Source organism: Methyloradius palustris, assembly GCF_019703875.1.
GTDB lineage: Bacteria > Pseudomonadota > Gammaproteobacteria > Burkholderiales > Methylophilaceae > Methyloradius > Methyloradius palustris.
On sequence record NZ_AP024110.1, the window covers coordinates 1,666,617 to 1,781,959 of the forward strand.

A 115,343-nucleotide genomic window follows, 5' to 3' on the forward strand; every position below is an offset into this window, starting at 1 on the left:
CAGATAGCTGAACACCTCTCTCACCAATAGTAGTGTTATATTTATTAGGCCACTCTTCAATCAGGTTTGCTATTTGCGCTTGCTCTGCTGCATGTTTTACTCGTTGAGAATCAATACTAGTTTTATGTATGCCAAAAGCTATATTTTCTTCAATACTATTATCAGACAAGTAAATTGCTTGAGGAACATGAGCAATTCGAGATTGCCATGCAGATAAATTAGGAGGAGTGATCTCCGTACCATCAACCTTAAGGCTACCTTCACTTGGTTGCAATAGCCCCATAACGATATCCAGAAGCGTGCTTTTGCCGCTTCCAGTAGTCCCAATAAACCCTACACGGCTACCTTTATTAATTACAAGATTCACTTCTCTAAATACCCATGGAGTTTGTTGGGTGTAGCGATATGAAATATTATTTAATCGAATATCCTTTTCAAACCTAATAGAGGCTTTAGAAAGGCTAATTTGATGATCAGGTATCTTTTGATCTAATAACTCGAGCGCATCCTGCAAAGAGGCTTGTGCTCCGTGGATTGTCGACCACGCCCAATAAATTTGTTGTAATGCCGGTAACAAGCGCTGCATACCAAGCGCTATAGCTGCAAGAGTTGGCACCGCTGCAGCAGCATTAGTAGCCTGTTTAGTAAGAATATAGGCAAGAATTGCCAGTAGCATCATGGCCAAAACTTCCATAAAATACCGTGGTCCATTGCTTAATATCTGGTTGCTACCTTGAGCTCTTCGCAGTTTTTTCTCAGATTTAAGGTACTTCTCACAAAAGTAATCTTGTGTGCCGTCAATTAATACGTCTCGAATCCCTCCCAAACCTTCTTGCAAGGACTTAAGAGTCTGGTTTGATTCATAAGCAATTTGCTCACTATTTTTTCTAACAATATTCTTAGTCAGCTTAATTATGACAACGTAAGCAAGCCCACAACATCCAAAGGTTACTAAGACAGTTACTGGAATTATTGATATCAAAGCAACATTAATTGCTAATAGCATTACACATGCACTAAAAAATATTAAACAAGGTATAAGGATATAGGAGATAACCTCACTGATCTTTCCTGTAATACCACTAATTACTTCGCTACTATTCCGTGAAATATGAACTGAATATGGCTGGTATAAAGTACGGCGAAAAACGTTAATACTGAGATCAATTCCAATAGCAAAAGATAATCGCATAGTCGACCATAAAACTAATAATCTCATTGCTCCCGCCACGACCGCTGCTATACAAAAAACAATAGTTAAGGGGAAAAGTAACTGACCTGGCGATGTTATTCCCAATACTTTGATGAAAGGCTGGGCAAGAGGATGCTCAAAAATGCGATTAGGATCAGTTAGAATTCCAAGGAAAGGCAATACAGCGCCAACACTTACAATCTCTGTGAACGAAGAAATAATCATGAATACAATTAAGAATTTCAACTGCAACCTTCTACGCCAACTTATATGGCTCCAAAGTCGGCGTAGAAGTTGTGATATAGGTTGAGCTGAGGCCAAGATATTATTACGCTCACTAATGGTATATGGATAAATACTTCGAAAATCTTAATGTCATTTTAATAATCAATATCTACCATATAGAGAGTAAATATTTTTAATAATCCCTCCTCAATATTAACTTTTGCTGTCCATCCCAGATCATTCATAGCACTAACATCTGCTTTTGAATCCATTATCTCGTCACTTCGATACTCAATAGCCCCAAAACATAAAGCTGATGAACTATGAGATAAATCTTTGACTGATTGTGAAAAGTCCCTGACTTGCAAACTATTACCTGTTCCCACTTCAAAATTTTTGAAAGTAAAACTGTGATTGCTTCCATATTTAATAAGTGTCACAAATGCATCAGTTACGTCATCCACATAAATAAAATCACGTTTTTGATGCCCATGTGTAAGATTAACTTGCGAAATTCGCTCAACTGCAATTGCTTGTACTAGGCTCTCTACAAACTTTGACCTACTATCGTATGGACCGTACATATGCTCCAAGGTGACATTAATTATATTAATTTGAGTTGAGAACTGTTTGAGCCAAACTAATAAGCTTTTTTTCGATAACGAGTAATTTAATAGGTTTGAGTAGGTACTGCCAGCTTTATTAAAATATGAGTCTGTATTGATAAAACATTGCACTCCATACTCAATACCAAGTTCCAATAAGCGAATTGGCAATATTAGATTAGCATCTAATATTTTAGAAATACTGCCATTCCCACGTCCGTATTCAGTTGCAGTGTGCACTATCACATCAACTTTATTTTGCTCAAAAATTGAGCGTAGAGATATTTCTTCACAATTGTAAAATCTAAAATTTGGATGATTTAACCATTTATTAATTCGTGAGAAATTTGAGTTTACTCTAACAACAGCTATCACCTTATAGCCCTGGCTCAACAACTTACCAAGTAAATGACTTCCTAAAAATCCCGTTGCGCCTGTCAAAACTATCAAGCTAGCAGTCCCCCAAAGTCTATATTCTCATTCATTACATGTACCTATTATTTTATCAAACTCAATAGTGACTATTTTTCAATAGCTGACCACACGCTGACATCCATTCCCGAAGTTAGAATATTTACTTAGAACTAATTCTAAATAAATACCCATTATCTAAATAAACTCAAAGTTATATCTCTTTATCTTTGGAATAATGTCATCCAATTTAATCTAAAGCTCTTCTGCAATCCTTTAAGATTAAATTCTTAATAACTTCACTTTTTTAATGGTTTCTAGTATTGCATCTTCAAGACTATATTTAATCTTAAGGTTTAACTCTGATTTGGCTTTTTCAATTGATGGAATATATCGGTCCACTTGGTCGTCAATTATTGCGGGCACTTGGGCGGATGCATTTGTAATCTTCGCTACTTCTCTCGCTAAATCTCCAACTAATACCTGCTTATCAGAACCAACATTATATGCAGGGCATTCATTCGAAGAGTGATCCGCAATAGTCATTAGCCACTCAACGAGATCATCGGCATACATATAGCTTCGATAGACTTTGTGCTGAGTTTTTACAACCACACTTCTGCCTTTAAGAGCATCTTCAATAAAATTACCAATAGCAAAATGTTGATCTCTTGGTAGCCAGCATCCAACAAAAGCAAAGCACCGGGCAATGCTCAAATTGATACCTTCTGCCGCTAAGTTGCGGATTGCATTTTCCGCAGTAATCTTACCGATTGCATAGTCTAACTTACCTACTTCCATACTTTCTATCGAATAAGGTTTTGTATCTTCCGCCAACTTTTCAACATCAAATGGCTGAACACCATATACCGCACCTGAACTTACATAGACAATTTTGCTATTGCGATGAAATTTCCGTGCAAGATTACAATAATTGAGTGTTCCTGCCTCTATATTGTTTTTTTCATGTTCAGGTTTGAATAAATAATCTCGGATATCGGTAGATGCTGCTGCGTGTATTACATATTCAGCAAAAGGTAAGGTTTCGACATTAGTAATGTTTGATGAATACAGTACGACATTAGATGTTACAAGCTGCGGTGCCTGCTCTAAAAGAGTATTTGCATTGCGAGACATCACAATAATTCTTGAAATGTGCCATGGATATAAAAGACCACGAGCAAAAGCATCTAGGATTGATTTCCCAAAGAAACCTGTTCCACCAATCACTAATAATGTATTCATTTTGCAAATCTACTGTTCGTCTAGAACCTTCCAACGGCTTTCTAGCATCTCTATTCTTGCCTCATCTTCACGCATGATCACTGAATGATAATCACGCTTGTTCATAAGCCATAACATTTCAAATTTGACAGCCTCAAGCAATCCATCTTGAATACCAGCACTAGTAATTGCAGAAGAGTCAAAAATTACTTTGCGCGTTTCAAATCTTGTCAAATGCGCTTTGTTAATCGCATTTAACATATCTAAAGCATCTATAGAGACAGCACCGCCTACAACCATATCCAACTTGTGTGCCAAGCATACTTTAGCTGCCTGTATGCAGTAATCTGTAACTTTTTCAGTATTGATGTCCAGCCTAGACCAACCTAATGAGCCTACGAAATCTACTCGCCCAAAGACCATTCCATCTAAGCCATTTTCAGCGGATGCAAGTTTTGCCATCTCGTCGAGATGATTAAAAGCAGTAATTGTTTCTACATTGAAAAGGAAATTCGTGTCCTGCTGCTCAAACTTGTCATAGATCTTATTTTTGGCTTCTATAAACTTGCTCAATGCATAAGGGGTCTCAACCATGGGTGCCACGATATATTCAACGCCAAGTTGTTTGCTCTCGATTAAGTCTCTAATCGCTTCACAACCACCTATTTTCAGTGCGAAGTTCAAGTCGGCTTTGCGGGCAATTTCAATCAACCTCAATAATTCGTCTATTCGTGTGCCTTCGGCCTCAAACTCTGCCTTAACAGCCACAGCCCCACACTCTTGCTTGAGTTTTTTTAAAATACCAAGCATTTTTCTTTCACGTTGATTCATGTTATTAAATCTCGCTTTTCTTTTAAATTAAGTATTTAGCAACTCTTGCGTATTGTTCTTCAGGCAAATCGGGGGTCATTAGATGTAATGGATTTGATTCCATGGATCCAACTTCAGTAATTCTGCTAGTAATTTTAGGTAAATACGTTTGCTCGGGATCAATAGGAACTATAAAGGCAATCACACCCTTTGATTCAAACAATGTTTGAAATTGCTGATCACTCGCAAAGTCTGAAGTTAATCTCAACGCGGGAACATCCCAAACAGCAAAAAGCTTTTCCCAGTTTGGAAGCCCCAATCCAGTAGCAATGTCACAGCCAATATATGCGCCCCCAAAATAATTTCGTTGGGTCGCTCGAATTGACGCATAGCCTGAGTCATCAAAAATGAATATCTTTAAGTTAAGCTGATTGATAGCCGCGGTGCCTATTTCCTGAATATTCTGAGAAAAACCACCATCGCCTTCGACCAATACAACACGGCTATCAGGATTAGCAACTGCAGCACCTATGGCACCAGAGAGCCCGTAGCCCATTGAAGCTAAGCCTTTGTTAGTGACTATTTTCTGTTGAGATTTTTGTTCAAAGGTTTGCATCATAATGGTGAAAGCTCCTCCACTACTGCATGGAATTATCACATCAGTATCGCCACAGACTTTTGATATCTTCTCAGCAAAAACATATGGGGAGATATATTCAGGACCAGTCTTATTGATTGGCTCGACTAGAGGAATTTCACTCCTGATATAACGAGCATAACTTAGCCAGTCCAAATGATCTTTTAATGGTTGATTTAATAATGCTTCAAGAAATGTATTTGCATCGCCAAGCAAGGCCAAATCAACTTTTGGATGCCCTTTTTCAAGCTCAGCAGTATCAATATCAATCTGAACAATCTGACCGATTGGTATAAATTTTTGCCAATTAAATCCAGTTTGCTGCATTCCCAACCTAGTTCCCACCGCTATCAGTAGATCAGTTTGCTGGATAATAAGGTTGGCACTTCTTTGCCCCCAAGTATTAGGTCGGCCCATAAAATTAGGCTGATCAAATGGAACTCGGTCAGCTGCATTCCATGTAGTTAAAATCGGAATGTTTAAAATACTTAATTTACGGAGCAAACGGGAAGCAGTTGCGCGGCTAACGCCACCTCCGATAAGCAATACTGGTCTTTGTGCATCATTCATTCTTGATGCAACATCCATTACCATATCTTGATTGATAATAGGAATTTTAGATGTCGATTTACTATCTTCAGCATGGTAATCAACAACTCTTGCCTGAATATCGATTGGAATCTCGAGAAAAACAGGCCCTGGTCGATTTAAGCCCTCATGTTTAATTAAAGATTGGAAGGATTGAAAATCAACCGGAGCATCTAGTAAAGTCGAATTCACAGTAATGGAACTTGTGATGGATATTCCATCAATCTCTTGAATACCTCGTTGCCGTAAACGACCACGCGCAAGGTCTGCCGTTTTAACTTGCCCGCCCAATACAAGCAACTCTCTACTTTCCAAAAATGCCCCAGCAATAGCAGTAACAATATTGGTTAACCCTGGCCCTGCAGTTATTAAAGCCAGCGCTTTATTACCGTTGGATGTTTCATTAAAGTACTCAGTAGCGATACCTGCCGCAACTTCATGAATAACAGGGATGCATATTAATTTTTTGCTGAGGCTCTCAATCAAATGCATGATGTTGCCACCGCCAACATAGAAACAATGAGTATATCCAAGCTTCACTAGCCAGTTGGCAATTTGATCACTGTACTTCATACAACCCTTTTATTTTTTCAAATGAATTAAAGAATATTTTTTCAAAATCATCGTCTTTATTGATATATATTCGTTCCAAATAGCCGTTTCTGTCAGGCACGATAATCACATATTTATCCGTGGTATGTTTCTTGTCTGATTGAAATTTATCAAACAATAACTGCCCTGATATTGCGCTAAGGTGTTTTCCCAAGCTTGGCACACCGCGAAGCAATACCGACAAATAATGACTAAGCATCTGCACTCTTGGGTGTGAACACCCAGAGCTCTCTAGCTGAGTTGAAATGTGTAACGCCATCTGCATTCCAACTCCAACGGCCACACCATGGGTAATTGAAAAATGGCCCGCAGCCTCAATAGCATGGCCAAAAGTATGGCCAAAATTCAATAACAATCTTATGCCCTGATCAAACTCATCTTCTTCAATAAAATTTTTCTTGGTTAGCAAGCTAAGGGAGATTACTTGTGAGAGTTTTTCTTTTGTTACTAGCCCATCTGTTTCTGTAAGCCTCAAATACTCATGAAACGCAGCACCTTGATTAGCAAAACATATTTTCACGGCTTCAGATAGCCCTGCAATCATTTCTGCATGAGCCAAGGTATTACAAAAGTCAGTCTCGATTAGAATATTTTCCGGGGGATAAAAATTACCCGCAATATTCTTATACTTGCCAACATTGATGGATGACTTACCGCCCACACAAGAATCAACCATAGCCAATAAAGTAGTTGGATAGTATGTCCAGGAAATACCTCGCATAAAGACGGATGCGCTGAATGTAGCTATATCTTGGATAATACCGCCACCAACAGCAATTAAATGGCTGTTTCTATTAGCGCCCTTTGCCCGTAATTGCTCGATCACAAAGGCTACTGTTTCTAAACTTTTGGATTCTTCCACTGAGGTAATAGCGATTAAGTTTTGAGCGTTAAGATAGGGATATAGGTCAAGCACTAATTGGTCGACTAATACAAAGCTCTGGTCAGGACGATAGCGTTTCTCTTTGAGTAAGTTCGTAAGAACCTCAACTTGGTAATTTTTACTGCTGGAATGGATTTCAAATGACGCGGACATCTGAGTAACCTAAGTCTATTTTAATAAACTGCCCAGTCAGGCCTGTATTTTCAGAAGAACATAAGAAATAAACTACATTTGCTACATCATCCAGATTTGCCAAGCGACCAAACTGAGTAGAGTTTTCAATCGCTGACACCTGTTCTTTTGCCAGGTTTTTATGCGTCATTGGAGTATCCAATGCGCCGGGCAGTACTGCATTAATTAAATGGCTTTCGCTCCCAAGATCATTGACAAGCGATAAAACCAGTCCATGAATCGCTGACTTACTTACACCGTAGGACAACTTATTTTGCCGGGAAATATTCTGCCAAATAGAGCTAATGAGGCAAAGCCTTGCAGGTTTTTTCAGAATTTCATTTTCAAGAAGAATATTCAAAGTCTTGAGAATATACAAAACATTTGCCTCATAAATTTCACGATGCTTTTGCTCGTCAAAACTATAGATGTTGTCATTCCAGTTTTGCCCTTGAGCCCAGCAAATAGAATCAAAAGGACCTTCGTTTTTGAGTCTGGATAACGGGGGACTACTATTAGCATCAAAAGGACTCCATGACACTCTGGTATTAGAGTCAATATCTTCTCGAGTGACGCCTAGCACGTCCCAAGCTGCATTCAAAAACTTTTGTTCGATAGCTGACCCTATAGAGCCATTTACTCCGAATAAAAGTATTTTTTGTTTTTGTTGAGCCATCAATCGAAATTAACGCCAAGATATGATTCAATTTTAGCAATCGTAAAATCCAGCATTTCTATTGTCAGCCCTGGATATACACCAACCCAGAAACTATTATTCATGACAACATCAGTATTGGTGAGCTCACCACTTACCCTGTAATTTCTGCCAAGCATATAAGGCTGACGGGTTAAGTTGCCGGCAAATAACAAACGCGTACCAATTTTATTCTGGTCAAGGTAATTTAATAAATCTACCCTGCGAACATCAGCCTCTGGCTTGATTGTCATCAAGAAACCAAACCATGAGGGATCACTATTTGGAGTAGCTTCGGGGAGAATTAAAAACTCTTCGCATGATGCCAGCCTGGATTTAAGATAGGCGAAATTATCTTTACGTGCTTGCACAAAACTATCTAGCTTATCCATTTGCGCTAGGCCACAAGCGGCCTGCATATCAGTAATCTTCAGGTTGTAGCCTAGGTGAGCATAGGTATATTTGTGGTCATAGCCCTCAGGCAAGGTACCGAGTTTCCAACAAAAGCGTTTGCCACAGGTGTTGTCTTTACCTGGCGCGCAGTAACAATCACGGCCCCAATCACGGAAAGACTCAGCGATCAATTTAAGCTCTGGGTTGTTAGTAAAAACTGCCCCGCCCTCGCCCATTGTGATGTGGTGGGCCGGATAAAAACTAAGTGTGCCAATATCGCCGAATGTGCCAGTTAATTGCCCACTATAGGTCGAGCCGAGCGCATCACAATTGTCTTCAACCAGCCATAATCCATGCTTTTGGCAAATCTCTTTTACTACTTTGATATTGAAAGGGTTTCCCAAAGAATGAGCCAACATGATGGCTTTGGTTTTGGGGCTGATGGCAGCTTCGATTTTGTCGACATCAATATTGTGTGTTGCAACATCAATATCAACAAAAACTGGCACAGCACCAAACTGCAAAATTGGGTTAACCGTAGTAGGGAAACCAGCAGCTACCCCAATCACCTCGTCACCCGGCTTAATAGCACGATGGCCCAGTCTAGGAGAGGTAAGTGCGGAAAAGGCTAGTAAGTTTGCAGATGAGCCTGAGTTGGTAGTGATTAAAAATTTAACACCCAGATATTCGGCCAAGCGCTTCTCAAATGCTTCATTAAAGCGGCCTGTCGTGAGCCATCCATCTAAAGATGCTTCCACCATGCTTTTAAGTTCATTTCCATCGAGTACTTTGCCTGATGGAGGTACAACGGTCGTGCCTGCCTCAAAAGCTTTAGGCGCATATTTGAGCGCTGCGTATTCATCAACCAGAGTTGCAATTTTTTGACGAATCTCTTGGGCTTTATCCAAAATATTATTCCTTCTTACATTTTCATTTAAAATTAAAGGGGCTTAGTAGCTGTATAGCTCTTTATTTCATTAATCGTATATTCATGCATATCTTGGTTCTCCAAATGCGCTTTATGCCAATCCACTATCTTCTCAATAGAATTCCGGATAGACCATCTTGGCTGCCAGTCAAGTAACTGGCGCGCTTTAGTGCAATCCAGCTTTAAATAATGCGCCTCATGCAAGTCTGCTTTAGTACTATCAATATGATAGCTCGCGCCATCACCCCAGCTTTTAACCATGGAAGCTACAATCCACTCAACGGGCTTTGCATCCTGGTCATATGGTCCAAAATTCCAAGCTTGAGAGAATTTCGCACCTTGCGAAAATAAGCGCTCAGCTAATAACAAATAACCACTTAATGGCTCTAAAACATGCTGCCATGGGCGAATAGCATTGGGACTTCTGATAATGACTTTATCTTTTGCACTAATGGCACGAATGATATCTGGGACTAATCGTTCATCTGCCCAATCCCCGCCGCCAATTACGTTGCCAGCTCTTGCAGAAGCAATTCCAACGCCATGGGTAGCGCAATTTTGCGGATTAAAAAATGAATTACGATATGCTGATGTCACAAGTTCCGCACAGCCTTTACTGCTACTGTATGGGTCATATCCACCCATTGCCTCATCTTCGCGATAACCCCATAACCATTCACGGTTCTCATATGACTTATCGCTGGTCACGTTCACCACCGCTTTAACACTGGAGCTATGGCGTATTGCCTCTAAAAGGTTTACCGTACCCATGACGTTCGTAGAATAAGTCTCTACTGGCTCCATGTATGAATAGCGCACAAGTGGTTGCGCTGCCATGTGGATGACAACTTCAGGATTGTATTCAGCAAAAACTTTTTGCAGATGCGGGAGATCACGTATATCGCCAATAATACTTGTCATACCCTCAGCGACTCTTGCTGTCTGGAACAGATTAGGGGTTGTCGATGGTGCTAGCGCATAACCAATCACATTAGCCTCTAATGATTGCAACCAGAGCGATATCCAGCTGCCTTTGAAGCCAGTGTGTCCAGTGACTAGAACACGTTTCCCCTTCCAGAAATTCGGATTCATGACCAAGTTTTCCAAGGTGCTTTGCCTGATTGCCATAAATCTTCGAGATATACTTTGTCACGCAAGGTATCCATCGGCTGCCAGAAATCATCATGATTAAAAGCCGCAAGCTGGCCCTCTTCCGCTAACCGCTCTAATGGCTCTTTTTCCCAAACAGTCTCATCGTCGGCTATATAATCAATAACTTCAGGAGACATTACGAAAAACCCGCCGTTAACCATGGCGCCATCACCTTTTGGTTTTTCCCGAAAGCTAGCAACTTTAGGGCCTTTGATTTCCAAAGCACCAAAACGTCCAGGGGGTAATGTAGCAGTGAGTGTGGCCTTAACATTTTGAGACTTATGAAAATTAATAAGATCAGTAATATTAATATTGCTGACACCATCGCCATAAGTAAAACAAAAAACATCTTCATCTTTTAAGTAGTTAACAACTCTTTTAAGACGGCCACCAGTCATCGTATTTTCACCAGTATCAACCAAAGTCACGCGCCAAGGCTCGACATTGCGTTGATGAACCTCCATTTTATTTGCTTGCATATCAAACGTAATATCAGACATATGCAAGAAATAATTCGCGAAGTACTCCTTGATTACATAGCCTTTGTAGCCACAGCAGACGATAAAATCATTAATGCCGTGCGCAGAATAAATCTTCATGATGTGCCATAAAATAGGGCGTCCACCAATTTCGATCATAGGCTTAGGCCGTAAAGAGGTCTCTTCGCTTATACGTGTACCTAAACCACCAGCAAGAATCACTGCTTTCATTTAATTTCCTTATATCGAGCTCGACACTTCAATTAAGCGAGGTGATCTATTTTATTCTCTTTATTTCCAAGATTAGCTCTAATTACATCTTACTAATTTTACTAAAAATGAATGCACTCATAATCTTTTATTATCTGTTACAACCTCTCGATGTAATTCTTCAAGCTCAGCTTTCAATGTTTCATATTGTTGTAATTTATATTTGAGGAATCGTACTGTAATACTTGCCTTTTCTTCCATGCCACTAGGTGTCAACAGATACATATACGCCAGCTTATTTTTGCTGTTGCGGAAATTGGTGGCTTTTAGAAAACCAACATCCATCAGGGCTTTCAGACAAAAATTTGCTTTACCAAGACTGATGCCAAGGACCTGTGCGAGTTCGCGCTGACTGATCTCGGGCTGAGCTTCGATCAGTTTTAATATCTTGTAACGATATTCATCTGTGAGCATGTTTTAGTAGAATGCAGTCCTGTAAAGATAGTGCGTTCAAATACTGAACGCAGTTTAGCAAATAAATTAATCATTGAACAAGCGTATATTTATAACATCTATACAATATTCTTTATTGCCTTACTATTTAAAACATAAAACTGGAGATTTTTATCATGCCTAATGTGTTGATCACTGGCGCTAACCGTGGCCTGGGGCTTGAATTTAGCAAACAATATGCTGAAGATGGCTGGCGCGTGTTCGCCTGTTGCCGCAATCCTGATACAGCTAAAGAACTACTGGAATTAACAGCCAAGCATAGCAGCCTGATCAGTATTCACACACTGGATGTAGGCAACTTCAACCAGATTGATGAATTAGCGCAATCATTCAGTCAGCCGATTGATATTTTATTGAATAATGCGGGCATCTACCCTGCCAGCCCAAATGGGAAATTAGCCAATAGTGATTATGATAAATGGCTGGAAGCCTTTCGCATCAACAGCTTGGCTCCTTTCAAGATGGCGCAGGCATTTGCTGGCCAGATTGAAAAAGGTCAAATCAAGAAAATTATTAATCTCACCAGCAAAATGGGGAGCCTCGACGATAACACCAGTGGGGGCAGCTATATTTATCGCTCCAGTAAGACTGCACTGAATATGATCATCAAAAGCCTCTCGTTTGAGTTGGCTCCACATGGCATCAGCACCATCGTGCTACATCCAGGTTGGGTACAAACCGATATGGGTGGGCCTAATGGGCTGATTAATGCGCAGCAGAGCGTAAGTGGCATGCGCAAGGTAATCGAAAAACTGACCTTGGCCGATAGCGGAAAATTCTTTGCTTATGATGGGAAAGTAGTTCCCTGGTAACTCAAATTAGAGCCGTCTGTTAGATACCCGTGAAACGCCGTATTTCGCGTAACTGACGTTTGGTCGGGCGCCCTGCTCCACGCTCGCGTTTACCATGATCAGCTTCACGGGTAACAGCGGCATCTGCGCGTTTGGCTTGGCTGGCTGGTGTTTCAGAGTACAACAGAGCCGCCTCTGGTGCACCTTTACGCTGCATGGATAAGCCAGTCACGCTGACCTCAATCTCAAAGTCCTTGCGGCGTATGTGAATAACTTGTCCAAGTTTGACTTCCTTTGCCGGCTTTACGCGTTCGCCATCGACATGAATCTTGCCACCATCAATTGCATCGGTAGCCAAGCTACGGGTCTTGAAAAATCGGGCAGCCCATAGCCATTTATCCAGCCTGCATTTGTTATCCACATCAGTCATGAAGATTAGCGTTCGTACAAACCTGCCTGCTGGTTATTCAGGTGATGGTTGTTGCGGTAGATATCGCGATAATTTCTCAGCGCATTCTGCACTTCACCCATCACAGTGTTTTCGAGGTAATTACCATAGACATCTGGCTGGCCTGCGGCGAGCCCTGTCAATAAGGCAATGCCATCAAGCACATGCGCTATGGTGTATATGTGGAACTGACCTTGCGCAACCGCATGAATGACTTCTTGATCCAATAACAAATGTAGTCGATTACGAGCGGGGATAATCACGCCCTGTGTGCCATCTAGGCCTGATTGTTGGCATACCCGAAAATAACCTTCAATTTTCTCATTCACGCCACCAATCGGCATCACTTCACCATGCTGGTTCAATGCGCCTGTCACGGCAATCCCTTGCGGCAATGCCAAGCCTGACAAATCAGATAGCAAAGCGAATAACTCTGCACACGAAGCAGAGTCACCTTCCACGCCATAGTATTCCTGCTCAAATACAATAGACGCGTGCATCGCCAAAGGTGCCAAATTGGCGAAGCTGGCAGAAAGCCAACTCTGCAGGATGTATATGCCTTTATCATGATTCGGGCCGCTCATCTTGACCTCGCGGTCAATATTGATCACGCCCTTGTCACCCGCGTGGCAGCGGGCTGAGATTCTTACTGGCGAGCCAAAACTCGCATCTCCAAGGTCTATATGTGAGAGGCCATTAATCTGGCCAACCACCTTGCCTTTCAGACTAATGAGCAGTTCTCCATCAATTATGGAATGGCGAAGCTGCTGCTCGGGGTGTTGATGGCGTTGATATTGTTGCTTTAGCGCGCACTCCACATGCATAGCTGAGATTAGAGATGCATCTCCAGCTATCGCGGCGCTCTCAAAAAGCAAAGCTCGCAAATACGAAAAATCTGTACTAACTCGGGTTTGGTCATCGATTCTGCGCTGCATCTGTCGGATGACAATAGCCACTGCATCAGCACTCAAATGAGGCAAGTTGTGTTCTGCGGATTGCTGGCTAATATATTGCGCAACTGCCTGATAATTCGCTGGTGTAGCGGAGAATCTTTCGACGAAATCCACTTTAATTTTAAAGTAGCGGGCAAACTCATAAGACTCTTCTTGCAACGCGTAGTAATCCTCGCGCGAAGCAATCAGCACAACCTTGACGACAGCTTTTAAAGGCTCAAGTGAGCAATGCCCCGCGCTACTTTGTGCTGAAGACCCTGCAGACTCTTCAACTTGCACGTGTCCGTTGCGCAAAAAACGGTGTAGCTTTTCAATGATCTGGCTGCCATTCTGCTGATCCGCATGAATATCGCGCAGATGTAGCATCAGCATGCCACCATTGGCTTTTAGCAGATTGCCCGCACGAATGCGCATAAAGTCAGGTGTGGTATTGCCATCGCCCGTGCTTTCCAGCCCGCCAAAAAGCGATAACATCGATGGGTCATCATCGTAAATGACTGGTGCGCCTTTGGCGTTGCGGTGATCCACCAGTAAGTTAACGCGATAACGGCTTAAAAGGCTCTCCAGATCACCATCTGCATCATTGCTACCAGACTGGAATACTTCGATGTTTTCTAAAGTGTCTTGTTTAAGTGCATTCAAATAAGTGCTGAGTTTACTGTCATCAATCACTTGGCTTTTAAGGCTAGTGTTGATTTTAGCCAATTCAAGAGTCAAGAAATCTGCAATAGCTTGGTGTTTACAAGCAGGCTCGCTTTCGCTCTTGTTCTCTACCTTTGCAGCCTCAGCCAGCATTGCTGGAATGGTTTTGGCAAGCAATCGGATGTACGCATCCATTGCCTGCCGCAACGCAGCACCTGCACCCGCTTGCAAATAGAGGGCTATAGGCGTTTCGGGAACCTCTATATTGTTCAATATGACGAGATCATGCGGCTTTTCAGATTGTGCAGCGATTTCTTGCATCAACTTCAACGTCAACGAAGTACGGCCAGCACCAGGCTCACCCAGCACGATTAAATGAAACCCTGGTTGCTGCATCGTCAAACCAAATCTTGCTGCAGTTTCAGCCTCTGCCTGCCCTATCCAGCTTGCACCAGAGGTTTGTATGAGTTCAGAGGTATCTGAGAAGCCGAGTGCATGGGCATCGATTTGAACAGTCAAAGATTCTGGGTTTAGCGTAGTTAGCATTTAGTTTTTATAGTTACCGTACTGTTGATCGAGATTGAAATGAAGTTGAGTGATAAGTGCGACAATGATTAATTCTAGACCTGCCAGCGCTCTCGTGCGGCGTCATCAGAGATTTTAGCCTCCACCCAACGCTCGCCGTTGGGAGTTTGTTCTTTTTTCCAGAATGGCGCTTCTGTCTTGAGGAAATCCATAATGAATTCACAGGCAGAAAAAGCCTCGCCGCGATGCGCACCACTGACAGCAACCAGCACAATCTCGTCTGTAGGCTTTAATTCACCCACTCTATGTATCACCAAGGCATCGAAGATATTCCAGCGCTGTTTGGCAGTAGCAATGATGTTTTCTAATGCCGCCTCGGTCATTCCGGGATAATGCTCCAGTGTGAGCGTACTCACCTGCTCACCATCATTCAGGTCACGTACCTGACCGACAAAAGAAACCACCGCACCCGTATCAGGGCGGCTCAAACGCAAACGACTAATTTCAGCGCCTGCGTCAAAATCTTCCGCCTGAACCCTCACTGACATATCAACCACCAGTCACTGGTGGGAAAAATGCCACTTCATCGCCAGCTTTGATGATGGCATCATTTGTCACGAGGGTTTGGTTAACAGCTACACGCACATTTTTATTCGCTGCTAAGTGCTGCCAATCCGCACCACGGGCAGCAAGCTTTACCACTAAGTCCGCAACCGAAATCTCAGGCTCAGCAAGTATGATTTGCTCGGTAGAAACGCCGAGTTGTTCCCGTAAACTCGCAAAATAAAGCACTTTGATCATATTGAGAATTAATCTACTTGGTCGTCCGTATGCAACACATCTGCATCCGTCACTGCGCCGCGTCTGCCGCTCACGGCTTCCGCCAGCAATTGCATGAGCTTGCCCTTGTGCACAGGGTCTTGCAGCAAGCTAGAGCTAAAGGTAATGCCAAATTTACCTGCGTAATGCTGTACCAGCATAATCAGACCAGACTCGTCTTCATCCACATTTATATTGCTCATGCTTCATCCTCTTCTAATTCATTGCCCAGCTCTAAATTTAATAGCTCAGTATCAGGTACAACCTTAGATTCAATTTCACTCGTTAGGTCAACTCGCTCTATCTTGGCAAATCCAGCACTAATCTTTCGGCTAGTGATATGCACGTCATCTACATCTTTATTTGCCATTCGAATATGGTCGGCAAGACTTTTCATTCGCTTATCAAATAAACCGAAATCTTTACCTAATTTACCAAGCTCAGATTGAATAATATGAACTTGCTTACGCATTTCTGTATCTTTTAAAACAGCTCGTGCAGTATTGAGTACGGCCATTAAAGTCGTAGGTGATACCAACCAAACTCGCTTACTCATTGCATAAGTAACAATTTCAGGATGATATGCATGAATCTCTGCAAACACCGCCTCAGCAGGTATGAACATTACCGCACCATCGGCAGTAATATTGGGAATAATGTATTTTCCTGCAATATCATCCACGTGTTTCTTAACATCAGATTTGAATTGCCTTTTTGCAATAGCTCGATCAGCTTCTGCAATACCGACCTCAAACATTCGATGATAGTTCTCGAGCGGGAATTTGGAATCCACGGCTATATTTCCAGTCGGCTCGGGCAGAAAAAGCATACAATCCACCCGCTTATTTTCACCTAAACTGTATTGAAATTCATACGAGTTTGGAGGCAATGAATTTCTCACAAGGCTTTCTAGTTGAACCTCTCCAAAGGCACCACGAGACCTTTTGTCACTCAGTAAATCCTGCAAGCTGACTACATTAGTAGCTAACCCATCAATTTTCTTCTGTGCTTCATCTATTCGAGACAGATGTGTCATTACATCCGTAAAAGTCTGATTAGTTTTCTTGAAACCTTCATCTAGGCGCTCAGACACCTTACCGCCGATCAATTCCAGACGGCCATCAACTGTTTTGGTGAGTGTTTCAATGCTGGCAGTCAGCTGGGATGTGGCTTTGAGCATGGTGTCTTGAATCAGGCTTTGCTCAGCCTTGCCTTGCTCTGCGAGTGTGGTATGCAGTTTTTCAAGCACAGTCTCGCGGGTTTGGGCCAAACCTTCAGCTTGTGAAAGCTTGAGTTGCTGCATGGCATCACGCGTTTCTTTGAGCTCTTGGGCCACTGCAGCACGCAATCGCTCACTACTATCGCTTGAAATCACGTTGAGGCGGTCGCCCAGTTTATTCAGGCCATCATTCAGGTCTAAGAGCATTAGCCTATGTTTTTCTTCTAGCTGTGCCATGACTTGTGACACAAGTTGGCTGGCTGTATCTGGCTGATTTGCATTTTTCCAGAACAACAGCACAAGCAAGCCAAAGGTGGCAATCGCTAAGACAAAGGTAATTGTTTCTATCATAGGCAAAATTATACTCTAAGCTGCACGCAGATAAGCGTGCGCTTGTGCCCGCATGCAGTGAAGCGCTATGAAAACGCGAGCGTATAACTAATGCATCTCGCTCAGATGCGCTATCAAATCCTCTGCCTGGTCTGGATCTATGCCCGCGATAATATCAGCCATGCGTTGTGCCTCGGTTTTATCGCCTGCATCCAAGGCAATCTTGGCGAGTTGAGTATAAGCCTCTATATTCCTGGGGTTTAGATCTGTGGATTTCTTTAGATCAATGATTGCCTGATCTTGATGACTCTGATGATACTCGGCGACGCCCAAGTAAAACCAGGCACTTGCACTATCCGGCTCCTTTTCGCACCAGGCACTGGCCAGCTTAAATAACTCTGACCACTGACTTTGCTGATATGGAATCACAATCTGCATAAAGAATGGTCGTTCATTTTCAGCATAATTCCAGAACGGATTCTCAGTGGCATGCAAGCTTTGCTGCGCTGGCAAATCAAACAGCTTTTTAATCCACTCAACTGGCAGACTATAAAAATATGGTTGCTTTCTACCTGGGCTTTTAAAAGTTGTGATGCCAATCAGGTTAAAGTTTTGATCAAATAGCGCCCCACCACTAGAGCCCTGTGCAAAGGCAGCCGATGAACGGATCACAATGCTTCCATCATAGGGATAAAGCGCGGTAATGGAGCCGTAAGAGACTTGTGGTACTTGCGCGTCATTGGGGTAGCCCAGCAAAAAAATCTCCTGCTCATTCTGCAAATCCTTACTTAATTTCATCGGCACGGGGCTGAGGGGCAATGCCTCGAACTTAAGCAGGCAGAGATCATGTTTCCAATCCGCCTGAAGCGAAACTGGCGCGTAACTCTCTCGTACTTTCTCAATATTAACGCCTACTGCATCTGCCAGCACATGGCAGTTAGTCACCACATAATCCTTCGCAATCACCACACCAGAGCCCGAACCACGACTGCCATTCTTGAATTCAGCATTGACCTGAACGATGGATTCGTTGATCTTGAATATTTCCTCTTGGCTAGGTTGCGCAAAGGTCAGGAGAGGCATAGTGCTGTAAGAAAATAAGGTGAATAAACTAATAGTCAGTGATTTTTTCATGGGTATGTTTTCAAAGTTTTGCCATTAACATTTAAATGCGCTTTATCTACTTCAATAAAGACCCTTAAAAAAGTCGCAGGTTTCAATAGGCCTACTTAATTATCAACCTTCAATAGCAAAATCTAGACAATAAAAAACCCGACAGTGTCGGGTTTTTTATTGAAATACCTTGAAAGCCTAAATCAACTTAGTCTTTAGAAGCACGTTTACGCTCATGCTCAAGCAAGAAGCGTTTACGGATACGAATAGACTTTGGTGTTAATTCGACCAATTCATCGTCGTCAATAAACTCAACGGCTGATTCCAAAGTCAATTGCACAGCTGGTACCAAACGTACTGCTTCATCAGTACCTGATGCACGAACGTTAGTCAGTTGCTTACCTTTCACTGGATTCACAATCAAATCGTTATCACGGCTGTGAATACCGATGACCATACCTTCATACAAACGATCACCTGGGACAGCATACATACGGCCACGATCTTGCAATTTCCACAGCGCGTAAGCCACGGCCTCACCTTGTTCAGATGAGATCAGCACGCCGTTACGACGGCCTGGCATATCAGGTTTAACTGCTGCGTATTCATCAAATATGTGTGCCATCAAGCCTGTACCACGAGTCATGGTCAGGAATTCACTTTGGAAACCGATCAAGCCACGCGCTGGAATCTTGTATTCCAAGCGGGTACGGCCATTGCCGTCAGATTCCATATTCTGCAATTCACCACGGCGGCGGCCCAGCTCTTCCATCACGGTGCCCTGGGTATCATCTTCCAAGTCAACAGTCAGGATTTCATATGGCTCACATTTTTCACCGTTGATTTCACGATATACAACACGCGGTTTACCAACAGCAATTTCAAAACCTTCACGGCGCATATTTTCCAGCAGAATGGTCAAGTGCAACTCACCACGGCCTGAAACACGGAATACGTCAGCATCTTGTGTATCTTCAACGCGCAACGCGACGTTAACTAGCAACTCTTTAGTCAAGCGGTCACGAATCTGGCGGCTGGTAATGAACTTGCCTTCAGTGCCAGCGAGCGGTGATGTGTTCACCATAAAGTCCATCGTCAAAGTTGGCTCATCCACGCCAAGAATTGGCATGCCTACTGGGTTTTCACGATCTGTAATCGTGACGCCAATACCGATTTCATCAATACCAGAGATAATCACGATATCGCCTGCTTCAGCTTCTTCAACTGGCACGCGCTCAAGACCCCTGAAACCCAATACCTGGTTGATACGGCCTGTACCAACTAATTTCTCACCACTCATCACAGAAACGCTTTGGCCAGTTTTGATACGGCCATTCCATACACGGCCAACACCAAGGCGGCCTGTGTAGGTAGAGTAATCTAAAGCTGAAATCTGTAATTGCAACGGTGCATCACTATCGCCTTGTGGCGGCTGCACGTAGCTTAAAATAGTTTCAAATAATGGGCGCATGGTGTCAGATTCAGTTTTCAAATCGAGTTTTGCGTAACCATTTAGTGCAGAAGCATAAACGACAGGGAAATCCAGCTGCTCATCTGTAGCGCCAAGATTAGCGAACAGGTCAAATGTCTGGTTGATCACCCAGTCGGTACGTGCACCTGGACGGTCTACCTTATTAATCACAACAATCGGCTTTAAACCTAGTGCCAATGCTTTCTTGGTTACGAAGCGCGTTTGCGGCATTGGGCCTTCAACCGCATCAACCAGCAACACAACGCCATCCACCATACCTAATACGCGCTCAACTTCACCACCAAAGTCGGCGTGACCTGGGGTATCAACGATATTAATGTGGGTACCTTCAAAGTTAACAGCGGTATTCTTTGCAAGAATAGTAATACCGCGTTCTTTTTCCAGATCGTTGGAGTCCATCACCCGCTCGGTGACGGCCTGGTGGGATGCAAAAGTGCCCGCTTGTTGCAAGAGTTTATCCACCATGGTGGTTTTGCCATGGTCAACGTGGGCGATGATGGCGATATTACGTAGGTTGCGCGACATGAGTTGTTTAGCCGATTCGTTAAAAGGGCGCGATTCTACCACAAAACCTTTGACAATTTCGTGACTATCTATATACTGCGCGCTTCGGTTGATTCAAACCAAAGCAATTTTTAGCAGTATAGACAATTGTTGAATTAGTCGAGATTCATCGCCCTAGCCCTCTCGAAGCCCATTGCAGTTTTTGCGGCTCTCTAGTTTTTACCGGTTAGTGGCTATGCCCGTGCGCCGGTAAATACCTACGAAATATTCATAAGAAATTTTCATGGTTTGCGCTTTATGTTGCCTGTTGCAACAATATGAGCCTGCTTGCGCCCTTTTAGTTTTGTTCCTTGAAAGGGAAAATTGTGTCTTTACAAAACGTATCTGTTGAAACCCCTATTAATTCTGAATCGCAAGATCTAGCTGCCACACAAGACAGCGGCTTTGCGAATTTAAACCTGCATCCATCACTGCTGCGTGCATTGATTGAAGCTGGTTACAACACCCCAACCCCTATTCAGGCTCAGGCAATTCCTGAAGTTCTGGCTGGCCATGACTTGATGGCTTCAGCACAAACTGGCACCGGCAAGACCGCTGCTTTTACCCTGCCAGCACTTAACCTGCTTGCAACCCCACACCCATTAAACAGCCGTGGCCCACGTATCCTAGTGTTAGTACCTACCCGTGAATTGGCTGCTCAAGTAAATGAAGCTGCACGTAAATATGGCAAATTCATCCGCGCACGTACTGTAAGTATTGTTGGCGGTATGCCTTACCCACTGCAAAACAAATTATTGTCACAACCTTTAGATATTCTGGTGGCAACGCCTGGTCGCTTGCTGGATCACATGGAACGTGGCCGTATTGATATGACCCGTTTGCAAATGCTGATTCTTGATGAAGCCGATCGTATGTTGGACATGGGCTTCATGCCTGATGTAGAACGTATCTGTAATGCATTACCAGCTACCCGTCAAACATTGCTGTTCTCAGCAACGCTGGATGGCAACATTGGCCGTATCGCTCACCAGATTCTGCGTAACCCTAAGACTATCCAGGTTGCTGCACAAAAAGAAAAACATGCAAACATCGAACAACGCCTGCATTTCGTTGACGACATGACCCACAAGAACAAATTGCTTGAGCATCTGTTGATTGCTCCTGATGTTAATCAAGTAATCGTATTCACTTCAACCAAGCGTCATGCTGATTTGTTGGCTGAAGATTTATATGCTGCTGGCCATAAAACTGCTGCATTGCACGGCGATATGACCCAAGGTGCACGTAACCGCACATTGACCAAGCTGCGTCATGGCGATGTTAAGGTACTTGTAGCGACTGACGTTGCTGCTCGCGGTATTGACGTACAAGGCATTACACACGTTATCAATTACGACTTGCCTAAATTTGCAGAAGATTATGTTCACCGTATTGGCCGTACTGGTCGTGCTGGTAACACAGGCATTGCAGTTTCATTTGCATCACATGCTGATCGTCATCAAGTACGCAAGATTGAGCAATTCACTGGCCAACGCCTTGAAGCTACTGTAATCGCTGGTTACGAGCCAAAACGCCCTGCGCCAAGAACAGATGGTGCTGAACGTTCAAGCCGTCCTTCAAACAACCGTAGTGGTCGTAGCGATAGCCGTCCAAGCAATGGTCGTCCAGGTGATCGTAATGCTGGTAGCAGCCGTCCTTATGGTGACCGTAGTGCTCAACCTGGCAGCAACACTGGTTTTAAACCACGTAGCGCTGCACCGACTGGTCATGGCTACAGAGGCGACAGCCAACCAGCTGGCCGTTCAGAAGGTAACCGCGATGCAAACCGTGGCAGCAGCTTTGCTAACCGCAACGATGACAACCGTGGTAACCGCAGCAATGCTGAAAGAAACCAAGGCAATGGCGCAGCACGTCGTCCACGTACATTTGCTTAATTAGCCTATTAAATATGACAGACTCAGTGAATCAAGCAGTGAATGCCGAACCAGTGAATGTTGAACTGGTGACTGAAATCCACTTTTCAGATTTAGGCCTCGCGCCTGAACTGCTGAAAGCCCTCACTGAGTCTGGTTATACCAAACCCACTCCAATTCAAGCGCAAGCAATTCCGATTGCGCTTGAAGGCGGAGACCTCATGGCTGGCGCACAAACAGGTACAGGTAAAACTGCTGCTTTTGCGTTGCCACTCTTACAAAAACTGTTGCCGCTTGCTAGCAGCAGTGCATCACCTGCCCGCCACCCTGTGCGCGCCTTGATTCTTGCGCCTACGCGCGAATTGGCGATCCAGGTTGAAGAAAGTGTCAAAGCCTACGCAAAACATACGCCCTTGCGTTCATTGGTAGTATTTGGCGGCGTTGATATCAAAACGCAAACACCAAGCCTGATGCGCGGTGTTGAAGTGTTAGTCGCGACCCCTGGCCGCCTGCTCGACCATATTGAGCAACGTACGGTGCAACTTGGTCAAGTACAGATGCTGGTGCTCGATGAGGCAGACCGCATGCTGGACATGGGCTTTATGCCTGACCTAAAGCGTATTTTGGCAATGCTGCCAAAACAGCGTCAGACACTGATGTTTTCGGCAACCTTCTCTAAAGAAATCAAAAAACTCTCAGAAGAGTTTTTAAATAATCCCAAACTCATTGAAGTGGCGCGTAGTAATGCCACTTCTGAAAATGTGACTCAAAAAGTATATCTGGTCGCACAAACACATAAGCACGCCCTGCTAACAAAAATTTTAAAGGGTAGCGATGCTTCACAAGTCATCGTATTCACCAAAACCAAACTGACTGCCAGCCGTTTAGCCAAGCAATTACAACGTGAAGGCATCTCAGCAGATGCGATTCATGGCGATAAAAGCCAGCTCGAACGCATGCAAGCGCTAGAAGCTTTCAAGCAAGGCACCATTGCCATACTGATTGCGACCGATGTCGCTGCACGTGGCCTGGATATTGATCACCTGCCTATGGTGATTAACTATGAAATCCCTAGCGCACCAGAAGATTACGTACACCGCATAGGCCGCACAGGCCGTGCTGGCAAGTCTGGTATTGCGATTTCACTGGTAGCGCCAGAAGAAGAAAAGTACCTCAAAGAAATCGAAAAACTGATCAAGCGCCAAATTACGCCTGAGCAAACGTTTGTGCCTGAAACGTCTGCAACTAGCCAATCAAGCTCAAGAGAGAGTGTTACTGATAATAGAAGCAGCCGCGGCAGCAATGAAACTCGCGCTAGTTCACCACGCCCAGCTCCTAAAAAGAAAAGCACTGATGAATGGTTCGACAAGCCTTACGAACCTTCAAGTAGCGCAAATAATGCACAACAGCTCAATCGTGTTGGCAGCAAACCAAAAACCGAGGTTGCTGCCTTATTAGGTGGCTTACAGCGCAGAAACTAGCTAATGACTGCTGGAGGTTTATCCTTCAGCCTGTTTGTTACGCATAAAGTCAGCCACGCCCCACAACGCTTCTGCCAGCTTCACCATCACAGGCTCTTCCAGCTGAATCAAGTGCATAGCACGCACCATGCAATACATCCATTGATCTCTTTCTGACTCACCTATCGTAAATGGCAAATGCCTTGCCCTAAGCTTAGGATGGCCGTAGCGCTCGATATAGAGTTGCGGGCCGCCAGTCCAGCCCGTCAGGAACATAAACAATTTTTCGCGTGACGATGTGAGGTCGGCTGGATGGAACGCCCGAATCCCCGCTGCTTTAGGGTCGGTATCCATCACATCATAAAAATGTTCGACTAATGTCCGTATCTGCTCAACACCGCCTAAAAGCTCAAAGAACGTATTGGTGCTACTGCCAATCTCACCGATTTTATTGATCATTTTGCTAATTCGTTATTTAGATAAATCAACGGTCTTGACCAGGCTGGCTGCTTTTTTAGCGCGTACACGGGCTTCACCTACATCATCGGCAATGGCTAAAGCCACACCCATACGACGCCGCACAAATGATTCAGGTTTACCGAATAGTCGAATATCAGCTTCTGGTACTGATAGCGCAGCTTCCAGCCCTTCATAAGCCAGATTAGTGCTATCCACACCACCATAAATCACTGCGCTTGCACCCGCAGACTTAAGTGAAACATCAACAGGCAAGCCGAGAATAGCGCGTGCATGCAACTCAAACTCATTGAAGCGCTGGCTGGCCATGGTAACCATGCCAGTATCATGCGGGCGCGGGCTGACTTCCGAAAACCAAACTTGGTCACCACTCACAAATAACTCAACACCAAATAGACCAAGTCCGCCTAAGCTATCTGTGACAGCTTTAGCAATGCGTTGTGACTCTAGTTTGGCCTTTGCTGACATTGCTTGCGGTTGCCAACTTTCGATGTAATCTCCTTTTTCCTGTACATGGCCGATAGGCTCGCAGAAATGGGTTTCTATTTCGCCCTTAGCGCCCTTAGCGCGCACCGTCAGCAAGGTAATTTCATAATCAAAATTAATCTGGCCTTCCACAATCACCACGCCCTGATTCACACGCCCAGCACTTGCAGCATATTCCCACGCTGCAGCGACTTGTGAGGCATCAGTTAAGCGTGATTGGCCTTTGCCTGACGATGACATGGTAGGTTTGATAAAACAGGGGTAACCGATGCCACCATCAATCGCCTGCTGCAAAGCCTCTAAACTATTGGCAAAAGCATAAGGTGAAGTTGGTAGCTTGAGCTCTTCTGCGGCCAACCTGCGAATGCCTTCACGGTTCATGGTGAGTTGTACGGCTTTGACTGTGGGAATCACTGTAGCAAGACCTTGCTGCTCAATCTCAGCCAAGGTTGAGGTATTGAGTGCTTCGATTTCAGGGACAATCAGATGCGGACGCTCTTGCTCGACGAGTTTTTTCAGTGCATTGCCATCGGTCATGTCAATCACATAAGCGCGATGTGCGACTTGGTGGCCAGGCGCATTGGCGTAACGATCTACGGCAATTACTTCTACGCCCAAACGCTGCAATGCAATGATGACTTCTTTACCTAATTCACCACTGCCGAGCAACATTACACGCGTGGCATTAGGGCTTAAAGGGGTACCAATTCTCATGACCAGCTCCGAATGAATTCTGATATTTGCCTCTTGGTGAAGCTCAAGTGCAAATCTTTCAGAATTTTATCATGCCAGCCATGGCCTTTAGGCATTGGCGTTCGTTGCAAGCGTCTAAATCAGGATTTAATGCCGTGCTTTTCCATACGATAACGCATCGCCATACGGGTTATTCCGAGTAGGCGAGCCGCTTCAGAAACATTATTGCCAGATTGCTTGAGTGAGTTTTCTATCAACATCTTTTCTGCTGAATCAAGCGTGACCAGCGAAGGCGCTTGTGGAGCAGGACGAATATCCAGCGGCTCAACATTGGTGTGAAATTGAGTGGGTTGAATCGCCAATGCCAAATCATCTGCGGTGACTTCCACGCCACTACTTAGCAATACCGCACGGCTAATCTGGTGACGTAACTCACGGACATTGCCAGGCCAGTTGTAGCGGCGTAGCAACTGCATGGCCTCATGTGAAAAGTAGCGCTTTGGTAAGCCATAACGGCGTTCTGTCTGCGTAGCAAAATGGCGGCTTAACAGCACAACATCGTCACCGCGTTCACGCAGTGGCGGCATCATGATATTCAACACATTCAAGCGATAATACAGGTCACTGCGAAAGCGTCCCTCAAGTACCATGGCATGTAAATCACGGTTAGTGGCCGCGACAAACCTTGCTAGCACTGGCCTTTCTTTAGTTGAGCCTACACGGCGCACCATACGGCGCTCTAATACATTTAATAGCTTGGCTTGGAGCGCGAGTGGCAACTCCCCTACTTCATCTAAAAACAGTGTGCCGTCTTCCGCTGCCTCAATTAAACCTACACGTTGGCCTTGAGCACTGGTAAAAGCGCCTTTCTCATGGCCAAATAATTCACTTTCAATCAATTCTGAAGGTAAGGATGCGCAATCCACATGCACAAATGGGCGGTCATTCTGCTCACACATTTGGTGTAAAAGTCTGGCCACCACATCTTTACCTGTGCCCGTTTCACCATTGATCAATACGGTTGGTGGTACGGCATCACCAATCGCAACGAGTTGGGCAATACGTTTCACCTGCATTTTCACGCTGGCAATCGCTGGGCTTTCGCCCAGCATCTCTACGCCTTCAGCTTCATGCGCATTGCGTTGGCGTGAATAATCCAGATGTGTCTTGAGCTTGGTTGCACCTTCAGCTTTTTCAACAATCAGCAGTAACTCTTCGAGATCGATAGGCTTCTTGAGGTAATCGATCGCGCCCAGTTTCATGGCGTTTACTGCATCATTCAACTCACCATAAGCGGTCATCACAATCACAGAAATACCTTGTGATATAAATTCCGCGAGCAAATCCAGGCCATTGCCATCAGGTAGACGCATATCAAGCAGTGCCATATCAGGCTGAAACTGCTTGGCGATAGCGCGACCATCAGCAATGGTTTCGGCATGCTCGCACTCATAGCCAGCTTTTTGGAGCCGCTTGGCTACGGCGCGTGCAAACAGAACTTCATCTTCCACCAGCAACACTCGTAGCAGCGTTGTGTTAAACCTTGTATTCACTGCAGCAGGTGGCTTCGTCATAGTATTCGCATGCAATTGCATTACCTATTTATTATTCAGTACTTCGTTTGCAGCTTAATCGTTATCGGTTTTTAGTGCTGTTTTTGCTCCGCCGAACTCCCAACGAACACCAATCCAACCTGTTCTAGGGGCACCTGGGGCCAAGAATGTCTCGCCAACAGTTGTCGAATTAAGATTAGCTCCATTTGGAACTAGCATATAACTACCCGTTGAAGGACTAAATGGACTAGCGCCCAACTGGCCTGCAGTTGCGTATTCTTTATCAAGAAGATTATCAATACGACCAAACACTTTCCAGGAGTTGTTGATATTGAACGCTGCTGTCAGATTCACTATTGCATATCCGCCCACTTTGCCATCACCCAGATAAACGCTACCAGACTCATGCTGATTGTTCTCGTTGCCACGTACATAAGAGCCTGAGATAGCCAGCAAGTCAGCACCAACAGAAAACCTTGGAGTCACTCTATAATCTGAGTAGAGCTTAAAGATATTACGTGGCACTAGAGGGATTCGATCACCTTTGCTGACGTTGATTTGTCCGTTTGCATCCGCAGAGCTATTAGCTTCACTCGTGAACGTGTCATTCTGTTGGTAAGTGGCATCCAAGAAGGTATAGTTTGCGCCGATTGATAAGTCATCGAATTGTGCTTTTAACCCACTTTCAAAACCCCGACGCCTTGTCTCCCCAAAATTCTTGAAATAGCCAAGTCCAGGAGTACTAGCACTGCTGACGAACAGAATATCATTTTCATTGGTCGCATTAAATACACCAGCATTCCATGAGAACGTACGATCAAGCCTCCCTCTCAAACCAGCTTCCCATGTTTTGGTAACAACCTGTTTAAGTGAAGGATCACCCGCCATTGAGTTAGGTAATTTACAAGCATTGTCAGGATTTGCACAGCCTAATTCGATTGATGTTGGAGCACGACTTCCCTCGTTATATCCAAAATAAGAGTTCAAATTTTTATTAATATCAAAGGCTAAACCAATAGCTGGATTAATACGGTTAAACGTATGATCCCCAGTCAAAGAATCTGGATTAGATGCATCAGGAATTAAACCATCCTTATTCTGCACTCGTACATAGTTATACCTTGCAGATCCAGTTAAATGAAGCCTATCTGTAAGAGACAAAGTATCAGTTGCATATAAGCTCCATGTGTATGTCTTACCACTCAGATTTACACGTCGATCATCTGGGTCGCCATCAATTTCAAATCCCATACCATTTGTCGGATCTGCGTAGTAGCCAGTACCTACCAAACCTCTGTCTGCTGTCAAATTAGCAAATTCAGCAGATTGGCTATAACTACTCTTACTGTAATCAAATCCAGATCCGACTATGTATTTATTATCGAAACTAAATAATTTATCAGCAACCTCTACCTGACCAAAAATCCCCATGTTTTCTTGGTCAATACTGCCACGATTAATTAAGCCAGCGCACTTCTCACCTGGCTCACCGCCTGGAATCAATGCAGCACCTGCGCCAGTAGTAGCACATCGTAAATTACCCGCTGCAGATCGACGAATTGCCTCCCCTAAACCACCAATATCATCAGGCAAGGAGTCATCATTAATATCACCGTTATATGTGGCGGTTTTGATTTTTCTATAATAAGTATTACCAGAGAAAGAAACGCTGTCAGTGAAATAATGGGCTAACTGCAAATTCACAAAGTTAGATTCATTCTTGGTGTTGTCTGGATATGTAAATACACTACTGTAGTCACGCTTCAGAAAACTCTCGGGCTGTAAACCATTGCCATTGAGATTCGTATTGGCATAAGAGTATGTCAACTTCAAATCTGTCTTTTCACCTTGCCAGCCTACTTTTCCGAATAACTGTGAAGCTTCGGATTGCGATTGGTCACGCCATCCATTTTCATCAAAATAGGTTCCTGACACGAACCAATCAAGACTGTCTTTTGAGCCACCATATTCGAATTCTGAAGTTTTTCTGCCATAGGAGCCAAAAGTAGTTTGAACTGCGCCACCTGGATAGTCACGGCCATTTTTTGTCTGAATTGAGAGTGCACCGCCCAATGTGTTTAGACCAAACAATGGATTAGAACCAGGCATGATTTGCATACCAGCTATCGCATTTTTAGGAATCAAATCCCAACTCACAACATCTCCAAACGGCTGATTCATACGTACACCATCCATATATATGGAAAGTCCTTGGGGAGTGCCTAGTAAGGGTGATGCAGTAAATCCTCGGTAATTCACATCAGGTTGCAATGGATTATTCTGTATCTCGTTTATATAAACACTTCCCATATGCTTATTTAAATAATCAGTAACATCCAGCGCCTGTGAGCTCTTAATATCATCAGCTTTGACAGTTTGAACATTTGAAGGGATTTGATTAACAGGAATACCAACTGATGGTAATGGTGTACTGCTAATAACCTCTATTTTCTCAACATTGATATCATCTGCGAAGACCGCAAATGAGATAATGCTAATTGACGTAGCTATAAGTGATCCAACCAATTTCTTATGAAATGGAAATTTGTAATGCATGTAATGCTCCCCCAGATATAAATCTACATTAAATATGTGCTACTTATCTAGGTAATACATATCAAGTTCCATGCCTAAATTAGCACCAATATAAATATCCATAATAATCAGTAATTAACAGACACGGAACAATTTAGAGGAGAAGTGTATCTGGTTGTTATGGTTGTTTACAACCAGATTATTGGCTATATACAACCAATTTAAACCACAGCAACCAATTAAATGCTATCCAGTAGATTTCTTGGTGGCTGATTAAGAAAACCACGCACTGCAAGCCATGCAGCTAAGGGAACGAGCAGGATTGAGCCAATTAGGGCCAATAGGGATGTGTGCCAGTTAAACGTATAGGGAATGCCTAATGTTTGGGTACTGATGTACCAAGCAAGGCCACTTGCCGTGAGTGTAGCTACCATGGCCGATATGAGGCCAATACTCAGGAATTCTGCCAGCACTGCCGCTGTAACCTGCTTGCGCGATGCACCGAGTACGCGGAGTAAAGTAGCTTCACGAATACGCTCTGCCCGCGTAGCAATGAGTGCGGCATACAGCACAGCAATGCCCGCCAGTAAGCTAAAAGCAAACACATACTCAATCGCATGGGTCATTTTGGTGATGATTTGCTGCACCTGGTCAAGCAAAGCTGCGATATCAATAACAGTGATATTGGGAAAGCGCTTTACCAGCCTATTGAGTATTTCTTCTTGTCCTTTTTCAAGGTGCAAACTGGTAATGTAACTTGCCGAAAAATCCTCCAGCAAGCCTGGCGGCGTGACCGCAAAGAAATTGGTGCGCATGGTATCCCACTCTACTTTGCGCAAGCTGCTGACGGTTAAATCCAGATCTCTGCCGCCTATATTGTAGGTGAGCACATCGCCCAGCTTTAATTTAAGGGATTCAGCGATGCCTTTCTCCAGTGAAAGCATAGGTTTGCCTGCGTCGGTTTTTGCCCACCACTGACCTGCCACGATTTTATTATCCTGTTGCATATTTTCAGCCCAGGAAAGGTTGAATTCGCGTTCAGCTAAACGTTTAGCCTCATCTTTATATTGGCTGGTATCTAGAGGCTGATGGTTAATCGCCAGCAAACGCGCACGTACCATGGGCGACATTTCTACGCCATCAACACCTGAATCACTTAGAAACTGCTTTATATCGCTGATTTGCGCAGGCTGGATGTTGATCATAAAACGATTAGGCGCATCTGCAGGTAAAGATGCCTGCCAACTATGCAGCAAGTCACCCCGCACCAATGCCAAGAGTATCAACGCCATGAGGCCTAGACTAAAGCCCAGCACTTGCGCAATCGTCATCCCAGGGCGTCGCTTCATGGCAGCAAGGCCGAGCTTCCACGCGCTGCTATTCGCTTCGGGCAAGCGTTGTAAACCCTTACTGGCCAGCCATGCTAATAACCCTGTCACAAACACTAAACCCAACAAGCCAAGTAAGGTAGCCGCGCCTAATTTAAAGTCGCCAGCATTCCAGAATATCAAGCCTGCCAGCACTAATAGCGCGGGTATAAAACTCAGCCAGTTCGCCACATCAAAATCACCAAGGTCGCGGCGCAAGATGCGCAGCGCTGGCACATGCTGTAAACGGCGTAAATGCGGCCAGACAACAGCCAGCATGGCCGCAAAGCCTGTAACCATGCCAGCCAATACAGGCATTAAGCTGGGCGGCGGTAATGTCTCCACGAATAAGCGACCAGCAAATGATGCCAAACCTGCTTGTGCAGCATAGCCCAACAAACACCCAACCAGGCTGCCAGTGAGCGCTAGCAACATAGTCTGCCAAAGCAATATCTGCATGATGAGTTTCTTGGTCGCGCCAAAACACCGCATCAATGCATAAGTATCGAGGCTGCTTTGTATGCAAGGCAGGCTGGCGAGAAACATGGCAACCATAGCTAGCATGACGCCAACCATTGCGGCCAAGCCCAAGAACTGCTCGGCTTTATCGCGTGCACTTCTAATTTCGGGGCGTGCCGAACGCAAGTCTTCAATGCGTTCACTTGGTAGTAGCTGTGGCTTGGCCCAAGCAGCGTAATCTACAATCTCTGTTCTATCTGCAGCGAGCAGTAATTGATAACGTGCGCGACTACCAAACTGGATTAGCCCAGTGGATGCCACATCAGCCTGATTCATGAGCAAGCGCGGTGCAATATTGAACATATTACCGCCACGCGAAGGTTCGTTTTGCAGGAATGCACTAACTTGCAATTTAAGTTTCCCTAGCTCAACCATATCGCCAATTTTCAAGTCCAAGATTTGCGCTAGGCGAGGCGCTATCCAGACTGAACCGGGCGCAGGAATTGAAGCAGCTTGCGATTTTGCACTGACGCCACCGCCAATCGCTTGCTGGCTAACAGTAAGGTCACCTCTTAGCGGGAAACCTTGCCCAACCGCTTTAATCTCGGCAAGTTGGCTCGCATCTGCATGAATTACCATACTAGGAAATTCTAGCGAGCTAGTGGTTTGCAGTTTACGTTTTTGCGCTTCCTTCAAATATTGCTCTGGCAATGCGTGGTCGGCATTGATCACCAGATCAGCGCCTAGCAGCTGGCCGCCCTGGCTATTGATGCTGCCCTGAATCCGGTCGGTAAAGAAACCAACTGAAGTAGTTGCAGTGATCGCCAATACTAGTGCCAGCAATAACACTCTTACTTCGCCTGCCTGCCAATGGCTGCGTAATTGCCTTAATGCAAGTGTGAAAGCCAACATCAGGCGCCTGCCTCAATATCAGCTTCTGTGAAATGGCCACTTTTTAAGTGCAATATTCGTTCACACCGCTTAGCCAGAGTCATGTCATGCGTCACCAATACCAGTGTTGTATTGGCGACCTCATTCAAGCTGAACAGTAGATCAATAATGCGCTCACCCGTCACAGCATCCAGATTGCCTGTAGGCTCATCTGCAAAGAGAATCGCGGGTTTAGGCGCAAACGCACGGGCTATCGCCACCCGCTGCTGCTCACCTCCTGACAATTGTTTTGGATAGTGCGTTAGCCGATCTGCCAGACCCACCTTTTCCAAGGCTTCCAGAGCGATAGCCCTTGCGTTTGCTTTGCCTGTTAACTGCAATGGCAACATCACATTTTCCAGCGCGGTGAGCGAGGGTAATAACTGAAAAGATTGAAAGACAAAGCCCATATATTTGGCACGTAACGCAGCACGGCCATCTTCATCTTGTGCGCTAATGTTTTCCTGACTGATGAGGACTTTTCCAGAGGTTGGGCTGTCCAACCCTGCCAGCAAGCTCAGCAAGGTAGATTTTCCCGAGCCAGAGCTGCCAACAATGGCAACACGTTCGCTATGACTAATTGCAAGATTCAGTTTGGATAAAATCGATAGTTCGTTACCATTACTACTGACTGTTTTACTTAACTCAATTGCTTCAACGGCCAAAGGTGTTTGCATCAATGAAATTCCGCTTTCTATTAGTATTCTTACTTTTAACTATGTATTCAGCTGCTAATGCTGCTACACCTACAATATTAGTCTTTGGCGATAGCTTATCCGCCGCTTATGGCATTCCACGCGAACAAGGTTGGGTGAATCTGTTACAACAACGACTGCAAAAACAGGCTTCAAACATTCAAGTTGTTAATGCCAGCATCAGCGGCGAAACTACTGCTGGCGGAGTAAGCCGCATTGAAGCCACATTAAAACAACATCAACCACAATTAGTCATTATTGAGCTTGGTGCGAATGACGGTTTGCAAGGTTTGTCGCTGGTCGATATGCAAGCGAACCTTACCACTATGATCACGGCGAGCCAGAAATACAAAGCGACTGTGATGCTGGCCGGAATGATGATTCCACCTAATTACGGCATGCCATACACGCAAGAGTTCAAAGCTACGTATGAAAAACTTGCAAAACAATACAAATTAGCACTCGTGCCTTTTTTGCTTGAGGGCGTCGCAGGTAATCCTGCACTGAGCATTGAAGATGGTCTGCACCCCAATGTGAAAGGCCAGCTAATTGTGCTTGAAAATGTGTGGACAGTACTTAAGCCTACGTTACTCAAGGTACATCTACTGAAAGCGGCTAATTAAAGCCGCGTCACCTTAACTGTGTAAAGACACCACCAAGCCTGGCTCATCTTCACGCGCCTGTAATTCACATGCAACGCCAATGCCAGGCACAATCGCTAAAGTCTCATCCCAATAAATCAGCGGTAGATGTTCACGCTGCCAGGGAGGAATATGCGCTTCCTGCAATAAATGTTTAAGGGTGCGCGTAGGCCTTGCCCAGTCTGGCTTGAAGCGCTCACCACCCACACGGTGAGATACTCTGAGCTTATTGATGCCTAAACGCTCCGCAGCTAATCCAGCCCCCGATTTTCTTTCAAACAATAAGCGACTACCATCGGGCAACACCAACTCAGCTTCACCCTGCCAGATCATTGCAATCGGTAATGCTTCGGCATTCTTTTGTATGTAGGCCATGCCTTGATAGCGCCTCAGCCAGATATCATTCTGCGCATCTACCGCCACTTTAAGTGCAGCATCTGATTTTGCACTGAGTAGCTGGTGCAGCATTTCTTGCAGGCGGTTGGTATTGGGCAAAGGCTGCTCTTGTTGAGCGAGCCACCAGCGCAAAAGATTACGTGCTCGCGCGTCAGAAAGCTGTGATAAAGCGGCTACATCAATTTGGTGATGCGCAATTGTTCTCGCATCCAAGGATGCAAGCTCATCAAGCAAAGCTGAAGCCTCAGCAAGATGCGAGGCCGAACGGGCAAGATTTTGGCTAACAGCAGGGAATCTCTGCGTTAGAACTGGCAATATCTGATGACGACAGAAGTTACGATCGTAATGTTCGTCTTCATTACTTTCATCTTCTATCCACGCTAGATCGTGTGCTGTGGCATATGCCTCCAACTGATGACGCAGAACATCCAGCAATGGTCTTAGCAGGCGACGTTTTTGATCAATAGCTGCCATGGCTGCCAGTCCTTTGGCGCCCGCCCCACGAAGTAATTGCAGAAGTAATGTTTCTGCTTGGTCATCTTGGTGATGAGCGAGAACAATTTGATCTTGACCGCTGTTTTCAATTAAAGCTTTATAACGCGAATTCCTGGCTGCCGCCTCGATACCCAAGCCACTATCCAAAGGCACTTTGACATAGATGACATCAATGGGAATGTCGATTTCATTGCAGATTGTTCGACAGAATTCTGCCCACTTCTCGGCATTCGGGCTTAAACCATGATGCACATGAACCGCCCGTAGCTTGAAGCCAATGTTTTTTTGTTGGGATGCGAGTAAATGTAATAAAACGCGAGAGTCCAAGCCGCCGCTAAGTGCAAGAACTAGCGTTTGACCTTTTAATTCAAGTGGCTGAATAAAGTCAGCTATGTGTAATTGCAAGCAACTTATTTGATTAGCAGAGTCCGCAAGGTCGTGAATGCCAGACTTATGCTCATACTGCTTGGTTTTGACAGTCTGTTTTATTTGACGGCTACTTCTTTGAACTGGCCATAACTCATCAGACGCTCGAAGCGAGCTGCAAGCAAGTCTTCAGTAGATTTAACAGTTAGCCTTGCAAGCTCATCGGCAATGCTTCTACGCAAGGTTTGCATAATGATTTCTGGCGCACGGTGTGCACCGCCCAATGGCTCTGCCACAATGCGATCAATCAGTCCCATAGTTTTCAAGCGTGTGGATGTAATTGCCAGAGTTTCTGCGGCCACTGATGCTTGGTCTGCACTCTTCCACAGAATAGAAGCACAACCTTCTGGTGAAATAACAGAGTAAGTAGAATATTGCAGCATCATCAGGTGATCGACCACACCCAGAGCCAGCGCACCGCCGGAACCACCTTCGCCGATAATCACACCGATAATCGGTGTTTTCAACTCAGCCATCACATATAGATTACGGGCAATGGCTTCAGACTGGCCACGCTCTTCTGCACCAATGCCTGGGTAAGCACCCGGGGTATCAATCAGCGTGATGATCGGCAGGCCAAACTTCTCTGCCAAACGGTACAAACGCAAAGCCTTGCGATAGCCTTCAGGGCGCGGCATGCCAAAATTTCGATGCTGGCGCTCTTTTACATCGCGACCTTTTTGATGGCCAATCACCATCACAGATTGCCCATCAAAGCGTGCAATACCGCCAACAATGGCCGGATCATCACCAAAGGCACGGTCACCGTGCAATTCGTGGAAATCAGTAAATATCCCTTGAATATAATCCAGCGTATAAGGCCGTTGTGGGTGGCGGGAAACTTGCGAAATCTGCCATGCAGTTAATTTGCTGTAGATTTCTTTAGTCATCGTCTGGTTTTTTTGTTGTAGACGATCAATTTCTTCAGAAATATCCAGTGCAGAATCATCCTGCACATAGCGCAGCTCTTCGATCTTTGCATCGAGCTCGGCTATCGGTTGTTCAAAATCGAGAAAACTGGTTTTCATGCATTCGGCCTTTTAAATCAATTGCTCTAATTATAGAGGATTTTTACGTTTTCTTCGCTTAACCAGCCTTTAAGGCCCGCCAATAATTCATCATGTAACTCCACGCGCCATTGCTCCCCGAGCATGATTTCGACGCGTGCATCCGAATTATGGTACTCCACTTTCACAGCACACCCTCGGCGATTTTCTCCACCTGTATTACGGCAATATGGACTTAATAGATCACGTAATTTCACGGCATCCGCCTGCCCATTGCAAGAGATTTTAAGCAAGCTGGCATACGCACCGCGTGCAGCAGCTAGGTCGTACAGCTTACGCGCATTAACCCGCAAGCCTCCAGAAAAGTCGTCATTACTGACGCGCCCTTCCACAATTAACAGCACATCGTCTTTTAGCAGCTGTGGGTTCTGGTTGAGCAACTCATTGCCAACTACGATTTCAATACGTGAGGTAGCGTCATCAAGGGTAACAATCGCCATTTTTCCACGAGCTGTCATACGGATACGCACGCCCATCACCACGCCTGCCAATAGCTGTGGCTGCTCTTGCGGTTTCAAGTCAGCCAAGCCGCCACGCACAAAGGTTGAGAGTTCTTTTTTGTAGCCAAGATAAGGGTGGCCACTCAGATAAAAGCCCAAAGCAATCTTTTCCTGCTGCAAACGCTCTTGCTCTGACCAAGGCGGCACCTTCGGCAAGGTATGTGCCACGGAGTCTGTGGTGATGCCAAACAGGCTATCTTGACCAGTAGCTGCCCCACTCTGCTCTGCTGCAGTAATAGCCAGATTTACGCCTGCCAGCAAAGCAGCACGGCTTGGCTCAAGCTTATCAAAAGCCCCCGCACGAATCAGTGATTCAATCACACGGCGATTCACCTTGCGCAAATCAAGGCGACGGCAGAAATCGAACAGATCTTTGAATGGGCCATCTTGCTCAAGGGCTGCCAACATTAATTCTATTGCCGCCCAGCCAGTACCTTTAACCGCGCCCAACCCATACAATACTTGCGTTTGGTTCAGCGGCTTAAAGCGGAACTCGCTCTGGTTGATATCAGGTGCCAACACCTCTACCCCATTCGCCGCACAATCAGCATGGAAAATATTCACGCTGTCTGTATTATTCATATCGGCAGACATGGTGGCTGCCAAGAATGCAGCGGGATAATGTGTTTTGAGGTAAGCCGTATGGTATGCCACTAAAGCATAAGCGGCGGCGTGCGATTTGTTGAATCCGTAGCCAGCGAACTTCTCTAGCGTATCAAATAGTTCACTTGCCTGACGCTCAGTTAAGCCGTTTTTGGTAGCGCCTTCTACAAAAATCTTGCGCTGGGCATCCATTTCTTCTGGCTTTTTCTTACCCATAGCGCGACGTAGTAAATCCGCGCCGCCCAAGCTGTAACCCGCCACAACTTGTGCGATCTGCATCACCTGCTCTTGATAGACGGCGATCCCGTAAGTCTCTTTCAGAATCGGTTCTGCTAGTGGATGTGGATATTCCACACGTTGCAAGCCGTGTTTACGACGGCAAAAATCAGGGATCAAATCCATTGGGCCTGGACGATATAGTGCAACCAACGCAATGATATCCTCAAAGCAATCGGGCTTTGCCTGCTTCAACATGTCCTTCATGCCGCGCGATTCAAGCTGGAATACCGCGGTGGTATTGGCCAGCTTTAACAACTTATAGGTAGGCGCATCGTCAATCGGCAAGGTTTCAAACGAGAGCGGTGGGAGGTCTTCAAGCGCGCGCTGGGCATTGGTGTTTTCCAGAGCCATATCTAGTATGGTCAGGGTACGCAGGCCTAAGAAGTCGAATTTGACTAGGCCTACGGCTTCCACATCATCTTTATCATATTGGCTTACAAGGCTGTCGCCATTGGCTTGGCAGTAGATTGGGGAGAAGTCAGAAATCTTGCCAGGTGAAATCAGTACGCCACCTGCGTGCATGCCCACATTACGGGTCAGACCTTCAAGCCTAAGCGCAAGCTCGAGCAACTCATTAACTTCTTCTTCCTGCTCGCGTCGCTCATTAAACTGCGGCTCTTTCTTAATAGCTTCGCTTAGGGTGATACCCAACTCGTTTGGAATCAGCTTGGCGATGCTATCGACAAAATTGAAGGGCAAATCCAACACACGGCCAACATCACGAATTACTGCTTTGGCCGCCAAGGTACCGAAGGTGGCGATCTGCGAAACTGATTCGCGACCGTACTTCTCTTTCACATAATCAATAACGCGGTCGCGCCCTTCCTGACAAAAGTCGATGTCAAAGTCGGGCATAGAGACACGCTCTGGATTCAGGAAACGCTCAAACAGCAAGGCATATCGCAGTGGATCAAGGTCGGTAATACCCAAGCTGTAAGCCACCACAGAACCAGCGCCAGAACCACGGCCTGGGCCAACAGGCACGCCGTTATTCTTCGCCCAGTTGATAAAATCTGCCACGATCAGGAAATAACCTGGGAAACCCATCTGGATGATGATACTGGCTTCAAACGTTAATCGATCTTCATATTCTTGCCGCCTCGCATCACGCACTGTTTGATCTGGATAGAGCACTTCCAAGCGCTTCTCAAGGCCAATTCTGGCCTGTGCAATGAGGTAATCATCCAGACTTTCGCCATTAGGCGTGGGGAATTGTGGCAAATAATTTTTGCCCAGCGTCAAAGTAAGGTTGCAGCGTTTAGCGATCTCTACACTATTAGCCAGCGCCTCCGGAATATCCGCAAATAACTCAGCCATTTCTGTCTGTGTTTTGAAATATTGCGCTGGAGTAAATACTTTAGGACGGCGGTTATCAGCGAGCACATAGCCTTCAGAGATGCACACACGTGCCTCGTGCGCCTTGAAGTCTTCAGTCTCTATAAATTGGATTGGGTGCGTGGCAACCAGCGGCAGGTTAGCATCGCTGGCCAGCGCAATTGCTTGTGATATATAGGCTTCTTGTTGGGCGTGGCCTGCACGTTGCAACTCGATATAGAAACGATCTGGAAAAGCTGCGTTCCAGTCTTGCGCAAGTTGCTTAGCCAAGCCTTGATTACCCTGCATCAAGGCATGACCAATATCGCCAAACATCGCGCCTGAAAGTACGATCAGGCCATCTGTGGATTCATCAACTAACCATTGGCGCTTGATTTCAGCGCGCCCACGATATTGATTATTTAGATAAGCGCGTGTCAGCAATTCACACAGGCGAAGGTATCCTGCATGAGTTTGACACAGCAAAAGTAAACGATAAGGCTGGTCGCGCTTGGATTCGTTTTCAAGCCAGATATCGCAACCGAGCAATGGTTTAATGCCCTTGCCACGCGCTGCTTTATAAAACTTTACTGCGCCAAACAGGTTGCTAAGATCGGTAAGTGCCAGCGCTGGCATTTGGTCTTTTTGCGCGTGTTTAACGTAATCGTCAATGCGCACTGTACCATCCACAATGGAATACTCACTGTGGCAACGCAGGTGGATAAAAGTCGGTTGTTGCATGAATATATTTTAACCGATTGAACGCTTTTCTGGGGTAGAAAAGCAGGCGTTTTAATTGAAACGCCAAGCGTATAGATTGATTTTAAAACGTCAGGATTAAAGGATGCGCTTTTGCGCATCCTGCTTGAATGATGTGTTAAGCAATTTCCCAAGGCAAGTCACGACGGCCATATACGGGCTTTAAGACGCCTTCATTTCTTAAAGATTGAGCAGCCCACCTTACGTCATATTGCCAAGTATATAAAAGGCTTCCAGACTTTTTTAATTCTGTTTCGTAGTGAAACCAGATGTATTGAGCAACATCTTTTGGCCACCCTTTGCCACCTAACGATTTTAATGCCGCAATAACCCAAACTTTCATATTCTGTCTAGTTGCCATCTTTAAGCCCTCAATGCCTAACCCGCAAATTGAAACAGATTAGCCTCTTAACCAACAAAAACTAGGCAGAAACTGGTACAGAATTACCTAGCAATATTGAAACCTGTGTGATCAACTCATCGTCTTGCACAGGCTTGCCCAAGAATGCATCAACACCAAGCTCCTTAGCGTGATTTTGGTGTTTCTCAGCAGTGCGCGAGCTGATAATCATCAATGGGATACTAGCAGTTCGTTCATCACCCTTGATGTTACGCACCAGCTCAAAACCATCCATACGTGGCATTTCAATATCAGTGATAATCACGTCAGGCAGGTTTTCTTGTAAGACTTGCAGCGCATCCATACCATCTTTAGCAAGCAGCACCTTGTAATTTTCACGCTCTAGCAGACGGCTTAGTACCTTACGCATAGTGAGTGAGTCATCCACCACCAGAATTGTAGGATTAACCTCGACTTTAACGACTGGCGCATTACTGACACGAATATTACCTACAGCCAGCACTTCACGGTTAGCAAGTTGCACAGGGTTGATAATCAAAACCACTTTACCATCACCCATCACTGTTGCACCGATAATGCCCGGCACACGCGAAAGCTGCGCGCCAATCGGCTTCATCACAACTTCCTGATTATTGACGATTTCATCGACATGCAAGGCGATATGGTAAGTACCGCTGCGTAATAGCAATACTGGCGTATAGCGATGCTCTTCTGCCAGTTGCTCATTGTCGCCTATGAGTTTATTGAGGTAATACAAGGGATAATCACGCCCAGACCATTCAATATGGCCTTGCTCTGTGGCTTTTGCCAGATCATCTGCTTTGATTTTTTGCGCTTGCTCCACCATCACAGAAGGCAATGCAAATACATTGGTACCAGCCCTAACCAATAGAACTTGTGACACGGAAAGTGTGACTGGCAGATAAATGGTAAATACAGCACCTTGGCCAACAGCATTGTTTACATCAATACGGCCACCGAGAGCAGTAATGTCACTACGTACCGAATCCAAGCCAACGCCCCGGCCTGAGATTTGTGTGACATCAGTTGCAGTTGAAAAGCCTGGCTCAAAAATCACTGACATCAGTGCTTGTTCGCTCACTTCATGCTCTGCACTGAAAAGACCGTTTTCTATTGCCTTACTTTTAACGCGCTCAAGGTTAATACCCGCGCCATCGTCAGAAACGGTCATGATAATTTCATCATTTTCTCGTCTGACGACTAAATTGACTTTACCTGTGATCTGCTTTTTGGCTTTTTTGCGTTCAGCAGGGGTTTCCATACCGTGTGCCACGGCATTACGCAATAAATGCTCTAGTGGCGCGCCGATTTTATCCAGCACGCTACGGTCTACGTCCACTGATTCACCATCAATATGCAGTTCAACCTCTTTTTCAAGCTCTTTGGCCGTCTGCCTGACGATACGCTGCAAGCGTTCTGTCACCATAGAAAATGGCACCATACGCACATCCATCAGACCATGCTGCAATTCACGATTCATACGATTCTGTTGCTGCAAGGCAGACTCAGCTTCATCCATATTGCCGAGCAGGCCATGCTGAATGGTGGAAACGTCGTTCACACTTTCCGCCATCATTCGGGTCAGTTCTTGCAATCGGGTAAAACGGTCAAATTCCAGCGGATCAAATGTCTCATTGGTTTCTTGCAGATAAGCCATGCGTGACTGCATCTGGCTTTCAGCTTCGATCTCCATCTCGCGCAACTGACCACGCAGCCGCTGTACGCTTTCAGTAAGGTCAAGAGAAAAATGCTTGAATGCGATCATTTCTCGCTCAACGCGTGAGCGCGCAATACTGATTTCACCTGCTTCGTTGATCAGCCTATCCAATACATCAGCACGCATACGCAGGTATTGCACAGTACGCTCAACTGGGCGCAGGGCGCGATTTTCTGTCTGTGGTTGATGTGCTGTTAACGGTGAATTAGCAGTTAAAGAGCTAGTAGCTGCATCGACGAATACACCAATTTGGTCTAGATCACCAAATAAACCATCAAAATCCACCTTTTTGGTTTTGCTCTTAAGCCCGCGAATCACGCGGTCTTCCATTCCATGCACAGTATCAGCCAACTCAGCCTGGCCAACCATACGCGCACTGCCCTTTAGGGTATGCAAGGCACGTTGCAATTCGTCTGAGTGGCTAAGTTCCGTTGGCTCATTGCGCCATGCACGCAACTCATTGCCGACCACAGGCAAAAGCTCATGCGCTTCTTCAACAAACATGGTCAGCAATTCGTTCTCTACACTGTCTTGGCTAGAATATGCGTCAGCAACTTGAGGCTGGTTAATAGGCTCAATAATCGGCTGAGCAAGCTCTGGTGTATCTTCAGATACGCTTAAATTAGTTTCAATGACTGCGGCTTCGTCAGACGATTTAACACCTGTTGGCTCTGTGGTAGATAGTTCGCCATCAGAACTTTCCAGTGTCACATAGTCCGTTTGATTCTCGGAAATCTCGGCGACAGTTTCTTCGTTGGCTTCTTGACCATCGCCAGCGCCGAGTTCTACAGCCAATCTATCAGGTTCAGCCATATCTAGGAAGGCTGGTACTTCAATTTCTGCAGATACGTCGACTTCTGCCAGCACATCTTCTTGGGCTTCATATGGAACATCGGCGGATTCTGCCACTTGTTGTACAGAAGCCGCTTGCGCAGTGGCTTCTTGCAGTGCAACAACCAAACTTGGTACTTGTTTAGGTTGTCGCAACAAAGCTGCTTTTCGCAACATATTGCCCAAGGCAGTGACTACATTTTCATAGAGGGCGAAGGTTTGTGGTGTCCAGTACCCTTGATGCTCGTCAAACCAATACTCTAATTCACGAGACAATACGCCAATGGCTTTAAAACCTGTGGTGCCTGCATTACTCGCCAGCGTATGCGCTGCACGACGGCTGCTATCAGAAGGTTTTTTAACTTCACCAGCCAGCATCTGCGCCTTGACTTCAGGCACGCTCTCATTCAGCGCTTGCATATGCTCTTCGGCTTCGAGCATGAATATATTAAACAAGCCACGGCTGATCTTGTAAGTACCACCAATCACCACTTCTTCACTAGCTGGTTTTTGGCGCACAGCTTCATTTTCAAGGGCATGTGCACGCTGTTGCCAAGGCACATAATCCAGATGTACTTCACCCACCTCTTTGAGGGTGGCTGTCCATCCTGCAAAGGCAGCACTAGCATCTTCAATAAAGGCAATCTGCGATGCAGTAGGAGCAGTTTTGCGCTCCATCAAAAGATTTAATAACTGTTCCACGGCCCAAGCAACCTCAGCAGTAGACTTCATTCCTACCGTGCGGCCACTGCCTTTAAGCGTATGAAAGCCTCGACGCACTTCGACCAGCGCTTCTTTATCAGTGGCATTTATACGCAAAGCCTGCAGGTTTTGCGCAATATTAGCTAAAACCTCTTCTGACTCAGTCAGATAAATATCTAGCAACTCAGCATCATCAATACGATCAGCTACTGGGGCTTGCTCGGCCTCTACTACCAGGCTTTCAACTGGAGCCGCAACTTCGCTAACAACAGTCGCCGCTTCTACCTCTGTTGATGTCGTGTCTATTGATACTGGTTCAGAAAAGGCATCTGCATCAATTTCTTCTATCACCAATCCCGCAGTAGTTTCAACATCAATTACTGGCACCTCATCAAACTCCATTAGCTCCAATTGCTTCTCTAGCTTATCGAGGTTGCTCTCAAGTGCGGCTTTAGACTCTGGGCGAACACGTGGCAACTCTTCGGTATAAAAGCCCAACATACTCAGGCTCTCAGCAACGATGATAAACAAACCTTGATCTGATTCACCTTGTTTGAAGTGGCCGATCAACTTCAAACTTGCTTGCGCTGTGGCAGTAGGAACTGGCATATCCAGCATATCGAAAGCAGCAATGACTTCTCTTACAGCCTTGTCTGCACTCAGCAACACCTCTGTGCTACTCGTATCGCGGAAGAAACTGTCGAGCGATTGCTCGGCAATATTCAAGGCATCCTTAATTTGCTGAACCACCGCAGCATTAACACCCTTACCCACATTTTCCAGCATGGAGTTTTGTGAGGTATCGGGATTTTCTTCGCCGCTGGCAATTTCTTGCAAGAGTTGTGACTGTTTGTCCAAGTCCTGAATATCATTTTCAGAAAGCTGCGCATAGCGGTGCAGCGCATCTTCTAATACGGTTAGCCCTGCGGCCACCTCAATTAATACAGTGTCTGTGAGTTTGCTGTTATCGAGCGACACTTCACCCGAAAGCTCATAGAGGCTGCCAAGCATATCGACGATAGACTGATGGGTTAAATGCTGGCTACCTGCGAATACTTCGCTGACTTGGTATGAAAATGCATCCAGCAGTTTGATGTCACGCGTTTCTGAGAGGCTATTCCATTGATCTTTCAAGCTCTCTAATGTACTCAGCAGACTCTCAATTGACTCAAGTTCTGTAGCAGAAATTTCGAGTACATCAACCGTGTATGACTCAGGCTTGGGAATATGCCCTTCAAGCTCAAATAGCTCCCTTACCTGCGCAATGCGCTCACTCTCGGAACGACTCACCGCAATGAAATAAAGTAAATCACGCAATAAATTGCCCGATGCACGGTTGCTGCCATCTGCCTGACTACGCAGCTGCTGGTCAAGACGACGAACCAAGCGTTTTACGTAGCGATTTTCAGAAAACTCAGACTCACCAAGTACATCAAGAAATGCAGTTGCCACCCACCAGAATGTGCGCTGCGACGATTGTTTTTGTACTTGTTTCACATTCTCGAGTACACCACGCAGACTATCCAGATTAGCTGCTCGCTGTTCAGGGCTATCGGCTCGAAGCCATCCTAACAACGACTTCAGCAGCACTTTACGTTGATCAGCTAGGTAACTTGGTAATGCATCTTCTGGTACATCCTGCATAGCAGCTTCTTTTGGCGCGCGTATAGATGTATCTGGGAAGAAAAGCTCAATCTCGCCTATGGTCTCATTCTGCACTGCTGCCATGGCTTGCAATGCTGGTGCCAACTTAAGTGGCTGATCTGCTAAACCATCCAGCAAACCTTGCAAATAAACGCCTAGCTCTTTGACTGCATTTTTTAGTGCTGCAATCGTTTCTGGCGTTACAGCAACTTGATTCTTCTCAAGCTTGCCTGTTAACTTTTCAATCTCAGCGCAAAAACGCTTACAGCCTTCCAAACCCACCATATCAAGCGCACCACTGACTTGGTATAAATGGGTTTGAGAAAATTTAAGTTTAGCAACTTCATCCGGGTGGGACGCGACATCATCAAGATTTTCAAGCACATTGGCTAATGCTTGATTGATCTCGTCTTTAACCCACGAAAGCGGTCCTATATCAAAATCTTCAGCCACGTTTTCTCCACAATTCGGGTTGACTGTCTAGTTGACTGGTCATACTTGAAAATGCAGACAGTGAGGCCTGCATTTTGCCTTTAGCAAACATGCTATTTAGCACAAACATGTTAAGAAAGTTTGAAACCAGCGACTGACTCGCGCAACTCTTCAGACAAGCTACTGAGCTGACCCACGGATTCAGCAGTCTGCTTGGTACCCTCGGTTGTTTGCGATGTGATGTTTTGAATCTGCTGCATGTTTCGACTCACGGTCGCAGCCACTTCGGTTTGCGCAACAGTCGCTTCCGAAATCGCCTGAATCAATCTTGCCAAGTTGTTGGTAACCGTTTCAATTTCGTTCAGCGCCTGACCCGCAGCGTCTGAGAGCCGAGCCCCTTCAACCACACCCTCGGTACTCTTTTCCATCGCGGCTACCGCGCTATTCGTATCGGTCTGAATGGTTTTCACAATCGCACTAATCTGCTTGGTCGCTTCAGAAGAGCGCTCAGCCAGCCGTTGAACTTCTTCCGCAACCACCGTAAAACCACGCCCCGCTTCACCAGCTGATGCCGCTTGAATCGCCGCATTCAACGCCAGAATATTGGTCTGTTCGGTAATGTCGGAAATCAGCTCAACGATTTCACTAATTTCTTGTGAGCTCTCACCCAGTCGCTTGATTCGCTTCGAGGTTTCCTGAATCTGTGAGCGAATTTCGTTCATACCCGAAATCGTATTCTGCACAGCTTGCGCACCCTGTGTAGCCGCTTGCAATGAACGTTGCGCAACCTCTGCTGCCTGACCCGCATTGCTTGATACGTTCAAGATTGAACGCGTCATATCGGTAACCGCTTCACCTGTATCTTCAATCTGGCGAGATTGCTCTTCTGCAGCGGCAAGTAGTGAGTCTGAAGTTTCTTGCGCTTGTGCAGTTGCCTGATTCACCTGCTGTGTTGCTCGGTTAATCTCAGCAACCAGATCTCGCAAGCTATCGATGGTGTAATTGATGGAGTCTGCAATCGCGCCAGTAATATTCTCAGTCACCTGCGCTTTTACCGTTAAGTCACCATCGGCCAGATCGCCCATTTCATCCAGCAAATGCAAAATAGCTTCTTGATTACCCAGATTAGCTTGTTCCATTTCGCCAAAACGACGCTTAGCACTCATGATCTGGCGGTAACCTAGATATACCAACAAGGACAGTGCAGCAACGCCGGCAATCACTGAAATGCCAAGCAGGATAATCGCCTTACCTTGCGCGTTGTAGTCTGCAATCATGTTTTGCGCTGTAGTAGCGTATTTCTCGCCTGCTGCAACAATTTCATCGACTTTGGCTGTTGTTGCTGCGGCATCGGGCTGACCTGGCTCAATACTTTTGATTAAACCGCTGAATACTTTCCATTCTGCATCTAGTTCTTCTAAAGCTATAGCCACTTTACGATCAGTTAGCAAAGTATCTGATTGAAGCTTGTGCATTAGCTGTGTGGCTTCATCAAGGTTTTTACTAGCAGCAGTAAGGTGGGCCCCTGCGGACTCATTGCCGTAGGTTGCTAGCACTGCATCGCGCGTTGCCTGATGAGCAAAAATCTGCAAACTAGCAGCCGCTTCTGCAAAGTTATGTTCGCGCTGCACTTGCCTGACGTGGAATAAAAGGGTGAGTGAAGCAACCAAGGCGCTCAATACAAACAATGCAATCAAGCCGCGAGAAAGGCTGCCAGACGCTGGCGCTTCAGGGTCGAGCTTGACTCTTCTTGTGAATGTATTTTTAAGGTCTTCCACCAGCTTTGCTGGCAAGCCTTTAAAATCGATCTCTGATAATTTCAGTGCCATTGTTATCCCCTGTATTTTTGATGCTCACAACAATATATATCTAATAATCACTAATTTAATGCAGCTTTATCTATCCCACTTATTCAAGCAGTTACCTGCATAAAACTTTGCTGATTGATAAACTCACCAAGGTCTAATTCGCTCCACTCAACATTCGTGTTGTCTGTAAACTTATTCAACACCCAGAAAGCTTCTTCACCAGATTTTTTTTGCAGCTGCATTTCGCTCAAACTGCGTAAGCCAACTAGCCTGTCAACCAGCAAAGCAGCATTTATGCCAAATTTATCGTTAATCAATAAAATACGCGACTGCGCAGTGATGACACTTGGATTCAAACCAATAAAATGACCAAAGTCAGTCAACGCATATAAATTACCACGTACGTTAGCCATGCCTAGAAACCATGGTTGGGTGAGTGGAATTTTTAGAATTTCTGGAACTGGCAGAACTTCACTGACATCAGCCAAAGACAATAGATAGTCTTTATCACCAACTTTCACAGCCAACCTGGATGTGGATTCAGCTTGGCCTTTTTCAGTTGATATTTTGAGTTTTGAAAGAATATCTTGTTGATATTCATGAAGATTAATTTTTTTCTTAGCCATGAGTTTTAAGTCAGCGCTTTGATTTTGGACAGCAACTCATGCGCATTCACTGGCTTCATCACGCAGTCTTTAGCGCCTTGGCGCAATGCCCACATCTGATCTGTCGCCTGCTGCTTACCCGTACACATGATCACTGGAATGTGTGAGGTTTCAGGGTTGCGGGTGAGTTTTCGAGTGGTCTGAAAGCCATTGAGGCCTGGCATGATAACGTCCATCACAATAAGATGTGGCGGGCTGGCATCAACCTGCACCAGACAATCTTCACCGCTGGATGCGGTGGAAACAATGTAACCTGCATTTTCAAGCATTTCGGTTAGGTAAAAGCGGTCGGTCGCTGAATCATCGACCACCAGGATTTTTAAAAGCGCCATCTATTCGTCCTCGTTGGTAGCATCGGAACCCGCTTTAGCGTATTCACTAATTGCTTGTAATAACGATTCTTGCGTGAAAGGTTTAGTGAGATATTGATCAGAGCCAACCATACGGCCGCGTGCGCGATCAAACAAGCCATCTTTACTCGAGAGCATAATGACAGGGATACTTTTATAACGTGGATTTCTTTTGATTAAAGCGCAGGTCTGGTAGCCGTCAAGACGCGGCATCATGATGTCGACAAATATGAGATTAGGTAGCAGATTTGAGATTTTAGCCAAAGCATCAAACCCATCTTCGGCGAGTATGACCTGACATCCAGATTGTTTCAGGAAAATCTCAGCGCTTCGACGGATGGTATTACTATCGTCAATCACCATCACTTTCAGATCCGCCAGATTGACATCCCCCACCCTGAATCCCCTTTAAATAAACGCGCTCAAACAGATTTAAGAATTTGCAGCAATCACTTACCTGAACTAGCTCTAGCACCATTCTATCCAGAGAACTCCATCAGGCGCAATACTTTCCCACGCTTATCGATGCAATTGGGTGTCTATCTTATGACAAAAATGTTAAATATAATCACTACGGCAGATTTGGGCATACGGCTTACAAATAAATCAACGCAAACTAAGCAATTCAGGCAATAATAATTTGTTAAGCTAACGCTCGATTTTAAGCATAAATGTTCTAGCAAAAACCAAGCCAAAAGATAGAGAATATCTAGCATTGGCTTTAAAAATTATAATTATTAGCCTAACTAAATAAAGCCTGATTAAAATCAGGTTTATAAAAAATACGGCACTTGAGGAAGAAGCGCATGTTAATCAGACAAGAATCTCTAGCCGGCAAAGACGGTCTAAAAGATTTTTCATCGAACTCACCCCTACCTAACGCCAATCTGGTACTGGTGTTTGGCTCAGTTAAACGGTTCAGTGAACCTAAACTACAAAGCGTCCTTAAACTGCGCTATCCGAGCGCAGAGATAATCGGTTGCACAACGTCTGGCGAGATCAATCCTGATGGCGTGTTCGATGAGACCTTGCAAATCACTGCCATTTTGTGGGAAAAAACGGTACAGCGTGTCACACATCTCAAAAAATCTGAGGCAGAAACATCATTTGAAGTCGCAGAGAAACTAGCAGGACAGCTCAAGGCAGACACATTACGCACTGTATTGGTCATCTCTGACGGCCTAAACGTCAATGGCTCAGAACTTCTAAAAGGTTTTCAAAGTGTACTTGGCGCAGAAATCCCTATTGTCGGTGGCATGGCTGGCGACAGCGCGGCCTTTGTCAAAACATTGCAACTATTCAATCATATTGTGTCAGATAACCTAGTAATTGCAGTCGGCTTATACGGCAAGCACTTAGTAACGGCCAGTGGCGCACTTGGTGGGTGGAAACCATATGGCCCATTGCGCAAAATCACACGCTCAATCAAAAATGTGGTCTACGAGATGGACGGCAAACCAGCTCTACCACTCTACCGCATGTACATTGGCGAACAGAATGCCAAGAGTCTACCCGGGTCTGGCTTACGCTTCCCTTTTGCAGTGATTGAAGATGGTAAGCGTGAAGTAGAAAAGGTGCGTACATTACTCGCAGTTAACCAAGCGGAAAATAGCCTGACATTTGCGGGTAACGTAGAAGAAGGCGAAAGTGTACGTCTATGCCAAACGACGCATGAGCGATTGGTCGAAGGTGCAGGCGGCGCCGCACATTTAGTCACTGGCAATTTAAAAGAAGTCGATACCACGCGCACAGGCTTAGCACTATGCGTAAGCTGCGTAGGTAGAAAAGGTGTGATGGCAGAGCAAACAGCAGATGAAATTACTGAAGTAAAAAAGATATTAGGCTCACAAACCATACTGGCAGGCTTTTACTCTTATGGTGAGTTTGCACCGCGCCCGAATACCAATGACAGTGTGCTACACAATCAAACCATGACCATAGGCTATTTAAGTGAAGATTTGCTAGCGTAATAACATTAGAACCATGCAACACAAACATAGTCGTAAAACTAAGCCAAAAAATTAAATTCTGAACAATTCATATTCATACTTAGGAGAAGCAAAATGACAAGCACCGTAACCCTTAAAGGCAACCCAGTTAGCATAGGTGGTGATTTTCTAAAAAAGGGTGATAGCGCACCCGATTTCACATTGGCTGACAGCAAACGTAATGATGTACATTTAGAGAACTATGCTGGCAAGCGCAAGATTTTGAATATTTTTCCTAGCGTAGATACGCCAACCTGCGCCATGTCAGTTCGCCAGTTCAATAGCAAAGCAAATGCATTGGCAAACACCGTTGTATTGTGTGTTTCCGCCGACCTGCCTTTCGCCCAATCACGCTTCTGCGGTGCAGAAGGCTTGGAAAACGTAGTTACACTTTCAACCTTCCGCAATACTGCCAAATTCTCTGAGAGCTACGGCGTGCAGATTAAAGACAGCAGCTTGGCTGGCCTCACTGCGCGTGCTGTTGTAGTGTTGGATGAAAACAATAAGGTGCTACACAGCGAACTAGTGGGTGAGATTGCTGAAGAACCTAACTATGATGCAGCTTTAGCTGTACTGTAATTAACTCAGCGTAATTAATGCAATGTAAACAAAAAAGCCAACGCTAAAGTTGGCTTTTTTGTTATTCATTCTCTTGGTATTTCGTATATTTGGCATTACTGCCTTTGGCTTTATTAACAGGATATTTTTGGGCATTGAGCGCGATTTTTGTATTGGCTGCAGCAATCAGATCAAGTTCCAACACTTCAGCAATCCTCAGTAAATAGACAAACGTATCTGCCAATTCATGGCTGACCTGTTCGCGTTTTTCTGGTGTTAATTCGCGGCTTTCTTCTAGCGTATCCCACTGAAAATGCTCAACCAATTCAGCGGCTTCTACAATCATCGCCATTGCCAGATTTTTGGGGGAATGGAATTGATCCCAGTCACGTTCGTGTACGAACGCATTAATCTTGGCACGGAGTTCTGCTAGAGAATCAGCCATCTTGCGGTTTCCGCTTTGCATCTGGGCGATTTGAGCCTGCTACCATTTTGATCTCGAATAAACGACATTCCAATGGGCCGTTGAATAAAGGCGTGCGTTTTGATGGCGCCAAGCGCATTAGCTTAGGTAAGCGCATATCAGTGGTGAGAAAATAGGCGTTCCAACCTGAGAATTTACGTTTTAATGCTTCGCCCATTCTGGGGTACAGCGCAGCGAGCTCTTCATCTTCGCCGATACGAACGCCATAAGGTGGATTGGCAACTAACACGCCCTCTCCATGCGGCGGGACGACTTCGGTGAAATCTACCTTGCTCAGTTGTACCGCTTCCAGTAGGCCAGCCTCTTCCAGATTCTGCTTACTCACGCGCACTGCACGTAAGTCTGAATCGCTGCCATATATCTTCTGAAACTTCACCGGCTTGGCTTTTGCACGCGCTTGTTGTTTAAGTTTTTGCCATGCAGCCTCATCGAAGTTTTTGAGTTTCTCGAACCCAAAGCTGCGGCCGCTACCCGGGGCGATATCCAGCGCAATCATGGCGGCTTCAAGCAGAAAAGTACCGCTGCCACACATGGGGTCAAGGAAAGGTGTGCCGGGTTTCCAGCCAGAGAGTTTCAAAATACCTGCGGCAAGGTTCTCACGCAGAGGCGCCTCAATACTGGCGCGACGCAGGCCGCGTTGGTAGAGCGCTGCGCCAGAAGTATCAAGGTAAAACTGGTAATCTTCAGCCGCAAGGTACGCGTGAATGCGCACATCTGGTTCTTTGGTATCAATATAAGGGCGACTGTTCACCGCCTCGCGAAAGCGATCACAGACAGCATCTTTAATTCTAAGCGTAGCAAACTCAAGGCTTTTCAACGGGCATTTAACACCTGTCACTTTCACCATAAAATCGCTGCCTACGTTAAACCACTGCGGCCAGTTGAGCTTCATCGCGGCTTGGTATAGATCTTCATCTGTTGCGTACTTACCTTGCCCTACTCGCCATAAAATGCGTGTAGCGATGCGACTTTCGAGGTTGGCGCGATATACCATAGGCATATCACCACTAAAACTCACACCGCCATCGGTAGCTTGTATAGTTTTAGCGCCGCAGCTTGTAAGTTCTTCTACTAGCAAAGCTTCTAATCCACGCGGGCAAGTGGCAAAAAATTGATGTTGGCTCATTAAAGTTATTTTCCTGTCAGGCTTCGAGTAGAAGCCTGTTATTGGTACTGTGATTATGTTCTCTTAGCTTCTCGACGAATTCAAGAAACTCAATTTTATGTTCTGCTTCAAGTGCTTTTGCACGTTCTCTGAGTGATGCCCAACGTAAATCTCTGGGCAGGCGCTTAAAGCCAAAGACCACGATATTGCCGGGCCGACCTGTGGGCAAGACTAATACACGCTGGTTAAAGCTTTGCTCGATGCGCTGGCAATACACATCAAAATTTCTGTCACTACCCCAGAGGTTAATCACCAGCATGCCATCTAGCGTAACCGCCTCTGCACAGGTATCAAAAAAATCCTGTGAACATAAGTCTGCTGGAATGCCCTGACTGTCAAAAGCATCAATAATCAGCACATGTGTACTGGCAGGGTTTTCTTTCAGGTAAACAGCGCCATCGGCTTCTATGATCTGTAAACGTTCATCGTCTTCTGGCACGGCAAAATGGCTGCGTGCAATCTGGATAATCTGCGGGTTGATTTCCACCACGCGTGTTTTAACTTGCGGCAAATAATGATGGATATATTTAGCGACAGAACCACCACCAAGTCCAATCCCGAGAACATCAGCGACCTTATTTGAAAACAGCAAGTACGCCATCATGCCGCGTGTATAGCTGAGCTCCAAATCATACGGCGCTTTGACCCGCATGGCGCTTTGCACCGTGGGCGAACCAAGATGCAGCGAGCGTACGCCGTTGGATTCACTCACATCGACTGTATCCTGCATCACGCTGCGGTGAATACTACGGGCAAGGGCACCTAGACGAAACATTTACGCAACTCCCGCCACTTCTTCAACAGTTGTTTCCACATTCGCCAACGCAACAAAACGTGTTTCCAGCTCCAGCAATAAAGTATCTACGCGCTTGATCTCAAGCTTGACTTGAGTGCCAGCAGCCAACTCAGGCATGCCATGTACCTTGGTGATGTAGGGGATATTCTGCAAACGCACTAGATTTTCTCGCCAAACGGTGGCCTCGATCTCAGTGATATTTTCCTGAATCAAGTATTGTAGGCACCAGTAACGCTCCATACGGGTCTGGAATTCGCTGTAAGCATTGTAGGTCTGGTCAAAATTACGCATGGCGGCTACCAGATCATCACTATTTTTGGGATAAGCGGGTAATTCGTTATTCAGCACCGAAATCACTTGTCGCTGGTTGATCAAATCAACTGCACGGCGCAGCGGCGAAGTGCTCCAGGCATACTGGCTGACACCCAGACCCTGATGCGGCTCGGCTTTGACTGTCATGTACACCTTGCCGCCATTCTGCGCTCGATAGATGCCCGGCACATCATGTTCAGCTAATAACAAACCCCATTGGCTATTGGCTTCTATCATCAGCTCTGCAACCAGTTTATCCATAGGCGAACCACGGCGGCGACCTTGGATACTCACAACGCCATCATTCACATAGAAATTGTAGTCGATATGTATTGCACGATTAGGGTCATGTTTACCGCGGCCTTTTTCGAGCGATTCCGCAAGACGGAACAGGTAAAGCAGCTTGGCCCAATAAGGATGGCCGCTATCCTGTTCTAGCGTATGTTCATTGAAAAATGGCTCGAGTTCGTCATGGCGCAAGTTGTCGGCCACTTTCACCAGTTCAACCTTGCTTTCCCTATGTGTAATAGTCAAATCCGCTGCCACATCCAGGTACAGCGAAAGCGCAGGCCGCCATTCACCTGCATTCAGGCTGAATGGCTCAACCACGCTATCAGGCAGCATGGTGATCTTGTGGCCTGGCATATAGACGGTAGACAGGCGATGCATGGCAATCGCATCCACCGTGCCGTTGAGTGGAATACCCAGCGAAGGCGCGGCGATATGAATGCCAACCCGTGTCGTCCCATCAGCGAGATGCTGAACTGATAATGCATCATCGATCTCGGTGGTAGTGCTATCGTCGATACTGAACACTTCAACTTCAGCGCGCGGCAGATTATCAGGGCTGTTGACCAGATCATGCGGTGGAAACGCTGAACCATGAGGAAAATACTCGCGCAAAAATGCACCTAGGTGATAATCATGAATCGAGCTGATCGCACCGCACGCTTCTAGCAGCTTGATATGGCTGGTATGCGTTTCAGCGGAGGCCTGCTCCAGCGCTTTCCACTCCAGCGTATTTTTGTCAGGCGCATAAAGCAGCATATCCAGCTTGTCTTTAAAGGCTTCACCTTTGAAATCTTCGGGCAACTCACCAGCTTTAAGTTGGGCTGCATAGGTAGCGATTTTTTCGGCTTGCAAGCGCTTCTTCTCAAGTGCGGCTAGCGCAGCCTTTAAGGTTTCAGGGGGAGCTGCTTTGTAATGGCCTTTGCCCTTGCGGTAAAAATAGACAGGCGCACCATGCAGTTTGACTGCAACAGCAGCCGCTTCTATTGCCGTCGGCTTTTTACCGTAATATTCTTGGGCAAGCTCTTCAAAACCGAACTCAGGCTCACCGCAGCATTCCCATAGAAATTCCGTCTCTAGCGTTTCCGCTTCTTGCTGCACAGCCTCCATAAAGCCTGACAATGCGCTCTCAAAGCGCATCAATACATTAGATGCTTTAATCTTCGAGCGCTTGCCGCTAGGCGATTCGATTTGTAGCGAGCCAGCCGCCTCTGACATCACAGAAGCTACTTTAAAGCTGCCATCTTCTTCAAAAAATACGTTCATGTATGTTTAATTCTTTTCTTGATTAACTGCTTGGCCAAATGCTTGGCTTATTTTCAACAGTCGACATTATGAGGCATTCCAGCCTTTAATAATCTTGAATAATACTGATTGCGCTAGAAATTCAGTGCGCAGAATTGAAGTGCTTGGAGGGGAATTGGCTGATAGCAGTGCAAAATTCGTTGAACTTAATCTTTATAGAGCACCACTTTGTTGCGACCTTTAGCCTTGGCTTGATAGAGGGCTTGGTCTGCACAATGTAAAAACACCTTTGATGTACTTTCCGCATTCGGTTTGATATAGGCAATACCACAGCTAATTGTCAGGAAATGGTGGGGAGAACTCGCATGTGGGATGTTGAGATTTCTAATGTTTTGGCACAGTAAATCAGCATGCGCAATGGCTTGCTCTTTGTCCATATCGGCTGCCAGCACAATGAATTCCTCACCGCCATATCGCGCAACAAAGTCATTATTGCGCCTCATGGAATCATGCAGGCAAGAAGCAACAGTTTTCAGTGCTTCGTCGCCAGCAATATGGCCATAGCTATCGTTAAATAGCTTGAAATAATCTACATCAATGAACATGACTACAAGGCTATTTTGGCTTTCAACTGCGTGCTTCCAGAAAATAGAAAGTTGGTCTTCAAAATAGCTACGGCTATAGATGCCTGTGAGGCCATCATGAATAATCAGCTGCTCTAGCTTAGCCTTGGTTTGTTCAAGCAATTTACGCTCTTGCAGCAGGTGCTGCTCGAGCGTCACCCTGGCAGTCACATCTTTTTGAATGCCGATGAAATGCGTTAACTCAGCCTGTGCATTGTAAACAGGTGAAATACTTAGCTCGTTCCAAAACATGGTGCCATCTTTGCGATAATTGCGCAGTGTCACCAGGCAATATTCACCTTGTTGAATCGCTTTACGAATTTTGCTGGTATCGCGCTGTTGCTTATCGTTGGCTTGAAGATAGCGGCAATTATTATTGATAATTTCGTCTTGTGTATAGCCTGTCAATTTCTCAAAAGCAGGGTTAGCAAACACCAAGGGATAATCAGGTAATCGGGCATCCGAAATGGTAATACCATCCCTTGATTCCATTACCGCTTGCATCAATATTTCTATATTAATCATGAATGTATATTCTGAACCCAGTAAACTTTATTGCTGATCAGTGCATGTGTTGGCAGAGTTATTTATAATTGTGTGTGTTCTATTCTAATAATAAAGCGTATGGTGATTTCCAAGTCTTTACCAAACCCAGAACTAATTCTTTAAATATAGAATCTCAATATATACAACTTAGTAAAGAGTAAAGGCCATGAGTTCAGATTCTTCAAAAAAAACTATCGGTATTTCTAATTTAGAAGGTCATGGTTGTGAGGGGTGTATCACACCGTCTTTCTTGGGGTTTGATTTTGAATACGCGTATCAGCCTATCGTTGATTTCTCGACCAAAAGCATTTATGCACACGAGGCGCTAATTAGAGGCCCGAACGGCGAAGGCGCTCATACCGTATTGAGCCAGGTTAATAACGACAATGTGTACAGGTTTGACCAGGCGTGCCGCGTAAAAGCGGTGAAAACGGCGGCTGAGCTTAATCTGCAAGGCTATTTATCTATCAACTTCATGCCCAATGCGGTCTATAGGCCAGAGCTTTGCATCAAAACCACGCTAGCAGCCGCTGAAAAATACAACTTCCCCATTGATAAAATCATTTTTGAGTTCACAGAAGTGGAACGAATAAAAGACACCAAACACCTTTTAAACATCGTTTCTGAGTACAAAAAAATGGGCTTCAAGACTGCCATTGATGACTTTGGCGCTGGATACGCAGGCCTTAATTTGCTGGCGCAATTTCAGCCAGACATCATCAAGATTGATATGGAGTTGTTACGTGGTGTGGATCAAGACAAGTCTCGCCAAATCATCTCAAAATCAATCATCGATATGTGCGAACAGCTCGATGTCACTGTGCTGGCAGAGGGTATAGAAACCAAAGGCGAGCGTGACTTTTTTGCGGCGCACGGCGTGAAACTTATGCAAGGTTATTTATTCTCAAAACCTGCATTTAAGGCAGAAGGCAAGATTGACCCTGATGCCTGGAATTAAGCTAGCCGCCAGAGAATAAACAATAAAATTTGAGCTTTAACCATCATGGATAACCGCATTCCCGTCACGCTGCTCACTGGCTTTTTAGGCAGTGGCAAGACCACCCTTCTCAATAAGTTACTTAATAATCCTGGCATGAAAGACACCGCCGTTGTCATCAACGAGCTCGGTGAAGCTGGGCTTGACCACATACTGGCGCGCACGGTTGAAAGTGAACATATCGCGGACAACACTGTGTTGCTCGAATCAGGCTGCCTTTGCTGCACGCTGACCAATGAGATGGCAGATACCCTGCGTGATCTATTCTTCAAACGTGCATTGGGTGGCATCCCTGAATTCAAGCGCCTAGTGATTGAAACTACTGGCATGGCTAACCCAGGCCCTATTATGGCTAACCTGTTGAATGAACCTGTCATAAGCTCAACCTACAGACTAGATGCAGTGGTAGTAACGGTTGATAGCATCTACGGTCTGAAACAGATTGAAGAACATGACGAAGCGCGTAAACAGGCAGCTGTGGCCGATGTACTGCTTATCACCAAAACTGATTTAGCAACTCCTGAGCAAATTGATGCATTGACTGAAAAACTCGCTGAGCTCAATCCAAGCGCAAGCCAATACCAGATTATTCAGGGTGAAATTGACCCAGCCAACATCATCAGCGTTGGGCTGTTTGATGCCGACAAAAAAGCCCAGCCACAACGCTGGCTGCGCGCACCAGCCCGCTCCAAAGCCACTCGCGGCATGCTTCCGCAAGCAGTGCATGACGACGAAATCAGCAGCTTTACCGTTACCATGCCCAAGCCGCTGACTTGGGATCAACTCGAGCCTGTATTACAATGGTTATGCGAGATTTATAGCGAACAGCTATTACGCCTCAAGGGCATCATCCACGCCGAAGACCAACCCGCACCGCTCGCCATCCATGCAGTGCATCAAACACTCTACCCGCCGACCTTACTTGACGGTTGGGATGAAGAAGAACCCATCAGCCGCATTGTGCTCATCGGCAAAGGGCTGGATGAACTCAAGATTCGCAATGCGCTAATGCAGATTTAACTTACCCGTTTGTGACACTTTTGTTTTACAGATGACGGCTTGCGCCCTATGATTCTGTTCGTCCTGAATTCACCACTTTTAAAAATATAAAAAATGTCTGAAACTACCGTAGATATATTGCTAGTTGGGGGTGGCGTGATGAGTGCCACGCTGGGCTTATTGCTTAAGCAGCTTGAGCCATCATTAAAAATCATGATGGTGGAAAAGCTGGATCAGGTAGCGCTTGAAAGTTCAGATGGCTGGAACAACGCAGGCACAGGCCATGCGGGCTATTGCGAGCTTAATTACACACCATTAAATGCCAATGGCGAAGTGGACATCAACCGCGCCTTGGCGATCAATTCGGCGTTTGAAACCTCGCTGCAATTCTGGTCGCACCTGGTTAAAACCAAAGTCATCGCTTCACCTAAAGACTTTATCAACCCTACGCCACACGCCAGCTTTGTGTGGGGTGAAGAGAATGTTGAGTTTTTGCGCCAACGCCATGCAGCATTAAGCGCGCACCATCTGTTTGCTGATATGGAATTCACTGAAGACTCTGCCGTGCTTAAAGAGTGGATGCCGCTGGTAATGGCCAAGCGCCATACCAAAGAGAAAATGGCGGCAACGCGCGTGGCTTATGGCTCGGATATCGACTTCGGCGCCCTCACCCGCCACATGGTGAACACTCTACAAACCAGTGATGGTTTTGAACTGCTGACAGGCCATCAAGTGGATACTTTCAGGCATAAACACAACCACCGCTGGGAAATCCGCATAGAAGATATTAAGAGCGGCAAAAAGAAAAAAGTGAACGCGGGCTTTGTATTCCTCGGTGCTGGCGGTGGCGCCCTGCCCTTGCTGCAAAAATCACGCATCCACGAAGGCAAAGGTTATGGTGGCTTCCCCGTCAGCGGGCAATGGCTGGTTTGCCAGAACCCAGAAATCATAGGCCAGCACTTTGCCAAGGTGTATGGCAAAGCACCGCTTGGTGCGCCGCCCATGTCAGTGCCACATCTGGATACCCGCATCATCAATGGCAAACGCGCACTGCTGTTCGGCCCCTATGCTGGCTTCACCACCAAATTCCTGAAAACAGGGTCGATACTCGACCTGATTTCATCGGTCAAAACTGGCAACCTGAAGTCCATGTTCAAGGCTGGCTTGCATAATCGTGACTTGACCAAATACCTGGTCGGCGAAGTGTTCCAGACCCATAAAGAACGCGTGAATGCCCTGCGCCATTTTCTGCCTCAAGCGAAAGAGAGTGACTGGGTGCTGGCGAATGCCGGACAACGCGTGCAGATCATCAAGAACTGTGACCAGAAAGGCGGCAAGCTCGAATTCGGCACTGAGATCGTTGCCGCTAAAGATGGCTCGCTGGCTGCACTACTAGGTGCATCACCAGGTGCCTCCACATCGGTAGAAGCGATGATTCAGGTGATTGAACGCTGTTTTTCATCCAAGCTATCTGAAGGTTGGCAGGCAAGACTGAAAGAGATGATTCCGTCTTATGGTGAATCGCTGATTGAAGATAAAGCACTGCTGAAGAAAGTACGGAAACAGACTCTCAAGACTTTACAATTGAGTGGTTCATAACAAAGGCTATTGGATGCTTTAATGTCGTCCAATAGGATAGATATTTAATGTTAGGGGGATCATATGCCTGATATTCCTAAAAGTGATTTACCAGCATTATGTGCAGCGGTTGGTTTTATTACTATCAATTGGGCACTGATGGAACGACAAATGGATAACATAATTCATTTCTCTTTTGATTCATTTGGTGGAATCTCTGGGCATGATAGAAAGCCAAGCACATTCAAAGAAAAAGCCAAATACTTAATAAAAGCCTTTAGCCATACCAGAGAATTTTCTAATCACAAAGTCAATACACTTGCGCTTATTGAGAGAGCGAAATCTTTCAGTATTACAAGGCATGCCTTTACGCATGGTGCACTTGAAAGCCTTGATGGGACTGTTCTAACAATCAATAAACTTCAAACCAAGAAAGAATACCGGGTTGATTTAATAAAGATTGATATCAAAGATTTTCCATTTCATGCACAAGAAATATCGGATCTGGTAACTGAATGGTTGCACCTATCAAAGACGCTTTATGATGAGCATCAAAAACGGAAACAATCGAAGATTACTTAATCATTCAATCGCGGCCTTTCTAACTCCTCTAATAAAAAAGCCAGACCCTAAGGCCTGGCCATAATTCAGCCACAAATTGGAGATGAGCGATTGAATTCGAAACTGGTTAGTGCGCGTTACTGCGGATAAAAGCCACTACTTTCAACACCTCATCTACGGTCAAGCCCTGAGTTGGGTCATCCGGCAACATCAAACCTTTGCCTTTAGCACCCATACCACCAGCAGTACCGCCCCAGATGGTTTCAAAGATGCCTTGGTCATTAACGTTTTTGGCGTAGTTCCATTTGTCATCGGTCAGGTTAGGGCCCACGGCGCCTTCAGCATGCGCACCGTGGCAAGCTGTGCAGCTATATAGTTGGAATATCTTCTTGCCAGCCTTGATAGCATCGGCATTGCCGATATAGCTATTCTTACCGCTCGCCATGAAGTCCTTGGCGGCTGGGCTATCCACCACATCTGCTGGAATCGAAAGTGGCTTGCCATCCAGAGTTGATACAAACTTCACATCCGCTGCTTCAGCCAACCAGGGCGTAAGCAACAGCATTAATATAGATAATAGCTTCAACATACATCCTCCGTTTGCCCCCTTCCACATAAGAAGGGGGCGTTATGTTTTATAGACTAAATACGTTCATGGCACCGCCGCCTGGGGCAGCGTTCCACTTGGTCAGCTCACGATAACCACCAGCAGCACCAAGGCCATCAGTATCGTTATTGAGACCCAGGTTCATGGCAACACCAGCCCAGCCACCGATACCTGAGAGCACGCCAACATACTGTTTGCCTTTATGGCTCCAAGTAATGGCATTGCCGACGATGCCTGAACCTACCTGCATCTTCCACAACTCCTTACCAGTCTTGGCATCAACTGCCTTGAACCAGCGATCCAGCGTGCCGTAGAACACGATGTCGCTAGAGGTTACAAGTGCGCCGCCCCAGGCTGAGAACTTCTCTTTGTTGTACCAAACAGACTTGCCTTTGAGGCCATCCCAAGCCATGAAACCGCCCATTACACCTTCAGGCCCTGCAAACATGGTGAGGGTTGAACCTACCCATGGCTGACCAGCAACGTACTTGGACTCCACCGGTTCATAGGTCATGCAAACGTGGTTAAGCGGTACGTAGAACATGCCTGTTTTTGGCGAGTACGCTGAAGGCTGTTCGTCCTTAACACCCAGCGCTGATGGACAAATGCCCTTGGCGTCGTAATCTTGGTGTGTTGAGAACTTAGGGTCTTTCTGTGGCACGCCTGAAGCCAAGTCGATCTTGCTCGCCCAGTTAACAAACTTATTCATCTTCTCAGCCACAATCAAAGTACCGTTGGTGCGATCAAAGGTATAACCGAAGCCATTGCGATCAAAATGGGTCGCCAGTTTCTTGCCTTGCGCTTCCCACAGCACAGTTTCATTCATGCCGTCGTAATCCCACTCGTCATGTGGTGTCATCTGGTAACCCCAGCGTGCAGCGCCAGTATCCAAGTCACGAGCAAAAATTGTCATGGACCATTTGTTGTCACCAGGGCGTACATCTGGGTTCCAGGTGCCAGGATTGCCAGTGCCGTAGTACATCAGGTTCAACGTTGGGTCATATGAATACCAGCCCCAAGTCGAGCCACCACCGTGCTCCCAGCCATTCTTAATGGCTTGTGGCTTGAGCCAAGTTTTAACACCCAAGTCAGCTTCTGGAAACTTAAGCTTGGATTTATCCAGCGCTTTGAAAGAGCCGCCTTCAACATTGCCACCGCTCACATCTTCATAAACAGATAATGCGCTGTAGTGTGGGTTCTCTTTATTGAAGTCTTTACCAATCATGACATCAGTATCAGGGCCGTTACTGTAGGCACGCCAAGCAAGTGAACCGTCCTTGATGTTGTAGGCCGTAATAAAACCACGAACACCATATTCACCGCCGGACATACCGGTGATGACTTTATCTTTGAACACATGTGGGGCGTTGGTGTTTGATTCACCTTTTTTAACATCAACTACTTTAACTTCCCAAACCTTGGTGCCATCTTTGGCATTGAAGGCGATTAAAGTACCATCGTTCTGCTGCAGCAAAATCTTGCCATCACCATATCCAAGACCACGATTTACGTTGTCACAGCACAACAAAGCCTGAACTGAAGGGTCTTGCTTTGGAAAGTATGACCAGATGATCTTCTGGTTATCGTTCAAATCCAGGGCATATACGTTGTTAGGGAATGCGGTATGAACGTACATAATGTCATTAACAACCAGAGGCGCACCCTCATGGCCACGGTTAACACCAGTGGCAAACGTCCAGGCCTGTTTTAAATGGCCGACATTGCCTTTGTTGATTTGTGACAAACGGCTGTAGCCAGTATTCGCATAATCTTTACGCTGGCTTGCCCATTGGTTATCGTCTTGCATAAGCTTGCTCAGGTCATCTTCTGCAAAAGCAGAATTGCAGATCAGACTAAGCAAACCAGCACCTACTGCTAGTTTTAATTGATGTGTTCTCAAGCTACTCTCCAAAAAGATTGTTCTAAAAAGATATGATTGGTTTTACACACGCTAAACAGCCAACGTGCATGCATCCGTGAGAACAGTATTGCAAGCCATATGCCAGACAGTGAATTTAAGTGGGTAACTGCCCGCTGAGGCTTACCAGATAAGGCTTGGCGAAGGGCTGGGTTTTCAAGTACGGCTGAATGTAAACGCTATGTTGTTGTGTCATAAATGAACAGGTGTTAAATTGAATCGTGAACAGTTAACACTTTAATTACAGGTAAAAAATGCCTAATTCGGTCATTGATAAATCGCAAATCATACGAGATGCGCGCGAGACTTTTCTCAGCGGCGGCAAGCTACAAAAAGGCATAGTCGCTGAAGAAATCATTCGCTCTTGGGAGCGCTCTCTCGCTAACGGTATTGATGCTACAGCCAACAGCCGCAGCCAAGTATTAACCGTGGCTGAACTCAAGCAACGCCGCGAACAACATCATCAGTTGCTGGCCTATGCCCAACCTGAAATGGCTACGCTGAATGAGCAGATCGCACATACGCGCAGCATGGTGATTTTGACGGATGACGAAGGCGTGATTTTGCATAGCCTGGGCGATAACCACTTCCTCACTGATCCGCAAAAAATTGCGCTGAGCGCAGGCGCTTCGTGGCATGAGAATGAACGCGGCACTAATGCGATTGGCACGGCATTGATGGAAGCTGCGCCAATGACAGTACAAGGCGCGGAGCATTTTATTGAACGTAATCACATCCTGAGCTGTTCTGCAGTTCCAATCTTTGGCATTAGAAACGAATTACTGGGCACGCTGGATGTTTCAAATGATTTCCTGATTCCGCAGCAACATACGCTGGCCTTGGTAAAAATGGCTGCGCAGATGATAGAAAACCGCCTGTTTAGCGCCAGTTGCCAAGGTGATATCGCCCTGCACTTTCACGCCAGGCCAGAATTCATCGGCACACTATGGGAAGGCATTGCCGTTTTCAATGGCGATGGCCGATTGCTGGCGATTAACCGCAGCGGACAGTTCCAGCTTGGTTTTGATAGCGAATTGATGAAAAATCGCGCAGTCTATTTCCAGGATATATTCGAGCCCACACTCAACAGCTTAAGCAGCGGCCACCTCGTATTCCCGATTAAGCTAAGCAATGGCGCACGCCTGTATGCGCGTGCTGATAGTAGTCAAAGCAAAGTATCAGCCCAGCCTCTTCCCGTCACAAACAACAAGCCTGCAAAACGTGATTGCGCCGCCAATCTGGAGATGCTGAATACTGGCGATAGCCGCTTGGCTAAAGCCATCAGCCAAGTGCAACGTGTACTAGACCAAGATATTGCGATTCTGATTGAAGGCGAAACCGGCGTAGGCAAAGAGCTATTTGCACGCGCCATCCACGAAGCCAGTAGTCGCCAGGATGGCCCCTGGGTTGCAGTCAACTGTGCTGCACTGCCTGAAGGTCTGATTGAATCCGAGTTATTTGGTTATGAAGAAGGCGCGTTTACTGGCGCGCGGCGCAAAGGCAGTGCTGGCAAGCTGGAACAAGCCAATGGCGGCACGCTATTTCTGGATGAAATCGGCGACATGCCGCTGGCGTTGCAATCACGTCTCTTACGCGTATTGCAAGAACGCAGCGTGACGCCGCTGGGCAGCAGCAAATCAAAACCTCTCGATTTCATGCTAATCAGTGCTACCAACCAGAAGCTACGCGAGAATGTAGAAAAAGGAGTGTTCAGGCGCGACCTCTATTACCGCTTAAATGGCCTTAATGTGAGTTTGCCTGCTTTGCGCGAACGCAGTGATCTCGGCGCATTGATCAGCTTGATTATGGAAATCGAACAGGCTAGCAAAGCCAACATCAGCCCTTCTATTATGTCGCTGTTCAGGCAGCACCCATGGCCAGGTAATATTCGCCAGCTACACAATGTATTGAAAACCGCGCTGGCTTTGTCTGGTGGCGAGACTATTAATGAATCGCATTTATCAGATGATTTTCTTGAGGAAATGAGCCAGATCAACACCAGTGAGCCGCAGGCTTCCATGTCTGCACTCAATAGCGAGCTGGTGAGAACAACCCTGCACAAACATGCTGGTAATGTCTCGGCAGCGGCTCGCGAACTGGGGATTAGCCGCAACACCTTTTACCGCAAGATGAACGACCAATAACTTAAACTCAATCAGGGTTTAAGGTCAAACCAGAGTTTGTCCAAGCGCTTGGCCGATACTGGGAATGGTGTCTTAAGCTCCTGTGCAAACAGGGATACTCGCAACTCTTCTATTAACCAGCGATAGTTATCCAGCTCAGGGCTAACGTCTTGTCCCGCTTTGCGCAGCGCAATCACTTTCTCTTCCCAGCGCTGCCAGACTTGTTGCACTGACTGCGCGCTACGGGTATCGCGCTCTATGCTGGCCGGATATTTATCCAACCGCAATTTTAGGCATTTCATATAGCGTGGCAGGTGTTGCAAACTATCCCAAGGGGTTTGGCTGAAGAAACGTTTGGGTAATAGTTTGGATAGCTGCATCTCGACTTCGGCTTTAACCCGCGCCATGGGTGCTGGCAGGCTGGCGAGTTTTTGTGTGAGTGGTTGGTATTCGGCGCTAATCGCTTGCGCCAACCTTGAAGCCGCTTCGGCGACTGCTGGCAGGCGGGTTCTGGCGCGCTGTTTGAGATTCATGAACTCGGCATTGCTGCGCGGCAAGCTATCTTCACCAATAAAAGCACGGTCGGCAATCGCGGTGAGCATGTCTTCTCGCAGCTCGTCTGGGCTCACAATATTGCGCAGCAGCAAGGCGTATTGATTGAATCCGGGCAGGCCTTTTTCCAGCTGCTTGATTTGTTCTTTAAGCTCAAATCGCATCAATCGGCAAACGCCCAGCCTGTGGGCTTTGATGGCGGCTGATTCGGTGTCGAACAGCTTGATGGAAACGCTATCGCCACGATCTTCCAGCGCGGGGTAGCCCGTGAGTGAACGGCCATCGCGATTGAACGACAGCGTAGCAGGCAAATCGCCGAAATCCCATTGTTTGAGGCCAGACTTCTCGATCTCAGGTGAAGCGCTTCTGAAAGTCAGTTGCGCGGCCTGACCGAGTTGCTGCTTGAGCGCATTCCAGTCTCGCCCCATCCCCAGTTCTCGTGCTTTTTCATCGACGATACGGAAATTCATCAACAGATGGGCTGGCAATGCATCTTGTGGCCAGTCGCTGGGCGAGATTTCAAGTTTTGGGCGCTGTTTAATGTAGATTGCCAAAGCTTGCAATATTGGGCTTTCGCCGACTTTGGTCTGTTCCAGAAAACCAGTCACAAACTCAGGTACGGGGACGCAAACACGCCTGTAGGTTTTGGGCAACGCTTTCACCAATGTGGTCAGCTTTTCGCGCAACATACCCGGAACCAGCCATTCAGCACGGGTTGAATCTAGCTGATTAAGTAGCGCGAGCGGCACTGTTGCTGTTACACCATCCAGCGGATGGCTGGGCTCAAAGCGATATTTAAGCGGCAGTGAAACGCCATCCATGACAAAGCTTTCAGGGAATTGCGCTTCGGTAACGCCGGCTGCACCATGTCGCATGAGTAGCTCGCGCGTGAGATACAACAACTTGGGATTAGTCTTTTCCACAGTCTCGCGCCACGCTTCAAAACCAGCGCCGTTGATAATGCCTTCGGGGATGATCTCATCATAAAATGCGAACAAAGTATGCTCATCCACCAATACATCCTGCCGTCGTGCCTTGTGTTCAAGCTCTTCAATCTCAGAGATCAATTTTCGGTTAGCCTCAAAGAACGGCGCGCGGGTATCGAACTCCATATTCGCCAAAGCTTCACGAATAAAAATTTCGCGCGATTCCTTGGGGTCAATCGGCCCATAATGCACACGGCGCTTGGGGATGATAGTCAAACCGTAAAGGCTGACGCGCTCCCAAGCCGCCACTTGCGCGAGCTTTCTATCCCAGCGTGGATCACTGTAATGGCTTTGCGTTAAACCGCGCGCGACTGGCTCAATCCAGTCTGGCTCTATCTTGGCGACACAGCGCGCATAGAGCTTGGTGGTGTCCATCAACTCAGCCGCCATCACCCATTTGGGGCGAGTTTTCTTGAGTGCTGAACCTGGCGCAATATTAAAACGGATGCCGCGCGCACCTTGGTAACTATCGGATTCGCCATCCTTAAAGCCAATATTGCCAAGCAGACCCGACACCAGCGCACGGTGAATCTGGTCGTAGCTTGCGTCCAAATCATTGAGCTTAAAGTCCATCTCTGTGACGATACTCACAATCTGGCTATGCAGTTCACGCCACTCTTTCAACCGAAGGAAAGAGAGGAAATTCTGGTGGCATTTATTGAGCAGCTCTTTGTTCGATTTTTTGTTCTTCAAGGCTTCGTCGTAGAAAGCCCAGAGCTTCAGATAGCCCATGAAGTCAGAGCGCTCGTCAGCAAATTTCGCATGCGCCTGGTCAGCAGCTTCGCGCTTATCCATTGGTCTTTCACGCGGGTCTTGAATAGACAAAGCACTGGCGATAATCAGTATCTCTTGCAGACAACTTTCTTTTTTTGCCGCCAATATCATGCGCCCAACTCGCGGGTCTAGCGGTAACTTGGCAAGCTGGTTGCCCACTTCAGTGATCTGGCGATTGCTATCGACTGCGCCTAGCTCCTGCAATAACTGGTAGCCATCGGTGATGAGTCTAGAACTTGGCGCCTCGATAAATGGAAACTCATTCACATCACCAAGCTTAAGCGCGGCCATGCGCAGAATGACGGCAGCCAGCGAGGAACGCAAAATCTCTGGCTCGGTAAACTCAGGGCGATTATTAAAATCCTGCTCATCGTAAAGTCGCACACAAATACCATCTGAGACACGGCCACAACGGCCTGCACGCTGCCTTGCGGCGGCCTGCGAGATTTTCTCGATCTGCAATTGCTCGACCTTGGCGCGGGAACTGTAGCGATTCACCCGCGCAAGCCCAGCATCCACCACGTATTTAATGCCAGGCACGGTAAGCGAAGTTTCAGCCACATTGGTAGCCAACACAACACGGCGACCGCCAGACGGCCTGAATACCTTCTGCTGGTCTTCTATCGAAAGACGCGCGAATAAAGGCAATATCTCGGCGTGCTTGAGGTGTTTACGCAGATGGTCTGCCGTATCGCGAATCTCGCGCTCACCGGGTAAAAATACCAGCACATCGCCCCCACCTAAACGCGATAGATCATCTACAGTATCCAGAATCGCTTCTTCGATCGCCTCTTCGCGGTCATCCTCTGCTATCCAATCCTTGGCTGCGCGCCAGCCCGATTCGGTTTTACCTTTGCGCTGCACGCCCATCAAGTCTTCATTCAGTAGCAGAATATTGTCTTCATCCGCCACTTCATCTTCTTTGCTTTGTGCCTTGAAGCCAGCCTTGCCTAGTGGGCGATAGCGTATCTCTACCGGGTACGTGCGGCCTGAAACTTCAATCACGGGCGCACCATCAAAGTGGCGAGAGAAACGATCAGCATCAATCGTGGCGCTGGTGACAATGACTTTTAAATCTGGGCGTTTGGGTAATAATTGCTTGAGATATCCCAGCAGGAAATCGATATTCAGACTGCGTTCATGGGCTTCATCGATGATGATGGTGTCATAGGCATTGAGGAATCGATCGCCTTGCGTTTCAGCCAGCAAAATACCGTCCGTCATCAGCTTGATGTAGCTGGATGCTGAAAGCTTGTCGTTGAAGCGAACTTTATAACCGACCACTTCGCCGAGCGGAGACTTCAACTCCTGCGCAATACGTGATGCCACAGATCGCGCAGCGATTCGGCGCGGCTGCGTGTGACCAATCAAACCACTCACACCGCGGCCTAACTCCAAGCAGATTTTGGGCAGTTGCGTAGTTTTACCAGAACCAGTCTCACCACAAACAATTACCACTTGATGCTTTGCAATAGCGGCGGCGATGTCTTCTTTCCTACCACTTACGGGCAGTTCGCTAGGAAAGTCAGGCTTGGGCAACGCCAGTTTACGGGCTTCTAATCGAGCAACAGACTCGCGCAGCTTGTTAGAAATCTCGGTGATTAAGCGATCTACAGGCTTTCCTTGCTCGAGGCTGGCGCGTGTTTGCTGTAATTTGCGGCGCAATGAAAAACGATCCACCAGCATGCAGGCTGGCAGTAGTTTTTCAAGTTGAGACAGCAGTTGTTGCTGGCTGGGCGCAGAAGTACGAGTGGTTTCGTTCACAGAAGATGAATGAGCTTAACTAGCTGAAGATGAAATATGACATGAATTTTAACACGCTGGCAGGCTTGCTCTGTCTGTTAAGGCTATTAACTAATCAGGCAATGTTTATTTCATTACGCAGTCTTCAGTGCCAGTGTTACCACCTTTGAATGCAGGCTCAAAGTAGAACTTATGGAAAGCCAATTTGCCTTGTTTATTTTTCTTGATAGTTGCAACACCCGTGCCATAGTCCTTGGTGGCTGGGTTTTCTAGTGCAAAATGCATGGCAAACTGATTGCTATTCGCTGCGGCCTCACCTAGATAAGTGCCATACCCTGGCACCTCCAGCTTGAAATCGTAACTGGCATAAGACGCAAAGCTGTGTTCTGGCTTCAGCTTCATAGTCACCACCCCTGTATAGGCACCCTCTTTAGTGTCATTGCCAGTACATTCATACACACCGCTGTAATCCCTACCTGTAAAAGCAGGCTTTGCGGGCAATACAGCGCTGCTGAAAAGAGCGCTAACAAAGATGAATACTGAAAGATATTTTTTCATGTGAGATTCCTTGGCATACTTATGATTAAATCTTTGACTGATGTATTGAGCATCAGCCGCAAATTATATATGGAGCCAGCATTTGCCTACCAGCCGCATTATCAAGCTATTTCAGCCACTACGCTCACACATCAAGAACGTACAACTTTTCCTGATGCAGTGCATAGAATCGTGGATTGAGCATAGAGCTGGCAGCAAGGGTGCGGCTTTGGCTTTTTATGCCTTATTCTCAATGGCACCGATATTGATACTCATGATTGCGTTATTGGGTTACGTGTTTAACGAACAAATCGCTCAAACACAAGTGATTGCTGAGGTATCAAGATTGGTTGGAGAAACTGGCGGAAAACTGGTAGAAAGTTTACTGATCGCTTCAAGTAACAACGCCTCCAGTTTGATTGCCACAGTGCTTGCGAGCATATTCATCTTCGTTGGCGCCACTAGCGTATTTTCTGAGCTAAAAGCCAGTCTGGACGAGATATGGGAAGTCAAAAAAATTGCACAGATAGCGCCTTTTAAACAGCTACTGATTACCAGATTAGTCTCTTTTAGCATGGTCATGATATTAAGTGCGCTACTACTCATTTCGCTCACCATCAATGCTGCCATTAATGCTGTCGGGGCTTATTCGAGTGAATTTCTGGGGCACTATTCGGATATATTTTCAGTGGCTACATCATTCGTTTCGTTTTGCGTGATTGCCAGTATATTTGCCATAATCTACAAAACGCTGCCTGATGTTTTACTGTCATGGAAAGATGCGATGGTAGGCGCAGTTTTTACCGCGATACTTTTTAGCTTCGGGAGTTATCTTGCAGGCATTTACATCAGCAAGAGCGCAGTTACATCTAGCTTTGGCGCGGCAGGTTCACTGATTGCCTTACTATTGTGGATTTACTACTCGGCGCAGATATTCTTTTTTGGCGCAGAGGTGACGCGCCAATATGCCATTACTTACGGTAGTTTAAAAACCAGTAAATTAAAAAAAATCCTCAGTCGAATGCTGAATAGAGGCTAAATCTAAAATAAAACAGGGCTGACTAAGCCCGCCCTGTTTTATTTTAGATTCTGTTGTTTCTCGGGGTTTTTAATATTCGTATTTTTGGTGTTTAATGTTTGCGGTTTCTCACCTTGCTCACAACTATACTGATGGATAAAACGATTAGTTTGACGATAATACGTATGTTCCAAATGATAATGATCTGGGCAAAAAGGCTTCATCCAGACACTGCCAGTACAAATGAGAGGTTCTGTAGAAACGCCATTGATTTCCCTGTAAACGTCCCAGCAATAAGTATCATATTTCCCGTTCACTATGCCTGACTTGGGTGATGGGCGAAAGTTACTGGCACGCTGAAAAGTCATTTCTCCGATTGGAGCCACTAACTGTTCCAGATAAGCAGGATATTCAAGAAATGCATCCTCAGGTGTATCGTAATTTTTGATTACTCCATTCAGTACCAAATGAGGAGGATTTCCTTCGACAAACTGCCCCGCGCCTGGCCCTGTAGTAATCTGATATTTGAATATTGGCTCCAGCCTTAAAGGCTCTGCAATAGCCAAATTGCCAAAAATATAAGTGATTCCAACAATTAAAATTGTTGGAAACTGAAGCTTACTGATACGCCGAATTAGCCTCAAGCCTTGAAACCTCTTCTGAGATATTTAATAGATAAAACGGTCGTGCATTTCTTGCAGATTAAGTTCCTGCAATATCTGCTCCAACCGAACTTGTGCATTTTTTCTCGGGCTATTTTTATAACGGGCGATAATCAACTCGTTTTTCATCGAATGCTCCCAGCCCACTAACTCAGTCACGGTGACCTGATAGCCATGCGCTTCCAACTGCAAACAACGCAAGACATTAGTAATCTGACTGCCAAATTCGCGTGTATGGATTGGATGGCGCCAAATTTCTGATAAGGCAGTTTTGGCAAATGATTCATTCTTTTTTTTACGCAGCACTTCAGCCACTTCCGCTTGGCAACAAGGCACTAACACCATGAATTTAGACTGTTTTTCCAGCCCAAATTTAATCGCATCATCAGTGGCAGTATTACAAGCATGTAGTGCAGTGACTATTTCCACCTGTTCAGGCAGTACATTTGAAGTAATGGACTCTTCAACACTTAAATGCTGGAAACCCATACGTTCAAAACCAAGTTGGGCGGCTAAGGCTTGTGATTGCGCAACCAGTTCGGCGCGGGTTTCAATGCCTACCACCTGCCCTGCCAGCTTTGCCTTCATGAATAAATCATAAAGGATAAACCCCAGATACGACTTGCCAGCACCATGATCCACTAGCGTTGGATTGGGCTGATCGGCAAACACCTCAGTCAACAAAGGTTCAATGAAATGGTAAAGGTGATATACCTGTTTGAGCTTGCGACGCGTGTCCTGATTGAGTTTTCCATCACGCGTCAGGATATGTAGCGCTTTCAACAGTTCAATAGACTGTTCAGGCTTGATTTCGGGGATAACTTGCATGGTTCATTTTAACGCATATCCTTTATTTGCCTGCGAGGAAAATTAACCATGCCATGAATGATAAAATACGATAATAAATGCGAAATACGATGTGTTTTGCGCCTTTTGAATTCAAACTTCTAAGTGAGACAAGGCGCATCAACATTTTTAGCGCGCGGCATATGGGTTATATGTAAGCGCTAAAAATGTTGAGGCAACGCAGTATCGCGACGAAGTTTGAAGATAAAAAGGTGCAAAATGGCAATTCAGTGGTATCCAGGACACATGACTTCGGCGAAGAAAAAAGCCGCCGAGACCATGGAATTTATCGACGTAGTCATCGAAGTGCTCGATGCACGCGTGCCAGAAGCCAGCCACAACCCGATGATTGAAGAGCTCAGGCTTTTCCGTCAGCGCCCCAACCTTAAAATTCTCAACAAGGCAGATCTAGCAGACCCAGATGCCACGCAGGCATGGTTGAATTACTACAACAAAATTCCTGGTGTTAAAGCGGTCGCACTTTCCTGTAAAAAACCGGGTGATGCGGCAAAAATACCAAAACTTTGCTTAGCACTTGCACCTCACCGTGGTACACACATCAAGCCGCTACGCATGATGATCATGGGCATTCCTAACGTAGGCAAAAGTACATTGATGAATGCATTATTGAATCGCCGCATTGCCAAAGTGGGCGATGAGCCCGCAGTGACTAAAAGCCAGCAACGGTTCGATCTCAACGAGCAGATGAACATTACCGATACCCCAGGCATGATGTGGCCAAAAATCAAGCATGAAAGCGATGGCTATATGCTCGCCGCCAGCCATGCGATTGGCCGTAATGCAGTGATTGATGAAGATGTTGCAAGATTTTTAGCCGATTTATTACTCAAAAATTATCCAGCTCTGTTGACCGCACGCTACAAAATCGATGTATCTCAAATGGATGGCGTTGATCTATTAGAGACCATCGCCAAGCGCCGTGGATACCGCCTTAAAGGTGGTGAAGCCGATATGGAAAAAACGGCTATGGCCTTGCTGGTGGATTACCGCTCTGGTGCATTAGGCCGTGTCAGCCTTGAAACACCTGAGTCACGCAATCAGATGGTTATCAGCACGATACCCGTGGCGGAGGCAATAGCGCCTGAAGTACTTATTGAAGAAACTGAAATCCAGGAAAAAGATCAAGAGCCTTAATCCCTTACTGATTGTTATCTTTAGCTTTCACGCTAGTTAAAAGCAATACTCATATCTCATTTAAAGAAACAATGCTAAAGAACGAATGCTAGACACACTTAATTCCCCACAGCGCGAAGCAGTTAAATATCTGGATGGTCCCTTATTAGTACTTGCTGGCGCTGGTAGTGGTAAAACACGCGTAATCACGCAAAAGATCGTTTACCTGATTGAGAAATGTGGCTATCTCCCTAAAGAGATTGCTGCCATCACCTTTACCAACAAGGCTGCACGCGAGATGCAGGAGCGCGTAGGCAAGATGTTGGAAAGCAAATCGACCAAAGGCCTGACGATCGCTACCTTCCACTCACTCGGGCTACAAATGCTCAGGCAAGAAGCAGCATTGCTAGGCTATAAGCCTCAATTCTCAATTCTTGACTCTTCCGACAGCTTCAAGATTCTCGCCGATGTCCTTGCAACCACAGATAAGCAATTACTGCGCAAAACCCAGTGGCAAATTTCGAGCTGGAAAAACGCCTTTATCAATCCTGACCAAGCAAAACAACTGGCAGATGAAGAGCTCACTCACGCCGCTGCCAAGGTGTACCAGATTTACCAGCAAACGCTCAAAGCCTACCAAGCTGTGGACTTTGACGACTTGATTAAACTACCAGTTGAGCTATTTGAGCAGCACCCGGAAGCCCTGGCCAAATGGCAGCGCAAATTAAAGTATCTGCTGATTGATGAATATCAAGACACCAACGCCTGCCAATACAAACTAGTGAAAATGCTGACAGGTATTGAAGGCCGCTTCACTGCCGTGGGAGATGATGACCAGGCGATCTATGGCTGGCGCGGGGCAGATGTTGAGAACCTACGGCAACTGACTGAGGATTTCAGTAGGCTTAAAGTCATCAAGCTGGAACAGAATTACCGCTCTACTGTACGCATCTTGCGTGCCGCTAACCAAGTGATTGCTAATAACCCCAAGCTCTTTGAGAAAAAACTTTGGAGCGACCTCGGCACTGGTGACTTAATACAGGTGAGCGCTGCCCGTGACGAAGAACATGAAGCCGAAGCAGTGGTAATGAAGCTGATGGCGCACAAGTTTGAACACCGTACCAAGCATCTGGATTATGCAATTCTCTACCGCGGCAACTACCAAGCGCGAGTCATCGAGCAGCAATTGCGCAACCACAAAGTGCCCTATACGGTTTCTGGTGGTCAATCCTTTTTTGATAAAGCCGAGATTAAAGACCTGGTCAGCTACTTACGCCTGATTGCGAATGAAGATGATGACCCTGCTTTCATCCGTGCAGCCACTACCCCGAAAAAAGGCATAGGCAATACCACGCTTGAACGTTTGGGCGAATATGCCAGCCTGCACAAAATATCATTATTCGCTGCCGCTTTTGAAGGCGAGTTCCAACGTGAGCTGGGAAACCGTCAGCTAGAAGATTTACTTAACTTTTGCCAGTACATCAATAAAATTCAGGAACGTGCCGAACGCGACCCAGCAGGTGAAGTGCTGACTGATCTGCTAAACACCATTCAGTACGAAGTTTTTCTTTACGATAGCGAGGAGCCGCGCGCCGCTGAGACTAAATGGAAAAACGTGCTCGACTTCACAGGCTGGCTCACCAAAAAAGGTGAAGGCGACGACGCCAATGAAGAGCGTAATTTGCTACAACTCACGCAGATGATCTCGCTGATGAGCATGCTGGAAGGCCGTGAGAACGGCGAGCCAGATGCCGTTAAACTTTCTACCCTGCATGCTGCAAAGGGCCTGGAGTTTGGCCATGTATTTCTGATTGGTGTGGAAGAGGGCATATTGCCGCATCGTGAGAGCGTAGAGGCTGACAAATTAAAGCCTGGCAAGATTGAAGAAGAGCGACGTCTAATGTATGTAGGTATTACCCGCGCACAAAAATCGCTCAATATTTCTTGGTGCAAAAAACGTAAACGCGCTGGCGAGACAGAAATCTGTGAGCCGAGTCGTTTTCTGGCTGAACTACCGCAAGATGATGTACGTCATTTTGGTGGGCCTGCGGCAGACCCCGCTACCAGCAAAGAACACGGTAAGGAGCGCATGGCCCAGATACGTGCCATGCTAGGTAATCAAAATAAGGGCTAAACAAACGCTCCAATTACCAATGATTTTATTATTGAAGAAACGAGTTCTAAATGGGTAGCTGGATGTTTGCACTAGCCGCTGGCGCATTTTGCATAGGCATGACTGAATTTTTGCCTATGGGTTTACTGCCAGATATCGCGCGTGATCTCAGCGTATCTATCCCCGCAGCGGGTAACCTAGTGACGGTTTATGCGCTGGGTGTTGTTGTTGGCGGGCCATTGATGGTGGCATGGACTATTCGCATGCCACGCAAGAAAACACTGTTAATGCTGATGGCGATCTTCGCATTAGGCAATGCATTGTGCGCTATGGCTCCAAACTATCAGATGCTGGCCGTGGCACGGATATTCACCGCACTGAGTCATGGCTCTTTCTTTGGCATAGGTGCGGTGGTTGCCCTCTATCTCGCGCCTCCAGGACAGAGCTCCCGCGCACTTGCATTGATGTTCACTGGACTTACATTGGCGAACGTTCTAGGTGTGCCACTGGGTACGCTACTGGGGCAGTTCACTTCTTGGCGCATTCCGTTCTGGACAGTCTCTGCCTGCGGCTTACTGGCCATATTTGCGGTATGGCGCTATATCCCCGACCTATCCGCAATGCCAGCGACTAATCTTCGCGCCGAGATGCGCGCTGTAATGGGGCGAGATGTCTTGCTGGCAATGGCCATCACGGCAGTCGGTTTTGCTGGCGTCTTTACAGTATTCACCTACATCACGCCCATATTAGAAGACCAATCTGGCTTATCGCCTCACATGGTGAGCGTTGTGTTAGTGGCAATGGGCGTTGCCGCAACCATAGGCCTGAATATTGGTGGCAAACTCGCAGACTGGAAATTGCTGCCAACCATTACCTTGTCGCTGGTCGGCATGGCGATACTGAGTGCAACATTTGCATGGAGCATGCAATTCACCATTCCTGCGCTCATCACTATATTCATCTGGGGTATTGCCAGCTTTGCTGTCGGCCCTGGCTTGCAGACGAATGCCATGCAACGCGCGGGAGATTCACCTTTAATGGCTTCTACAGTTAACCAGAGCGCATTTAATCTTGGCAATGCCAGCGGTGCTTTTCTCGGTGGAGCGGTGATTCACTTTGGCTTAGGGCTACAAAGTGTTGCGCTGGCAGGCGCAATCGTTGCGGTGTGTGGGTGCGCATTGACTTTGTATAGCATGCGCCAATAATTAGATAATGTAAGAATATTCCTACATTTTGCTTACACGTAGTCCTAGCGCCAGCTTCTACAAATGAGCATATGATTGATTGAATTGAGAAAAATTAAATCATGACCACGCCAGAAAACCATCAACCATCAACGAAAAAGCCCAAGCTAAATAAGGGCATTAGAGTTGTATTGTTCATGATACTCGCCACAATTGTAGTCATCACGGCATGCGAAATTGCTGGTTGGCCGTTTTTACGAGCTCCTGTAGAAAAGTTTCTTAAGACCAAGCTGGAACGAGTAGTCAGTTTAGATGCACCGTTCAAGCTGCACCTGCTTGGTGGCGTCAAACTAGAAATCGGAGGGCTATATATCGCGGCTCCTGACGGTTTTGATGCGCCATATCTAGTTGATGCCAAAAATATAGCATTAGCACTACGTTACAGCGATCTCATCCAATTTAAATCTGCCGAGGCTTTTCGCATCAAATCGCTACAGGTAGATAGTATTGACGCAAAGCTTATACGTCACGCAGATGGGCATGCCACATGGCAGTTCAAGCCTGATGATAGTCCATCCAACCCCATCCCCATTATTGAGACCTTGATTGTAAAAAACGGGGCTGCACAATTTGATGACCCCATTACACAGTCTGCGCTCAGCATGTCATTTAATACCAATGAAGGTTCGGCTGATAACACGCCCACCTCACTGGTTATAGTTAAAGGCAAGTTTCGCCAGAAGCCACTCAATGGCAAAATTAATACCGATGGATTTTTACCAATTGCCACACAAGATGCTAGTTCGCCTGCAGTAGCCACCACTTTGTGGTTGGACTACGGTGGCATTCATGCCGACTTTAAGGGTGCTGCATCAGACTTATTTGGCAGGCAAGACATCAAGGGTTCATACAATATCAAAGGCGCTTCACTTGGTATTTTGGGCGATTTAATTGATACGCCGTTGCCAACAACTGACCCATTCAAACTCAGTGGGAATATTGAAAAAGATGATGTGGTTTGGCTAATCAAGGTCGCATCGGCAACCGTTGGGCGCAGCAGTTTGTCTGGTAATTTTCGCTATGACCCAAAACCTGCCAAGCCGATATTGTCCGGCACATTGAGCGGCTCGCAATTCTACCTGGCTGATTTAGCGCCAGCCTTTGGTAGCAAAAATGAAGATGGCTCCCAATCAAAAAAACGTGATGGTCACGCCATCCCTGATCGTCCGATTGATCTGCCATCATTGAATAAGCTGGATGCCCAAATAAAAGTGGATTTAACTTACCTTGAGCTGGGCAATGCGTTCAACCACCCTATCTCACCATTTAAAGCCGACCTATCCATCGACAATGGCAAATTAACGCTCTCGGAAATTGATGCTAAAACCGCAGATGGCAGCCTTTCCGGCCTGATTTCAGTGGATGCGCATGCGGATAATACTGCGCTAGCGACTCAACCTATCGCACCTGTAATTCCAAAATGGAAAATAGATTTAGTGTGGAAAAACATTAATCTTGAGAAATGGTTAAAAGTATCTGAAGAACGAAAACAAGAGGCTAAAGAAAAGGGCAAAAAGAATACTCCGCCAGCCTACGTCACAGGCCAGCTCAATGGCAAAACCAATCTCTCAGGCACTGGCAACTCCACCGCCCAGCTATTAGGCTCGCTCGACGGCGACATTGCCATGGTAATTCAAAATGGCAGCATTTCTCACTTGATTATTGAGGTCTTAGGGCTTGATATTGCACAAGGTCTAGGCATGCTGATTAGGGGCGATGAGTCACTACCCATGCAATGCGCTGTCATAGATTTGAAAGCCACAAAAGGCTTGGTTGAGCCGACCGTGGCGATGATTGATACGCCCGTCACACTGGTGTTAATCGACGGCAACTTAAGCCTGGCTAAAGAGAGCCTTAATCTCAGGCTGACAGCAAAACCTAAGAATATGTCACCACTCACTGCACGCTCACCTATTCACGTCACAGGCACATTTAGTGACCCTAAAGCTTCGCCCGAAGGCGGCCCGATTGCGGCAAGAATTTTAGGTGGCTTGGCCTTGGCAATCATCAATCCGTTTGCCGCCATATTGCCGTTTATTGATACTGGCGACTCATCTGCTGTATCGCCTTGCAAGCAATCGTTAACTAATCTCAAAAGCGTTAAATAGCACTCATGCTTTTGGCAGTTGCGTTTCAAGCTGGTGCTCTTCACGCGCTGCCTCCCAGATTTCTTTGGCTGCATCAGCATTCATGAAGGCAATACCCAAGCCCACTATCAGGTCGGGCCAGCCCGAGTTCCAACTCAAAGTAATCAACCCCGCAGAAATTATCGCGATATTGGCATAAGCATCATTCCGAGCAGAGAGAAATGCAGCACGCGTTAGGCTGCCGCTATGATGCCTAAAACGCGCAAGTACAAAGGCACAACTTACATTCACAATCAACGCGCCAAAACCAGTCATCGACAATAACCAAGGCTCCGGTGCCGATGGTGCATTGAATTTTTGCCAAGCCGTCCATAAAAGTGCCAGCGCAGGCACTAATAAAATTGCGGCCAACACCATACCGACCCGCGCACGGTTTTTGATTGACCAACCGATGGCAATCGCTATCAAAAAATTGACTGAAGCATCTTCAAGAAAATCAATACTGTCCGCCAATAGCGAGACTGAACCGATATTGCGGGCAACTGCAAACTCTACAAAGAAATAAGCAAGATTGGCCAGTGCGACAAGGATCACGACTTTTCTCAGTGCATGATCCATATTTTCTACCGCTGGTAACGTCATATTGATTTCGTAAGCCTTATCACTGGTTGATAACTCATGGACTATATTGAAACTGATGCGCGGCGGGTAATCCTGAGGCGGTAGCCTCATGTGTCTTAGCTTCATGAAATATCAGTTAAAAATACAATTAAAGTTAACTTAATTAATGTCTGCTATGTCAACTCGTTGACATAGCAGACATTAGAATTTGCAAACAAAGTCTAACAAGGTAATATATTTACGCGACTATTTTTAATGAGTCGCAAATTTATATTTATAACTAAGGGAAATAAAAATGAAAAAAATGTTAGTTGTTTTATTTACTATTCTAAGCCTTTCTTTATTTGGCTTTTCATCCAGCGCGTTTGCCGCTGTTAACTTGAATACTGCGACCAAGTCAGAATTAGAGTCCATAAAAGGCGTTGGTCCTTCAAAAGCGGATGCGATTATTGCGTACCGCGCAAAAACCCCGTTCAAGACTGTAGATGACTTGGATAAGGTTAAAGGGTTTGGTAAGAAGTCGATTGATAAGATTCGTGCTGAAGTAACAGTAGCTGGCACATCTAAAACAGACTCAAAGAAGTAAGTTAATTTGCTGCAACAAAAAGCCCAGCATCGCTGGGCTTTTTTATTTCTATACTTTTGATATAAAGCTATTTCACTCTCATTCCTGGTTGTGAGCCTTCATCTGGTGACAATATAAATGGCCCGCCACGCTCATCGCTCGCTGCCAGCACCATACCTTCGGACATGCCAAACTTCATCTTGCGAGGTGCCAAATTGGCGACCATAACAGTTAAACGCCCAACTAAAGTAGCAGGGTCATAAGCTGATTTGATGCCTGCAAATACTTGGCGTGGATTTTCTTCGCCGATATCCAGTGTTAATTTCAAAAGCTTTTCAGCGCCTTCCACATGCTCGGCATTGACGATTTTAGCGATACGCAAATCAACTTTGGTGAAGTCATCGATGCTTATATATTCAGCTTCTGGAAGAGTAGCGACCACTGGTGAATTTTGAGTAGCTGGAGACGCAGTAGCTAGTAAGTTTTCTTTATTAGCTTCGGTCATTGCATCAATCCATTTTGGGTCTAATCTAGTCACTAAATGTTCGTAGGATTGAATTTGGTGTCCTGTAGTCAGGCTATCGCTTACGTTTTCCCAGCTCAATGGACCAATATTCAAGAACTTCTCAACATTCGATGCCAAAGTCGGCAAGATAGGTTTTAGATAAAGCGTTAATAGTCGGAACATTTCCAACGCTGAGGAACAATCTAAATGCAACCCCTGTTGCGCTGCGTCTCCTGTTTGCTTTGCTTGGACCCAAGGCGCAGCTGCTGCAACATCAGCATTAGCTAAATCCGCCAAGCGCATGATCTCCCGCAATGCGCGACTATAGTCACGCGCAACATAATATTCAGAAACTAATTTTGCGGCGTTTTTAATTTCCGTCACTGCTGAAGGTTGTGTTGCCGACATTTGCAATTTGTTATCAAATCGCTTGGCAATAAACCCTGCTGTACGGCTCGCAATATTGATGTACTTACCCACCAAGTCGCTATTCACCCGAGCTACAAAATCTTCCAAGTTCAGGTCAATGTCCTCCATTGATCCATTCAACTTGGCGGCATAATAATAGCGTAGATATTCAGGGTTTTTCACATGTTCTAAATAGCTACGCGCTGTGATGAAAGTGCCGCGCGACTTGGACATTTTCTCGCCATTCACGGTAAGGAAACCGTGGGCAAATATCTTGGTGGGTTTGCGGTGCCCCGAGTATTCAAGAGTAGATGGCCAGAACAAGGCATGGAAGTAGAGAATATCTTTACCAATAAAATGGTAAAGCTCTGTCGTTGAGTCTTTTTTCCAGTATTCGTCGAAATCCAGGCCGATCTTGCTGCACAAGTTCTTGAAACTGGCCATGTAGCCGATAGGTGCATCTAGCCACACATAGAAATATTTGCCGGGCGCATCGGGGATTTCGAAGCCGAAATAAGGCGCATCGCGAGAGATGTCCCAATCTGAAAGACCAGACTCGAACCACTCGCTCATCTTGTTGGCAGCCTCTGGTTGTAAGGTGCCTGACCGCGTCCACTCTTTCAGGAAATCACCGCACTCAGAAAGCTTGAAGAAGTAATGCTCAGTTTCCTTACGCACTGGCGCTGCACCAGAAACGGCAGAGTATGGGTTAATCAGTTCTGTCGGGCTATAAGTGCTGCCACAAACTTCGCATGAATCGCCGTATTGATCTTTGGCGTGACATTTTGGGCACTCGCCTTTGATAAAGCGATCTGGCAAGAACATCTCTTTGACTGGGTCAAAGTATTGCTCGATGGTCTTTACAGCGATCTTGCTATTGGCTTTCAGTACCTTGTAGATGTTGCTGGATAGCTCACGGTTTTCTTCTGAGTTGGTTGAGTAGTAGTTATCAAACTCGACCAGGAAATCAGAAAAATCTGCATAGTGTTCTTTTTGCACGCGTTCAATCAGCGCTTCTGGGGTAATGCCCTCTTTCTCGGCGCGCAACATAATCGGCGTGCCATGGGTGTCATCTGCACACACGTAATGCACAGTGTGGCCCTGCATCTTCTGGAAGCGCACCCAAATGTCGGTCTGGATATACTCGACCAGATGCCCAAGGTGAATGCTGCCATTGGCGTATGGCAAGGCTGAGGTAACAAGGATTTTACGTGCTGATTTTTGAGTCATGAATGCCGATGAGAGTTGTGTTTATTAGTGTATAAACGCATTTTAGCAAATGCAGCGGGCTTTCGCAGGCTTTCAGAATGGCAGAGTTGGCTACATGCGTTAAAATGGCTAACTAATCCCATCAAATTTGAATAAGTAACTCATATGGCTATCACCGAATCTCAAATCCAGACTGCACTTGCAGAAGTTATTGACCCAAATACCGAGCAAAATTTTATCGCAAGCAAATCTGCAAAGAACATCAAGATTGATGGCAGGAATGTTTCTGTAGATATTGTGCTCGGCTACCCGGCGAATAGCGTGCTCGCTGAGATTAAGGCGCTGGTTGAAAACAAGCTGAAAAGTTTGCCAGACGTTGGTATCGTGACTATCAATATTGGTAGCCGGATCGTATCGCACAGTGTGCAGCGTGGCGTACAACTGCTCTCAGGCGTGAAGAATATAATTGCTGTGGCTTCTGGCAAAGGTGGCGTGGGTAAATCCACCACCGCTGTTAATCTGACGTTGGCACTGGCTGCCGAAGGTGCGCGCGTTGGCATTCTAGATGCCGACATCTACGGCCCATCGCAACCGCAGATGCTAGGTGTGAATAAACGACCTGATAGCAAAGATGGCAAAAGTATAGAACCACTGGAAAGCCATGGCATACAAGTGATGTCGATTGGGTTTCTGGTAGATATTGATACGCCTATGGTATGGCGTGGCCCAATGGCGACAGGCGCACTGGAACAGCTATTACGTGATACCCGCTGGAAAGATTTGGACTATCTTGTCATCGACTTGCCGCCTGGTACTGGCGACATTCAACTCACACTATCGCAAAAAGTGCCTGTCACTGGCGCCATTATCGTCACCACACCGCAAGACATCGCGCTATTGGATGCCCGCAAAGGTTTGAAGATGTTCGAAAAAGTCGGCATCCCCATTCTTGGTATTGTCGAAAACATGAGCACCCACATTTGCAGCAACTGCGGCCATGAAGAACACATATTCGGCGCTGGCGGCGGTGCTGCGATGTGTAAAGATTACAACGTGGATCTGCTCGGTTCGCTACCTTTAGATATCCGCATTCGCGAACAAACCGATAATGGCAAGCCGACTGTAGCTGCTGAGCCTGATAGCGACATTGCTAAAATCTACAAGCAGATTGCGCGCACTACGGCGATTAAGCTCTCACAGTTAAATTTGGATCACAGCAGTAAGTTTCCAAATATTGTGATTCAGAATACTTAGGCTTTAATTACTAAACTACGCGAGGTATTTATGCGCAGAACCACAGCTATATTTTTTGCTATTTTGTGCATTAGCAATAACTCAGTTTATTCTCAAGACATTACGGAAGAGCCCTTGAAAGACTGCGATAAAAATCAACTCACAATGACTTTTTGCACGCGAAATGCATATGATCTTTCAGATAGCGAATTAAATGAAATTTACAAGAAACAATTAGCTAGTTTGAAGACTTTAAATGAAAAGCAAACATTCCGAAATGTCCAGAGAGCATGGATTAAAGAGCGGGATAAAGGCTGCCTAAATGAGGTTCCAGTTCGTGATGGCTCTCGAACTGACTGGCAATTACAATACTGGAAGTGTATGACAACCTACACGCAATTAAGAGTTAACCATCTTGAATAGCTAGCTTCAAACACATGCGGCGCAATAGGGTTGCGTTATTGACACCCTACACGTCAATATAGATTCCCGCTTTCGCGGGAATGACGGTTAAGTAAGACTAACCCCAAAATAGTAAACATCAACCCCTGCTTCTAGCGCAATCAAAGTCGCTGGAATCGCCACCCCACTCCGCCACTGATCTACGGCCTGCTGTTTACCTCCCCCCGTCACCAAAAACATGACTTCATGCGTATTATTCAAGCGATTCTGGCTGATGGTAATGCGCTCTGGTGGTGGCTTTGGTGCATCGAATACAGGAACTGCATCGGCGCTGTTATCAACAGCTTGATTAGGGAAAAGGCTGGCGGTATGGCCGTCTTCCCCTAAGCCAAGTAACACCAGATCAAACGTACGAACGCCTTTTAGCGTTTGGGTATAGGCTTTTGCGCCTTCGATATTGCCTAATTCTGCGGGGATATCATGAATCTGGTTTTGAGGTATGGCTACATGGTTAAGCCATGCCTGCCGTGCCATTAAGCTGTTTCGCTCGGCGTGATCTACTGGTAGACAGCGGTCATCATTATGATAAATATGCCATTTAGACCAATCTGCTTGTTCTTTACTTAGTAGTTGATAGACACTTTTCGGGGTGCTGCCGCCAGCCAGCACAATCAAAAAACTACCGTACTTGCTGATAGCTCCATCAGCGGCAGTCAAAATGCGTTTAACCGCTGCCTGATTGAGTGAATCTTGTGTTTCGAATGCGTGCCAGCGACTTTGCTGACCATTTACCCTTAAAGTTTCGTTTAAGTTTTGCGTCATGTTTCTGCCTTTGTTATACAATCTTGGATGCATCTGCTGATAGACAGTCAGATCATAATTCTCTCAACAAGAGATGATGACACATCATCCTCATCAAGGACAATCAAATGAAACTTGCAATTCTAGGTTTGGGCAAAATGGGCGGCAATATGGCACGCCGTTTAATATTAGGCGGTATTGACGTTGTAGGTTATGACCGTAGCGCAGAAACAGTAAATACACTGGCTACCGATCATGGTTTGATCCCAGCCGAATCAGTAGAAGATGCAGTGAGTAAGTTATCAGGCCAAAAAATTGTTTGGTTGATGTTGCCAAGCGGCGCGCCAACTGAAGAACAGATCAAAGACCTGATCCCTTTATTAAGTGAAGGTGACATCATTATTGATGGCGGCAATTCAAATTACAAAGACAGCCAACGCCGTGGCGTTTGGTTGGCAGAACATGGCATTGGCTTTATGGACTGCGGCACCTCTGGCGGCATTTGGGGTCTGGAAAACGGCTACTGCCTGATGGTTGGTGCGACACTTGAAGTGGCGAAGGTCATTGAGCCTATCCTGATTGCGCTTGCCCCTGCAGCAGACCGCGGTTGGGCACACGTTGGCCCTATCGGCTCTGGCCACTTTACCAAGATGATTCATAACGGTATCGAATACGGCATGATGCAAGCCATGGCAGAAGGCTTGGACCTGATCAAGGGCAAACAAGAGTTCAACCTGAACCTCGCACAGATCACCGAGTTGTGGCGTCATGGCTCTGTAGTGCGCAGCTGGCTACTTGATCTAACTGCAGATGCTCTAAAAGGCGATCAGAATCTCACTAGCATCGCTCCATATGTGGCAGATTCTGGTGAAGGTCGCTGGACCGTGATGGAATCTGTAGAACAAGGTGTCGCTGCACCTGTACTTACGTCGGCATTGCAAGCCCGTTTCAGAAGCCAAGATGCCACTGGTTACAGCTACAAGTTGCTGTCAATGATGCGTAATGGCTTTGGCGGCCACGCAGTCAAAACCAAGTAATCACAGCCCAATATTGCTAAGTTAACTAAAACTCCAGAGATAAAACGATGAAAGTTATAGACCCCTGCACCCTGGTGCTTTTCGGCGCCAGTGGTAATCTCTCCCGCGTTAAATTGATGCCAGGCCTGTTCAGATTAGACAGCCTTGGGCGTTTGCCAAAAGACATGGCGATTTTGTCAGTGGGGCGTGGCGAAGTCAGTCAAGCCGATTGGCATGCTGACATCAAGGGCATGCTCGATGCCAAATTTAAAAAAGGCTACGACGAAGAAGTATTCAAACGCTTTATTGCGCGCAACCATTACCACTCAAATCCACCAACAGACCCAAATGCATTCAAACGCATGAAGGAAACCTTGTCGAATGAGAAAGTGTTCCCGCAAAATCTTGCTTACTTCCTTTCTGTGCGCCCTACTGATTTTGCACCTGTGGTCGAACAGCTCGCGGCAGTCGATTTGCTGAATGAAGAAAAATACTGGCGCCGTGTGGTCATTGAAAAGCCATTCGGTACCAACCTGCCTTCGGCCAAGGAATTGCAAGCCTCGATCACTAAGCATCTAAAAGAAAGCCAGATTTATCGTATCGACCACTACCTTGGTAAATCTGCATTACAGAATATTCTGTTGCAGCGTTTTGCCAATACCGTGCTTGAGCCGATCTGGAATAATGAGTATGTAGACCATGTGCAGATCACCAATACCGAAATGCTTGGCGTTGGCGACCGTACCCAGTTCTACGATGCCAACGGCGCGTTGCGTGACATGATTCAGAGCCATATTCTGCAAACCCTGGCATTGACTGCCATGGAAATGCCGAAAGACTTGAGCCCTGATGCTGTGCGTACCGAGAAGATCAAGCTGCTTGAAGCAATACGTCCAATCCCAGTCAAAGATATCAAGCACAACGCCTTCCGCGCGCAATATGCGGCTGGTGAAATCAATGGTGAAAAAGTCCCAGGCTATCTGGAAGAACTTGGCGACAGCAGCAGCGTGGTAGAAACCTATGCCGCACTGAAACTGTTTATTGATAATCCGCGTTGGAAAGGTGTGCCGTTCTATATCCGCACAGCGAAACGCCTGCATGAAGCCGACACCCGCATCTGTGTGCGCTTCAAAAAAGCACCATTACAGATCGGCAACGGCCAAGATCAAAACTGGCTGATTATCGGCATACAGCCACGTGAATGCATCAAGCTGGAAATTCAGTCCAAGATTCCTGGCTTGGACATCAACACCCGCACGATCGAATTAGCTGGCGCAAATCGTCAGGATGGTGATGAAACCGTGGATGCTTACGAGGCTTTGCTGCTCAACCTGATGGAAGGTGATAACTCACAATACCTGCACATCAGCGAAGTAGAGGCACAATGGCGTCTGGTTGATCCAGTCATTGAAGCCTGGGCTGCTGACAGAGCAGCTGTGCACCAATACCCGGCTGGTAGTAGTGATCCTGAAGCCTCAAAAGTCATCTTCGAGGCAGCAGATCAGTTCTGGCGTTACAGCATCGCACTGGGTGGCGACAAAGTTTAATATCAATTCTACGGAGCAACATCAACCTGCTCCGTAGCCTTAATACAGGGAAGAATATGAGCATTAAGTCCGATAAATGGATACGCCGCATGGCAGAACAACACGGCATGATTGAGCCATTCGAGCCAGGCCAAGTTAAAGAGGCAAATGGCCAACGCTTGGTATCCTACGGTACCTCAAGCTATGGTTACGATATTCGCTGCTCTAGCGAATTCAAGTTATTTACCAATATCAACAGCACGATCGTTGACCCCAAGAACTTTGACCCAAACTCGTTTGTGGAAGTGGATGCAGATTACTGCATCATCCCTCCAAACTCATTTGCGCTCGCCCGCACCGTAGAATATTTCCGTATCCCGCGCAATGTGCTAACCATCTGCCTAGGTAAATCAACCTATGCGCGCTGCGGCATTATCGTGAATGTCACGCCATTTGAACCAGAGTGGGAAGGCTATGTCACGCTCGAATTCAGCAATACCACGCCTTTGCCAGCCAAGATCTACGCCAACGAGGGCTGCGCGCAAGTGCTGTTCTTCGAGGCTGATGAAGATGATGTCTGTGAGACTTCGTATAAAGACCGTGGTGGCAAATACCAGGGTCAAGTCGGCGTAACCTTGCCCAAAATTTAATTTAGATGTCATTCTGGCGTAGGCCAGAATCCAGGCCAATTAACAATAATGCAACCATGTGTCTATATGATGAGCAATTGTCGGAATGGCACGCTTTATATTGGTGTCACTTCAGACTTAATAAAACGAGTATGGCAGCATAAAAACGAAGTTGCGGATGGTTTTACCAAAAAATATAAACTCCATACATTGGTTTGGTATGAACCACATGAACAATGGAATCAGCAATCACAAGAGAAAAAGCTCTTAAATTCTGGCATAGAATTTGGAAAATCCGCATCATTGAACAAGTAAATCCTGATTGGATAGATTTGTACCATGAAATACTAGGCCTGGATTCTGGCCTTCGCCAGAATGACGAACAAAGAAATTAAGAAGGTTCAATATGAAATTCCGTTTCCCCGTTGTGATCATCGATGAAGACTTTCGCTCAGAGAATTCCTCTGGGCTCGGTATCCGTGTGCTTGCCAGAGCGATAGAAGCTGAAGGCGTTGAAGTGCTTGGCGTGACCAGCTATGGCGACCTCACTTCGTTCGCCCAACAGCAGAGCCGTGCTTCGGCTTTCATTCTGTCGATCGACGATGAAGAGTTCATTGAGGAAAAACCTGAAGCCCTGCAAAATCTGCGTAAATTCGTCGATGAAATTCGCTATCGCAACGAAGAAATACCGATTTTCCTGCATGGTGAAACGCGTACCTCACGCCATATACCGAATGAGATTCTGCGTGAGTTGAACGGCTTCATCCATATGTATGAAGATACGCCTGAATTCGTTGCCCGCTATATCCTGCGTGAAGCCCGTAGCTACTTGGATAGCCTGCCACCGCCATTCTTCCGTGCACTAGTGCACTATGCCGAAGAAGGCTCTTATTCATGGCATTGCCCTGGTCACTCTGGCGGTGTCGCGTTCCTGAAATCACCTGTAGGGCAGATGTTCCACCAGTTCTTTGGTGAAAACATGCTGCGTGCCGACGTTTGCAATGCGGTAGATGAACTTGGCCAATTGCTCGATCATACTGGGCCAATTGCAGCCTCTGAGCGCAATGCAGCGCGTATCTATAATTGCGACCACCTGTATTTCGTTACCAACGGCACTTCAACCTCGAACAAGATTGTCTGGAATTCAACCGTAGCGCCTGGCGATATCGTAGTCGTTGACCGTAACTGCCATAAGTCGGTATTGCATTCCATCATTATGACCGGCGCGATTCCCGTATTCCTCATGCCAACCCGCAACCACTTCGGAATTATTGGGCCTATCCCGAAAGAAGAATTCGCTTGGGAAAACATTCAGAAAAAGATCGCGCGTAACCCATTTGCTACCGATAAGAATGCCAAACCACGCGTGCTGACGATTACCCAGTCTACCTATGATGGCGTGCTGTATAACGTGGAAGAAATCAAGGAAATGCTGGACGGCAAGATCGACACCCTGCATTTTGATGAAGCCTGGCTACCACATGCAACATTCCACGACTTCTATGGCGACTACCATGCGATAGGTGCGGACCGCCCGCGTTGCAAAGAGTCGATGATATTTTCTACGCAATCTACGCATAAATTGCTGGCTGGTTTGAGCCAGGCCTCGCAGATATTGGTACAGAATGCGGAAGACATACAGCTAGACCGCGATGTGTTCAATGAAGCTTATTTGATGCACACCTCAACCAGCCCACAATACTCGATTATTGCCAGTTGCGACGTTGCAGCGGCCATGATGGAAGCGCCTGGCGGTACCGCCTTAGTTGAAGAATCCATCATGGAAGCCCTGGATTTCCGCCGTGCGATGCGCAAAGTGGATGAAGAATGGGGTGCTGACTGGTGGTTCAAGGTCTGGGGTCCTGATGACCTGACTGAAGAAGGGATTGAAGAACGCTCATCTTGGATGCTGAAAGCCGGTGAAGACTGGCATGGCTTTGGCAATCTGGCTGAAGGCTTCAACATGCTGGATCCGATCAAAGCCACCATCATTACTCCAGGTCTGGATATTCATGGTGACTTCTCTAATGCGTTTGGCATCCCTGCCGCCATTGTGACCAAATACTTGGCTGAACATGGCGTCATTGTTGAAAAAACTGGCCTCTATTCCTTCTTCATCATGTTCACCATCGGCATTACCAAAGGCCGCTGGAATACCATGGTCGCTGCCCTGCAGCAGTTCAAGGATGACTACGACAAGAACCAGCCATTGTGGAAGGTATTACCAGAGTTTTCGGGCAAGTACCCGCGCTATGAGCGCATCGGACTGCGTGATCTTTGTACGCAGATTCATGAAGTGTATAAAGCCAACGATGTTGCACGCCTGACAACAGAAATGTACTTGTCTGACATGGTTCCAGCAATGAAACCAACCGATGCGTTTGCCCGCATGGCACACCGCAAGATTGACCGCGTGGCGATTGATGAGCTTGAAGGTCGTATCACAGCTGTGCTACTTACGCCCTACCCGCCAGGCATTCCGTTATTGATTCCTGGTGAGCGCTTTAACAAGATCATCGTGAATTACCTGAAATTTGCCCGTGAGTTCAATGAGCGATTCCCAGGATTTGAGACCGATGTACATGGGTTGGTAAAGCAGACAGTAGACGGCAAAGCGGTGTATTACGTGGATTGCGTGGAACAATAATATTGGTAGAACAATAGTATTGATAGCACAGTAATATTGATAAAACAGGCCTGACACTTTGAAGTTAGGCCTGTTTTATTTTACATTTGTAGCTGCCTAAACTTACTAGCTGATTAAACTTAGCGTTTACGCTGATATGTGATGTAACTAAACGTCAAGCCTTTCTCACTAATGTGCTTTTCACGACCAATCTCAGCCCATTCCATAAGATTAATTTCAGGGAAAAATGCATCACCTTCGAAACTGGCCTCAATCTCTGTGAGATATAGCTTATCAGCTAAATTCAGGCCATCGCGATAGAGTTCTGCACCGCCAATTAAAAACACTTCATCGTCATTAACAGCCTGCTTAATAGCATCTGCCAATGAATGTGCAATCAATGCCCCGGGAACTTTATAGTGCGGATTGCGGGTCACAATGACAGTGGTTCGATTTGGCAAGAGCCTATTCAGTGAGTCATAGGTTTTTCGACCCATGATAATATGATGGCCAGTTGTCAACGCACGAAAGCGCTTCAGGTCTTCTGGCAAATGCCAAGGTAAAGCATTATTTGCACCTATCACTCTGTTTTGAGCAATGGCAACGATAAGAGAAAGTTGAGTCATAGCATAATTATACGTGCCACCCATCCACTTCACCAAAGGATTAAGGCTTGCGCATCGCCTACCCAAAATCTTTTTTAAAATTACTGCTAATCGGTTTTGCGCTAATCATATTGCCGCTGCTTTTTGCATTCGGCAATGCTGCGCTTTACCTGGATAACCTCGCAGATAAGAGCCGTGCAACGGTCACTAACTCGGTGCTTGCTACGCGAGCAAGCCGCAGCATGGTAGAGCAATTGACCATGATGGAACGAAGTGCCCGCCAGTATTTTGTATTGCATGATGGGCAGCTACTAGAGAATTTCAGCCGCTCACATGATCAGTTCAAACGTACACTGGCGCAGTTAAGCAATCTTCCCATAGGCCAAACACAGCAAGATGCATTACATGATTTGATCACCAAAGAATCTGCGTTATACGATGAAGTCATCACCACCTCGGTTGATACCATTAACACCAAACAAGTGATTGCAGAGTTTATTGATCTATCAACACTAGCTCAGCATATCGTTGTAGAAAACAACCAACTGATAGACCAGCAGGCCATGGCGTTAGCCAAAACAACCGAGCTCACACAGAAAAAGCTTGTATCACAGGCACTCACTTTGCTGCCAGTTGCTCTCTTAGTTGCGATTGCGATTACTTTCCTGGTAGCACAACCAATACGCCAGATGGATGCAGCCATCCGCAGGCTGGGTGAAGGTGATTACCATGAACCTATCAGCATTGATGGGCCAGGAGACTTACATAATCTGGGTGAACGCCTTGACTGGTTACGCTCACAGCTAGAAGAAGTCGATCAGCAAAAGCAGCGATTCCTAAGGCACGTATCGCATGAGCTAAAAACTCCGCTTACCGCCATCCGTGAGGGTAGCGAACTATTAAAAGATGAAATTGGCGGAAGCCTCACACCACAACAAAAAGAGATTGCTGGGATCATGCAGGAAAGCAGTTTGCGCCTGCAAAAAATGATTGAAAACCTACTAAATTACACCGCGGTGCAATACCAGAAACCACAACTCAAGTTTGAAACCCTGCAATTAGTCGATCTCATCAAACAGATTCTCGCAGAGTATGCTTTAACGCTTACCAGCAAAAGTATTGTCATCCGCCTTGATTTTTCTGATACCCAAATGATGGGCGATCATGAGAAACTGCATACCGTTTTTGATAACCTGATTTCTAATGCCATCAAATATACGCCCGCATCTGGGCATATTAAAATCAGCGTCAAGCCACGTGATGATTTTGCGGTATTTGAAATCCACGATGGTGGGCCAGGTGTGATTGCCGCAGATAAAGCACGCTTGTTTGACCCCTTTTATCGCGGCAACGGCGTCTATGAGAGCTTGGTCAGCGGCAGCGGCCTGGGGCTCTCTATCGCCAAAGAATATGTAGATGCGCATGGTGGAGAAATCACCTTGCTGGCATCGGAACACGGCGCGCATTTTCGCGTGCGCCTGCCGTTAAGACCTGAATCTTTGAAAATTGGCAACGTTGAGGCAATATCCACATGAAACTCATATACCTGATACCTCCACTGCTCTGCATGCAGCTATTAAACGGCTGCGCATTGATGAACAAGCAAACCAAGCCTGTTCAGCCTGAAACTAATGCCACCACTGTGCAGCCGGCACAAGCAAATGAAGATTTACTAGATTATATTGCCAGATTCACTGATTTATCGGCTGATGCCCAGAAAAAAGAGCTGGTACAGGTATTACAGGCACTTGGGCAAAATAAAACGGATATTAGTTTGCGCAGTAAAGCAGCCATCATGTATGCGATCCCAGCCAGTAAGGTCAAAGATAATGCCAAGGCGCAAAGTTTGCTTGATGATTTATTAAAAGAAAAAACATTAGAGGCAAAGCAAAAAGGCCTACTTTTATTGATACGTGATTTTGTTAGTGACAACAGTAAATTAACCTCAAAAATCAAAGATGAGCAAAAACGTAGTGATGTTGCACAACAAAAATTCGATGCAGCCCAGCAAAGAGCAGATGCTTTGCAACAAAAACTGGATGAGCTAAAAGATATAGAGCGAACGATGATAGACCGCGACCAGAAAAAGCCTAAATGAGGTCAGATGCCATGCAAGAAAGCTATAAAATCCTCACTGTTGACGACGACCCAGATATATTAAAGCTACTAGGTATGCGCCTGAAAGCGGCTGGCTATCAGGTTGTGACAGCCAGCAATGGTGAAGAAGCCCTTGCGCAAATCTCACTCAGCCGCCCTGCCCTTGTTATCAGTGATCTACGTATGCCTGGCATGGATGGGCTCGCTTTGTTCGATGTCATCCATAAAAAAGACCCAGCACTACCCGTGATAATGTTAACGGCGCATGGATCAATACCCGAAGCGGTAGATGCCACACAACGCGGAGTATTCGGCTTTTTGACCAAACCGTTTGACAGCAAATCATTGCTACAACAGGTCGAAGCTGCCCTAAGAATGGCCACTGGGGCGCATACAACCACCATAGACACCAAAGACCAAGCCTGGCGTGCAGGTATCGTTACGCGCAGCCCGCAAATGGAAAACTTGCTAGGTCAAGCCAAGCTGATGGCAGTTTCAGATGCCAGCGTGTTTATTCAAGGTGAAAGTGGCACAGGTAAAGAGCTGCTCGCTCGTGCGATTCACCAAGCTAGCCCACGCAATGAAAAACCATTTGTTGCTATCAACTGTGGCGCCATGCCCGAGGCCTTGCTGGAGTCAGAACTATTTGGGCATACCAAAGGCGCATTTACTGGCGCAATACGCGATAACAAAGGTTTGTTCCAGAGCGCTAACGGTGGCACGCTGTTTCTGGATGAAATCGGTGATATGCCACTGCCGCTGCAAATCAAGCTGCTGAGGGCGCTACAAGAACGTGTCATTCGTCCGGTAGGTTCAAGCACAGATACGCCGATTGATGTACGCATCATCTCGGCCACGCATAAAAGCCTGACTGAAGAAATGAAAGAAGGTCGTTTTCGCGAAGACCTGTATTACCGTATCAATGTGGTCGCGCTCGCCATTCCACCATTGGCAGATAGGCGTGAGGATATACCGCTACTGGCGAATACTTTTCTGCAATTACTCAATGCAAAATATAAAAAGAGTATCAATGGCTATGCACCAGAGGCCATGGAACTGCTGATTGCCGCACCTTGGCCTGGCAATGTACGTCAGCTACAAAACATCGTTGAGCAGACCGTCGTACTATCCACCACCGCTATTGTGCCTGCCATGCTGGTACAGAAAGCACTGCACGACAATATCGGCGGCATCATCTCGTTTGAAGCTGCCCGTAAAGATTTTGAACGTGACTATTTAATCAAGCTACTAAAAGCCACTAATGGTGGTGTGACCCAGGCTGCAAGGCTTGCCCAGCGCAATCGCACAGAGTTCTACAAACTGCTCGAACGGCATCAACTGACTCCCGCTTTATTCAAATCCGATAGCTCCCAAGAGTAGCACCTCACAGGATGTCTGCATATTGAGACATCCTTATTCCTTAAAAATCAATTACTTACGATATCACCATGATCAGCGTCGCCATACGGCGACAGCTCTTGTCTGAGGCAACTCACCTTAAAAATTCATAACTTATTGATTTAATTAAATTAAATTGAGTTGGCACACCCCTTGCAATACTCCTTACAAGTAAAGCAAGCAGGAGACCTAAATCATGTTTAAGCAAATTGATAAAAAATTACAGTTGGCCACTTGTGTTGCAGCAGTGATGGTTGTTTTGAGCTTTCAGGAAACAGCCATAGGTGCTGGCTCAACCAATACCAATAACGATGCTCCAGTAAACAGTGCATTTGAAAAGCTGGATGCCAATCATGATGGGAAACTTAACATTGAAGAAGTAGCGCCAGACAAAGACCTCACTGAGAATTTTGTTAAGGTTGACGCTAATCAGGATGGCGCTATTCAAATTGACGAATTCAACAGCTATAAAAGCGCTAACGAGCAAAAACAAATTGTAGCGTTTCTTGACGACAGCGCTTTAACAGCAAAAATCAAAGCTGAGCTAGTGAAAGACAATGGCATCAAAGGCCTGAACATCAGCGTTGAAACACACAAAGGCGAAGTGATATTAAGCGGCTTTGTTGAAAACAATACCCAAATACGCCGAGCTATTGATATTGCTACCAGCATACAAGGTGTGCAATCAGTGAAAAATGGATTACTGATTAAAGGTTAATGTCATTAAATTGATAGGAGAACATCATGTCCAACTCACCTAGATTACATTCATCAAGAAAAGCGCATCCCATGGTATTAGTTGCGGCGACTGCGCTGACGATATTCAGCCTGCTAGGCAGTGCTGCGATTACAGGTTTGATTCCTACAGTACCTTATGCCAAACAAGGTTTATTGCAGGACATGACGAACGATAAACCGAGCAATCATGCAGCAAGTTTTGAAAGCAAGGCGCCCGAGAATAAGACTGATACCCAGAGACAGAGCTCAAATAATCAAACATTGATCAATGCTGACAATGAAACACTGAATCAGGCGCAGGCTGAAAATAAGTTATGCCAAGATTGTGGCGTGATTATTTCAATCAAATCGATAGACCAAGTAGCTACTGATCTGGGTGGTAATTTTATTGGTGGCGATACAGATAAAGTGGGCGCTAAAACGGCCTATCTCATCAAGGTGCGTATGGAAAATGGTGGCTACCGTTTAGTTACCCAATATAGCCAGCCACAGCATGGGATTGGTGACATCGTTAAGCTTGATAGCAATCAACTGGTGAGTGCCTGAATAAACAATTGAGCATTTAGTGGTGATGTTTTAGTAGTGAAGAATTTAAGTTCACTCACAGCGGGCCTTCATCTCCCCGAGAAGGTCCGCTTTTTTTATGCCTAAACTGCGACTACTGCCTTAATAGCTGGATATGGGTCGTAGTTTTCCAGACTGAAATCTTCAAACTTGAAGGCAAAGATGTCTTTTACCTCTGGATTGATTTTCATGATGGGCAATGCGCGTGGCGTCCGCGCAAGTTGCTCATTCACTTGATCCAAGTGGTTTGAATAAATATGTGCATCGCCTAATGTATGCACAAAATCACCCAGTTTAAGGCCACATACCTGCGCCACCATCATTGTCAGCAAGGCGTAAGAAGCAATATTAAAAGGCACACCCAAGAATATATCGGCGCTACGCTGATATAGCTGGCAACTCAACTTACCGTCTGCCACATAGAACTGAAAAAACGCATGGCATGGTGGCAATTTCATCTGGTCAACATCGGCCACGTTCCAGGCTGAAACGATTAAGCGACGCGAATCTGGGTTGTTCTTGATGGCATTGACTACTTGGCTGATCTGGTCGATATGTGAGCCATCGGGCTTAGGCCAGTTACGCCATTGATAGCCATTTTCCCACTTAACACGATTCTAAAGTATTGTTATCCATAACTTCAATTAAACGAAGTCTGTTTTGGCTAAAACTATTGTGAATCTGGCAAGGAAGAGACCATTAAATCTGAAAAAGTTTTGTTAAGTAACAATTCCTCCACAAACATTGATATGACAGTCTTAATCGGCAAGAACAGCCTTCCATCAGCATCAAGCAGTTCTATGAATTCCATCTTCTGAATATATCTATCCAGCGCGTCTTGGTCGATTGGGTCAACCATCAGGACTGCAACTCCAACGAGTTTGGATGCTGCGATCGCAGTTTCAAATACATGCCTTAGAAGCTTGATACCATATCCATGGCCGGCATGCCCAGAATCAACGGCCCACCTGCCAAGCAGGATGGCCGGGATGGGGGAGAGCCCACGGAAACGATGAAATCACTAATGGCCTTACATAAGCTCTAGAGTCCATGTTAATGGCGGCTTTCGGCCAATAGCAGCCAGTCAAGCTAATCTGTTAAGGTGCGAATAAAGAATAAAGGCACCTACTGTAATCGATAGCTGAAATGAATACATCAGCTATCGATTAGTCCTAGACTAACCTTGCAAAGCTATTTTAATTGAATCGCTGTATGACTGCGTAGAGTGTCCGATCAACTTGCTCAGTTGATGGCTGTCATCAAACAGCGCTCCTTTAGATACCCCTACATCGGAGTCTGCAAGTAACGCTGCAAATGGTTTTGGTAACCCCGCACCTTCTAACGCTGCTGCAAACTCATCTTGAGATAGGTTGACATAGCTCACAGCCTTGCCTGATTGCTTTGCAACTTCATTTACAAACTCTGCCAAGGTATAGGTCTCGTCACCTGCAAGCTCATAAATTGTGCCTGATATAACAGGGTTTAATAATACTGTTGCTGCCGCGGCGGCATAATCTTTACGCGCAGCTGAAGCAATCTTGCCATCTCCCGCACTCCCTATGAACGCGTTATGTGCCAATGCAGCAGGAATACTCGCCGTATAGTTTTCTGTGTACCAACCATTACGTAATATGACAAATGGCAGACCAGAAGCTTTCAATGCTTGTTCCGTTTCCAAATGTTCACCCGCTAAAGCCAATGGAGACGTATCTGCCTTAAGCACACTGGTATATGCAATCACCTTAACCTCAGCTTGTTTTGCTGCCGCAATCACCGCACTATGCTGTGCAGCTCTTTGGCCAATTTCATTAGATGAAATTAACAATATCTTTTCAGCACCTTTGAAAGCCGTCGTTAACGACGCAGGGTCATTGTAATCAGCCTGCCTGACTTGTACGCCAAGTTCTGCTAAATCTTTAGATTTTTCTGGGTTGCGTACCGCTGCGATGATTCCAGATGCAGGGATTTTTTCTAATAAAAACTGAATGACAAGTTTACCTAATTGACCTGAAGCGCCTGTGACAACAATCATTTTTATCTCCTTAAATTAAATAGAAGTGATAAGATAACTAACTAACGAATAGTAAGTACGTACAAAAAGGTAAGTATGAAAATAAATGACAACATTGAAAAATCTACTACGTTATTGTCATTACCCTTGCGATTACAACGTGGTGAATTATTAGCCGCAGAATGTCCATCTAGAAGTGTGCTCAAGCACGTAACAAGTCAGTGGGGTGTACTTGTACTCATGGTGTTGCTTGAAGGCACATCACGCTTTAGTCAGATTCGCAAAAAAGTGAACGGGGTCAGTGAGAAAATGTTAGCCCAAACTTTACAAAGCTTAGAATCGGATGGTTTTTTAAATCGAAAATCTTTTCCAGTGGTGCCGCCACATGTTGAGTATAGTTTGACACCGTTGGGTGAAGAGGTGGCTGCTCACATTGTTACACTGGCAGATTGGATTGAAAGCAATTTACCTAGAATTCTGGACGCCAGAAACAGTGCGGAATAAATTTATACTAAAGTCAGCATATACAAAATACATACTAAAAACATCTCTATGCATTTCAACTGTAGATTTAACAGAGTTTCTTTACAAACTGAATGGCGGCAAAGGGGCTAATCGAGACCCTCAAAACGTCCTAAGACGGCCAATAGCAATCTCTTGTCCATTCTGAATAATTTGTTTTCGTTCAATTGATAGGCTCTTTTAAGTTGCCTTTATCTATTCAATAGAGCTATGTTTAATGAGCAGCGGTGCATTCAGCTTGATAATCCCTTACGGCATTTCCGATGATGTCTGCCTTATGCTTTAAACCTTCACTTCTCACCGTTAGGCCTTGCTTCTTACACTCGTAAGCGTTAAATGCTGTTATGTGCTGATAATCAATCAGGTATTCGATGATGTTATTCTGCAATGTGGTCATGATTAGACTCCTAGTTGAATATTCACCATATACCTATTGAGGTCGAATAGATGTAGTCATTTGGTATTTTATTGGATTTTAAATGCCTAGAAGCCTTTAGGTTTTGTAAAGCCCTGAATAATCCAGCCAAGAGCCACACCAGTTAATAGGCAAAACATGGAAAATATCAGGCTCATATAAAGCTGGGTAAAGAACTCTTGGTTAAATCCAGAATTGATCAGGTATAACAAGCTGGGGAACATACACAGGCAAGCAGCAAAGATACTTATCCACCTGATAGTTTTTGAAATTCCACTTTCTACTGCTATTGGTTCAAACATGACAGCCTGCCTGTAATCGGATTGCCGAGCATGCAGCATAGGCTTATAAACACAAAGGTGTTGGTTTATATCAGAACTCATTTAGCTTTCAACATATTCGCCAGAGCTTGCTGTTTCTAATAATGAGGCGCAGCATGCATTGATGTATGACACGCACCGTCACTTGTTAATAATCAAAAAAATCGACGGCATCGACAAACGATATTTGTTTGCCTTATTACTTGCTCTACAAATCCTAATTTCGGTATTTGACTACATTACTGGCCCGCTTACTCCATTTACGGTCTTTTACCTCATCCCAATCATTACATCTGCTTTTTTCTTAAGCCGATATTTCACAGTCAGCCTCGTACTCATTGCAACCACTGGTTGGATACTGGACTTTATGCAATTAAAGATTGCAGATACTTCTGTACTTACATTCCATGTCGTATCAAAAATCATTTTATTTTCTTCATTCGCGTATTTGACGTCAAAATTACGTTCGCTTATGAATGAGTTAGAGAATCAGGCCACTGTAGATTTATTGTCTGGCGCGCTCACACGCAGGCATTTTCATGAGGTCTGTCAGACTGAGCTCGCTCGCTCTTTGCGCTATCAGTATCCAATCTCTATCGCCTACATCGATTTGGATAATTTCAAGTCCGTAAACGATAAACTTGGACATGGTATGGGGGACAAGATATTGGTTATCACGGCTGCTGCTATTAAAGCCAACCTTCGCGAAGGGGATCTGTTTGGTCGATTAGGGGGTGATGAATTTGCTTTACTTCTGATCAATACGAATCGAGATGAGATGGAAATCATCATGAACCGAATGCGAGAAAGTTTAATGAAAGCTATCTCTCTCTCTCAAACAGAGGTGACATATAGCATCGGAGCGGTAACCTATCTTTCAGGGATGCCGATCACTATTCATGCTCTTTTAGAAATTGCAGATGAAGCAATGTATGCAATCAAGAACAGCACAAAAAACTCAATAAAATTTGTTTCTATTTAATACATACCCAAATGGCTGCTTTGGGTCGTGAGCTGCCACTTATCAAAAGCATTTGATGGACTTCAATAATAGAGTCTATGGGTGAACCTGACGTTCAGGATATCCTAAAAAATAAAGGCCACATCAAAGCAAAGTGGTTAACCATGCCTGATGCAGCCGAGGAGCTGCTATGGAGGAGATAAGTAGTTATGGCTACTTTAAGGCCTCTTTGTAAGTGGTATATTTCGGCTTGGTAACAATGCGTATTTTTGTGTAAAAGAGTATTACGTAAACCTGAGTTATCCGTTTAACTTGGTTTGTTTAAGCGGTAAGTAAACATCCGTAATCAACTCATGCTCTGGAGTTTCCGGCAGTAGATTTACATAATGAAAATACATCGGAAAATCACGTAACTCTTCTCCACTATCGGGTAACCAGTCTCTGTACAAATAGTATGCGCAGGTACCTATCGTATCGTGCGTACCATGATGCCTCACCACCGCACATCGGCCAGTTGGAATTGTCTTATTGATCACTCGCTGTGGGTTGTCTGGAACAATACTCAAGACTGATCCGCAAATATCAAAGCGAAAATCTTCAGGATTTGTTGTATCGGGATTGTCGTAAACAATACCGTAAGTCTTGCTTGATTTAACAGGCGATAATCCGGTTGCTTTGCGCCAATCGATAAAGATTCCAACAGAGTTATTAACTAATGACGGCGTACCTCTATGCTCTAGTGCTGCTATCTTGGTCGCCTCAAATTCGACAATTTGCACTTCCATCTTGTGATTCCTTTCTTTTTTTGGCAATTCGTATCGCTGACTCCATGGTTCCCATGCCGGCTTTCGACGAAATCCAGAAGGGGTTTGCCCGAACGTATGCTTGAATGCGCGAGAAAATGATTCTGGGTTTTCAAAGCCTGCATCTAATCCAATGTCTGTGATCCTTACCGATTTGTTGAATGCAAGTCGGTAAGATGCACGCTTGAGCCGCATCAACTGTATATATTTAGAAACGCTGACTCCAACATACTCAGAGAATTGACGATGAAAATGGTATGTCGAGAAGTTTGCCACTTGACTCAATAATTCCACGGTCAGTGCTTCATTGAGGTGTTGGTCGATATAATCCAATACCTTATTGAACCTGACGACATAACTATTTGCTTTCACCATATGCTCTACTAAGTATGTCTGAATGAGGTAAAACTATAGGGCGCCATAAAGTGCAAGTCCTGACTGAAATTGCGCTTTTTTGGTATTTAAGATTGGTGATATTGGCGGGATTCAGACTAAATCAATGGCTCAAAACGACACATTGTAGCCATTTCAATGTGAATATAACTTTAAGAAAAAATGATGTGATAGAACAGCCAAAATATAAATCCCATGAAAATGAACAAAGAAATTAAATTCAAGTAATTAACAGGGATTTTTATATCAGGTACTTTGTTAGCTCCAAGCTTTTTCATTTCCGCATCAAAACTTGCTATATCGACAGGGTGCTTAACTTGATAACCTGGATCATTTAATAGAAGTTTTGCCTCTTCAAATTGCTCGTCCAAGCAAACATTTATTCTGAAAAAGCTCGGGGGACTCGATGCACTTCTATAGATCCCAGGAGTGCCATTCGCACTAACATCTCGGAGCGAATAATCCACATCAACAAAAATAGGAATGCCACCAGCTTTGAATCTATCTTTAAGCTCCAATAACTCATCGGCTTTAACGGAACAAAGATGTATCAAGTTAATTTTGCTTTTTCATGTTGATAGTAACTATATTATGGCAACTGACATACGAAGTGCAATTCTGCATCCGACCCAAAGCAGACACTTCAGCGAATTATTTAAGCATATATGCTCATCAGCTATTAACTGCATCAAAAATAGTTTTTGAATAATAGCGCTCAAGTAATAATCGCATTTCCGGCATGCTGCTGTTACGTTCGAGGTCTAATGCTTCCCGGATAATATTTCGGCCACGCCAATCTTTGAAATAAATATTTGGTTTATAACGACAAAGAATTTCTAACGCTTTCAAATCTAGAGGTTTTCCTGCGCGAGTATACATTACAGCCGTTGAGGTATTTTCACCAACTGCGTCCACGTTTGCTCCAGCCGCTAATAATGCTTCCATAATCTCTAGGTGATGCCGATTAGTTGCCCACATTAGGGGCGTATGGTTCTTGTTAAGGTCACTACGTATATTAAGATCGTCTGGATTCTTACCAACGGCAAGCAGGGCATTAACAACGATTAGATCACCGCGCATCGCAGCAGCAACTAATGCACCATCATTTGATTCTGTTCCAGCGATTTCGAGTAGCTGGCATGCCAATTCACTTCGTCCATTATTTATAGCAGCAACTAATGGGGATTCTCCCCACTCGCCTCGCCATCGAGCCAGACCTCTAGGAGTAGCAAGCCGCAAAGCTTCTAGATCATTCCCCGACTCGATTTTTGAGAAAATCTCAGCACGTACTTTTCGCCGATATTTGCTGATTAGATCATGCAGAAATTGATATCGATCGGGAATATAGATGACGAATGTTCGCCAGAAAGGGATTCGTAGTACAAGAACAGATGCCATATCAATTCTCTAAATTAGGCCTAGCGTTTAAATTAAGAGGCTCATTGCGACCCATAGCAGCCATTAAGAATAACTTTAATATCCCTCGCTGATTACTTCTCATACCATTCAGGTTTTCTTGTTGTCTTGCAAAATTTAAGAGTTGCCGCTTTGTCCTTGGACTCAATTTTAGATTCCAAATCATTTAGCTTTATCATCACGCTTTCTTGATTTTTGTATTTGCGTTTAAGCTTTGCTAGCTTTGCGTCAGTTCCTGGACATGATTGGCAAATTGACCAATCAATATCCGATTGCCTATCTTTATCATAACCATATTCTCCCCGCCAATGATCGCAAGATTCTCGAAGCTCTAGAAAACTCGATACATCAGTCGGTAATGGAGTTTCGGCTGAAGAAATACCAAAAACACAAAGTAAGGGCACAACCAAAATAAATAATCTGAGCATCAGCACTCCATTTAATATCTCAATTACTGATCATGCTATGGCTTAAAACTACCCAAAGCAAACACTTAGATATTCAATTCTGATGATGTGTTGAGTAACATTTATTCTCTGGCGAAGGCAGATTTTACAAATATCTCATTTTTAAGAAGCATTTTTTGCTTTTATGAACTCAACATCATTGAGATATAACTCTGCATCCTCTTTCGGTAATTGTTGCCACCTTAAAGTAATTATAGGGACAACTGAGCTGTAATTTGGCTCATCACCAGTTTTCCATAGTAAATAAATCACCTGACCCGCATGCCCCTCAATTTTTATGTTTTGACTAGGCGGTCCAAGCAATCCAGACTGGCCCATTATTTCAATTTGTCCAGGAGACGCGTTGAGAACTGAGAAACTCTGATTAGTTATTTTGACCTGGCTGATGCCGTTTACAAGAACCTCTACAGGGTGCCCAAAGTAATAATAGTTATATGGACGAATTACAACTAATGTAACAACATTGGGTTGAGATTCTATCCGAGCTGAATTTTCTTCACTATTAGTGATAGTTTTCTTTGTAGGAAGGCCATAACAGCCTGCCAATGAGAGGAGCGTTATTAAAGATATGATCGTTTTAGCAAAACGCATTTATTGCCCTAACAGTAAATATTGAGAGGTGTGCCCTACAAATAGAATGAGAATTAACGCAGCAATTCCATTTCATCCACGGTCGCATCAAGCGAGTCAATGACGCGCTTCTCTACACGGTGACGAATCTCAAGTTTTACCTCTGGGCTATATGCCTCAAAATTGTCTTTGATTGTCAGGTCATTACTACTCTTAAAATCACAGGGACCTCGCTGGGCATTCATCCACTCCCAGCCAATCTTCTTACCAGTGTGTAAGTCATAGAGCTGAACTATAAATGCAGCATACACACAGGAACTTTGGCTACCAAAGTTATAACGTGTAAGTAAGCCGTATCCGGGATAGAAAAATGGATAAAGTTCCGAAGTTACTGGTGCAATGATGATTAAACTGTCATATCCAAGAGGCTTGACTCGCTCAATGACTTTATCCTGAACGCCTTCAATCGCATATGCACTACTTCCATCAAGCGGTGTGAATAAATCTGTTTCTACTTCTGTAGCAGAAAGGCCGTGCTTATTTAAACGCTCGACTAAATGATTAGCTGCAAGATGATTGATCTGCCAATCTTTAACGTCTGTTTGGGTGATATTGTTAGTGAAAATAGTAGTGCCAACAATATTGTGGTGAAAGTTATTTCCAAGTTCAGAAACTACTACTATTTTTTTCTGTTGCAGGGTGTAATCTTTTTGGATGGCACCTGGGCCAACACACCCTTGGAGAATAGAACTTGAGCCAATGATTAGTATTAATAATATTTTTTTCATGAGTTCCCCTTTATTAGTTTTATTGTCGGCCAATATTATCGCCATATCTAATTATGTGTTTCACTTATTGCGCTGACATGAAAATCTTTGTTATGAATCTAATAAATTAATGGCTGATGACGACCCTTAGCAGTCATTTACGCGCCCCGCTTGAATGATACGTTAGAATGATTTCTATCATACGCACGAACAACAATCCATTTTGATACGTCCGCTAATACTAGCGGTGTACCCCTTGTATTCGTAACTTTTCGCACCTGATTTTTGACATTTCTCAGCACATTGCTTTTCTCTAAGATTTACATACCAGATTGATGGGATAAGAAAGCAGATAAAGATCAGTAGAAAAATCGAGACTGATTTGACGAAATAAGCACTCATCTTTATTACCCTAACGTTTGAATAAGAAGCTGGTTTCGACCCACAGTGGACATAGCAAAAAAATTAATATTTATTCTCTCGTTAATTGGTCGCCGAAAAAAACTTTTAATCCTGTATCAATTTTATTGAGATATTTATCAGCTTCAACCGTGAATGTTTTATCACTAACATTTTCTCTAAAATCCTGAGAGAAACGAACTTTTAGCTTAGAGTTCACAAGAAATTGCGTTGTCAAATAAATTCGAGGGAGATTATTTTCAAATTCAGCTGCATTTTGCTTAAGTAAGAATACCCTCTGGGTTTCGTCTTCATAGACTTTCTTATATCCCTCATTTTCAACAAGAGTTTCAAACTCAGCCCTCTGCTGCTCTGTAATTTTAGGAGCAACCCAGGTTACGCTAGGGCCTTCTGGAACGCAGCCGGTCATAAAGCATTGCAATAAAAGGAGAGTAATAAAAATATGGACTTTAAAATATCTAAGGTTTTGAATCATTTCACTCCAGTTCCACGCTGTAATTAATGCGATAGTAATAAGAGATATTACTAACAAATTGGCTTAAATCTTTGGGCGAGATTTCTCAAAAATTCATCCTTAATTTGCAGCTCTTGGATGACCTTATCCGACCCATAGCAGTCATTTAATGTTCTATTCTGGAGTTAACTCCACATTTAAGTTCAAACCACGCTCCGCCTCTGCTTTTGTGGGGTTTTGATAAATGTTAATAGGTTGATACCCATCAGCTTTTATCAAAACGTTTATCGGATGCATAAACCATGCAAACATACAGCTATCAGCCATTACTGCACACCAAATACGCCTTACTTTCGATTGAAGAACAAAATTACCAGCTTTATCGGTTTGTGTGATCAATTCTGGATGTTGCTCAACAGACACTTCCGCAGAGTTAACTGGTTGCCCTGTCTGTTTTGACGATACATATCCATTGACTTGAGGTGAGTCATAAACCTTTACCGAAAAACAACCAGTAAGGCAGTTGAGTAGCAAAAAAAGAGTTGCAATACCTTTCATACTTGATAAGGAAACAGCGCAATAAAAATGGATACTATCGGCTTTTGATAGTTAACCAGCTTGAATGATGGATTTTGCATAATTATTTCGGACTGAGCGTTACATGCCAAGCAAAGCATTCCGCTAGATGTGCTGGAACACTTGGTATTTTTTCTTTTACCCACTGTAATACCTCATTGGTTTCGAAAATAGTTGCTGTCCCACTCCATAAACCTATGGGATGACCGCCCTTCAAGGGGTCTTTGGAATAAAACATGTAGGGCTCATCTCCCTCGCTGGCATTGGTGAAGAGGATTACCCACCCAGCGTATTTGAACGAATCATAGACCTTTACGACTTCACGTTTTTGCTCTTTGGCAATCGCTAGTTGTAACTCAGCTTTTTTCTTAGATGTTAATTGTCGTTCCACCCCATCGCAAGGGGAAGCATTAACCCAATAAATTGATTGATCGTATTGTTTTTGTGAAATGGTTTTACTGCTCAATGCTTCACCAAGAATCTGAATAAGGCTAGCCTTGTTTTGGCTTGTTAATGACGGCTCATGAACTTTTGGTTCAGCTTGCGCGCATAAAGAGTATATCAAGAGCGCAAAGATCATTAACAATTTCATTTGATGCCAACTTTAAATTAAGGGGCTTAAAACGACCCATAGCAGCCACTCACGACTTAAAAAGTCTAAATACAACTGACCCGAGACAAAACAAACCAAACAATACAAATGCCATAAGAAAAGCATTAGTCTTTCTGGCAAAGCGCCTGCTTTCAGATGTCACAATATCTAAATCTCGTTTAACTTGCTCAAGCTCAGCCATTGGATCGTTTAAAGACGATTTGTTGAATGCGTTGAGTTTTTTGGATCGTTCAAAAATAGAGTCCAGTCGTTTTGACGCATCATTGTATTCAGGTGAATGCAGATGACTCCAGTTATGATTGTTACCAGTGGTTTGATGCCACAGGAACTTAGCAACAGCAGTAATCGTTTCTGGCTTCTCCTGGGTTCCCTTCAATAGGAAAACAAGCCTGCCACGACCTATAGCACCAAGTCCCAATCCACCCAACACGCGTTCAGTCCAGTGAATATTCTTCGCAATTTTTGAATAATTACTCACTTTGAAGATAAGGGTGTAATTAGTGCTATTACGGGTATGGATAATTTGCAGGTCGATTCCTTCAACCTCTTGCCAAGGTATATATCCATATATAGGTGAGGTCAACCCGTTGCGATTGAGTATTAGATCAGGATTGGAAATCCCTGTGGATGCTCGAACCAAAGTAAAGATAAATAGTAACGAGACAATTGATGCTCCAATTCCCAATAGCCATTTAGGAGGAACGATTATCAGAGCCGAATAAGCTGTAAATGAGCTAATACCTATTATCAACAATAGAAGTAATAGTATCGATTTGCTGTTATGAACTTCTAGAGACTGCTCTGACATCCACGGCTTTTGAGTCATTGCAGTGACACGGTTACTAACTTGTTCTAAATACTCTTCTTGTCTGTGCTTAACAAAACGAGAGTCTTTGACTGAAGAAAAAATAATGAGGCCAATACCTACAACCGATATGGGAATAAATAAACTATCCCCATCTTTATATGTAATAAACCCAAATGCTGCAAGCAAGATGCCTATCGTGAGTAAAAAGATATTGAATATTCTGCGCATATTTAGATTTTCGATTTAGTCCAGTTACGACCCTTAGCAGTCACTTATCTGTGATCCGTTTTTTATTGTATGGCATGTACTCCCCATCGGGGGCGTAATACCACTGAATACTGTTATTTTTAACATTTACGCGATACATATCTAACATATGTGACATTAAAGGATCGCCTCCACATATCTTGTCATGAATTTCATTTAATTCAATATCCACTGAAGTTTTGGAACAGCTGATAGTCTGATACGAATAGCAAGACTTCATTATTCTGGATTCATAAAGCCTGTCTTTTTGAATGCGATTAGATAGAACCTTTAGCGCTTTCTCAGAGATGCTTTTGCAGGATGTAGTATCAGCAAAAGCATTACTTTCAGTAACCGACAGAACCAGAATGAGAAAAAGTCGAAAGCAGTTATTCATATAATCTGAGGGACTTGGCATAGCTTAATGATCATTATTGTTCTGTGAGTTCTCAGAACACTGCTTTATTAACTTCTTGAGTGATGACTTGGGTATATGGATAAAGCCAGCACTATTAGAATTTTTTAGGCTAATCCTAATAGTTGGGGCTTTATTCGTACAAGCTTCACCACGATAGCTCTGACAACCTGTCAGGATAAGCCCTGCTTTGATGGGTGCGCCTGAAAGTTGAGCAGAATATACTCCGCCGCTTTTTGAAGACTCAAGAAGACCAACATACCTGTCATTTAATTTCTCAACATCTAGCACTTCATATTCCCCAGACTTGCTGTCACAGGAAAACCAAGTGCCGATATAAGCCTCGTCACTTGCATGGACTTGAATGGCAAATAAGGCCATCAATATTGCAAAATATTTTCTCATGAGTAACTTACGTAAAGATGACCTTAACTGTATCAACGCCTTCTCTTCTTGAGTTTGAATTGCCCATTGCATCAAGACCTTCAAGTAATAATTGGATGACTTCTTCCCTTATTGCTTGTAAGGCTGATGGAATGGTTAAGCTAGTTATTTTCCATGTGACGGTAGCATGAGCTTTTCTTACAGAAGCATGACTCACATTTTCATCAGCCTCGAAATGGACATATGCTGCAAATTTAATAACTTTTTTGCACCAACTCATTGCAAAATATTCTGGCTGCTCAGGCCCTATGGTTCCGAGTGAAATAATAAAAACGTCTCGATCCCAATCTACCGTCCATCTGTAAAGCTCAATAGGCTCTTTATAAGGATTGTATGGCTTATAGAATAGATCTCTTGGGAATAAATATCTTTGGTTTTCTCCCAAAGATTCATTTATGAAAGCCATTATTCGTCCAGCCAGTTTTATAAATATAGATTGTAATTTAAGGTGGAATTGTAAGGAAACACATAACAACAATATGTCTGCTATTGGCCGATAGCGGAAGCTGCCAACTTTTAATAATTATTGTTGGCCACTTTGAATAGGATTGGTGGCCAGATTGGAAAATTATAAGTGGCAAGTTTCACAGTAATACGCAGGCTCGCAGAAGAAGGGGCCAAATCAGTTGAGGATGTGTAAGGATTAAGGATATTTGTATTTATGGGTTAGGATTACACCTACGTCATATAATATTAGCTGTGTATTATTGAGTTTTTGCATACCAAAGTCTGATCATCGAGCGCAGTTTTTACAATGGGAAAATTTCTAATGTTTTCCAAAAATGAGCCAATATAAATGAAACAATATTTAGACTTATGTCAAAGAATAATCGATGAAGGCATCTGGGTAGATAATGCAAGAACCCAAAAAAAGTGTCTCACCGTCATAAATGCAGATTTAACATATGATGTAGGTATGGGTGAGTTTCCTCTTGTTACAACGAGAAAGAGTTTTTATAAATCTGCCATCGCGGAAATAATTGGATATATTCGTGGTTACGATAATGCTGCTGATTTTAGGAAGATTGGAACCCGGACATGGGATGCAAATGCCAATGAAAATCCTGATTGGTTGAAAAACCCTAATCGAAAAGGGGAAGATGACTGTGGTTTTATATACGGGAAAATTGGTAGGAATTTTCCAAAGCCAGACGGTGGCAGTATTGATCTGCTAAGAAAAATTTATGATGACTTGCGTTCAGGTAAAGATGACCGCGGGGAAATTTACACCTTCTATCATCCTGGAGCTTTTCATCTCGGTTGCTTGAGGCCATGCATGTATAGCCATCACTTTTCCTTGTTGGCTGGGACGCTATATTTAAATAGCACCCAAAGAAGTTGCGATGTTCCACTTGGCCTTAATTTTAATATGGTGCAGGTATATTTTCTATTAGCGATAATGGCTCAAATAACAGGTAATAAACCAGGAAAAGCTTTCCATAAGATAGTTAACGCTCATATATACGAAGATCAATTGGATCTCATGCAAAACGTTCAATTAAAACGTCAGCCATTTCCGCCCCCTAAGTTAATAATCAATCCCGATATAAAGACGCTTGAAGACCTCGAAACTTGGGTAACTGTTGATGACTTTACTGTCGAAGGTTACATGCATCACGATCCAATTGCCTACCCATTTTCAGTCTAATTATTATCAACGTTAAGTTACTGTTTTACGTTGCTTCTATTATTCTGAATTGTTGTGACGTTGAAGTTCGTTTATATGGGCAACATCTGTAGTTCTAAGGTTCAGTAATTCGTGATATTTTTCAAGGTATATTGTGATTGGAAGACCAGCCTTAAGCTCCATTTGTAGGATATCAACATTACTATCGAACGAATCAAACGCCTCTTGTAATTGGACGGTGCTAACCACTGCTACCAGATTTGCCACCTCATCGAATGCCATGTCGATATAGGTATCGAGGGATGCTACATTCCCATGTCCAGTATATTGTTGCACTTGTTGCTTCAATGTATTGGCGTCAAGAAGAGCTTTCCTGAAGTTATCCTTGTTGTCGAAATCATATTGATTGATGAGTCTGACAAACAGTTTGGTTATGAATCGGTTACGGAACATGTGGGCACAAGCTTGACTGCCAATGCCAGCAGTTCTTCTGAGAAGCCCAATCTCGTTTGACATATATTTACTTGTAATGGGTTTGCCGGTTATTTCGCTTACGAACAAGCTACCATGATCCTGAGCCGCTCTAATCGTTCGTTTAATTACCATATTGCGATTTACACGGACATAGGCTTTCAAAGCTGCAAGATCCTGATGCAAAACAGGAACGAAACGATGCTCTGACCTTCTTTTTTTGAGAGTGGTCAGCCGTAGCATTGGATTATTTTGTTCAACGGCCTCCTCAATATCTTTTACCTGAATTCTTGCAACCTCTTCGATGCGTGCCCCAGTCATTTCAAGTAGGCGAAGCATAACCGTTCTTCTGCGATCGATAAATCGCTTACTTTGTTGATCTAGGTTGGTCGAACTGAGCAATGGAATTGCATCGTACAATTCCTTAATAGACTGCCTAGAGATTGGTAATCTGTTTTTTCTTGGGCCTGGAGTGTCAAAAGATTCGTGATGCCACCCAAATTTTTCAATCCTTCCTGATTTAGAATTCTTCGTGCGGATCTGATATTTCTTCTGCTGGGCTTTTAAAGTATAGATTACAAAACCATCATCTCCATTAAGTTTGCCAATAAAATCCAAGAATTCGATACACTTCCGACCAATAGCAATAAGCGTATTGGAATCCCTTTTTCTTGCCATAAGATTGAGCGGATCCTTCTCGCTTCTCAATTTAGCAATAAAGTCGGTAAATCGATCACCATTCATCTGAATGAAGTCTATGCAGTTGTCAGAGCAATAGCGAATAAGATGACTGATGTCCTTGGCAAATTGACGTAAAGTCCCTCCGTTGTTGTTTCGACTTAAATTTCGTTTATACAGCTGTACCATGAAGGCATTCGCAGCCAAGCATGGCGAACGGTCTGGCCAGCAAATAAATGGCAGATTGTTCGCTTCACGAAGGTTTACTTCACCATGGAGTGCATCGAAATAATGGACTAGTTCCATCTTTGGAAGTATCTTGAAGAGTTGATGGCTGACCACGCTAATAGCCCCTTAAGTCTTTCGGTTCATGTGAATGACATTCGTGTGGTTAGGGTCAATCACATGCGAAATCTGCTTATATGACATCAGCACAAGAAGGGGATTGTTTACTTGAATACACTCATAAAGAAGTTTTATGGTCAGAGAATCTAAGTGTTTACGAGGATAATATCTAAGCGCCCCAGCCGACATGACAATTGTCAGTTCGATCCTTGCATCCATATCGTCCAATAAACTTTTGTTTTAAAAGACAAGTATAACCTATGGACAATATTTAGGTTGTGGGAAAATGCCCGTAAACCGGCCCTAGATTGCCATTCTCATCGGCCCATTCATCCCAGATTCTTACGCCATTTTCTTTAAGGTAGGCAATATTGGTGCTGCCCTGTAGAAACCATAGCAACTCATGAATAATCGATTTGAGATGTACTTTTTTGGTCGTCAGTAGCGGAAAACCTTCAGCCAGATCAAAACGCATCTGGTAACCAAATACCGACAAGGTACCCGTGCCAGTGCGGTCTTCTTTTTTGTTACCGTGCTCAAGCACATGACGGACAAGATCGTGATAGGTTTTCATAATTAACGACTGACTCCGTTCAGGCCAAGATAGCGATTAAACTTTATCGGTAATGTATTGCTTGATGGCCTGTACGCTGGCATCCATCACATCAAAGCGTTGCGGTAAGCTTTCTAGCCCACTCAAGCTTGCGGGGCGCTCTGGCTTTTGGCCTAAAGCCTCGACTACGGCATCTTCAAATTTGGCAGGCAAGGCGGTCTCGAGTACAACCATAGGCACATTAGTTTCACGATACTCTAGCGCTACTTTAAGGCCATCTGCAGTGTGCGTATCAATCGTCACCCCATACTTGGCATACGCATCACGTATAGTTTGCATGCGGTTGGCATGATTGCTCGAACCTGAGACCAAACCATAATTAGCGACCTTGGCAAACAGGCCATTGGCATTCAGGTCGAAAGCACCGCCCTGATCAACCTTGCTCCACAAAGCACGCACTTGTTCTGAGTCACGGCCAACTAGGTCAAACACAAAACGCTCGAAATTGGAGGCTTTGGAAATATCCATGGATGGGCTAGATGTGTGGAGGGTCTGTGCTGAAGTTCTGGGTGCATAGACGCCAGTTTTAAAGAACTCGTCCAGCACATCATTTTCATTGGTTGCAACGACCAGTTTTTTGATCGGCAAGCCCATCATACGAGCCACATGGCCTGCGCATACATTACCAAAATTACCTGACGGCACGGCAAAGCTAACTAACTCAGCATTGCTCTTGGTGACCGCGAAATAGCCTTTGAAGTAATACACCACTTGGGCTGCCACGCGCGCCCAGTTGATTGAGTTGACTGCGCCTATCTTATGCTTGGCCTTGAACTCAGCATCGTTAGACACAGCCTTGACCATGTCCTGGCAATCGTCAAATACACCTTTAACCGCGATGTTATGGATGTTGTCATCTTGTAGTGAGAACATTTGCGCAGTCTGGAAACGGCTCATTTTCTTATGCGGTGACAACATGAATACGCTGATACCCTTTTTACCACGCATGGCGTACTCAGCAGCCGAGCCTGTATCACCCGAAGTAGCGCCAAGAATATTGGTGGTTTGGCCTACCTTAGCTAGTACGTATTCAAACAGGTTGCCGAGCAACTGCATGGCCATATCTTTAAATGCCAGCGTTGGGCCGTTAGATAGCGACAACAGATAAAGGCCATCTTCCAGCTTGAGCGTAGGTGTAATATCCGTCGCATTCTGCGATGGACGTGCATAGGCATAGACTTCTGGCGTGTAGGTCTTGGCAACAATTGCTTTAAGATCAGCGGCAGGAATATCATCAATCAGGCGCGAAAGTATGGTGTAAGCGAGGTCGGCATAACTCATCTGACGCATCGCGCTGAGATCAGCATCACTAAACTGCGGATATTGCTCAGGCATGTATAGGCCGCCATCAGGCGCCAAACCGCCAAGCAGGATTTCACTAAAATTGAGTGCGGGAGATTGTCCGCGGGTGCTGATATATCGCATATTACTTACCTAGCTCTTCCATACGCAGACGGGTGACCGAACCAACAATCGCTGGCAATGCCTCGATCGCAGCAATCGCGGCGTTCATGTTCTTCTCGACGGTGATGTGGGTAAGTATGATGATGTCAGCCTCAGTTTCGTTATCTTGCGGTTCCTTCTGCATCATGGCATCAATCGATATCTGGCGATCACCCAGAATCTTGGTCACATCAGCAAGCACACCCGGCTTGTCACTGGCCCGCATGCGCAGGTAATAAGCACTGCTGATGGCCTCGATAGGCAATATAGCCAAAGGTTTGATCTGCTCAGGCTGGAATGCCAGATAAGGTACACGCTGATCAACGCTAGCGTTATGCATGCGTGCAACATCGACCAGATCGGCAATCACTGCACTAGCCGTAGGCTCAGCACCAGCACCAGCGCCGTAATACAAGGTAGGGCCAACTGCATCGCCCTTGACCACAACGGCATTCATGGCGCCATTGACGTTGGCAATCAAGCGCTTTTCAGGAATCAGTGTCGGGTGCACGCGTAACTCGACACCATCTTCAGTACGCTTGGTAATACCCAGTAACTTTACGCGATAGCCCAACTCTTCCGCATAGCGGATATCCTTGGCGGTAAGCTTGGTGATGCCTTCGGTATAAGCTTTATCGAACTGCATAGGGATGCCAAAACCGATAGCGGACATGATAGTCAGCTTGTGTGCGGCATCTATACCTTCCACGTCAAAGGTAGGGTCTGCTTCTGCATAGCCCAAGCGCTGTGCTTCACCAAGCACATCAGCAAAAGCTAGACCTTTTTCACGCATTTCGGTGAGGATGAAATTGGTAGTACCGTTAATGATTCCAGCAATCCATTCAACCTTGTTAGCGGCCAGACCTTCACGCAAGGCCTTGATGATTGGGATGCCGCCAGCTACTGCAGCCTCATAGGCCACAATCACGTTCTTTTTCTGTGCTGCCGCAAATATCTCGTTACCGTGCAAGGCAATGAGCGCCTTGTTAGCCGTGACCACATGCTTGCCATTTTCTATAGCTTTAAGCACCAAATCTTTCGCCAAGGTATAACCACCGATGAGCTCAACCACCACATCAATCGTTGGATCGCTGACCACAGAGAACGCATCATCTGTGACCTCTGCAGCACCTGCAGTAATTTCCTTAGCTCGGGCAATATCTCGGTCTGCCACTTTGGTAATCTTGATGCTGTAACCTGCGCGACGGCTGATTTCTTCCTGATTACGCTTGAGCACATTGAACGTACCGCCGCCGACTGTACCGATACCTAAAAGACCTACATTGATTTGTTTCATTACGTATTCCAGAACTGTTTAATTTCGGAGTTTTTATTTTGCGTGTGTTTTTCGATAGTGCTCAAGAAAGCGGGCAATACGGTTAATTGCCTCCGTGAGGTCATCCACATTCGGTAAGAACACCACGCGGAAATGGTCTGGTGTCTTCCAATTGAAGCCTGTGCCTTGCACCAGCAATACTTTTTCTTCCAGCAACAAATCAAGAATGAATTGCTGGTCATCCTTGATTGGATAGATTTCAGGATCAAGCTTGGGAAACAGATACATGGCCGCTGCTGGCTTGACGCAACTAACCCCAGGAATCGCGGTTAGCATCTCGTAAGCAAGGTCGCGCTGCTTGCATAGCCTGCCAGTAGGCGCCACTAGGTCATTGATACTTTGGTAACCCCCAAGCGCGGTCTGGATTGCGAGTTGGCCTGGCACGTTAGCGCACAAACGCATGGAAGCCAGCATATTCAGGCCTTCGATATAGTCTTGTGCGTGACGTTTTTCGCCAGAAACAACTAACCACCCTGCGCGGTAGCCGCAAGTACGGTAATTTTTGGATAAACCGTTGAAGGTGACGAACAACACATCATCAGCTAGCGAAGCTACTGAAGTATGTACATTGCCGTCGTACAGCACCTTGTCATAAATTTCGTCTGCAAAAATCACCAGCTTGTGATGACGCGCGATCTCT

Annotated in this window: 100 protein-coding genes and 2 pseudogenes (2 of these 102 cut by a window edge); 32 read left to right on the plus strand and 70 right to left on the minus strand. The window is 45.4% G+C overall.

From position 1 onward, the window contains the following. The 11 genes from ZMTM_RS08040 to ZMTM_RS08090 all read right to left on the minus strand — a co-directional run. Nucleotides 1–1,438 carry the 5' portion of an ABC transporter ATP-binding protein gene (locus tag ZMTM_RS08040; protein ID WP_225906993.1) on the minus strand. It extends 251 nt beyond the left edge of the window, so only the first 1,438 of its 1,689 coding nucleotides appear in the window; its start codon is at nt 1,436–1,438; the stop codon falls past the left edge of the window. A 134-nt stretch (nt 1,439–1,572) separates the two neighbouring features. Continuing rightward, a complete protein-coding gene (locus tag ZMTM_RS08045; protein ID WP_221763391.1) occupies nt 1,573–2,472 on the minus strand; it encodes an NAD-dependent epimerase/dehydratase family protein in 900 nt (299 codons plus the stop codon). 243 nt (nt 2,473–2,715) lie between these two features. Then, nucleotides 2,716–3,678, minus strand: a complete 963-nt coding sequence (locus ZMTM_RS08050) for an NAD-dependent epimerase/dehydratase family protein (RefSeq protein ID WP_221763392.1) — start codon at nt 3,676–3,678, stop codon at nt 2,716–2,718. 9 nt (nt 3,679–3,687) lie between these two features. Then, nucleotides 3,688–4,488, minus strand: coding sequence for an aldolase/citrate lyase family protein (locus ZMTM_RS08055; protein WP_221763393.1), 801 nt, complete (start codon nt 4,486–4,488; stop codon nt 3,688–3,690). A 22-nt stretch (nt 4,489–4,510) separates the two neighbouring features. Beyond that, complete coding sequence (locus ZMTM_RS08060) at nt 4,511–6,265, minus strand: thiamine pyrophosphate-binding protein (RefSeq protein ID WP_221763394.1); 1,755 nt, start codon at nt 6,263–6,265, stop codon at nt 4,511–4,513. Then, entirely contained in the window at nt 6,252–7,340 is a 1,089-nt protein-coding gene (locus ZMTM_RS08065; protein WP_221763395.1) for a 3-dehydroquinate synthase, read from the minus strand. The genes ZMTM_RS08060 and ZMTM_RS08065 overlap by 14 nt, the downstream gene beginning before the upstream one ends. Beyond that, entirely contained in the window at nt 7,324–8,034 is a 711-nt protein-coding gene (locus ZMTM_RS08070; RefSeq protein WP_221763396.1) for an SDR family NAD(P)-dependent oxidoreductase, read from the minus strand. The genes ZMTM_RS08065 and ZMTM_RS08070 overlap by 17 nt, the downstream gene beginning before the upstream one ends. Next, on the minus strand, nt 8,034–9,353 hold the full coding sequence (gene rfbH / locus ZMTM_RS08075) for a lipopolysaccharide biosynthesis protein RfbH (protein WP_221763397.1): 1,320 nt from the start codon (nt 9,351–9,353) through the stop codon (nt 8,034–8,036). Before rfbH ends, ZMTM_RS08070 begins: the two co-directional genes overlap by 1 nt. 32 nt (nt 9,354–9,385) lie before the next feature. Continuing rightward, nucleotides 9,386–10,465, minus strand: coding sequence for a CDP-glucose 4,6-dehydratase (rfbG, locus tag ZMTM_RS08080; RefSeq protein ID WP_221765646.1), 1,080 nt, complete (start codon nt 10,463–10,465; stop codon nt 9,386–9,388). Further along, complete coding sequence (gene rfbF, locus ZMTM_RS08085) at nt 10,462–11,235, minus strand: glucose-1-phosphate cytidylyltransferase (protein WP_221763398.1); 774 nt, start codon at nt 11,233–11,235, stop codon at nt 10,462–10,464. Before rfbF ends, rfbG begins: the two co-directional genes overlap by 4 nt. A gap of 117 nt (nt 11,236–11,352) precedes the next feature. Further along, nucleotides 11,353–11,688 carry a MarR family EPS-associated transcriptional regulator gene (locus ZMTM_RS08090; RefSeq protein ID WP_221763399.1) on the minus strand — a complete coding sequence of 112 codons (336 nt, stop codon included), beginning with the start codon at nt 11,686–11,688 and terminating at the stop codon, nt 11,353–11,355. Between the two features lie 155 nt (nt 11,689–11,843). On the opposite strand from ZMTM_RS08090, the gene ZMTM_RS08095 reads away from it, so the two are divergent. Beyond that, nucleotides 11,844–12,539 (plus strand): SDR family oxidoreductase, encoded by a 696-nt coding sequence (locus ZMTM_RS08095; RefSeq protein WP_221763400.1) that lies wholly within the window; start codon nt 11,844–11,846, stop codon nt 12,537–12,539. Nucleotides 12,540–12,558: 19 nt separating this feature from the next. Here ZMTM_RS08095 and ZMTM_RS08100 read toward each other — a convergent pair whose 3' ends face one another. The 8 genes from ZMTM_RS08100 to typA form a co-directional block, all read right to left on the minus strand. Next, nucleotides 12,559–12,948 (minus strand): RNA-binding S4 domain-containing protein, encoded by a 390-nt coding sequence (locus ZMTM_RS08100; protein ID WP_221763401.1) that lies wholly within the window; start codon nt 12,946–12,948, stop codon nt 12,559–12,561. A 5-nt stretch (nt 12,949–12,953) separates the two neighbouring features. Next, nucleotides 12,954–15,107, minus strand: a complete 2,154-nt coding sequence (locus ZMTM_RS08105) for a Lon protease family protein (RefSeq protein ID WP_221763402.1) — start codon at nt 15,105–15,107, stop codon at nt 12,954–12,956. Nucleotides 15,108–15,181: 74 nt separating this feature from the next. After that, the gene (moaE, locus tag ZMTM_RS08110) at nt 15,182–15,634 is read right to left on the minus strand and encodes a molybdopterin synthase catalytic subunit MoaE (RefSeq protein WP_221763403.1); all 453 of its coding nucleotides are present in this window, start codon (nt 15,632–15,634) and stop codon (nt 15,182–15,184) included. Nucleotide 15,635: 1 nt separating this feature from the next. Continuing rightward, the gene (gene moaD / locus ZMTM_RS08115) at nt 15,636–15,887 is read right to left on the minus strand and encodes a molybdopterin converting factor subunit 1 (protein WP_221763404.1); all 252 of its coding nucleotides are present in this window, start codon (nt 15,885–15,887) and stop codon (nt 15,636–15,638) included. Nucleotides 15,888–15,895: 8 nt separating this feature from the next. Continuing rightward, nucleotides 15,896–16,108, minus strand: coding sequence for a hypothetical protein (locus ZMTM_RS08120; RefSeq protein WP_221763405.1), 213 nt, complete (start codon nt 16,106–16,108; stop codon nt 15,896–15,898). After that, nucleotides 16,105–17,475 carry a DNA recombination protein RmuC gene (gene rmuC, locus ZMTM_RS08125; protein ID WP_221763406.1) on the minus strand — a complete coding sequence of 457 codons (1,371 nt, stop codon included), beginning with the start codon at nt 17,473–17,475 and terminating at the stop codon, nt 16,105–16,107. The genes ZMTM_RS08120 and rmuC overlap by 4 nt, the downstream gene beginning before the upstream one ends. Before the next feature lie 87 nt (nt 17,476–17,562). After that, nucleotides 17,563–18,588: a trypsin-like peptidase domain-containing protein gene (locus ZMTM_RS08130; protein WP_221763407.1), complete on the minus strand. Its 1,026-nt coding sequence runs from the start codon at nt 18,586–18,588 to the stop codon at nt 17,563–17,565. 187 nt (nt 18,589–18,775) lie between these two features. Then, nucleotides 18,776–20,584 carry a translational GTPase TypA gene (gene typA / locus ZMTM_RS08135; RefSeq protein ID WP_221765647.1) on the minus strand — a complete coding sequence of 603 codons (1,809 nt, stop codon included), beginning with the start codon at nt 20,582–20,584 and terminating at the stop codon, nt 18,776–18,778. 377 nt (nt 20,585–20,961) lie between these two features. Between typA and ZMTM_RS08140 the strand changes: the two genes are divergently transcribed. Together ZMTM_RS08140 and ZMTM_RS08145 are read left to right on the plus strand one after the other, a co-directional pair. Further along, nucleotides 20,962–22,497, plus strand: coding sequence for a DEAD/DEAH box helicase (locus tag ZMTM_RS08140; protein WP_221765648.1), 1,536 nt, complete (start codon nt 20,962–20,964; stop codon nt 22,495–22,497). Between the two features lie 14 nt (nt 22,498–22,511). Continuing rightward, nucleotides 22,512–23,957 (plus strand): DEAD/DEAH box helicase, encoded by a 1,446-nt coding sequence (locus ZMTM_RS08145; protein WP_221763408.1) that lies wholly within the window; start codon nt 22,512–22,514, stop codon nt 23,955–23,957. Between the two features lie 18 nt (nt 23,958–23,975). On the opposite strand, the gene ZMTM_RS08150 is transcribed toward ZMTM_RS08145, so the two are convergent. The 6 genes from ZMTM_RS08150 to ZMTM_RS08175 all read right to left on the minus strand — a co-directional run bounded on the left by ZMTM_RS08150 (nt 23,976) and on the right by ZMTM_RS08175 (nt 33,113). Beyond that, nucleotides 23,976–24,395: a group II truncated hemoglobin gene (locus tag ZMTM_RS08150; protein WP_221763409.1), complete on the minus strand. Its 420-nt coding sequence runs from the start codon at nt 24,393–24,395 to the stop codon at nt 23,976–23,978. 12 nt (nt 24,396–24,407) lie between these two features. Next, entirely contained in the window at nt 24,408–25,613 is a 1,206-nt protein-coding gene (gene purT, locus ZMTM_RS08155; RefSeq protein WP_221763410.1) for a formate-dependent phosphoribosylglycinamide formyltransferase, read from the minus strand. Between the two features lie 119 nt (nt 25,614–25,732). After that, entirely contained in the window at nt 25,733–27,166 is a 1,434-nt protein-coding gene (locus ZMTM_RS08160) for a sigma-54-dependent transcriptional regulator (RefSeq protein ID WP_221763411.1), read from the minus strand. Nucleotides 27,167–27,220: 54 nt separating this feature from the next. After that, on the minus strand, nt 27,221–29,701 hold the full coding sequence (locus tag ZMTM_RS08165; RefSeq protein WP_221763412.1) for a TonB-dependent receptor: 2,481 nt from the start codon (nt 29,699–29,701) through the stop codon (nt 27,221–27,223). Nucleotides 29,702–29,919: 218 nt separating this feature from the next. Next, on the minus strand, nt 29,920–32,418 hold the full coding sequence (locus tag ZMTM_RS08170) for an ABC transporter permease (protein ID WP_221763413.1): 2,499 nt from the start codon (nt 32,416–32,418) through the stop codon (nt 29,920–29,922). Beyond that, on the minus strand, nt 32,418–33,113 hold the full coding sequence (locus ZMTM_RS08175) for an ABC transporter ATP-binding protein (protein ID WP_221763414.1): 696 nt from the start codon (nt 33,111–33,113) through the stop codon (nt 32,418–32,420). Before ZMTM_RS08175 ends, ZMTM_RS08170 begins: the two co-directional genes overlap by 1 nt. Before the next feature lie 2 nt (nt 33,114–33,115). Here ZMTM_RS08175 and ZMTM_RS08180 point away from each other — a divergent pair, with 2 nt between their 5' ends. Beyond that, a complete protein-coding gene (locus ZMTM_RS08180; RefSeq protein WP_221763415.1) occupies nt 33,116–33,754 on the plus strand; it encodes an arylesterase in 639 nt (212 codons plus the stop codon). Nucleotides 33,755–33,766: 12 nt separating this feature from the next. On the opposite strand, the gene tilS is transcribed toward ZMTM_RS08180, so the two are convergent. From tilS to ZMTM_RS08225, 9 genes are all read right to left on the minus strand, one after another. Continuing rightward, on the minus strand, nt 33,767–35,068 hold the full coding sequence (tilS, locus tag ZMTM_RS08185) for a tRNA lysidine(34) synthetase TilS (protein WP_221763416.1): 1,302 nt from the start codon (nt 35,066–35,068) through the stop codon (nt 33,767–33,769). An 80-nt stretch (nt 35,069–35,148) separates the two neighbouring features. Continuing rightward, nucleotides 35,149–36,117, minus strand: a complete 969-nt coding sequence (locus ZMTM_RS08190) for an acetyl-CoA carboxylase carboxyltransferase subunit alpha (RefSeq protein ID WP_221763417.1) — start codon at nt 36,115–36,117, stop codon at nt 35,149–35,151. Between the two features lie 26 nt (nt 36,118–36,143). Further along, nucleotides 36,144–39,593, minus strand: a complete 3,450-nt coding sequence (dnaE, locus tag ZMTM_RS08195; protein ID WP_221763418.1) for a DNA polymerase III subunit alpha — start codon at nt 39,591–39,593, stop codon at nt 36,144–36,146. Nucleotides 39,594–39,729: 136 nt separating this feature from the next. Beyond that, a complete protein-coding gene (locus ZMTM_RS08200) occupies nt 39,730–39,972 on the minus strand; it encodes a hypothetical protein (protein ID WP_221763419.1) in 243 nt (80 codons plus the stop codon). A 61-nt stretch (nt 39,973–40,033) separates the two neighbouring features. After that, on the minus strand, nt 40,034–45,340 hold the full coding sequence (locus ZMTM_RS08205) for an Hpt domain-containing protein (RefSeq protein ID WP_221763420.1): 5,307 nt from the start codon (nt 45,338–45,340) through the stop codon (nt 40,034–40,036). 110 nt (nt 45,341–45,450) lie between these two features. Further along, complete coding sequence (locus ZMTM_RS08210; RefSeq protein ID WP_221763421.1) at nt 45,451–47,148, minus strand: methyl-accepting chemotaxis protein; 1,698 nt, start codon at nt 47,146–47,148, stop codon at nt 45,451–45,453. Between the two features lie 83 nt (nt 47,149–47,231). Beyond that, nucleotides 47,232–47,753, minus strand: a complete 522-nt coding sequence (locus ZMTM_RS08215) for a chemotaxis protein CheW (protein WP_221763422.1) — start codon at nt 47,751–47,753, stop codon at nt 47,232–47,234. Between the two features lie 5 nt (nt 47,754–47,758). After that, on the minus strand, nt 47,759–48,124 hold the full coding sequence (locus ZMTM_RS08220; protein WP_221763423.1) for a response regulator: 366 nt from the start codon (nt 48,122–48,124) through the stop codon (nt 47,759–47,761). After that, entirely contained in the window at nt 48,125–48,505 is a 381-nt protein-coding gene (locus tag ZMTM_RS08225; protein WP_221765649.1) for a response regulator, read from the minus strand. Between the two features lie 443 nt (nt 48,506–48,948). Between ZMTM_RS08225 and ZMTM_RS08230 the strand changes: the two genes are divergently transcribed. Together ZMTM_RS08230 and tpx are read left to right on the plus strand one after the other, a co-directional pair. Further along, nucleotides 48,949–50,112, plus strand: coding sequence for an FIST signal transduction protein (locus ZMTM_RS08230; RefSeq protein ID WP_221763424.1), 1,164 nt, complete (start codon nt 48,949–48,951; stop codon nt 50,110–50,112). Between the two features lie 93 nt (nt 50,113–50,205). Further along, on the plus strand, nt 50,206–50,709 hold the full coding sequence (tpx, locus tag ZMTM_RS08235; protein ID WP_221763425.1) for a thiol peroxidase: 504 nt from the start codon (nt 50,206–50,208) through the stop codon (nt 50,707–50,709). Nucleotides 50,710–50,770: 61 nt separating this feature from the next. On the opposite strand, the gene ZMTM_RS08240 is transcribed toward tpx, so the two are convergent. The 5 genes from ZMTM_RS08240 to ZMTM_RS08260 form a co-directional block, all read right to left on the minus strand. Continuing rightward, nucleotides 50,771–51,133, minus strand: coding sequence for a nucleotide pyrophosphohydrolase (locus ZMTM_RS08240; protein ID WP_221763426.1), 363 nt, complete (start codon nt 51,131–51,133; stop codon nt 50,771–50,773). Continuing rightward, the gene (locus ZMTM_RS08245) at nt 51,126–52,298 is read right to left on the minus strand and encodes a THUMP domain-containing class I SAM-dependent RNA methyltransferase (protein ID WP_221763427.1); all 1,173 of its coding nucleotides are present in this window, start codon (nt 52,296–52,298) and stop codon (nt 51,126–51,128) included. The genes ZMTM_RS08240 and ZMTM_RS08245 overlap by 8 nt, the downstream gene beginning before the upstream one ends. Nucleotides 52,299–52,314: 16 nt before the next feature. Beyond that, nucleotides 52,315–53,112 (minus strand): polyamine aminopropyltransferase, encoded by a 798-nt coding sequence (locus ZMTM_RS08250; protein WP_221763428.1) that lies wholly within the window; start codon nt 53,110–53,112, stop codon nt 52,315–52,317. Then, complete coding sequence (locus tag ZMTM_RS08255) at nt 53,113–54,999, minus strand: ribonuclease catalytic domain-containing protein (RefSeq protein WP_221763429.1); 1,887 nt, start codon at nt 54,997–54,999, stop codon at nt 53,113–53,115. A 185-nt stretch (nt 55,000–55,184) separates the two neighbouring features. Beyond that, complete coding sequence (locus tag ZMTM_RS08260; protein ID WP_221763430.1) at nt 55,185–56,126, minus strand: GGDEF domain-containing protein; 942 nt, start codon at nt 56,124–56,126, stop codon at nt 55,185–55,187. Between the two features lie 187 nt (nt 56,127–56,313). Here ZMTM_RS08260 and ZMTM_RS08265 point away from each other — a divergent pair, with 187 nt between their 5' ends. The 4 genes from ZMTM_RS08265 (at nt 56,314) to ZMTM_RS08280 (ending at nt 60,303) form a co-directional block, all read left to right on the plus strand. Next, entirely contained in the window at nt 56,314–57,105 is a 792-nt protein-coding gene (locus ZMTM_RS08265) for an EAL domain-containing protein (RefSeq protein WP_221763431.1), read from the plus strand. A 45-nt stretch (nt 57,106–57,150) separates the two neighbouring features. Continuing rightward, nucleotides 57,151–58,164: a CobW family GTP-binding protein gene (locus ZMTM_RS08270; protein ID WP_221763432.1), complete on the plus strand. Its 1,014-nt coding sequence runs from the start codon at nt 57,151–57,153 to the stop codon at nt 58,162–58,164. A 93-nt stretch (nt 58,165–58,257) separates the two neighbouring features. Beyond that, nucleotides 58,258–59,742 carry a malate dehydrogenase (quinone) gene (mqo, locus tag ZMTM_RS08275; protein WP_221763433.1) on the plus strand — a complete coding sequence of 495 codons (1,485 nt, stop codon included), beginning with the start codon at nt 58,258–58,260 and terminating at the stop codon, nt 59,740–59,742. A gap of 63 nt (nt 59,743–59,805) precedes the next feature. Continuing rightward, nucleotides 59,806–60,303, plus strand: a complete 498-nt coding sequence (locus tag ZMTM_RS08280) for a hypothetical protein (RefSeq protein WP_221763434.1) — start codon at nt 59,806–59,808, stop codon at nt 60,301–60,303. 106 nt (nt 60,304–60,409) lie between these two features. Here ZMTM_RS08280 and ZMTM_RS08285 read toward each other — a convergent pair whose 3' ends face one another. Together ZMTM_RS08285 and ZMTM_RS08290 are read right to left on the minus strand one after the other, a co-directional pair. Continuing rightward, complete coding sequence (locus ZMTM_RS08285; protein ID WP_221763435.1) at nt 60,410–60,871, minus strand: c-type cytochrome; 462 nt, start codon at nt 60,869–60,871, stop codon at nt 60,410–60,412. A 46-nt stretch (nt 60,872–60,917) separates the two neighbouring features. Then, entirely contained in the window at nt 60,918–62,789 is a 1,872-nt protein-coding gene (locus ZMTM_RS08290) for a methanol/ethanol family PQQ-dependent dehydrogenase (RefSeq protein WP_221763436.1), read from the minus strand. 272 nt (nt 62,790–63,061) lie between these two features. Between ZMTM_RS08290 and ZMTM_RS08295 the strand changes: the two genes are divergently transcribed. Further along, entirely contained in the window at nt 63,062–64,951 is a 1,890-nt protein-coding gene (locus ZMTM_RS08295) for a sigma-54-dependent Fis family transcriptional regulator (protein ID WP_221763437.1), read from the plus strand. Nucleotides 64,952–64,962: 11 nt separating this feature from the next. On the opposite strand, the gene hrpA is transcribed toward ZMTM_RS08295, so the two are convergent. Both hrpA and ZMTM_RS08305 read right to left on the minus strand, forming a co-directional pair. Continuing rightward, nucleotides 64,963–68,928: an ATP-dependent RNA helicase HrpA gene (gene hrpA / locus ZMTM_RS08300; protein ID WP_221765650.1), complete on the minus strand. Its 3,966-nt coding sequence runs from the start codon at nt 68,926–68,928 to the stop codon at nt 64,963–64,965. Nucleotides 68,929–69,111: 183 nt separating this feature from the next. Next, a complete protein-coding gene (locus ZMTM_RS08305) occupies nt 69,112–69,543 on the minus strand; it encodes a hypothetical protein (RefSeq protein WP_225906994.1) in 432 nt (143 codons plus the stop codon). 82 nt (nt 69,544–69,625) lie between these two features. Between ZMTM_RS08305 and ZMTM_RS08310 the strand changes: the two genes are divergently transcribed. Then, nucleotides 69,626–70,561 (plus strand): YihY/virulence factor BrkB family protein, encoded by a 936-nt coding sequence (locus ZMTM_RS08310; RefSeq protein WP_225906995.1) that lies wholly within the window; start codon nt 69,626–69,628, stop codon nt 70,559–70,561. 38 nt (nt 70,562–70,599) lie between these two features. On the opposite strand, the gene ZMTM_RS08315 is transcribed toward ZMTM_RS08310, so the two are convergent. Together ZMTM_RS08315 and ZMTM_RS08320 are read right to left on the minus strand one after the other, a co-directional pair. After that, nucleotides 70,600–71,184, minus strand: a complete 585-nt coding sequence (locus ZMTM_RS08315; protein ID WP_221763438.1) for a hypothetical protein — start codon at nt 71,182–71,184, stop codon at nt 70,600–70,602. 24 nt (nt 71,185–71,208) lie between these two features. After that, the gene (locus ZMTM_RS08320; RefSeq protein ID WP_221763439.1) at nt 71,209–72,030 is read right to left on the minus strand and encodes a class I SAM-dependent methyltransferase; all 822 of its coding nucleotides are present in this window, start codon (nt 72,028–72,030) and stop codon (nt 71,209–71,211) included. 237 nt (nt 72,031–72,267) lie between these two features. Here ZMTM_RS08320 and ylqF point away from each other — a divergent pair, with 237 nt between their 5' ends. The 4 genes from ylqF to ZMTM_RS08340 all read left to right on the plus strand — a co-directional run bounded on the left by ylqF (nt 72,268) and on the right by ZMTM_RS08340 (nt 78,647). Then, on the plus strand, nt 72,268–73,203 hold the full coding sequence (ylqF, locus tag ZMTM_RS08325; RefSeq protein WP_221763440.1) for a ribosome biogenesis GTPase YlqF: 936 nt from the start codon (nt 72,268–72,270) through the stop codon (nt 73,201–73,203). 85 nt (nt 73,204–73,288) lie between these two features. Continuing rightward, the gene (locus ZMTM_RS08330) at nt 73,289–75,316 is read left to right on the plus strand and encodes a UvrD-helicase domain-containing protein (protein WP_221763441.1); all 2,028 of its coding nucleotides are present in this window, start codon (nt 73,289–73,291) and stop codon (nt 75,314–75,316) included. A gap of 50 nt (nt 75,317–75,366) precedes the next feature. Continuing rightward, nucleotides 75,367–76,500: an MFS transporter gene (locus ZMTM_RS08335; RefSeq protein ID WP_221763442.1), complete on the plus strand. Its 1,134-nt coding sequence runs from the start codon at nt 75,367–75,369 to the stop codon at nt 76,498–76,500. A 101-nt stretch (nt 76,501–76,601) separates the two neighbouring features. Then, nucleotides 76,602–78,647: an AsmA family protein gene (locus ZMTM_RS08340; protein ID WP_221763443.1), complete on the plus strand. Its 2,046-nt coding sequence runs from the start codon at nt 76,602–76,604 to the stop codon at nt 78,645–78,647. A 3-nt stretch (nt 78,648–78,650) separates the two neighbouring features. Here the strand turns inward: ZMTM_RS08340 and ZMTM_RS08345 are convergent, their stop codons facing one another. Then, a complete protein-coding gene (locus ZMTM_RS08345) occupies nt 78,651–79,358 on the minus strand; it encodes a cation transporter (protein ID WP_221763444.1) in 708 nt (235 codons plus the stop codon). A gap of 184 nt (nt 79,359–79,542) precedes the next feature. Here ZMTM_RS08345 and ZMTM_RS08350 point away from each other — a divergent pair, with 184 nt between their 5' ends. Beyond that, complete coding sequence (locus ZMTM_RS08350) at nt 79,543–79,833, plus strand: ComEA family DNA-binding protein (protein WP_318840485.1); 291 nt, start codon at nt 79,543–79,545, stop codon at nt 79,831–79,833. Between the two features lie 67 nt (nt 79,834–79,900). Here ZMTM_RS08350 and metG read toward each other — a convergent pair whose 3' ends face one another. Then, a complete protein-coding gene (gene metG, locus ZMTM_RS08355) occupies nt 79,901–81,955 on the minus strand; it encodes a methionine--tRNA ligase (protein WP_221763445.1) in 2,055 nt (684 codons plus the stop codon). A 144-nt stretch (nt 81,956–82,099) separates the two neighbouring features. On the opposite strand from metG, the gene apbC reads away from it, so the two are divergent. Beyond that, nucleotides 82,100–83,188: an iron-sulfur cluster carrier protein ApbC gene (apbC, locus tag ZMTM_RS08360; protein WP_221763446.1), complete on the plus strand. Its 1,089-nt coding sequence runs from the start codon at nt 82,100–82,102 to the stop codon at nt 83,186–83,188. Between the two features lie 30 nt (nt 83,189–83,218). Further along, nucleotides 83,219–83,590 carry a lysozyme inhibitor LprI family protein gene (locus ZMTM_RS08365; protein WP_221763447.1) on the plus strand — a complete coding sequence of 124 codons (372 nt, stop codon included), beginning with the start codon at nt 83,219–83,221 and terminating at the stop codon, nt 83,588–83,590. Between the two features lie 87 nt (nt 83,591–83,677). On the opposite strand, the gene pgl is transcribed toward ZMTM_RS08365, so the two are convergent. Then, nucleotides 83,678–84,391, minus strand: a complete 714-nt coding sequence (gene pgl / locus ZMTM_RS08370; RefSeq protein ID WP_221763448.1) for a 6-phosphogluconolactonase — start codon at nt 84,389–84,391, stop codon at nt 83,678–83,680. Between the two features lie 107 nt (nt 84,392–84,498). Between pgl and gnd the strand changes: the two genes are divergently transcribed. The 5 genes from gnd (at nt 84,499) to ZMTM_RS08395 (ending at nt 90,188) form a co-directional block, all read left to right on the plus strand. Beyond that, nucleotides 84,499–85,407 carry a phosphogluconate dehydrogenase (NAD(+)-dependent, decarboxylating) gene (gnd, locus tag ZMTM_RS08375; protein ID WP_221763449.1) on the plus strand — a complete coding sequence of 303 codons (909 nt, stop codon included), beginning with the start codon at nt 84,499–84,501 and terminating at the stop codon, nt 85,405–85,407. Between the two features lie 47 nt (nt 85,408–85,454). Continuing rightward, nucleotides 85,455–86,933 (plus strand): glucose-6-phosphate dehydrogenase, encoded by a 1,479-nt coding sequence (zwf, locus tag ZMTM_RS08380; RefSeq protein ID WP_221763450.1) that lies wholly within the window; start codon nt 85,455–85,457, stop codon nt 86,931–86,933. Between the two features lie 56 nt (nt 86,934–86,989). Then, nucleotides 86,990–87,562 (plus strand): dCTP deaminase, encoded by a 573-nt coding sequence (gene dcd / locus ZMTM_RS08385; RefSeq protein WP_221763451.1) that lies wholly within the window; start codon nt 86,990–86,992, stop codon nt 87,560–87,562. A 69-nt stretch (nt 87,563–87,631) separates the two neighbouring features. Continuing rightward, on the plus strand, nt 87,632–87,856 hold the full coding sequence (locus tag ZMTM_RS08390; protein WP_318840549.1) for a GIY-YIG nuclease family protein: 225 nt from the start codon (nt 87,632–87,634) through the stop codon (nt 87,854–87,856). A gap of 91 nt (nt 87,857–87,947) precedes the next feature. After that, nucleotides 87,948–90,188, plus strand: coding sequence for an arginine/lysine/ornithine decarboxylase (locus ZMTM_RS08395; protein ID WP_221763452.1), 2,241 nt, complete (start codon nt 87,948–87,950; stop codon nt 90,186–90,188). A 119-nt stretch (nt 90,189–90,307) separates the two neighbouring features. On the opposite strand, the gene ZMTM_RS08400 is transcribed toward ZMTM_RS08395, so the two are convergent. Then, complete coding sequence (locus tag ZMTM_RS08400) at nt 90,308–90,793, minus strand: dihydrofolate reductase (RefSeq protein ID WP_221763453.1); 486 nt, start codon at nt 90,791–90,793, stop codon at nt 90,308–90,310. A 47-nt stretch (nt 90,794–90,840) separates the two neighbouring features. Between ZMTM_RS08400 and ZMTM_RS08405 the strand changes: the two genes are divergently transcribed. The 5 genes from ZMTM_RS08405 to ZMTM_RS08425 all read left to right on the plus strand — a co-directional run bounded on the left by ZMTM_RS08405 (nt 90,841) and on the right by ZMTM_RS08425 (nt 95,551). Next, nucleotides 90,841–92,307, plus strand: a complete 1,467-nt coding sequence (locus ZMTM_RS08405; RefSeq protein WP_221763454.1) for a HAMP domain-containing sensor histidine kinase — start codon at nt 90,841–90,843, stop codon at nt 92,305–92,307. Further along, a complete protein-coding gene (locus ZMTM_RS08410; protein ID WP_221763455.1) occupies nt 92,304–92,870 on the plus strand; it encodes a hypothetical protein in 567 nt (188 codons plus the stop codon). The genes ZMTM_RS08405 and ZMTM_RS08410 overlap by 4 nt, the downstream gene beginning before the upstream one ends. Next, a complete protein-coding gene (locus tag ZMTM_RS08415; RefSeq protein ID WP_225906996.1) occupies nt 92,867–94,249 on the plus strand; it encodes a sigma 54-interacting transcriptional regulator in 1,383 nt (460 codons plus the stop codon). Before ZMTM_RS08410 ends, ZMTM_RS08415 begins: the two co-directional genes overlap by 4 nt. A 214-nt stretch (nt 94,250–94,463) precedes the next feature. Beyond that, nucleotides 94,464–94,985 carry a BON domain-containing protein gene (locus ZMTM_RS08420; protein ID WP_221763456.1) on the plus strand — a complete coding sequence of 174 codons (522 nt, stop codon included), beginning with the start codon at nt 94,464–94,466 and terminating at the stop codon, nt 94,983–94,985. Nucleotides 94,986–95,011: 26 nt separating this feature from the next. Next, complete coding sequence (locus tag ZMTM_RS08425) at nt 95,012–95,551, plus strand: hypothetical protein (protein ID WP_221763457.1); 540 nt, start codon at nt 95,012–95,014, stop codon at nt 95,549–95,551. A 101-nt stretch (nt 95,552–95,652) separates the two neighbouring features. Here ZMTM_RS08425 and thyA (ZMTM_RS08430) read toward each other — a convergent pair. Then, nucleotides 95,653–96,165, minus strand: a pseudogene (gene thyA, locus ZMTM_RS08430) (thymidylate synthase); the annotation flags it as partial. Nucleotides 96,166–96,746: 581 nt separating this feature from the next. Further along, a complete protein-coding gene (locus ZMTM_RS08435; protein ID WP_221763458.1) occupies nt 96,747–97,601 on the minus strand; it encodes an SDR family oxidoreductase in 855 nt (284 codons plus the stop codon). 75 nt (nt 97,602–97,676) lie between these two features. Between ZMTM_RS08435 and ZMTM_RS08440 the strand changes: the two genes are divergently transcribed. After that, a complete protein-coding gene (locus tag ZMTM_RS08440) occupies nt 97,677–98,084 on the plus strand; it encodes a winged helix-turn-helix transcriptional regulator (RefSeq protein ID WP_221763459.1) in 408 nt (135 codons plus the stop codon). 232 nt (nt 98,085–98,316) lie between these two features. On the opposite strand, the gene ZMTM_RS08445 is transcribed toward ZMTM_RS08440, so the two are convergent. Further along, nucleotides 98,317–98,499 carry a hypothetical protein gene (locus tag ZMTM_RS08445; RefSeq protein WP_221763460.1) on the minus strand — a complete coding sequence of 61 codons (183 nt, stop codon included), beginning with the start codon at nt 98,497–98,499 and terminating at the stop codon, nt 98,317–98,319. Between the two features lie 86 nt (nt 98,500–98,585). Continuing rightward, nucleotides 98,586–98,819, minus strand: coding sequence for a hypothetical protein (locus ZMTM_RS08450; protein WP_221763461.1), 234 nt, complete (start codon nt 98,817–98,819; stop codon nt 98,586–98,588). 142 nt (nt 98,820–98,961) lie between these two features. Here ZMTM_RS08450 and ZMTM_RS08455 point away from each other — a divergent pair, with 142 nt between their 5' ends. Then, nucleotides 98,962–99,819, plus strand: a complete 858-nt coding sequence (locus ZMTM_RS08455; protein WP_221763462.1) for a GGDEF domain-containing protein — start codon at nt 98,962–98,964, stop codon at nt 99,817–99,819. Between the two features lie 278 nt (nt 99,820–100,097). Here ZMTM_RS08455 and ZMTM_RS08460 read toward each other — a convergent pair whose 3' ends face one another. The 12 genes from ZMTM_RS08460 to ZMTM_RS08515 form a co-directional block, all read right to left on the minus strand. Continuing rightward, nucleotides 100,098–100,976 carry an AraC family transcriptional regulator gene (locus tag ZMTM_RS08460; RefSeq protein WP_221763463.1) on the minus strand — a complete coding sequence of 293 codons (879 nt, stop codon included), beginning with the start codon at nt 100,974–100,976 and terminating at the stop codon, nt 100,098–100,100. Between the two features lie 170 nt (nt 100,977–101,146). After that, nucleotides 101,147–101,512 carry a hypothetical protein gene (locus ZMTM_RS08465; RefSeq protein ID WP_221763464.1) on the minus strand — a complete coding sequence of 122 codons (366 nt, stop codon included), beginning with the start codon at nt 101,510–101,512 and terminating at the stop codon, nt 101,147–101,149. A gap of 154 nt (nt 101,513–101,666) precedes the next feature. Beyond that, complete coding sequence (locus ZMTM_RS08470) at nt 101,667–102,392, minus strand: ankyrin repeat domain-containing protein (RefSeq protein WP_221763465.1); 726 nt, start codon at nt 102,390–102,392, stop codon at nt 101,667–101,669. 92 nt (nt 102,393–102,484) lie between these two features. Then, complete coding sequence (locus ZMTM_RS08475; RefSeq protein ID WP_221763466.1) at nt 102,485–102,838, minus strand: hypothetical protein; 354 nt, start codon at nt 102,836–102,838, stop codon at nt 102,485–102,487. A 141-nt stretch (nt 102,839–102,979) separates the two neighbouring features. Continuing rightward, complete coding sequence (locus ZMTM_RS08480) at nt 102,980–103,468, minus strand: hypothetical protein (protein ID WP_221763467.1); 489 nt, start codon at nt 103,466–103,468, stop codon at nt 102,980–102,982. A gap of 53 nt (nt 103,469–103,521) precedes the next feature. Then, nucleotides 103,522–104,235: a hypothetical protein gene (locus ZMTM_RS08485; protein WP_221763468.1), complete on the minus strand. Its 714-nt coding sequence runs from the start codon at nt 104,233–104,235 to the stop codon at nt 103,522–103,524. A gap of 451 nt (nt 104,236–104,686) precedes the next feature. Continuing rightward, a complete protein-coding gene (locus tag ZMTM_RS08490; RefSeq protein WP_221763469.1) occupies nt 104,687–105,109 on the minus strand; it encodes a hypothetical protein in 423 nt (140 codons plus the stop codon). A gap of 153 nt (nt 105,110–105,262) precedes the next feature. Beyond that, entirely contained in the window at nt 105,263–105,646 is a 384-nt protein-coding gene (locus ZMTM_RS08495) for a hypothetical protein (protein ID WP_221763470.1), read from the minus strand. 82 nt (nt 105,647–105,728) lie between these two features. Continuing rightward, complete coding sequence (locus tag ZMTM_RS08500) at nt 105,729–106,256, minus strand: hypothetical protein (RefSeq protein WP_221763471.1); 528 nt, start codon at nt 106,254–106,256, stop codon at nt 105,729–105,731. A 49-nt stretch (nt 106,257–106,305) separates the two neighbouring features. Beyond that, nucleotides 106,306–107,271 (minus strand): hypothetical protein, encoded by a 966-nt coding sequence (locus tag ZMTM_RS08505; protein WP_221763472.1) that lies wholly within the window; start codon nt 107,269–107,271, stop codon nt 106,306–106,308. Between the two features lie 481 nt (nt 107,272–107,752). Then, nucleotides 107,753–108,223 carry a hypothetical protein gene (locus tag ZMTM_RS08510; RefSeq protein WP_221763473.1) on the minus strand — a complete coding sequence of 157 codons (471 nt, stop codon included), beginning with the start codon at nt 108,221–108,223 and terminating at the stop codon, nt 107,753–107,755. Next, nucleotides 108,159–108,596: a hypothetical protein gene (locus ZMTM_RS08515; protein WP_221763474.1), complete on the minus strand. Its 438-nt coding sequence runs from the start codon at nt 108,594–108,596 to the stop codon at nt 108,159–108,161. The genes ZMTM_RS08510 and ZMTM_RS08515 overlap by 65 nt, the downstream gene beginning before the upstream one ends. Nucleotides 108,597–108,986: 390 nt before the next feature. Between ZMTM_RS08515 and ZMTM_RS08520 the strand changes: the two genes are divergently transcribed. Next, a complete protein-coding gene (locus ZMTM_RS08520; protein ID WP_221763475.1) occupies nt 108,987–109,838 on the plus strand; it encodes a thymidylate synthase in 852 nt (283 codons plus the stop codon). A gap of 39 nt (nt 109,839–109,877) precedes the next feature. Here the strand turns inward: ZMTM_RS08520 and ZMTM_RS08525 are convergent, their stop codons facing one another. The 5 genes and pseudogenes from ZMTM_RS08525 to ZMTM_RS08545 form a co-directional block, all read right to left on the minus strand. After that, nucleotides 109,878–111,308, minus strand: a complete 1,431-nt coding sequence (locus ZMTM_RS08525; RefSeq protein ID WP_221763476.1) for a tyrosine-type recombinase/integrase — start codon at nt 111,306–111,308, stop codon at nt 109,878–109,880. A 289-nt stretch (nt 111,309–111,597) separates the two neighbouring features. Next, nucleotides 111,598–111,885: pseudogene (gene thyA, locus ZMTM_RS08530) on the minus strand (thymidylate synthase); the annotation flags it as partial. A gap of 36 nt (nt 111,886–111,921) precedes the next feature. Beyond that, nucleotides 111,922–113,349, minus strand: a complete 1,428-nt coding sequence (gene thrC, locus ZMTM_RS08535; RefSeq protein ID WP_221763477.1) for a threonine synthase — start codon at nt 113,347–113,349, stop codon at nt 111,922–111,924. A gap of 1 nt (nt 113,350) precedes the next feature. Continuing rightward, complete coding sequence (locus ZMTM_RS08540) at nt 113,351–114,664, minus strand: homoserine dehydrogenase (RefSeq protein WP_221763478.1); 1,314 nt, start codon at nt 114,662–114,664, stop codon at nt 113,351–113,353. A gap of 33 nt (nt 114,665–114,697) precedes the next feature. Further along, nucleotides 114,698–115,343 carry the 3' portion of a pyridoxal phosphate-dependent aminotransferase gene (locus tag ZMTM_RS08545; protein ID WP_221763479.1) on the minus strand. The gene runs 581 nt beyond the window's last position, so only the last 646 of its 1,227 coding nucleotides appear in the window; the start codon falls outside the window, past its right edge; the stop codon is at nt 114,698–114,700.

Coding starts and splice junctions, on each gene's coding strand:
- ZMTM_RS08050 (WP_221763392.1), bottom strand. CDS start 3,678: ATGAATACATTATTAGTGATTGGTGGAACAGGTTTCTTTGGGAAATCA.
- ZMTM_RS08055 (WP_221763393.1), bottom strand. CDS start 4,488: ATGAATCAACGTGAAAGAAAAATGCTTGGTATTTTAAAAAAACTCAAG.
- ZMTM_RS08060 (WP_221763394.1), bottom strand. CDS start 6,265: ATGAAGTACAGTGATCAAATTGCCAACTGGCTAGTGAAGCTTGGATAT.
- ZMTM_RS08065 (WP_221763395.1), bottom strand. CDS start 7,340: ATGTCCGCGTCATTTGAAATCCATTCCAGCAGTAAAAATTACCAAGTT.
- ZMTM_RS08070 (WP_221763396.1), bottom strand. CDS start 8,034: ATGGCTCAACAAAAACAAAAAATACTTTTATTCGGAGTAAATGGCTCT.
- rfbG (WP_221765646.1), bottom strand. CDS start 10,465: ATGAATCCGAATTTCTGGAAGGGGAAACGTGTTCTAGTCACTGGACAC.
- rfbF (WP_221763398.1), bottom strand. CDS start 11,235: ATGAAAGCAGTGATTCTTGCTGGTGGTTTAGGTACACGTATAAGCGAA.
- ZMTM_RS08090 (WP_221763399.1), bottom strand. CDS start 11,688: ATGCTCACAGATGAATATCGTTACAAGATATTAAAACTGATCGAAGCT.
- ZMTM_RS08095 (WP_221763400.1), top strand. CDS start 11,844: ATGCCTAATGTGTTGATCACTGGCGCTAACCGTGGCCTGGGGCTTGAA.
- ZMTM_RS08100 (WP_221763401.1), bottom strand. CDS start 12,948: ATGACTGATGTGGATAACAAATGCAGGCTGGATAAATGGCTATGGGCT.
- ZMTM_RS08105 (WP_221763402.1), bottom strand. CDS start 15,107: ATGCTAACTACGCTAAACCCAGAATCTTTGACTGTTCAAATCGATGCC.
- moaE (WP_221763403.1), bottom strand. CDS start 15,634: ATGTCAGTGAGGGTTCAGGCGGAAGATTTTGACGCAGGCGCTGAAATT.
- moaD (WP_221763404.1), bottom strand. CDS start 15,887: ATGATCAAAGTGCTTTATTTTGCGAGTTTACGGGAACAACTCGGCGTT.
- ZMTM_RS08120 (WP_221763405.1), bottom strand. CDS start 16,108: ATGAGCAATATAAATGTGGATGAAGACGAGTCTGGTCTGATTATGCTG.
- rmuC (WP_221763406.1), bottom strand. CDS start 17,475: ATGATAGAAACAATTACCTTTGTCTTAGCGATTGCCACCTTTGGCTTG.
- ZMTM_RS08130 (WP_221763407.1), bottom strand. CDS start 18,588: ATGAAAAAATCACTGACTATTAGTTTATTCACCTTATTTTCTTACAGC.
- typA (WP_221765647.1), bottom strand. CDS start 20,584: ATGTCGCGCAACCTACGTAATATCGCCATCATCGCCCACGTTGACCAT.
- ZMTM_RS08145 (WP_221763408.1), top strand. CDS start 22,512: ATGACAGACTCAGTGAATCAAGCAGTGAATGCCGAACCAGTGAATGTT.
- ZMTM_RS08150 (WP_221763409.1), bottom strand. CDS start 24,395: ATGATCAATAAAATCGGTGAGATTGGCAGTAGCACCAATACGTTCTTT.
- purT (WP_221763410.1), bottom strand. CDS start 25,613: ATGAGAATTGGTACCCCTTTAAGCCCTAATGCCACGCGTGTAATGTTG.
- ZMTM_RS08160 (WP_221763411.1), bottom strand. CDS start 27,166: ATGACGAAGCCACCTGCTGCAGTGAATACAAGGTTTAACACAACGCTG.
- ZMTM_RS08165 (WP_221763412.1), bottom strand. CDS start 29,701: ATGCATTACAAATTTCCATTTCATAAGAAATTGGTTGGATCACTTATA.
- ZMTM_RS08170 (WP_221763413.1), bottom strand. CDS start 32,418: ATGTTGGCTTTCACACTTGCATTAAGGCAATTACGCAGCCATTGGCAG.
- ZMTM_RS08175 (WP_221763414.1), bottom strand. CDS start 33,113: ATGCAAACACCTTTGGCCGTTGAAGCAATTGAGTTAAGTAAAACAGTC.
- ZMTM_RS08180 (WP_221763415.1), top strand. CDS start 33,116: ATGAAATTCCGCTTTCTATTAGTATTCTTACTTTTAACTATGTATTCA.
- ZMTM_RS08190 (WP_221763417.1), bottom strand. CDS start 36,117: ATGAAAACCAGTTTTCTCGATTTTGAACAACCGATAGCCGAGCTCGAT.
- dnaE (WP_221763418.1), bottom strand. CDS start 39,593: ATGCAACAACCGACTTTTATCCACCTGCGTTGCCACAGTGAGTATTCC.
- ZMTM_RS08200 (WP_221763419.1), bottom strand. CDS start 39,972: ATGGCAACTAGACAGAATATGAAAGTTTGGGTTATTGCGGCATTAAAA.
- ZMTM_RS08210 (WP_221763421.1), bottom strand. CDS start 47,148: ATGGCACTGAAATTATCAGAGATCGATTTTAAAGGCTTGCCAGCAAAG.
- ZMTM_RS08215 (WP_221763422.1), bottom strand. CDS start 47,753: ATGGCTAAGAAAAAAATTAATCTTCATGAATATCAACAAGATATTCTT.
- ZMTM_RS08220 (WP_221763423.1), bottom strand. CDS start 48,124: ATGGCGCTTTTAAAAATCCTGGTGGTCGATGATTCAGCGACCGACCGC.
- ZMTM_RS08225 (WP_221765649.1), bottom strand. CDS start 48,505: ATGGTGATTGACGATAGTAATACCATCCGTCGAAGCGCTGAGATTTTC.
- ZMTM_RS08230 (WP_221763424.1), top strand. CDS start 48,949: ATGTTAATCAGACAAGAATCTCTAGCCGGCAAAGACGGTCTAAAAGAT.
- tpx (WP_221763425.1), top strand. CDS start 50,206: ATGACAAGCACCGTAACCCTTAAAGGCAACCCAGTTAGCATAGGTGGT.
- ZMTM_RS08240 (WP_221763426.1), bottom strand. CDS start 51,133: ATGGCTGATTCTCTAGCAGAACTCCGTGCCAAGATTAATGCGTTCGTA.
- ZMTM_RS08245 (WP_221763427.1), bottom strand. CDS start 52,298: ATGAGCCAACATCAATTTTTTGCCACTTGCCCGCGTGGATTAGAAGCT.
- ZMTM_RS08250 (WP_221763428.1), bottom strand. CDS start 53,112: ATGTTTCGTCTAGGTGCCCTTGCCCGTAGTATTCACCGCAGCGTGATG.
- ZMTM_RS08255 (WP_221763429.1), bottom strand. CDS start 54,999: ATGAACGTATTTTTTGAAGAAGATGGCAGCTTTAAAGTAGCTTCTGTG.
- ZMTM_RS08260 (WP_221763430.1), bottom strand. CDS start 56,126: ATGATTAATATAGAAATATTGATGCAAGCGGTAATGGAATCAAGGGAT.
- ZMTM_RS08265 (WP_221763431.1), top strand. CDS start 56,314: ATGAGTTCAGATTCTTCAAAAAAAACTATCGGTATTTCTAATTTAGAA.
- ZMTM_RS08270 (WP_221763432.1), top strand. CDS start 57,151: ATGGATAACCGCATTCCCGTCACGCTGCTCACTGGCTTTTTAGGCAGT.
- mqo (WP_221763433.1), top strand. CDS start 58,258: ATGTCTGAAACTACCGTAGATATATTGCTAGTTGGGGGTGGCGTGATG.
- ZMTM_RS08280 (WP_221763434.1), top strand. CDS start 59,806: ATGCCTGATATTCCTAAAAGTGATTTACCAGCATTATGTGCAGCGGTT.
- ZMTM_RS08285 (WP_221763435.1), bottom strand. CDS start 60,871: ATGTTGAAGCTATTATCTATATTAATGCTGTTGCTTACGCCCTGGTTG.
- ZMTM_RS08295 (WP_221763437.1), top strand. CDS start 63,062: ATGCCTAATTCGGTCATTGATAAATCGCAAATCATACGAGATGCGCGC.
- hrpA (WP_221765650.1), bottom strand. CDS start 68,928: ATGCTGGTGGATCGTTTTTCATTGCGCCGCAAATTACAGCAAACACGC.
- ZMTM_RS08305 (WP_225906994.1), bottom strand. CDS start 69,543: ATGAAAAAATATCTTTCAGTATTCATCTTTGTTAGCGCTCTTTTCAGC.
- ZMTM_RS08320 (WP_221763439.1), bottom strand. CDS start 72,030: ATGCAAGTTATCCCCGAAATCAAGCCTGAACAGTCTATTGAACTGTTG.
- ylqF (WP_221763440.1), top strand. CDS start 72,268: ATGGCAATTCAGTGGTATCCAGGACACATGACTTCGGCGAAGAAAAAA.
- ZMTM_RS08330 (WP_221763441.1), top strand. CDS start 73,289: ATGCTAGACACACTTAATTCCCCACAGCGCGAAGCAGTTAAATATCTG.
- ZMTM_RS08335 (WP_221763442.1), top strand. CDS start 75,367: ATGGGTAGCTGGATGTTTGCACTAGCCGCTGGCGCATTTTGCATAGGC.
- ZMTM_RS08340 (WP_221763443.1), top strand. CDS start 76,602: ATGACCACGCCAGAAAACCATCAACCATCAACGAAAAAGCCCAAGCTA.
- ZMTM_RS08345 (WP_221763444.1), bottom strand. CDS start 79,358: ATGAGGCTACCGCCTCAGGATTACCCGCCGCGCATCAGTTTCAATATA.
- ZMTM_RS08350 (WP_318840485.1), top strand. CDS start 79,543: ATGAAAAAAATGTTAGTTGTTTTATTTACTATTCTAAGCCTTTCTTTA.
- metG (WP_221763445.1), bottom strand. CDS start 81,955: ATGACTCAAAAATCAGCACGTAAAATCCTTGTTACCTCAGCCTTGCCA.
- apbC (WP_221763446.1), top strand. CDS start 82,100: ATGGCTATCACCGAATCTCAAATCCAGACTGCACTTGCAGAAGTTATT.
- ZMTM_RS08365 (WP_221763447.1), top strand. CDS start 83,219: ATGCGCAGAACCACAGCTATATTTTTTGCTATTTTGTGCATTAGCAAT.
- pgl (WP_221763448.1), bottom strand. CDS start 84,391: ATGACGCAAAACTTAAACGAAACTTTAAGGGTAAATGGTCAGCAAAGT.
- gnd (WP_221763449.1), top strand. CDS start 84,499: ATGAAACTTGCAATTCTAGGTTTGGGCAAAATGGGCGGCAATATGGCA.
- zwf (WP_221763450.1), top strand. CDS start 85,455: ATGAAAGTTATAGACCCCTGCACCCTGGTGCTTTTCGGCGCCAGTGGT.
- dcd (WP_221763451.1), top strand. CDS start 86,990: ATGAGCATTAAGTCCGATAAATGGATACGCCGCATGGCAGAACAACAC.
- ZMTM_RS08390 (WP_318840549.1), top strand. CDS start 87,632: ATGAGCAATTGTCGGAATGGCACGCTTTATATTGGTGTCACTTCAGAC.
- ZMTM_RS08395 (WP_221763452.1), top strand. CDS start 87,948: ATGAAATTCCGTTTCCCCGTTGTGATCATCGATGAAGACTTTCGCTCA.
- ZMTM_RS08400 (WP_221763453.1), bottom strand. CDS start 90,793: ATGACTCAACTTTCTCTTATCGTTGCCATTGCTCAAAACAGAGTGATA.
- ZMTM_RS08410 (WP_221763455.1), top strand. CDS start 92,304: ATGAAACTCATATACCTGATACCTCCACTGCTCTGCATGCAGCTATTA.
- ZMTM_RS08415 (WP_225906996.1), top strand. CDS start 92,867: ATGAGGTCAGATGCCATGCAAGAAAGCTATAAAATCCTCACTGTTGAC.
- ZMTM_RS08420 (WP_221763456.1), top strand. CDS start 94,464: ATGTTTAAGCAAATTGATAAAAAATTACAGTTGGCCACTTGTGTTGCA.
- ZMTM_RS08425 (WP_221763457.1), top strand. CDS start 95,012: ATGTCCAACTCACCTAGATTACATTCATCAAGAAAAGCGCATCCCATG.
- ZMTM_RS08435 (WP_221763458.1), bottom strand. CDS start 97,601: ATGATTGTTGTCACAGGCGCTTCAGGTCAATTAGGTAAACTTGTCATT.
- ZMTM_RS08440 (WP_221763459.1), top strand. CDS start 97,677: ATGAAAATAAATGACAACATTGAAAAATCTACTACGTTATTGTCATTA.
- ZMTM_RS08445 (WP_221763460.1), bottom strand. CDS start 98,499: ATGACCACATTGCAGAATAACATCATCGAATACCTGATTGATTATCAG.
- ZMTM_RS08450 (WP_221763461.1), bottom strand. CDS start 98,819: ATGTTTGAACCAATAGCAGTAGAAAGTGGAATTTCAAAAACTATCAGG.
- ZMTM_RS08455 (WP_221763462.1), top strand. CDS start 98,962: ATGTATGACACGCACCGTCACTTGTTAATAATCAAAAAAATCGACGGC.
- ZMTM_RS08460 (WP_221763463.1), bottom strand. CDS start 100,976: ATGGTGAAAGCAAATAGTTATGTCGTCAGGTTCAATAAGGTATTGGAT.
- ZMTM_RS08470 (WP_221763465.1), bottom strand. CDS start 102,392: ATGGCATCTGTTCTTGTACTACGAATCCCTTTCTGGCGAACATTCGTC.
- ZMTM_RS08475 (WP_221763466.1), bottom strand. CDS start 102,838: ATGCTCAGATTATTTATTTTGGTTGTGCCCTTACTTTGTGTTTTTGGT.
- ZMTM_RS08480 (WP_221763467.1), bottom strand. CDS start 103,468: ATGCGTTTTGCTAAAACGATCATATCTTTAATAACGCTCCTCTCATTG.
- ZMTM_RS08485 (WP_221763468.1), bottom strand. CDS start 104,235: ATGAAAAAAATATTATTAATACTAATCATTGGCTCAAGTTCTATTCTC.
- ZMTM_RS08490 (WP_221763469.1), bottom strand. CDS start 105,109: ATGATTCAAAACCTTAGATATTTTAAAGTCCATATTTTTATTACTCTC.
- ZMTM_RS08495 (WP_221763470.1), bottom strand. CDS start 105,646: ATGAAAGGTATTGCAACTCTTTTTTTGCTACTCAACTGCCTTACTGGT.
- ZMTM_RS08500 (WP_221763471.1), bottom strand. CDS start 106,256: ATGAAATTGTTAATGATCTTTGCGCTCTTGATATACTCTTTATGCGCG.
- ZMTM_RS08510 (WP_221763473.1), bottom strand. CDS start 108,223: ATGCAATGGGCAATTCAAACTCAAGAAGAGAAGGCGTTGATACAGTTA.
- ZMTM_RS08515 (WP_221763474.1), bottom strand. CDS start 108,596: ATGGCTTTCATAAATGAATCTTTGGGAGAAAACCAAAGATATTTATTC.
- ZMTM_RS08520 (WP_221763475.1), top strand. CDS start 108,987: ATGAAACAATATTTAGACTTATGTCAAAGAATAATCGATGAAGGCATC.
- thrC (WP_221763477.1), bottom strand. CDS start 113,349: ATGCGATATATCAGCACCCGCGGACAATCTCCCGCACTCAATTTTAGT.
- ZMTM_RS08540 (WP_221763478.1), bottom strand. CDS start 114,664: ATGAAACAAATCAATGTAGGTCTTTTAGGTATCGGTACAGTCGGCGGC.